This is a genomic window from Bordetella sp. BOR01 (assembly GCF_019218885.1).
Taxonomy (GTDB): domain Bacteria; phylum Pseudomonadota; class Gammaproteobacteria; order Burkholderiales; family Burkholderiaceae_B; genus Bordetella_A.
Genome location: NZ_JAHUWT010000001.1, coordinates 507,448 through 619,749 on the forward strand (window position 1 = coordinate 507,448; position 112,302 = coordinate 619,749).

Below are 112,302 nucleotides of genomic sequence, written 5' to 3' on the forward strand. Positions count from 1 at the left end.
ATGGGTTAACCTTTCAGGTATACGCCGCCATTTTCCGTAACTATGCCCAATTTTTCCATGCGCGATCCCGAGAATCGCCACCGCAGCATCTACTTGCTGCCCAACGCTTTCACCACTGCGGCGCTTTTCGCGGGCTTCTACGCCGTGGTGCAGGCCATGAACGACCGCTTCGAAGTCGCCGCCATTGCCATCTTCGTAGCCCTGGTGCTCGATGGCATGGACGGCAGGGTGGCACGGCTGACCAACACCCAGTCGGCGTTCGGCGAGCAGTACGACTCGCTGTCGGACATGACATCGTTCGGCGTGGCCCCGGCGCTGGTCATGTACGAATGGATCCTCAACGACCTGGGGCGGTGGGGCTGGCTGGCTGCGTTCGTCTACGTGGCGGGCGCTGCGCTGCGGCTGGCCCGCTTCAATACCAATATTGGCGTGGTCGACAAACGTTTTTTCCAGGGGCTGCCCAGCCCGGCGGCGGCGGCCCTGGTGGCAGGCTTTGTCTGGCTGGCCATCGATAACAAGCTGCCCATCCATGACAACGTGATGGCGTGGGTGGCGTTCTGCCTGACCATGTACGCGGGCGTAACCATGGTGTCCAATGCGTCGTTCTTCAGCGGCAAGAGCTTTGCGCTGGGCCGCAGCGTGCCGTTCTGGGGCATCTTGCTGGTGGTGGCCGTGTTCGTGTTCGTATCCAGCGACCCCCCGGTGGTGCTGTTCGGCCTGTTCGTTCTGTATGGGCTGTCGGGCTGGGTGATCATGGCGTGGCGCTGGAACCGCGCCCGGCGCCTGCAGCAAGAGCGCCGCTCGCACAGTGAATAGGCGCCCGCCAGGGCAGCGGCCCCATCCGCGCCTAGCGCCAGCGCCAGTCTTCGTCGTACATGGGGTCGGGCCCCGGGTGAAAGCGGGTCACCTGCTGGCCGTCGCGGCCCATGTATACGTACATTAGCGAGTTCCAGACCCCCGACTGCTTGTAGCGGTAAGACCACACCACCTGGCGCACGCTGGGCAATCCCACCTCGTCCACCCGGGCCGGCGGCCCGAATTCGCAACGCACCTGTTCTGGCGTCCAGGTGCCGGTGGCCAGTACCTTGAAGTGGGCATCGGTCAGGATGGGCAGCACCTGGTCCACCCGGCCGTCGGGGCCTACATTGGCGCCCCAGGCGAATTGGCCCATGGGCTGCTGGGTCCAGATGACGCGCTCGCCGCCGCCTGCGATCGGACAGCCGAAATTGGGCCGCCCGTATTGGGCGGACACGTCAGCCAGAGGGGTACCAGGGGGCACCTGGGCCAGATTGCCGCAACCGGCCATGGTGCCAACCGCCGCAAGGGCCGCGGCGCGAGCTGCCAGGCGAGGTATGTTACAAACCATGCGAATTCTCCTGTCCGATTCGGCCCGATAGGGCAATTCTAGCGAATCAGCTATAATCTTTGCCTGCTTTGCCCGGCTATGTGCATGGCCGGGCAAATTGGTATTGATTGCCTGGTATCTAGTGCAGAGCAGTGTACGTAGTTCAAGCAAGGCACGCAGTACAAAGTAGGCGGTACCAGGCAAATCAGTACGAAAAAGTCGGTACGAAAAAATTAGTACGAAATAAGTTAGTGCCAAGCAAGTTAATACAAGCATCCACGGCTGTGTGCCGTTTTTTTTGAAACCACGGCTGGGCGCCTCGGCCCTGCCGCAAGTCCGAAGAGGTCATTCCATGTCCGTAGCTGACATCAAAAAAGCCGATATCGTTTCGCAATTCCAACGCGCCCAAGGCGATACCGGTTCCCCCGAAGTCCAGGTGGCTCTGCTCACCGCCCGCATCAACGAACTGACCGGTCACTTCAAAGAACACATGAAGGACCACCACTCGCGCCGCGGTCTGCTGCGCATGGTCAGCCGTCGTCGCAAATTGCTCGACTACCTCAAGGGCCGCAATCCCGATTCGTACCGCGCACTGATCGAAAAACTCGGTCTGCGCAAGTGATCGACGGGGCAGGCTCCCCATGACGCAACCGTGGTCGGTGCGACGTTTGTCGCGGCGGCCACGGTTTTTCATTTGTAAGGAATCCTCGTCATGTTCAATAAAGTGACTAAATCGTTCCAATACGGCCAGCATACGGTCGTACTGGAAACGGGCGAGATCGCCCGCCAAGCCTCCGGTGCCGTGCTGGTGTCGGTGGATGACACCGTTGTACTGGCCACCGTCGTGGCTTCCAAGAAAGCCAAGCCCGGCCAGACCTTCTTCCCCCTGACTGTCGACTACATCGAGAAAACCTACGCCGCGGGCCGTATCCCCGGCGGGTTCTTCAAGCGTGAAGGCAAGCCGTCCGAGAAAGAAACCCTGACCTCGCGGCTGATCGACCGTCCGCTGCGCCCGCTGTTTCCCGAAAGCTTCTACAACGAAGTGCAGGTCGTGCTGCACACCGTGTCGGTCAATCCTGACATCGACCCCGACATCCCCGCAATGATCGGCGCTTCGGCTGCGCTGGCGATCTCGGGCATTCCGTTCAGCGGCCCCATCGGCGCCGCCCGCGTCGGCTACGTCGATGGCCAATACGTGCTGAATCCCACCGCCACGCAACTGAAGTCGTCCAAGATGGACCTGGTGGTGGCCGGTACCGAAAACGCCGTGCTGATGGTCGAATCCGAAGCCAAGCAACTGTCCGAAGACATCATGCTGGGTGGCGTGGTGTACGGCCACGAGCAAATGCAGGCCGCCATCAACGCCATCCATGAACTGGTGCGCGACGCGGGCAAGCCCGACTGGGACTGGCAGCCTGAAGCCAAGAACGAAGCCCTGATCGCCGCCGTGGCCGCCGCGGGCCAGGAAAAGCTGGTTGCCGCCTATCAAGAGCGCCAGAAGCAGGCTCGCACCACGCTGCTGCGCAATGTCTACGCCGACGTTCACGCCGCGGTGGCCGAGCAGGCTGCCGCCGCCGGCCAGGACACGCCCGATGCCGTCACCGTCGACAACATCCTGTTCGACCTGGAAGCCCGTATCGTGCGCGGCCAGATCCTGAACGGCGAACCGCGCATCGACGGCCGCGACACCCGCACCGTGCGCCCCATCAGTGTCCGCCTGGGCGTGCTGCCCCGCGCACACGGCAGCGCGCTGTTCACGCGTGGCGAAACCCAGGCGCTGGTCGTGGCCACGCTGGGCACCAAGCAAGACGAGCAGATCATCGACGCGCTCATGGGCGAATACCGCGACCGCTTCATGCTGCACTACAACATGCCGCCCTTCGCCACTGGCGAGACCGGCCGCATCGGTGTGCCCAAGCGCCGCGAAATCGGTCATGGCCGCCTGGCCAAGCGCGCCCTGGTGTCGCTGCTGCCCGCGCACGAAGAGTTCCAATACACCATCCGCCTGGTGTCCGAGATCACCGAATCCAACGGCTCGTCGTCCATGGCGTCGGTGTGCGGCGGTTCGCTGGCCATGATGGATGCCGGCGTGCCCCTGCAAGATCACGTGGCCGGCGTGGCCATGGGCCTGATCCTCGACGAAGGCAAGTTCGCCGTCCTGACCGACATCCTGGGCGATGAAGATCACCTGGGCGACATGGACTTCAAGGTGGCGGGTACCCAGAACGGCATCACCGCGCTGCAAATGGACATCAAGATCCAGGGCATCACCAAGGAAATCATGCAAGTGGCGCTGGCTCAGGCCCGCGAAGGCCGCCTGCACATCCTGGACAAGATGCACGAAGCGCTGGAAGGCTCGCGCGGCGAGCTGTCGGCCTTCGCCCCGCGCATGCTGACCATCAAGATCAACCCCGAGAAGATCCGTGACGTCATCGGCAAGGGCGGCGCCACCATCCGCGCCCTGACCGAAGAAACCGGCACCCAGATCGACATTTCCGATGACGGCACCATCGTCATCGCCAGCGTCGACGAGGCCCAGGCCAAGGAAGCCCAGCGCCGCATCGTCGAACTCACGGCCGATGTCGAAGTGGGCCAGGTCTACGATGGTTCGGTGCTGCGCCTGCTGGATTTCGGCGCCATCGTGCAAGTGCTGCCGGGCCGCGACGGCCTGCTGCACATTTCGGAAATCGCCAACTATCGCATCGCCAACATCAACGATGTGCTCAAGGTCGGCCAGCAGGTCCGTGTCAAGGTCATCGAGGCCGACGACAAGGGCCGCCTGCGCCTGTCCATCAAGGCCATCGGTGGCATCGAGCAACAAGGCGGCGCCGCCGAACCGGCACCGCAATCGGAATCGCAAGCTGAATAAGCTTTACGTTTCTTAAGGCAAAAACGGCACCGCAAGGTGCCGTTTTTGTTGCTTCTACGGTAAATTCCTGGACGCACCGGCACACAGCCGGTGCAACCACGACGGAGAGGGCATTGACCGGCACAGGGCATTACCGCGCATGATGACGCCACGGTTGGCGATCCGGGCCATGGCCGGCTGCGTGCTGGCATTGTCGGCCGGCTGCATGTCCAGCCAGCCGGCGGCCGTCGGGCCGCGCAGCGAAGACATGTCGATGGACCAGCTCGCACAAACCGACTTCAACCGCACGGTCACGCTGGAAATCCGCGACAACCTGAACAGCCTGTATACCTTGCTGGACAAGCTCTATCGCCGCAACCCGCGCGAGTGGCGCAAGGCCGGCATGCCCGACCAGCCCACTGCCGTGGTCCGGGTGCGCACCATGATAGAAACGCGCACCCCGCCGCCCGGCCTGCATGGGCTGCGCGACATCCAGATCCTGGCGGTATCGCTGGACCCCGCCTATCCGCGCGACCGCGTTGCCGCATTCATCTATGGCCTGGCCGATACCCTTATCGTCGCCCATAATGACAAGACCCGCATGTATTTGTCCGATGTGCTGGACGGCCAACTGATCTACAACGCAGCCCGCAACGTCGAGGCCGCCGCCTGGCTGCTTGCTTCGCGCCGCGACGTGCGCGGCCAGCCGCTGCTGCTGGCCAACGAGATGTCGCCCACGGCCATCAACCTGAGCTTCGAGCGCGAGTTCGGCGCCATCATCGGGCGGCTGGACCTGATCGCCAACCTGCTGGGCGAAAACGCCCGGCGCGTGGGCATCAACTATGCACAGGGCTTGTTGTTCTTCAATTTCCTGCCGGTGCGCTAAAATGCAAACCCACCCCCGAGGCGCTCCCCGCTTGAGCGACTACAGGTCCCGACCGTGATCGATCTCGCCGCCATCCAGGCCGCCCGCGCCCGCTTGCAGGGGCAGGTGCAAAAGACGCCATTCACCCATTCGCGCACGCTGTCCGACATCCTGGGTGCCGAGATCTGGCTCAAGTTCGAGAACCTGCAGTTCACCGCATCGTTCAAAGAGCGCGGCGCGCTCAATCGCATGCTGGAACTGACCCCTCAAGAGCGTATCCAGGGTGTGATCGCCGTGTCGGCAGGCAATCACGCCCAGGGCGTGGCCTACCACGCGCAGCGCATGGGCGTGCCGGCCGTCATCGTGATGCCGCGCTTCACGCCCACGGTCAAGGTGGCCAATACCCGCCGCTTCGGCGCCGACGTCGTGCTGCATGGCGATACGTTCGACGATGCGCAGGCGCATGGCTACCAGTTGGCAAGCGAACGAGGGCTGGTCATGATCCATCCCTACGATGATGCCGCCATCATCGCGGGGCAGGGCACGCTGGCACTCGAAATGCTGGAAGACCAGCCCGACCTCGACAGCATGGTCATCGCCATCGGCGGAGGCGGGCTGATCGGTGGCATTGCCACGGCCGCACGCGCCATCAAGCCCGGCATCGAGATCGTGGGCGTGCAGACCGAGCGCTTTCCGGCCATGTACGCGGCGGTGCAGGGCGTGGCCATGACACCCGGCCACTACACCATTGCCGAGGGCATCGCCGTCAAATCGCCCGGTATCATCACGCAGGAAATCGTGCGCCGCCTGGTCGATCGCATCGAGCTGGTCAGCGAAAGCGATATCGAGCATGCCATCGTGGTACTGCTTGAAATCGAGAAAACCGTGGTCGAGGGCGCCGGCGCAGCCGGCCTTGCGGCGCTGCTGCACGACCAGGCGGCCGGCCGCAACCGCTTTCGCGGCAAGCGTGTCGCCCTGGTGCTTACCGGCGGCAATATCGACCCCCTGATGCTGGGCGAACTGATCGAGCGCGGCATGGTGCGGGCGGGCCGGCTGGCACGCATCCGGGTCGACCTGCGCGACCTGCCGGGCGCCCTGGCCCATGCCACCAAGCTGATCGCCGATGCGCAGGCCAACATCACCGAAGTGCATCACCAGCGTGCCTTTACGGCGCTGCCCGTGCGCAATGTCGAAGTGGATTTCGTGCTGCAGACACGCGGCCCCGAGCACATCCAGGAAGTCATCGACATACTCAATGCCGCCGGCTTTGCCGCCAGCAACCACGATCATTGATGTGGGCCGGGCCGGCACCAGGATGCCGCCGCCGCTTGAATGCAGGTTATCGGGCCTGCGGTGCGTCGCGCGCCACCAGTGCTTTCAGGCGATACAGGCGTTCGCGATGCAGCGTGGCGGCCAGCGGTTCCGGGTCGCGGCCCAGGGCGATATAGTCGGCGGGTACCGCCTGGATTGCCTGGCGCAGCCGGCCGGCATCGGCCTGCCACCATAGCGACAGCAGCCGGTCGGGGTTGAGCGCATCCAGCCCCTGGCGCCGCAATTCCGAACGATTGAAGTCCTTCAAGTTCCAGGTGGCCACCAGCACCTGGGGCGGCTGCTGCAGGCCGCAACGGGCACGCCGCGCCAGGCCGGCCGCGATCACGTGAAAATCCTTGGGGTCGCTATAGCGCAGCCCGGCCTCGTAGGCCTGCGTGTCGAGTTCGGTGGCCTGCGGAAAGAGCTGGTTCATGGCGGCCCATTGCTCTTGCAGTACCTCGGGGGGTATCGCCCACAGCCTGGCGGCATTGCGGCGCCATTCCTCGCCGATGCGCTCGGTCCATACCGGTTGGTACACGCCGTCGGCGGCCAGGCGCAACATCAGGCGGCGCATGATGCCGGACATCAGGACGCAGGCATCCAGCACGACAAACGGGACAGGGGAAAGACTGGGCGTGGTCACGGCGACGGCGCCCAGGGGCACCGGAAAAGACAGGGAACGGCCGCCACTGTAGCAGGAACGTGGCCCCGGTTTCTGGTAACAATAAATTGCCAAGGTCGGCTGCAGAAGCGGCAGCCGCCAAGCCAAATGCCGTGCCGCAGCACAGCGATCAGTAGAAGCGATCTGCCGGCAGTATGCGGCAGTTATAGATTTGTTGCATCTATTAGGGAAAACCGCCTTGAGGCACTTTTTTTCTTCAAGTAGCTTGCCCGGGTAATCCCTAATCGGGGCAGTGTATCCAGGCAGCATGACATTCGTATGAACACAGGCAGGCGAGTCCTGCTGTTACCGTAAAAGATAGTCTCGGGAGAGTACTCGTGGATATTCCAAGCTTCATCCAGTCCCGTCCCATCATTGCCCATACTCCCCTGGAAGGCAGCCTGACGTTCAAGCAAATGACAGGCCACGAAGGCCTGTCGCAGTTGTTCGAATTCGAAGTCGAATTGCTGGCGAACAACTTCAACCTGGACTTGAAGCAGTTGCTGGGCAAGCCGCTGACGCTGGAAATCGCCACCACATCCCAGACCCGCTACCTGAGCGGGCAGATTGTGCGCTGCGTGATGGTGGGCCGCGAAAGCAGCACGTCGCGCAACTATATCTACAAGACCACGGTGAAGCCCTGGCTGTGGTACCTGACACAGACCTCGGACAACAAGATCTTCCAGCAGAAGTCCATTCCCGACATCATCAAGGAAGTCCTGGGCGAATACGGCTACCCCTTCGAGATGAAACTCACGGGCAGCTACCGCTCGTGGGAATACTGCGTGCAATACCAGGAAACCGACTTCGCCTTCATCAGCCGCCTGATGGAGCACGAGGGCATCTACTACTACTTCAAGCACGACAAAGACCAGCACACGCTGGTCATGACCGACGATATCGCCTCGCATGCGCCGGTGCCCGGCTACGAGACCATTCCCTATTACGGTCCCGACCGCGTATCTACGCCCCAGGAAGAATACATTTCCATGTGGGAAATCTCGGCCCAGGTCACGCCCGACGGCTACGCCACGGTGGATTACGATTTCACCAAGCCCGGTGCCAGCCTGGATGCCATGTCCAAGCGGGCCGGCGGCTCCGAGCCGGGCAACCTGGAAATGTTCGAATGGCAGGGCGGCTTTCAAGAAGCGCAGCATGGCGAGCAATACGCGCGCGTGCGCCTGGAAGAACTGCAAAGCATCCAGGAACAAGACCTGGGCCTGAGCAACGCCCGCGGTATGGCGCCCGGGCATCTGTTCACGTTGAGAAACCACCCGCGCAAGGCCGAAAACCGCGAATACCTGGTGGTGTCGGTGAATTACCGCATGAGCGTGGGCGGCTATTCCACCAACAGCGGCTCGGAAGAATTCTACGAAGAGTCTTTCTCGGCGCTGCCGTCCAGCGTGCAGTATCGCGCGCCACGCGTTACCCCCATCCCCCGTACCCATGGGCCGCAGACCGCGCGTGTGGTGGGCCCGGCCGGCAAGGAACTCTGGACCGACAAATACGGCCGTATCAAGATCCAGTTCCACTGGGACCGCTACGGCCAGAAGAACGAAAGCAGTTCCTGCTGGGTGCGGGTATCCAGCCCGTGGGCGGGTGGCGGCTTCGGCGGATTGCAATTGCCGCGGATCAACGACGAAGTGGTGGTCGATTTCATCGGTGGCTGCCCTGACCGCCCACTGGTGTTAGGGCGTGTCTACAACGCCAACAACATGCCGCCGGTGGAACTGCCGGGTAACGCCAATCAAAGCGGCTTCCGCAGCCAATCGGTCTATGGCGACCCGACGATGTGCAACAAGATGATTTTTGACGACACGCTGGGCTGCGAACTAGTGCATCAGCGGGCGCAGAAGGACATGTGTCACGAGGTGGTGAACGACCATAGCCATTCTGTGGGTTGCAATCATACTGTTGGGGTCGGCGGGCACTACAGCATCCACGCAGGGTCGCTGGGAGTAGAGGTTTGCGGCACGACTGACCTGACTTTCCATAAACAAACCACGGTCAACATGGGCCCGTACGACAGGACGATCGTGGGGCCCGTCATGAAGGAAACAACTGGTGATGTCACGCCTACGACAACCGGGGTCTTGACTGCCAAGCACGTGGGAGAACAGTCGTTGACAGAAGAGGGGGCCGTGACACATACCTTGAGGGGCAATTACGGGTCTACCCATTACGGCGACTTCAAGATGGTCATCCATGGCAATGTAGGCTGAAGATGTCGCTCGCGACCTAGAACAGTGCACCTTGTTCCGCAACCCGGTATAGGCATAGGCAGATGGTATGAGCAAATCCAAGCTAGATGAACTTACCGACGAATTGCTGGGCTATCAGGAAACGCCGGGGCCTGACGGGCCTGTCACTCCTACCATGTCCGATGTGTCCGAACTCGCATCGCATCATGATGTAAGCCTGTCGGAATCGGAGAAATCGCTTGAGTCCCTGATTACTTCGTTCGGTAGTAGCCAAGGCATACCATGGTTGGGCACCAGTACTCTAGAGGCCCCTGTACAGCCGGAAGACGCGGCACAAGCCCTTGTGGCGGGCGTAAACGCGGCAAGTGGTGGCACGCTATTGCCGCCCGGCCTGGAATTCAAGCGGAGTCTGACCGCCACTGTGCACGATTTCGTGAACGTGGAGTTCAAGAGTTCGCATTTCAAGAATACGCTGGGAAATACGACGTACCAGCACACCGGAAATGTGGAAATCTTGGCAAAGGACGTACGCCTGTCGGCAAAACACATCCGAATCAATTCGACCATAGAACGAAATACGGTAACGGTAAAAAAAGAATCCTACCGCTATATCAACAACCTGAGCGCCGGTTCATGGTCGGGGTTGTACACCTCCGATTCCAACAATACTGCAACCGCCGTGGCGGGAGACTTGTCGTGGTTCATCAATTTCAGTGCCGGGGCGGTACGGCTTGGTACTGCGTTGGCCATGGGGCACCACGGCGACGTTCGCAATGGGGTGCGACTACTGGAGATCGATACCGAAAGATCCAAGGCAGATAAAAAGGCTTATATCGGCCTTACGCTTGTTTCGGCAATTGGCTTGTTCCTTTGAGTCGCATCCATGTCTCCTCCAAATGTCCTTCCGGGTTCGGATGCGGCCAAGGCTGCGGCTGAAGTAGGCCAATATATCGCCGATCAGGGCGCAGATCTGCAGTTGCCTGAACTGGAGCAGTACGTGAAAGAGCGCATCATCGCCTATGGCGGTGATCCCGTTACCGCTGCGGCATCGGCTCGTACGGTCACGGTATTGGCGGAGCGAGACCCGACCAACACCCAAACGATTGCTGAGAACATTGTCGCAAGTACGGTATCTGATCCGAATGCAGCCGCTGATCGCATTCGCGATAGCGTCGAGCGCCAAGTTGCGGAACGGGGCGGTATCGGCAATTTGAGCAAAGATGAGCAAAAGGCCTTGGCGTATGGCGAGGCTGAAGACGCGCTGCGCAGGGCGGGCATCACGGATACGCAGTCCTATGCCGATTTGCGGACTCGCGTGAACGAATACATAGACCAGGGCGCGAGTCCGGAAGTCGCTGCGGCAGCCGCCGCCGCTCCCGCTTTGGCCGCCGCAGGGCCTTCCGCCGATTCTTTGTCGATTTTTGGCTACTTGATCATGCTGGTGCATGGCGATCTCAAGTATGTGTTCAAAAATACCGAAACGTTCAAAGTGGGCGGCAACGCCATTCATTCGCACATGAAAGACGTTACTTACGAGATGCCGCCGCACAATCTGCATATCGACTGCGACACGATACAGACGTCTTCGACCGGAGAATTCCTGAATATTCGTCTTCGTTGGGGCCGAGGTGTTGGTACTTACCCTGGCGAGTACAGGTCCCTGGTGAGTACGTCCTTCACTGCGTATGCAATAACAACCAAATGGGGCATGAAGTGGCTGCTGCTGGGCCTGTATTCCCTGGCGGTCACGAAGCAGCGTGTATACCTGGCGGGAATAGACAACGACATCGTATTCCGTAGTCGTTCCATTGGCGACGACAAAGATAAGAGAAAAAGCTTGCTTACGATTCGCAAGACCAAGATTTTGATTGAGCGTGCCAAACGGAAGTACTTCAAGACATGACCCTTCCCTTTAATATCCTGCCCGACTCTGACGCGGCCAAGGCGGTCGAAGAGGTCAGGCTGCTGGACTTGAACGCCCAGAATCTTGATCAGCAGATTGCGCCGATTCTGCAGAAATACAATGTGGATCCGGTAACGGGGGCTGCAATTGGTGAAACGGCGCGGCAAATCGTTGCCAGCAATCCCAATATCGGTTTGCAGCCTTTGGCCGAGAGCCTGGTTGGTACTGCGGTGGCAGATCCTAGAGTGGCGGGCTATAACGCCCGGGAAGCGGTGCGCGCCGGTGGAAACCTGAGCCAGAGTGAACAAGAAGAACTTGCAGTTCAGGCGGCCGGCGTGGAAGCCGAAAAAGCCGGCGGGGACAAAGCAGTGGCAGAAGGCAAAGCCAAGGAAGCACTTAGCCAGGGGGCAAGCCCTGAGATGGCGGCGCAATCGGCAGCCGCCGCTGCCGTTTCTGCCGCCGTGGCGAACAACGCTGGTCCGTCAGGGCTGGAGATATTTGGCTATTTGAAGGCAATGGTCAAGGGAGTGGTCATTGAAACTATCAAGGGAGACGAAAGGCATGAAGTCACAGGCCAGACCCTTTGGGATATACAGAGCGGGGCCTTTATCCAGACTACGGCCAACGATCTCAATATAAATTGCACGGAATACCATGCCGAGGCTCGTCACGACGTCAGCCGTCGTTCCTTCGCAGCCAACGTATACGTGAAAGGCTACTACATGGAGTCCCCCAGTCCCTGGGCTTTGACAGGGCTGTCAGCGTCGATTGCCGGGGCGTCCGCCAGTGCTTATGCATTTATCTATTCATTTGGTGGCCTAAAAACTACCCACGCAAAGAAAGATTTATATTTTGCAGGAATCGGCATGGGAAGTTTTGAGAAAACATTCGAAAGTGCCCATCAGCGCATCGACAGGACATTGGTAAAAATTGGGTTGAATGAAGACCGGTTGCTTTTCCTTGTCGGCAGCCCGGTCGGTCCCGTCAAGTCGGGGCTTGGCAGCGCGAAGTCAAAAATCAGCGGCATGTTCAGCAAGAAAAGCAATAGCAGTGGCAATCCATGAAATTCATCAAACCGTTGCGATTGACGGTTATGCCCCGGCCGTATCAATGGCGAGGCATGGCTTTTCTATCTGTTGCCGTCGCGGTACTGGTCCGGCACAAGCCCGAAGGGGTCGTGATCGAGACTGAACAAACCTTGCTTAATGACATCTTGCCAGAGCTTGATGCCGATGAGGTATTGGACTTCGTTATGCCCAAGCCGCACCCGGAATATTTGGTAAGCGGCGGCGCCTATACTGCTCATCAGCAAGACAAGACCCGGTGCATGGTCAGCGTGAGAGTGGGCGACAAGCGCAAGGATGGCCTTGTTTTTGGTGACCGATATTGGATTGGCGATCAGATCTCGGATCCGCAGCCGTTTGAAATGATGCCCTTGACGTGGAGCCGTTCGTTCGGGGGCGAAACCGTACCGGATAATCCCCAGGGCGCAGGAGTGGATGAAGTCGAAATTAACGGTACGACAGCGGTCCGCCTGCCAAACCTGGAGTCTCCCGTTGAGCGAATCAACAGCAAAGGGCAACAGGTTGCTCCCTACAATTTTGGACTGATCGGTATCGACAGGCCTCAACGCTTGTCCAAGCTGGGTTCTGCTGACGAAAAATGGATCAAGGAAGTCGGCACGGGATTTTTCGACGATCTGCAATTTTCAGCATTCAATGCGGCCAGCGATGATCAGGTCTGGCAAGACCGCGATGCGCTTGCCATGGATGAGCCTTTTGAGTTCTGGAATATGCATCCAGAACTGCATTGCTGGTCTGGATCGCTAGCCGCTTTGCGCGCCCGCTGCTTTATCAAACGAAAAGATGCAGACGCGCTCGATGAAGTCCCAATGCGCCCCACTACAGTCTGGTTCCTGCCGCATCGTACCAGCTATGTATTGCTTTTCCATGGGCAGGTTCCTATTGTCGAGAGTGACGCTGTCGACGTTAGTACCATTATGGCCGCCATGGAGCATGCGGATCGGCCTCGCTCGATGGCACATTACACGCACGTCTTTGCGCGGCGCATGAATTTTGATACGGCCGCACTGGAGACACTGCGTGATGCCGATCTGATGCCCGGGGATATTCTCGCCCCGTGGCTAGAGAATATCTCGTTGGAGAAGCATGCATTGCTGTCCAAGTTGACTGACCGCTTGCGTCGGGATACCGGGGCGTATCAACCTGGTGGCTTCGTGGGGCCCGTCAAGCCTGTAACCTTGACTGACTTGCCCGAGATGGCAGAGCACTACCAGCAGATGCACCAGGACGTCATCGAACAGCAAAGGCATGAACAGCAAAAGGTCTATGAAGAAACGCGTCGCAGCGTCGAACAAACAGGCAATGAGCGTGACGCTGAGTTGTTTCGCGCGGTTGCCGGCGCTTTGCTTCCTCAATCTGGCGAGTTCACTTTGCCGCACCGTGGCCCACCGGATCTGGACTCAATATTCCAGTCGGTACGCAATTCGCAGTTCCGTAGCGGGCTGCGCGCTTCATTTTCGGGAAAAGAGGCCGAGGGCATTTCGACGCGAGAACTTTATGCTCACGGGAAACGGGCATTGAAGCAAACCTATTTATATTCGGTGCATTTCCAGCAAGGTGTGGCCAAGGCGGCGCCTCATCGCGTTCAGCAAATTCGAGACCAGGTAGAGAAAAAGTATCGGCTTAACCGAAATCTGTCAGACATGGATCTGACGGGGGCTGATTTGTCGAATATGGACTTGGCCGGTGCGGATTTTTCCCGCACATGGCTGGAACGAGCCGATTTAACAAATACAAACCTCGCGGGAGCGCGGTTCGAAGAAGCGGTGTTGGCGCGGGCGAGCTTCGTTACTTGCTGCCTGGACAACGCAGTCTTCACGCGGTCCAATATCAGTGAGGCGGTCTTTGAAGGCGTATCGTTCAAAGGGACGAAGTTTGAAGGAGTGATTTGCGAGACGCGGACGGTGTTTGATCGCTGCGCGTTCGAGTCTGGTGCCATGGATGGCTTCGTCATGAAACATGTCGAGTGGCGAAATTGCGGGATGCGCGAGATGGAGCTTCGCGACCTTACGTTCGAAGACTCCGCCTTCAGCGATACGGCGATTGCCGAATCGCGCCTGGACAAGGTCAGCTTCGAGCACTCTACTATTGAAAACCTCTGCATTGACGAATGCGTGCTCAGTGCCTGTGCCGCGTTCGAAAGTACATTCCGGCACGGCCATTTGAATAACTCCTTCGCGGCAAAATGCGTGTTTTTGGACACTGTGTCATTTGACGGCTACTCGTTTCAGGATAGCCATATCCAGCAGACGATGTTTCGGGAGATCCAGTTTAAAAATGTCAGCTTCCAGGGCGCAACATTGGAGCAATGCGATTTTACCCAGGCTCGCCTGACCGGATGCGATTTGCGGAAAATCGAGTCGCCTCAAGCGCTGTTTGTGCGTGCCAATCTGGATATGGCAGATCTTTCCGACAGCAATTTGATGCAAGCCAATTTCCAGAAGGCCAGTTTTGTGGGGGCCAACCTGACAGGGTGCAATTTCTTTCGGGCCGATATGTCCGAGACGCTGCTGGATGCTTCCACTCGCGCGGACGGTGCTTATGTCCAGCGTGTCAAACTGGTCCCGCGGCGCAAGAATGCGCAGGCCACTCTTGGGGGATAGCATGAGTAAAGCCTACGTCCTGAAGAATGCGCACGCCCTGGAACGGCTCGGCAATTTGAATTTGCGCGGGGAGGCATTCGAAAATGATGCCTTGGCTGGATTGATTTTCGACCATACTGATTTTTCGGGCGCCCGGTTCCTGAATTGCATCATGCACGAATGCGTGTTCATCGAGTGTAATTTTTCCGGAGCGCAGTTCGTGGGTACGGATTTGACTCACACCGAGTTCTCGACTTGCATGCTTGATAAGGCGATTTTCGACGAATGCGACCTGTCAGAGGTGGAGTTTGATGAATGCAAGCTGACAAGTGCGGTCGTGCGCGACTGCCAAGTCAAGAAAATCGGGATCTCTGACTGTGATGCCACGGACGCGGTGCTGAGTGATCTCGATATGCGCAACATCAATGTATTTGACACTTGTCTGGTGCGCACGGATTTTAGCGGCACGGATTTGTCTTCATCGCTTTTTCATGAGCTCGATTTGCGCGAGACCGTGTTCGAGCGCGCAGTCATGAAAAATATCGCGTTGTCTGGCTGCAATTTGTCTGGCCAGGATTTTTCCGGACAAGACCTGTCAGGCGCGCAGTTCAATGACACTATTCTTGAAAACGTGGGTTTTGCAGAGTGTCGACTGGAAATGTGCAATTTCAGTGACGCCAAAATCAAAAATGCAAGTTTCACGAAGGCTGATGTGAGCAGCGGTATTTTTATCAATGCCACAATCGAAGGCGCACTATTCGGCAGCGCGGTCATAAAGCAGAGCCTGTGGAACGGTGCCCTGGTCGAGAAAAGCGATTTAAGTGGGGCCGACCTGAGCATGAGCGTGTTCAATCGGACCTCTTTCGAGCGCTGCCGGTTTTATGGCAGCGATATGCAGTACGCTGATTTATCGTATGCGGGCCTGAAAGAGTGTGATCTGGAAAAAATTACTTTGAATGGCACCCGGTTTCACCGGGCAATAGTTGATTCGGAAGAAATCAAGCATCGTCTGGGTGCGATTGAGCGCGATGACGAACTGTTTGAAGCCGAATTATGGAGTGCGTGATATTTTCAGGAGATAGCTATGCCAGCAATGGGATGCGGGGGTAAAGGCCGCAGTACCGCAATCGGCCCGTATGCGACCGGCCCATCGGTGAACCGGATGTTGAGTCGCATGCGACTGCCAACCCCCTCGTTATTTATCAAGAATATGCCCGCCCAGACTCTTTGGTCGGTGGGGCCATTTACTATCGATTCGCCAACAGCGGTTATGGGAGTATTGACTGGCACGCTGTTCATGGTGGGCACCACTGTCGCCCTGTTTCCGTCTACGGTGATTGCATGCGGAGCAAATGTCATTCGATGGTTATGTGTGACCATACAGAATATTTTTAATGCCATCGGGCTGACTGATGGACTGGATCAGACACTGATGTGGGTGTTTTCGATGTGAGCTCGGGGTTTCACTTAAGGAAGTAGCATTAGTCCGTACTCATGATCTATTACCGATTGACCACGGTTTTCGGGTATCTGCTCATGGCCGTGGCGCTGATCGTGCTTGCAGGATATCTGCTGCTGTTCATCTTCGTCAGTGGCTTTTTTGGTCACAAGCTTATTTTCAATACCTGGGCGGGATGCTTCATCGCGAGCATTGTTTTGTTCCAGATCCGCTCATTGGTGGTTGACAACCTGACCGAGCGGATCTCCAGGCATGGCCAAGCTGCAACCGCGCAGGTACTTGCGATGGCACATGTGGGGGGGCGTCATATGGGCAAACGCGCCGTTGCCGATTGGCGCCAACTGAAAGTGAAAGTTTTGCCAATGCCAGGTATTTCAGATGGGCGCGAGACATATATCGAGCAACTTTTCGCGCCGAACGCTGTGGCATGGCTCAAGGAAGGTGCCACGGTGCCGATCAAATACGATGCCGATTTGAAGCTGGCAATGATCGACCACACGGACGCCTATTCGCGCTTGCGACCTGGGCTGCAGTTTCGCTGGCGGCGGCGTTGATCACCTTTTCCTGAGTAGCTTTTAGGTGAGTAGCTTTTATATACGAGCGCATACACCATCGCATTACCGACCACCAGCATGCCCGCCAGTACCATCTGTATGGGCCGCGTCAACCCCGCCGGATAAATCAGTCCGAACACATAGTGTTCGATGAATCCGCCCTGGTAGCCTTCTTGGCCAGCCAATTGCCGCAAGTCATTTTCCAGTGGCGTCAGCGGGCAGGTCCACCCCATGCCGACGACGGTGGCTCCCCACGCCAGCGCGGCCAGGTGCCAGGGCATCAGCCAGCGCTTCCATAGCACCAGCAAGCCGCCCAGCACCACGAACAGCACAAAGGCGGCATGGACCAGCAAAACGAGATCGGCAAGGGCGCGGTAGATCATGCGGTAGCCCTGCCGCAGCGATGGCTAGCGGCGCCGCCCCGGCTCTGGCTGGCGGCGCTTGCGCATCATGGCGATCAGCAGCCAAGCGCCGATCAGTACGGATGCCGCCGTGCCGGCCACCAGGCCGATCTGGCCACTGCCCTGCATGGCATCGACGCTGCGCGCCGTGATGAAGCCGGGCGCCAGCATCAGCGGCAGCCAGGCCAGCGCCGACAGCACGTTGGCCGTCTGGAAGCGCACTTGATTCATGCCCATGACACCCGCCACGGTCGGAATGGTGGAGCGGATCGGACCCAGGAAGCGGCCGATCAGCACTGATGCGAAACCGTAGCGGTAGAAGAACAGCCGGGCGCGCGCCACGGCGGTGCGTTGGGTGCTGAACGGCCAGCGGCGCAGCAGGCCGGGCCCCAACAAGCGACCCAGGCCATACGATAGGGCATCGCCCACGATGGCTCCGGCGATGCCCCAGGCCAGCACGTTCCAGGGCGACAGCGTGCCGGCCCCGATCAGCCCGCCGGTCAGCAGCATCAGCGCCGTGGCGGGAATGAACAGGCCCAGGATGATCAGCGATTCGCCGAGCGTCAGCAGGAAGGTGATCGGGCCGGCCCAGTCCTGGTTGGCCTGGATGAACTGGCCGATTCTGTCGATATAGGCGTCCATGCGGAAATAGAGGTTTCAGACGCTAGGCATGTTACCGCACGGGCCGGCGCATATGGTCGTCGTCGGCAGGGTAGGCAGGTCGAATGTAACGGGATCTGCGGGCCGGACCCAGCAGCCCTGCGGCATGGGGCGCGGCCGAGCGCAAGGGGCGCCCCATATTGTAAATATTGGCAATTTGCCCATTTCTGATGGTGCACCCACCCGGAATCGAACCGGGACGCCTTGCGGCGAGGGATTTTAAGTCCCTTGCGTCTACCAATTTCGCCATGGGTGCGGGAAATACTGGCGGAAGCGGTGGGATTCGAACCCACGAAGGGCGCAAACCCTTGCCGGTTTTCAAGACCGGTGCCTTCAACCGCTCGGCCACGCTTCCGTCTTGTGTCGGCGGTATGGTACCGCGACGGGAAAGTCCAGGCCGTGGACGGCGACGCCACATGGCCGGTTTGGAACTTCCGTAAAGGGCGCCATAATAATCCATTTGATCCAGGAGGCGTGTCATGCGAGCTGTAGAAATATCCCAACCCGGCGGCCCCGAGGTATTGGTTCCGGCCGACCGCCCCATGCCCGAGCCGGGCGCCGGCGAAGTGCTGATCAAGGTTGCGGCCGCCGGCATCAACCGCCCCGACGTGTTCCAGCGCAAGGGCAACTATGCCCCGCCGCCGGGCGCATCCGACCTGCCGGGCCTGGAAGTGGCCGGCGAGATCGTCGGTGGCGACGCCTCGGCAGGCGGGTTTGCCGTGGGCGACAAGGTGTGTGCCCTGGTGGCGGGCGGCGGCTATGCCGAATACTGCGTCGCCCCGGTCGCGCAGTGCCTGCCCCTTCCGAAAGGCCTGACCGAGATCGAGGCCGCCGGCCTGCCCGAAACCTATTTCACGGTCTGGAGCAATGTCTTCGACCGCGGCGCCCTGCAAGACGGCGAAACCCTGCTGGTGCATGGCGGCGCCAGCGGCATCGGCACCACGGCCATCCAACTGGCCCGTGCCCTGGGCAATACCGTCTACGCCACCGTGGGCAGCGACGAACGCGCCCGCGCGGTCGAGGCATTGGGTGCCGCCCGCGGCATCAACTACAAGACGCAGGATTTCGTGCAGGAAGTGCGCGACGCAACCGGCGGCGCCGGCGTCAATGTGATCCTGGACATGGTGGCGGGCGAATATATCAACCGCAACATGAAGTGCCTGGCCGATGACGGCCGCATCGTGGTCATTGCATTGCTGGGCGGGGCGCGCGCCGAAGTGGACTGCAACCAGATCCTGCGCCGCCGGCTGACCCTGACCGGTTCCACCCTGCGCCCGCGCCCGGTGGCCTTCAAGGGCGCCATTGCCCAGGCCCTGCGCCAGCGCGTATGGCCTTTGCTCGAACAGGGCTCGATCAAGCCTATCGTGCACGCCACGTTTCCCCTGGAGCAGGCCGCTGCGGGCCACGCCATGATGGAAGCCGGCGAGAACATCGGCAAGATCATCCTGACGGTGTAACAGCCACCCCGGCAGGGCAGCGTATTTCCTGGTAAACAGGATACAATCTTGAGTTTGACCCGGATTTTGTCCGGGCCGACCCCATATTGTGTTGCGCCATGACCTCTGTTGAAGACCGCGCCCGCCTTGTGCTGGGCAACTGGAAGATGCACGGCAGCCTGGCCGAGAACACCGCGCTGCTGGCTGCGCTACGCGCGGCCGACCCGGCCTCGCACTGCGAAATCGGCGTCTGCGTGCCGTTCCCGTACCTGGCCCAGGCCGCGTCAGCCCTGGACGGCAGCACCGTGTCCTGGGGGGCGCAAGACATCAGCGCGCACGCCAAGGGTGCCTATACCGGCGAAGTCTCGGGCGCCATGCTGAACGAGTTCGGCTGCCGCTGGGCGCTGGCCGGCCACTCTGAACGCCGCACCCTGCACGGCGAAACCGACCAGCTGGTGGCCGACAAGGCCCGTGCCGCGCTCGACGCCGGCCTGACGCCGGTGGTTTGCGTGGGCGAATCGCTGGCCGACCGCGAAGGCGGCAACACGCTGGGCGTCATCGAACGCCAGCTTGAACCCGTCCTGGCCCTGGGCGCCGATGCGCTGGCGCGCCTGGTGCTGGCCTATGAACCCGTCTGGGCCATCGGCACCGGTCGTACCGCCACTCCCGAGCAGGCCCAAGAGGTCCACGGGGCCATCCGTGTCGCCCTGCAAGGCCTGGGGGTAGGCCAGGTGCGCGTGCTGTATGGCGGCAGCGTGAAGGCCGCCAATGCGGCCACCTTGTTTGCCATGCCCGACATCGACGGCGCCCTGGTGGGCGGCGCGTCGCTGGTGGCCGAAGAATTCCTGCGCATCGCCGCAGCCTAAGTTTCCGGAGTCTTCAATGTCTATGACACTTACCGTTTTGCTGGTCGTACAGGTGCTGTCCGCCCTGTCGATCATCGTCCTGGTCCTGCTGCAGCAGGGCAAGGGCGCCGACATGGGCTCGGCCTTCGGCAGCGGTTCCTCTGGCAGCCTGTTCGGCGCCACCGGGGCCGCCAACTTCCTGTCGCGCACCACCAAATGGGCCGCGGTCGTGTTCTTTGCCACCACCCTGGGCCTGGCCTATGTCAGCCACAAGGGCTCGACGCCTGGCGCGGTGGATTCGGGCGTGATGCAGAATTTCCCGGCCGACCGCTCGGTACCGCAAGTGCCGGGTGCCGGTAACGGTGCCGGCTCGTCCGTGCCGCAAGGCGCCCCGGCCCAGCCGGATGCATCGGTGCCGCAAGCGCCGGCCCCCGCCGCGCAGCCGCAGCCCGAATCCAAGCCGGCCGACGTGCCCGCTGCGCCGGCCGCCCAGCCGCCCGCGGCTGAAAAGCCGGCGGAACAGCCGGCCGAAAAACCCGCTGAAAACCCCACCGAACAGCCCGCCGCGCCGGCCCAGCCGGAAGCGCCCAAGCCGGCCCAGTAAGCTGGCAGGTCGGCCCCCAGTGCGTTGGCTGGGGTGTCGATTCCATGCTAGAATGCCCGACTTTCCTGGGGCAGTTGCTGCGCCAGGAAAGCCCTAAGCCGACGTGGTGGAATTGGTAGACACGCTATCTTGAGGGGGTAGTGGCGAAAGCTGTGCGAGTTCGAGTCTCGCCGTCGGCACCAATGACTTAGTACAAGAAGCTCCGAGAGCCCGCATGAACATCGATTCTGCGGGTTTTTTGTTGGGCGGGGCAATTTCTCAATACGTTGGCGGCGCAATCACCCACACCACGACCACATCTCGGTTGGTCTGGTTGGCCCAGCGGAAGGGTTCGCGAACGATGCGAAAGCTATCCCCCGCCTCGAGCAGGAAATGCCGCTTGCCGATCCACAGGTCCAGCCTGCCCTGTACGACGTAGCCTTCTTCTTCGGTCTGGCGCAGTGTGGTTTTGTCGAGCCGCGCGCCGGACTCGAAGGTGCAGAGAAAGGTTTCGAATGCCCCGCCGATGTCGGGCGATAGCAGTTCCTCGCGCCATTTGCCCGTGGTGTTGCCCAGGCGCCGGCGGCCGGCCGCGCGTACGACCTTGCCGTGTTCGGCGACGGGTACCTGTGTCGAAACGAAGAACCAGCCCAGCGGTACGTCCAGTTCGGCCGCGATAGCGCGCAGGTCAGCGATCGAGGGCTGGGCGTGGCCTCGTTCGAGTTGGCTCAGGAAGCTGACTGAACGGCCGATCGCGCCAGCGAGGTCGGCCAGGGATTTGGAACGGGCCTTGCGCAGCTTGCGTACTTCTGCGCCAAGCAGGACATCGTCGAGCATGTCGCCATCGGCGACGTACGGGCTTGCAGCGGTGGCGATTTTCATGCGTGGCCGAGTTTCGCGGGATTTCGCTGAGAAAGAAAATTCTACGTCAGTTTTTTCGTCGCGGGTGTTCCTGCGTCGCGATGGCTGCGTCGGGGCGAGGCAGTGAAAAAGGGCCGGCAACTTCCGGGATGTCAATATTCGTTTCCTCTAATAAAAAATATGTGGCAATAATTTTTTCATAGAAAATATAATCTAAATTATTATTTCGTCTCTCCGAGGCTTTTCCATGTCTGCACAACTGCCTACGCATGCGGATGTCGTGATCATCGGCGGCGGCGTCGTCGGGTGTTCGATTGCCTACCACCTGACCAAGCTCGGTATCCGGGATGTGGTGCTGCTCGAGCGCAAGCAACTGACATGCGGCACCACTTGGCACGCGGCGGGGCTGATCGGACAACTGCGCGCCACCCGCAACCTGACCGAGCTGGCCAAGTACACCACCGACCTGCTTTTCGAACTGGAGCGGGAGACCGGCCAGGCTACCGGCTTCAAGCAGAACGGCTCGGTTTCCGTTGCGCTCAACGGCGAGCGCATGGAGGAACTGCGGCGCCAGGCCTCGATGGCGCGCAACTTCGGCCTGGACGTGGATGTGATCGGCCCTGACGATATCCTGCAGAAATTTCCATACCTGGACCTGTCGGACGTGGTGGGCGGCGTATTCCTGCCCAAGGACGGCCAGTGCAACCCGGTGGATTTGACCGCGGCCTACGCCAAGGGCGCGCGCATGGGCGGCGCCCGCATACTCGAGAGCGTCAAGGTCGAGCGTATCCTGAAAGAGGGTGGCCGAGCGGTCGGGGTGGCGACCTCGCAGGGCGAGATGCGCGCCGGCACGGTGGTCATCGCCGCCGGAATGTGGTCGTACGAGCTGGGCAGGCAGACCGGCGTGAACCTGCCGCTGCATGCCGCCGAGCATTTCTATATTGTCACGGAAGGCATCAAGGGCCTGCCGGGCAATCTGCCCGTGCTGCGCATTCCGGACGAATGGGCGTACTACAAGGAAGACGCGGGCAAGATCCTGTTGGGCTGCTTCGAGCCACAGGCCAAGCCGTGGGGCATGGATGGCATCCGTGAAGACTTCTGCTTCGACAGCCTGCCCGAGGACATGGATCATTTCATGCCGGTGCTGGAGAAAGCGGCGGCCCGCATGCCGATGCTGGAGCACACGGGCATCCAGACCTGGTTCAATGGCCCAGAGAGTTTTACGCCCGACGACCGTTACTTGCTGGGCGAGACGGCGGAGGTCCGCGACCTGTTCGTCGCCTGCGGCTTCAATTCCATCGGTATCCAGAGTTCGGGGGGTGCGGGCAAGGTGCTGGCGGAATGGATCCGCGACCGCCGCCCGCCGATGGATCTGGTGGACATCGAGGTCCAGCGCATGCATCCCTTCCAGGGCACACGCGCCTACCTGCGCGACCGCACCACCGAGACACTGGGACTGCTGTACAAGACGCATTGGCCCTTCTACCAATACGAGACGGCGCGCGGCGCCCGGCGCACCGCTTTCCACGACCGCCTGCTCGAGGACGGCGCGGTATACGGCGAGTTGGCCGGGTGGGAACGGCCCAACTGGTTCGCGCCGCCCGGCGAGACCAGGCAGTACGTGTACAGCTATGGCAGGCAGAACTGGTTTACGCATACGGCCAAGGAATGCCTGGCCACGCGCGACAGCGTTGCCGTGTACGACCAGAGCACCATGACCAAGTTCATCGTCGAGGGACGCGATGCGCTCGGCGTGCTGGAGACGTTGTCGGCCAACCGGATTGACGTGCCCGTGGGCAGGCTGGTCTACACGCAGTGGCTCAATCCGCGCGGCGGCATCGAGGCGGATCTGACCGTCACGCGCCTGCGTGAAGACCAGTTCATGGTGGTGTCGTCGGCGCCCACGCACTTCCGCGACCTGAGCTATCTGCGCGCACGGGCGGCGGCCGCGCCGCATTGCTTCGTGGCGGACCAGACGGCGGCGCTTCCCATGCTGGGGGTGATGGGGCCGAACTCCCGCGCGCTCATGCAGGCCGTGGGGCCCGGTACGGATTTCTCCAATGAAGGCTTTCCGTTCGGCACCTCGCAGATCGTCGAGATCGGCTATGCCAGGATCCGCGCCAGCCGCATCACGTACGTGGGCGAGCTGGGCTGGGAGCTCTATATCCCGGCCGAATTCGCATTGCATGTCTACGAGCGGTTGCGCGAGGCCGGCCGCGACCATGGCCTGGCGCTGGCCGGCATGCACGCCCTGAACGCTTGCCGCATGGAAAAGGGCTACCGGCACTGGGGCGACGACATCAGCGTAGAGGATACGCCGCTCGAGGGCGGGCTGGGCTTCGCCGTGGCCTGGGACAAGCCCTGGGCGTTCATCGGCAAAGAGGCGCTGTTGCGGCAGAAAGAGGCTGGCCCGCTGACCCGCCGGCTGCTGCAGTTCAGGCTGAAGGACGACAGCCGGTTGCTTTACAGGGAAGAACCCGTATGGGTCAACGGCAGGCGCGCCGGCGCCATCACATCCGGCATGTACGGCCACCGGCTGCAGGCCTCGCTGGGCATGGGCTATGTGCAGGCCGAAGAAGGCATCACACCGGAATGGATTGTCCGCCAGCGTTTCGAGATCGAGATCGGCTGGGAACGCTATGAAGCCGAGGCGCAGCTGGCGCCGATGTACGATCCGCGCAACCTGCGGGTGAAGGCCTGAGGGCATCCAGGCCAGCACCCGGTGCATCATTGCCGTTCGATGTGCGCGCTTTGCAGCAGGTCGGCGTAGCGGGCTTTTTCGCTGGCGGCGAACGTCTTGAACGCATCGGCGTACATGCCCTGGACCGGCTCGGCCCCCAGTTGTGAGACCAGTTTTTTGGTCAGGTCCTGGTGCTGCATCGTTCGCTGCATGGCGGCGACGATGGCCTGCACGGCCTGCGGCGGCATGCCGCGCGGCCCCCACAGGCCATACCAGTTGCTGTGCACGAAGCCGGGAAACCCGGACTCCACCATGGTGGGCAGCTCGGGTGCGACGGCGCTGCGCTGGGGGCTGGTCACGACCAGCGCGCGCACCTTGGCGCTTCTGACAAACGGCAGGATCGACGGCGCCGAGTCGAACATCATCTGGACCTGGCCGCCGATCAGGTCGGTGATGGCCGGTGCGCTGCCCTTATAAGGGATATGCTGGATATCCAAGTCGCGCATCAGTTTGAATTGTTCGCCGGCCAGGTGTGCCGAGGAACCCGTGCTCGACGAGGCGAAGTTCACGGTGCCGAGATGAGCGCGCGCGTAGTCGGCGAGTTCGTCGACCGTCTTCACGGGCAACTTGTCGTTGACGGCCAGAATGAGCGGCACGCTGACCAGCACGCCCAGGTGGGTGAAGTCTTCCACCGCGTCGTAGGGCATGCTGCGCATCAGGCCGGGAAGAATGACGTGTATGGTCGGATTCAGCAGCAGGGTATTGCCGTCCGGCGCCGCCTGTGCCACGTACGCGGCGCCGATCATGCCGCTGGCTCCGGCGCGGTTGTCGATGATGATGGGCCGGCCGAGCTCCGACTCCAGTGTGGGGGCGATGACGCGGGCGACCGTGTCGGCGGGCCCGCCAGGAGGGTAGGGCACGACCAGCGTCACCGGCCTCGGTCCGGGCTGTGCCCCGGCCAGCCCCGCAGACAGCAATGGCAGGATCAGCAACGCCGCGCGGGCAAGCCGCCCGATGCGTATGTCCATGATGATTCCCCTTGGGTCTAGGTGCCCGCCGCGCGTGCCGCCGCGGGCAGGGTTGCGGAGGGCAGGCCAGGGTGCTCAGTCCAGCTTGATGCCCGCTGTGCGGACGATGTCGCCCACGTAGTCGTATTGCTGCACCGTGAAATCCCGGAAGGGCCGGCCCGCCATGTCGGCGGGCTGGGTGCCCAGATCCAGCAGCCGCTGGCGAACGGCCGGCTGGCGCAAGGCGCGGCCAATGGCCGCGCTCAGCTTCTCGGCAGTGGCGGCGGGCATGCCGCCGGGCGCCCAGATGCCTTGCCAGTTGTTGTAGACGAAGCCGGGATAGCCGGCTTCGACGAAAGTCGGGACATCGGGCACGATCGTTGCACGCTCGGCGCTGGTCACGGCAATCGCCCGCAACTGCCCGCTCTTGAGGAAGGGCAGGACGGAAGGTCCCTGCTCGAACATCAGTTGCACGCGGCCGGCGATCAGGTCGGTCAGGGCGGGGGCGCTGCCCTTGTACGGGACGTGCATGAGGTCCACGCCCGCTTGCTTCCGGAACTGCTCGGCCGCCAGGTGCGAGGCGCTGCCGGGGCTGTTGGTCGCATAGTTCAGCTTGCCGGGATTGGCCTTGGCGTAGGCCACCAGGTCGCCCACCGACCGGAACGGCAGATCTTTATTGATGACCAGCACGAACGGAATGCTGTTGACCTGCGCCAGTGGCGTGAAGTCTTTCAAGGTGTCGTAGGGCAACGGCATCAGGTGCGGCAGCACGACCTGGATGGAAGTGTTGAACAACAGCGTGGCGCCATCCGGATCGGCGCGCGCCACAGTGCCCGCGCCGATCGTGCCGCTGGCGCCGGCCTTGTTGTCGATGACGACCGGCCGGCCCAGTTCGCGGCTGATCGGTTCGGCCACCAGCCGAGCCACCACGTCCGCGGGGCCGCCTGCCGGATACGGCGCGATGAGCCGCACGGGTCCGGTCTCGTCGGCCAGCGCCGGAGCGCCGGCGAGGCAGGCGGCCGCAAGCAGCAGGCGAACAGCTCGGTAAATCTGGACAGGCATTTTCATCTATGGCCTCTAGGGTGGAACGCGAAGGCGTCGGACTTGCGTTGCTCCTCCCCCGGTGCGCTCGAGGCGCCCGCTGTTCGATGACAAATTCTTGTCCACCGATAAAAAAATATCCACTATAGTTTTCCCCTATAAAAAAATAATGAATTTTTTTTTATAAAGCAATGACGCTCGCTTGTTCGCGCGAGCCAGTACCGTGTTCAGGGCCGCATTCAGGCGTAGACGGGGAACCGCGCGCACAACTGTGCGACGCGGGTCCGGACGCGATCCAGCAGCCGGTCGTCGCGGTGCTCAGCCAGCACATCGCAGACCAGCTCGGCGACTTCGCGGGCCTGCTCGGCCAGGAAGCCGCGCGTGGTGATGGCCGCGGTGCCGATGCGGATGCCGCTGGTCACGAAAGGAGGTTGTGGATCATTGGGTACGGCATTTTTGTTGACGGTGATATGAGCCCGGCCGAGCGCCGCGTCCGCGTCCTTGCCGGTCAGGCCTCTGCCGATCAGGCTGACCAGCAGAAGGTGGTTGTCCGTGCCGCCGGAGACCACCGGGTAGCCGCGCGCCTGGAAGATATGCGCCATCGCGCGGGCATTTTCGAGCACTTGCCGCTGGTAGGCCGAGAAATCCGGCTCCATCGCCTCTTTGAGGGCGACGGCTTTGGCTGCGATCACGTGCATGAGGGGCCCGCCCTGGAGGCCGGGAAAGACTGCCGATGCGATGCGTTTCTCGAGCCCCTCGTTCGCGCCTCCCATGATGATGCCGCCGCGGGGGCCGCGCAGCGTCTTGTGCGTGGTGGTGGTGACGACGTCGGCATGCAGCACCGGGTTGGGGTAGAGGCCGGCGGCGACCAGGCCGGCCACATGCGCCATGTCGACCAGCAGGACCGCTCCCACCGAGTCTGCGATTGCGCGGAAGCGCACGAAGTCCAGGATGCGGGAATAGGCCGAGAAACCGGCGACCAGCAGGCGTGGCCGGTGCTCGAGCGCCAACTGCGCGACGGCGTCGTAGTCGATCAGGCCGTCGTCGCCGATGCCGTACTGGACCGAACGGTAGATCCTGCCGGAAAAACTGACTTTCGCGCCGTGGGTCAGGTGGCCGCCGTGCGCCAGGCTCATGCCCAGCACGGTGTCGCCCGGCTCCAGCAGCGCCTGGTAAACCGCGGCGTTGGCCTGGGAGCCGGAGTGCGGCTGCACATTGGCCCAGTCCGCGCCGAACAGGCGGCAGGTTCGCTCGATCGCCAGCCGCTCGATCCGGTCTACATGTTCGCAGCCGCCGTAGTATCGCTTCCCCGGATACCCCTCGGCGTATTTGTTCGTCAATACTGACCCTTGCGCCGACAGAATGCGGGGGCTGGCGTAGTTCTCCGAGGCGATCAGCTCGATATGCGCTTCTTGCCGAAGCGCCTCTTCCCGGATGGCATGAGAGAGGTCGGGATCGAACGCTTCGGTGTGCGTGGTGTTTTTGAACATGATGTCGTCCATGGAGGTTGGGCTGCGGCGGGCTCGCTGGCCGCCGCGAGCACAGTCAGTGACGGCGCAACTACATCAGGAACTGCTCGGATGAAGCTAGAACAGGCACGCCCAGAACGCGGAACCGCCGCGCCCGTGCGATTCGGTATCGTGCCGCTACCCAATTTCACGCTCACGGCACTGTCCGGATTCATGGATGTCCTGAGACTGTCCAGCGACGAGGGTGACAATAGCCGGCCGGTGCGCTGCACGTGGAGCATCATTGCCGAGAGCATGGCCCCGGTCCGCTCGAGTTGCGGCATCCAGATCGCGCCCTGGGAGACGTTCGGATTGCCGGAAAAATACGACTATGTCGTGGTGGTGGGCGGCCTGCTGCATTCGGGGCCGCCCACTAGCGAGGCAACGGTCGCGTTCCTGCGCGCAGTCGGCCAGACGCCGGCCACCCTGGTGGGCGTGTGCACCGGTGTGTTCGCGCTGATGCGTGCCGGAACGCTGGCCGGCCATCGCGTTTGCGTCAGTTGGTTTCACTACTGGGATCTCCTGGAGCGTTTCCCTGACGCCCGGGAGGAACTCATCGTCTCCGACCGCCTGTACGTGGCCGACCGGCGGCGCATTACGTGTTCCGGCGGGCGCGCCTCTATCGACGTGGCCGCCGTCATCCTGACGCGGCATGTCGACCCGGCGATCGTCAAGAAGGCGCTGCGCATCTTGCAGGTCGACGAATCCGCCAAGGTCGATGCGCCGCAGCCTCAGCCGGCGGGCCTGGCGCCATCCACCCACCCCAAGGTGCGCAGGGCGGTGCTGCTGATGGAGCAGCACCTGAGCAGCGCGCTGTCGGTCGACAGCCTGGCGCGCAAGCTGGACGTGTCGGTGCGGCAGTTGGAGCGGCTGTTCAAGGAGTCGCTGGGAACGACGCCGCAGGCCTATGCGAGACAGGTGCGGCTGCGGATGGCCAAGTGGTTGCTGCTGCACACGGGCAAGCCGATCTCGGCGATCGCGTCGGCGGCGGGGTTTGCGGATGCCTCGCATATGGGCAGGGAATTCCGCAACAACTTCGGGGTGTCGCCCGGCGCCTACCGGGCCGGCCACGGCGTGGTGGCGCCGTCCCTGGGCCCGGCGCACGGCGGCGAGGCCGGCGCGGTTCCGGGCGAAGACTATCAGGAATGTTTTCCCAACCGTACGGACTTCTATTGACGAGGTTGCCTGCCGGCCCGGGCCGTGGTCTGGCGGGAACGTACCAATGCGGTGCCGGATTGGTTCTAGCCCGCGCCGGCCGTGCTTGGTGTACTTGCTCCTGTTCCGTCTTCTTGTGCCATTCCATGACTTATGTAGGCGTATTCGATCTGTTCAAGGTCGGGATAGGGCCCTCCAGTTCCCACACCGTTGGGCCGATGATTGCTGCGCACCGGTTCGCCCGGCACGTGCAGCGCGCCTCGTTCCTGGAGCAGGTCGCCTCGCTGCGGGTCGAGCTGTACGGTTCGCTCGGGTCGACCGGCAAGGGCCATGGCACCGGCAAGGCGGTGATGCTGGGTCTGTCCGGGTTCCTGCCCGACAGCATCGACCCGGACGTCATCGAGCCCGTTCTGGCGGACATCGCCCACCGCGGCAGCCTGCGGCTGGCTGACCAGCACCGGCTGCCCTTCGAGACGGCCCGCCATATCCTCTATTTCCGCAAGGCGCTGGCGCGCCATCCCAACGGCATGCGGTTCCTGGCGCTGTCGGCACGCGGCGAGATTCTGCTGCAGAAAGAGTATTACTCGATTGGCGGCGGATTCCTGATCAATTGCCATGGCGAACGCCTGAACGGGACGCCGGCAGCTGCCGAGCCACCATATCCGTTCCATTCGGGCGATGAACTGCTGCGCCTTACTGCCAGGACGGGGATGTCCATCGCCGACATCGTCATGGCCAACGAGAGCCGCTATCGGCCGTCGACCGAGGTGCGGGCGGGTGTGCTCGCCATCTGGGACGCGATGGCGGGCGCCGTCGCCCGTGGCTGTGCGCAGCAGGGCACGTTGCCCGGCCCGATGGCGGTCCGGCGCCGGGCCCCCGCGCTGCATCGCCGGCTGGCGGCTGGCGGCAGCGATGTCCTGGAAATCCTGGACTGGATCAGCCTGTACGCCGTGGCTGTCAACGAGGAAAACGCCGCCGGGGGGCGCGTCGTTACGGCGCCGACCAACGGCGCCGCCGGCGTCGTGCCGGCCGTCCTGCACTACTACGTGCGGTTCCTTCAGGGCACGCCGGACGGCATCGTGACATTTCTGCTGACGGCTGCCGCGATCGGCGCGCTCTACAAAGAGAACGCGTCGATCTCGGGGGCGGAGGTGGGCTGCCAGGGCGAGGTCGGGGTCGCCTGCTCCATGGCGGCGGCGGGGCTGGCTGCGGTGTTGGGCGCCACGCCCTTACAGGTGGAGAATGCCGCGGAGATCGGCATGGAGCATCACCTGGGCCTGACCTGCGATCCGGTCGGCGGACGGGTGCAGATCCCGTGCATCGAGCGCAATGCGATGGGCGCCGTCAAGGCCGTGAACGCAGCGCGCATGGCGACGGCGGGGGACGGGCTGCACTACGTCTCGCTGGACAGCGTCATCCGCACGATGATGCAGACGGGCGCCGACATGCAAACCAAATACAAAGAGACGTCGCGGGGCGGGCTGGCCGTCAACGTGACCGAGTGCTGAGGAACACATGGGACGCTATTCGATCTACAGCCTCGTGAGAAACGGGCTGAGCTATCACCGCAACTGGCAGCGCATCTGGCGCAGCCCGCCACCGCGCCAGGAATACGACGTCGTCATCGTCGGCGGCGGCGGCCACGGCCTGGCCACGGCCTACTATCTGGCAAAGCTCCATGGGGTACGCAACGTCGCCGTGCTGGAGAAGAGTTGGCTGGGCGGCGGCAATACCGCGCGCAACACGACCATCGTGCGCTCGAACTACTTGTGGTCCGAGGCCGCTCAGTTGTACGAGAAGGCCATGCAGCTCTGGGAAGGGCTGTCGCAGGACCTGAACTACAACGTCATGTTCAGCCAGCGCGGCGTCATGAACCTCGCGCATACGCTGCAGGACCTGCGCGACACGCGCCGGCGCATCAACGCGAACCGCTACAACGGCGTGGACGCGGAGTTCCTGGCACCGGAGCAGGTACGCGACATCGTGCCCATCATCAACCTGAACAGCCGCTATCCCGTCCTGGGCGCTTCATTCCAGCGCCGTGCCGGCGTAGCGCGCCATGACGCGGTGGCATGGGGGTATGCTCGCGCCGCGGACCGTCACGGCGTGGACATCCTGCAAAACTGCGAGGTTACGGGCATTCGTCGCGCGGACGGCCGCGTGACCGGCGTGGAGACCAGTCAGGGATTCATCAAGGCGAAGAAGGTCGCCGTGGTCGCGGCCGGCCATTCCAGCGTCATTGCGGCCATGGCCGGCATCCGCCTGCCGGTGCAGAGCCATCCCCTGCAGGCGCTGGTGTCCGAACCGCTGAAACCGATCATCGACACGGTGATCATGTCCAACGCGGTGCACGCATATATCAGCCAGTCCGACAAGGGCGACCTGGTCATCGGCGCGGGCATCGACCAGTACTCGGGGTATGGCCAGCGCGGCAGCTTTCACGTCATCGAGCATACGCTGCGGGCGGTGGTGGAGATGTTTCCCTCGCTCAGCCGCGTGCGCATGAACCGCCAATGGGGCGGCATCGTCGACGTCACGCCGGACGCCTGCCCGATCATCTCCAGGACGGACGTCAAGGGCCTGTACTTCAATTGCGGATGGGGCACGGGCGGGTTCAAGGCTACGCCGGGGTCCGGCTGGACGTTTGCGCATACCGTCGCCAACGACGCGCCGCATCCCTTGAACGCGCCATTCTCGCTTGACCGCTTCTATACGGGACACCTGATCGACGAGCACGGCGCGGCGGCCGTCGCGCATTGAAGCGTGGCGCCGTCTTTCCCATACCTTTTACCTTGTTGCGAGCCTGGCCCGAGAATCCTATGCAACTCATCAGATGTCCCTGGTGCGGAGAACGCGCCGAAATCGAATTTTCATGCGGCGGCGAGGCCGACATCGCGCGGCCGCTGGCCCCCGACACGCTGACGGATCAGGCCTGGGGGGACTACCTCTTCATGCGCAAGAATCCCAAAGGCCGCGTGCGCGAACAATGGCTGCACAGCTTCGGTTGCCGCCGCTGGTTCCTGGTCGAGCGCGACAACGTCACCTATCGGGTATACCGGACCATGGCGATCGGCATTCCCGAGGAGGCCGCGGCATGAAGCAGCGCTATCGCCTGCATTCCGGCGGGCACATCGATCGCGGCACGCCGCTGACGTTCTCGTTCAACGGCCGTGCCTACGAGGGTTATGCCGGGGACACCCTGGCGTCAGCCCTGCTGGCCAATGGCGTGCATTTCGTCGGTCGCAGCTTCAAGTACCATCGGCCGCGCGGCATCATGACGGCGGGCGTGGAAGAGCCCAACGCCATCGTGCAGCTCGAGCGCGGTGCCCGGACCGTGCCGAACCCGCGCGCTACCGAGGTGTCCCTGTATCAGGACTTGATGGCTGCCAGCGTGAACGCCAGTCCGAGCCTGGAGCGCGACCGCATGGCGATCGTGCAGCGCCTATCGCGCTTCATCCCTGCCGGCTTCTACTACAAGACCTTCATGTGGCCGCGGCGGCTGTGGCCCCGGTACGAGGCGGGTATTCGCGCCGCCGCCGGCCTGGGGGAATCGCCTACGGCGGCCGACCCCGACCGCTACGAGAAGATTTACGCCCACTGCGACGTATTGGTGGTAGGCGGTGGAGCCGCTGGGCTGGCCGCGGCCTATACGGCGGCCAGCCAGGGAGTGCGTGTCGTCCTGGTCGACGAGCAGCCGGAACTGGGCGGCAGCCTGCTGGCCAGTCGCGAGCGGATCGACGGCATGCCCGCTCATCAATGGGCGCGACAGATGGCCGAGACGCTGGCCGGAATGCCGGAGGTGACGTTGCTGACGCGCACCACGGCGTTCGGCTATCAGGATCACAATCTGGTGACGGCCTGCCAGCGCCTGACCGACCATCTGCCGGTGGCGCAGCGCCAGGGCAACCGCGAGAAGCTATGGCGCATCCGGGCGGCGCGCGTGGTGCTGGCCACCGGTGCGCACGAGCGGGGAGTGGCTTTCCGCGATAACGACCTGCCCGGCATCATGACATGCTCTGCCGTATCGAATTATGTGCGCCGCTACGGCGTGCTGCCGGGCCGGCAGATTGTGCTCTTCACCAACAACGATTCGGCCTACGCCACCGCGCTGGACCTGCACGAAAGCGGCGCCAGCGTCTGCGTGGTCGATGCGCGTCCGGCCAGCGCCGGCACCTGGGCGCAACAGGTGCAAGGCCTGGACATCCGCGTCATCAATGATGCCGTCGTCGTCGCCGCCGAGGGCTCGAAGCACGTGCGCGGCGTCCGGTTTGCCCGGTATGCGCCGCAGGGCATCGGCGCCGACCTGGGTGAGCTGCCTTGCGATCTGCTCGGGATGTCGGGGGGCTGGAATCCGGCGGTTCACTTGTTCTCGCAGTCAGGCGGCAAGGCAGTCTGGCATGGCGAGAAGGCCTGCTTCGTGCCGGGCGCCAAGGCGCAGGCGGCGTGCAGCGCCGGCGCGTGCAACGGCGAGTTCACGCTGACAGGGGCGCTGCGCGACGGCGTCCTGGCCGGCGCGGACGCCGCCAGCCATGTCCGCGGCAAGCCGTCGGACGGCCCGGCGCGCCCGTCGTGGCGCACCGAGCCGGTCGCGGAAGCGCCGCTGCTGGCGCTGTGGCTGGTGGGGGACCGCGCCCGGATGGATCATCGGGCCAAGCATTTCGTCGACTTCCAGAACGACGTCACCGCAGCCGACATCTACCTGGCGGCACGCGAGGGCTTCGCCTCCATCGAACACGTCAAGCGCTATACGGCGATGGGTTTCGGCACCGACCAGGGCAAGCTCGGGAACATCGTCGGCATGGGCATCCTGGCCGAGGCGCTGGGGCAGCGCGTGGAGAACACCGGCACGACCACCTTCCGCCCGAACTACACGCCCGTCACCTTTGGCGCGCTGGCCGGGCGCGAGCTCGGATCGCACCTGGACCCTGAGCGGCAGACTTGCATCCACGGCTGGCATGCGGCGCGCGGCGCCGTATTCGAGGATGTCGGCAACTGGAAGCGGCCTTGGTATTTCCCGCTGGCGGGCGAGGACATGCAGGCCGCCGTCGCGCGCGAATGCCGCGCGGCGCGCGGCGGCGTGGGGATCCTCGACGCGTCGACGCTGGGCAAGATCGATGTGCAGGGGCCGGATGCCGTCACGCTGCTGAACTGGGTGTACACGAACGCCTGGGACAAGCTCGGGGTGGGCAAGTGCCGCTACGGTCTGATGCTCGACGAGAACGGCATGGTCTTCGACGACGGTGTGACCGCCCGGCTCGGCGAGCAGCATTTCCTGGTCAGCACCACCACGGGCGGCGCGGCACGCGTGCTGACCTGGATGGAGCGCTGGCTGCAGACGGAGTGGCCCGGCCTGAAGGTGCACCTGACGTCCGTGACGGACCATTTCTCGACCTTCGCGGTGGTGGGCCCTCATGCCCGCAAAGTGCTGCAAGCGGTCTGCCGCGACGTGGACTTCGGCGGCGAGGCGTTTCCCTTCATGAGTTTCCGGGAAGGGACGATAGACGGCGTGTTCGCCCGCATCATGCGCATCAGTTTCTCCGGCGAGCTGTCCTACGAGGTGAATGTGCCGGCGAATGCGGGGCGTCATGTATGGGAGCGGCTTCTGGACGCCGGCGAACCGTACGGCATCACGCCCTATGGCACCGAGACCATGCACGTGCTGCGGGCCGAGAAGGGGTACATCATCGTGGGCCAGGACACCGACGGCTCCGTGACCCCGAACGACCTCGGCATGGGCGGGCTGGTCTCCAGGAACAAGGACTTCCTGGGCAAGCGCTCGCTGAGCCGGCAGGACACCGCGGCGCCGGGCCGCAAGCAGTTCGTCGGGCTGCTGACCGAAGATCCGCGCCAGGTGCTGGAAGAGGGCACACAGTTGCTTGACGCCCCGAGCCAGGCAGCCATTGCGCCACTGGTCGGCCATGTGACGTCCAGCTACATGAGCCCGACGCTGGAGCGCTCGATCGCGCTGGGTGTCGTGCAGAACGGCCTGGCCCGGCAAGGCGAGATCGTGGTGGCGGCCCTGCCGCAAGGAGGGTTCGCCCGGACGCGGATCGTCAATTCGGTTTTCTATGATCCGCAAGGAGCGCGCCAACATGTCGAATAGCCTGCGCCAGCGTTCGCCTCTGGCCGATAGCAGCCGGCTTCCCTTTCTTGCCGGACCCGCGGCCGGCCCGTCGGTAAGCCTGGTCGAGTCGCCGTTCCTGCCGATGCTGAGCCTGCGCGGCAGCCCTTCGGACCCTGCCTTCATGGCAGCGGCCGAGGCGGTACTGGGATTCGCCCTGCCGGTCGCGCCGAATACGTACACTGGCGCGAACACCCACGTGGCGATGTGGATGGGGCCGGACGAGTGGCTGGTGCAGGGCCTATGCCCGCAGGCCGCGCCCGAACTGCCAACGCAACTCGCGTCCAGGCTGGCAGGCCGGTTCGCCGCGGCGATCGACATCACTAGCGGCTACACGGTGGTGGACGTGACCGGCCCGCGGGCCGCCGATGTGCTCGCCAAGGGCTGTCCGCTGGACATGCATCCGCAGGTCTTCGGACCCGGCTGCTGCGCCCAGACGTGCTTCTTCGACGCCGCCGTGGTGCTGCGCCGAACCGAAGCGGGCATCAGCCTGACCACCCGGCGCAGCTTCGCTCCCTACGTGGCCGAGCTGCTGGTCGACGGCGCGCTGGAGTTCGCCTAGATGCCCGGCCCGATCGCCACGGTGTCCGTATTCCTGGATGCGGTGCAGGCCGATGCGCGCGTCGGCCTGCACCCGGAAGAGAAACTGGCCCCGCAGCCGCTCGAACTGGACGTGGCGCTGCACCTGGACGCCACGGCGGGCGATATTCGGGCGGGCGGGTATCTGGACTACGATGGTTATTGCAACTGGCTGGCCGGCCGGCTGGCGCAGGAACCGCACACGGATCTGCTGGAACAGCTCTGCCTGCGCCTGGCGGAGCAGACATTCCAGGCATTTCCGGCGGTTCGCGCCATCACGCTGCGGGCGCACAAGGCAAAACTGCGAGGCCGGGCGCGGCGCATGGGCATCGCGCTGAGCCTGGACAGGGACCTGCTGGCGCTGCAACCGCCCGTGCCGGCGGACCGAAACCACGCGACACTGGGGGAAACATCATGAGGAAAATCGCACTATCGCCTGCGTCGGTGTCATGGCGCCCGACGGTAATGGGCGCCCATCACGCGGTGGCTTGCGGGCACTACCTAGCTGCCGCTGCGGCCTCGCAGGTCCTGGCGTCGGGCGGGAACGCTGTCGATGCCGGCGTCACCATGGCCATGGCGCTCGCGGTGCTGCAGCCCGACGTGGTGTCGTTCGCGGGCGTGGCACCGACGCTGATCTACATGAAGGAGACGGGCCAGGTGGCCAGCCTGGCGGGACTGGGATACTGGCCGGCTCTCACCGACGTGGGACGCCTGCGCGCCGAAGGCGGACAGGCCATTCCGGAGGGCATCCTGCGGCAGATCGTCCCTGCGGCGCCCGCCACGCACATTCTGGCGCTGCGCCGCTTCGGCACGATTTCTTTCGAGGCCGCCGCCACTCCAGCATTGCAGTTGGCCCGCGACGGCTTTGCGATGTATCCCGAGCTGCGGGATGGGCTGGACATGCACGGCCACGAGATCGCCCGCTATCGGGAGAATGCCGCCATCTATCTGCCCGATGGCAAGGTTCCCGCGGTCGGTTCGCGTTTTCGCCAGGAAAACCTGGGCAGGACCATCGGCCGCATGATCGAAGCGGAACGCCAGGCGTCCGGTGACCGCGATGCGAAGTTGCGGGCAGTGCACGATTGCTTCTACCGTGGCCCGATCGCGCGCGACATCGACGCCTTTCACCGCAGGCAGGAAGGGTTCCTGCGCTATGAAGACCTGGCACGCTTCGAGGTGCCGGTGGAAACGCCGATCTCGTGCGCCTACCAGGGATCGCAGGTCTATGCCTGCGACGTCTGGTGCCAGGGCATTGTCCTGCTGCAGGCCCTGAAGATACTCGAACCCCTGGATCTCGCCGCGCTCGGGCACAACACACCGGCGTATCTCCACACCATCGCCAGCGCGCTCAATCTGGCCTTCGCCGACCGCGAGGCCTACGTGGGCGACCCGCGCTTCGTGCAGGTGCCGACCCGCACGCTGTTGTCCGAGGACTATGCGCAACGGCAGCGCGCCAGGCTCGATCCGGCGCGCGCGTTCGCGCAGATGCCGGCGTCCGGCGATCTCGGTGCCGATTGGCCGCCGCATGCCAATCGGGCCCTGCCAGCCGATGGCGCGGCGCCGGTGCCGCCCGACACCATTTATGGCTGCGTGGTGGACAGCCAGGGCAATGCCATGTCCATCACGCCGTCCGATACCATGTACGACTCGCCCATGGTCGACGGCCTGGGGTTGGCGATTTCCACGCGGGGCATGCAGGGGCGCCTGGAGCCGGACCATCCCTGCTCCGTGGCCCCCGGCAAGCGGCCGCGCCTGACGCCCACGCCGGCGATGTCCCTGCGCGAGGGCCGGTTCGAGATGGCGTGGGGCACGCCGGGCGGCGATGTCCAGTGCGCGTCGATGCTGCAGGTCCTGCTCAACGTGACGCGTTTCGGGATGACGCTGCAGCAGGCAATCGAGGCGCCGCGCGTCGCGCCGTTCAATTTTCCGAACTCGTTCGCCCCCAACGCCTACTATCCCGCCCGCCTGTGCGTGGAAAACCGGATCGACGAGGCCACGGTCGCCGCGTTGATCGGGCTCGGCTACGACGTTGAGTACTGGTCGGACAAGTCGTTCAACGCCGGCGCAGTCTGCGCCATCCGGCGCGATGCCGCCACCGGCCTGCTGCATGCCGGCGCCGATCCACGCCGCGCGGCCTATGCGATCGCCTGGTAGGGGCCGCGCCGCACTGCCAACGCGAATTTCCAGGAACTAGACGGTCCATGCCCCACGACAAGAATTTCATACTGACTCTGGCCTGCCCGGACCGCCGTGGCATTGTGCATGCCTGCTCCGGCTTCCTGGTGCAGCGTGACTGCAACATCCACGAATCGGCACAGTTCAACGACCAGGAGCGCGACCGGTTCTTCCTGCGGATGTCTTTCGCGGCTCAGGACGGCTCGCTCACTGCCGCCGCCTTGCACGAGGCCTTCCAGCCCATTGCGGACGATTTCGCAATGGAGTGGGATATCGTCGACGCCGGGACACGGCCCGCCACGGTCGTGATGGTTTCCCGGCTTGGCCATTGCCTGCACGACCTGCTGCTGCGCTGGCGCACCGGGCTGCTGCCGGTGGACATCAGGGCGGTGGTGTCGAACCACCGCGATTTCTACCAGTTGGTCGCCTCGTACGACATCCCGTTCCATCACGTGCCGGTGCGGGCCGACAACAAGGCAGAGGCAGAGGTGGAGCTATTGCGCATCCTCGAGCAGGAACAGGCCGAGCTCGTCGTCCTGGCGCGCTACATGCAGGTCCTCAGCGACGAGACCTCGCGCCGCCTGCATGGCCGGGCCATCAACATCCACCACAGTTTCCTGCCGGGGTTCAAGGGGGCCAAGCCGTACTACCAGGCGCACGACCGTGGCGTGAAGCTGATCGGCGCCACCGCGCACTACGTGACGGCGGACCTGGACGAAGGGCCGATTATCGAACAGGGCGTCGAGCGGGCCGACCACGCCATGAGCCCGGAGGCGCTGACGGCGCTGGGGCGCGATGTGGAAAGCGTGGTGCTGGCGCGCGCCGTGAAGTGGCACGCCGAGCGCCGGGTGCTGCTCAACGGCAACCGGACCGTGGTGTTCCGCTAGCCGGCGCAGCCGGCATGGCGTCGTACGCCCAGCGATTTGTCGCCTTGATTCTAGTAAGGAGGCCGGCGCGTTGATTAAATCAGCGCTGTGCATGTCCTGTCTTCCCGCTACGGCAATGAAGGCCACCCATCGCACCCGATCGACATGTCAAGGCCGCGCGCGCCATCGCACCAGGACGCGCAGCGGCAACATACTGCAAGGGGAAATCATGTTGAAGCGAATCCTGGCGACTTTCATCCTGGCCGCCGCGGCGGCGACCGCGCAGGCGGCCTATCCCGATCATCCCATCCGCATGGTCGTGGCGTGGCCGCCCGGCGGGGTGACGGACACTGTCGGCCGGTTCGTGGCCGAGCGCATGTCCGCCGCACTGGGGCAGACCGTCGTGGTCGAGAATCACGGCGGAGCCAACGGTATCATCGGGACGCAGATCGTGGCCGGGGCCCAGCCCGACGGCTACACCATCCAGATGGTCACGGCGGAGACCCACGCGATCAACCCGCACGTGTATCCCAACTTGAAGTATTCCCTCTCCAGTTTCGAGCCGGTGGCGCTGCTGGGCACGGTGTCTTTCGTGCTGGCGGAGAACGGCGCCGCCGGGCCGTCGTCCGTGCAAGAACTGGTAGAGGCCGCGGTCAAGGCACCGCATCGCATCAATGCCGGCAGCTACGGCGTCGGCAGCACTTCCCACTTGGGGCTGGCGACATTCGAATCGGTCACCAAGACGTCGTTCTCGCACATTCCGTACCAAGGCGTGGCGCCCGTCATGAATGCGCTGCTGGCGGACCAGGTGCAAATCGCCTTCGTCAACGCTTTCAATGTGACCGGATTCCAGAAATCGGGAAAAGCCAAGATTCTGGCGGTGGCATCCGAGCAACGCCTGGCGGTGCTGCCCGATGTGCCGACTTTCGATGAACTGGGCTATGCGGGGGTGCGCGCCGGGAACTGGTACGGCGTGGCTGTGCCGCGCGGCGTGCCCCAGGACATCAAGGACCGGTTGGAAGCCGCGCTGCGGGAGATCGCGGCCAGCCAGGTGTTTGCCGACAAGCTCGCGGCCATGGGGGTCGAGAACACGTTCAAGGATGGCGCCGAGTTCGGGAAATTCCTGGCCAGCGAGAACGAGCGACTGGAGAAGATCACGCAGGAGCGTGGAATCACGACCCAATGAGAAAGACTCGCCCGCGGCCGGCCGCCGGCGCATGGCCCGGCGGCCCGCGAGCCTGCCGCGTAGTAAAGTATTTATTCTGTCGCATGGGATGAGCGCATGGCGCAACTGAACGAGGTGCATGGCCTGCGCGCGCGCGTGCGGCGCGGGGACAGCCTGGTCGGCGTGTTCGCCCGGCTGGTACAGCCTGAAGCTGCCGAATTGCTGGCGGACGCCGGACTGGATTTCGTGATCCTGGACGTGGAACATGGCACGCATTCCCGTACGGAGCTTAGCCGCTACGTGTTTGCCGCCCAGGCGCTGGGGTTGCCCGTGCTGGTCCGCTTGCCGGAAGGTTCCGAGGCGTGGATCCAGCATGCCGTGTCGGTGGGGGCCGCAGGCATCGTCGTGCCGCACGTCAATGCGCTCGAGCAGGTCGGGCGCGCCGCGGCGTTCGCACGCGGGCTGGCGATGGAACGCGCCTATGCCGGCATGGGGCGCCGTTCCGGCTACCGCAAAGACAGCTGGCGCGATTTTCGGCGGCAGGCCTCAGACGGTTTGCTGTTCGTCGCGCAAATCGACGAGCCGCCCGGCACGCTCATCGCCGACAAGGTGGCCGCGCTCGACGACGTGGACTGCCTGTTCTTGGGCAGCCTGGGAATGGCGCTGGCGATGGGGCAGGATGCTCCTTCGCATCCGACTGTGGACGCGGCCTTGGCGTCGATTTGCCAGTCAGGGAGGTCGGCGGGAAAATGCATAGGCGTGCACGTCATGCAGCATGACCAGCAGGCGCTCTGGCTCGATCGCGGCGCAACCTTGATGGTCGTGGGCAGCGACTACGCATTGCTGCGTGACGGCGCGGCGACACAGGCAACAAGATTTCGTCGCGCCAAGGACACGCGGGACGGCGATTAGCGTCGTCTCGGAAATGCCGCCAGGTCATCGATGATCCCATTTCCGATGGACCCCGGGCCATAGGCGACCCGGCGGGCCCGCTGCCGGTAGCTACGGATGCCTTTGCGTGTGGTCTACGAAGACTTGTTATAACAATGGCTATGGCATCTTGGTCGAGCTAGAGGAACATGTCCATTCCAGCGTCGGGTCGCAGTGGCCTTTCCCCATTTCTCCGGACACATCAAATTTCCTGGGGAATCGCGTTTTTTTTGTTTTTCGGCTGCCGTTTATCATCCAAGCCGTCCAGTCCAGCCTTAATGGGAATGGGACAGCAGCGCCTGTTCGATCCGTCGTGCCGAGTTCAGTAGCCGAAGGTCATTGCCGGCGGAATCGACTAGCTGTATGCCGATGGGCAATCTTGCCGTCTGGCCCAGGCCGAATGGCAGAGTGATGCAAGGCGCCCCGATCGTGGTCCAGGTGCGATTGAACACAGAATCACCTGTTCCGGTCGTCAAGCGGGGGGCTTCGCCAGGCGCGCTGAAGGTCATCAGGCAGTCGTATCCTTCCAGGGCTTGCGCCAAGGCTCTGCGGCCTTCGGCCGCAAGCGCCAATGCCTCTTGGTAAACCGGCGCCTGAATGCGCCGGCCACGTTCGACCAACTGCTTGGCCGCCTCGCTCATTGCGCGATGGTGGGATTTGAACTCAGCCGCAAGCGCGCGAGCGGCTTCATAAGCCATGATGGTGCGGTTGCATTCGCTCATGCGTATGAATACTGCTAGCGGCAGGTCAATGGGCTCCACTTGGTAGCCTGCCTTGATCAGCCGCTGGCGCGCGCGTTCAAGTGCATGATGCGCATCCATGTCGGCTTGATCTGCATACGGGCCGGGATAGAAACCTATCCGGCGCGTTGCCGGCCCGGCCGTTTGTTGCCTGGCCTGTGCATTGGCCGAAAGCACGGCGAACAATACGGCCACATCGCCTGCCGAACGCGCAAACAGCCCAACCGTGTCCATGGAAGGCGCGAGCGGTTTCATGCCGGTGGACGGAACGATGCCACGGGTTGGTTTGTAGCCCACCACACCGCAGTACGCTGCCGGGCGTATGGTCGAGCCGCCTGTTTGCGAGCCTAGCGCCAACGTGCACATTCCGTCGGCCACGGCCGCCGCAGAGCCGCTGGATGAGCCACCGGGCGTGTGCTCTGGATTGAGAGGATTTACCGTCGGGCCGGGATGCACATAGGCGAACTCGGTCGTTACGGTCTTGCCCATGATGACGGCGCCTGCCGCCTGCAAGCGCCGGATCACTTCCGCGTCGCTCGCTGGCATGTGGCCGCGATAGATCGGCGAACCGTAGGCCGTGGGCATGTCCCTGGTATCGATAATGTCCTTCACGCCGACCGTGACACCATCGAGTGGGGCGTTGCGGCCATTTTGCGGCGCCCGCGTCGCCTGTTGCAATACGGCGTCGGGGTTGTGGAATGACCATGCCTTGACGACAGGTTCGCGCAACGCAATCTGTTCGAGCTGGGCGTGCAGAACTAGCTGCGCGGTCGAGCTTCCCGCTACGCTGCCTTCGGTGATATCGACTGCCGAGCGGAAACGAATTGCACGATCCAGCGGTTGGTTCATATCAAGGAGTGGTTTGCATGTCCGCTGTCAGGCAACGGCGCGACATGTCTTGTGGCTGGCAGGATCGATTATTCTAAGTCAAAGAGCCTGCCACTACCACGCCGCGCGATTCGATTCAGCAAGGATCAAAGCGTCCTTGCCTAGCCCATCACCAGAGTCTGTCCATGGAAATGCGCCAAATCCGGTACTTCGTCCGAGTGATAGAGCTTGGCAGCATGAGCCGTGCGGCCGCTGACCTGGGCGTCGTGCAATCTGCGCTCAGCCAGCAGATCAGCCGCTTGGAAGGAGAGCTGAGCGTACGGTTGCTGACGCGCACGTCGCGCGGCATTACCGCTACCCAGGCCGGGCTGGCATTCCTGCCCGAAGCCAGGTTGATCCTGCGCCACGCCGAACAGGCGCGCCGCGCCGCGCAGTTATCGCGTTTAAGCGGCACGGTCAGCGTCGGCCTGGCCCCCACCACGGTTTCCATCCTGGCCTTGCCATTCATGCGCGCCATGCACGAGCGCTATCCCGATGTCCGCTTGCATATGGTCGAAAGCCTGTCGGGACATCTGGCCGACATGCTGGACCGCCGGCAGCTGGATCTGGCAATTCTGTTCAACATCAACGTCAGCGCAAGATGGAACACCTTGCCGCTGATCGAGGAAGAACTTTTCTTGATCCAGTCCGCTCAAGCCGCCACACGGCTCAGTGCGCCGGTCGTGCAGGTTGGGTGCCTGAAAGACATACCCATGATCCTGCCAACCGAATCGCACGGCTTGCGCAGCAAACTCGACGCAGCCTTCAACCGCGCCGGCATCAAGCCGCTGATCGTGTCAGAAATCGACTCGCTTGCCATGCTGATGGATTCGGTCAATGCTGGATTGGGCGCCACCATACAGCCCAGCGCTGCGGTGCGCCGCTTTCCGGATGCGGCCGACCGTTTCGTGCTGAGCGAGATCACCGACCTGCAGGACCGTCATGTGAATGTACTGTGCAGCCTGGCCGACGGCGAATTGTCTCCGGCGGCGCTGTGCACCCGCTTGGTGCTGACACATTGCGTTCGTACCCTCGTGCAGGCCCAGCACTGGCCGGATGCGCGCCTGACCGATCTGTTTTCGTGATGGCTCTATCCGATTTCGAGACTATGCAAGCCGGTACCTGCTAGTTAAGGTGCCCCTATACCGGCGTGCAACAACGGGCCGGGCCAACAACAAGGGGCTCGTATGAAATCTCTTCCTCGCACCGCGCTGGCGGCGGTAGCTTTGCTGATCTCTCTACCCACGACCGCGTCGGAGCAATGGCCCACCCGCCCGATCAGGTTGGTGGTTCCGTTCGCGGCGGGCGGTTCGGTGGATGTGACGGCGCGGGTGTTGGCCAAGGGCCTGGCGCCCAGGCTGGGCCAGGCCGTTGTCGTGGAAAATCGCACGGGTGCGGCCGGTTTCATCGGTACCCAGAACGTGGTCAATTCACCTGCGGACGGTTACAGCATTGTGATGGCCAGCGCCGGCATCATTTCCGTTGCTCCGTATCTCTATAAGGACATGCCGTTCGATCCCACGAAGGATCTGGCGCCCATTACGCCCGTGGTGGATGGCGTCAACGTCCTTGTCGTCCGCCCCAAGAGCCCCGCGACTACGGTGGGTGCGTTCATCGATATGGCGAAGGCCGAGCCGGGCAAGCTGAACTTTGGTTCGTCCGGTGTCGGGGCGTCCGACTACATGGCCACGCAGCTTTTCATGGCCATGACCGACACGCGCATGACCAATATCTCTTATCGAGGAGGCGGTCCGGCCATGGTGGATTTGCTGGCCGGCAATGTCGATTTCATGCTCTCGGCCGTTGCGCCGGCCGTCAGCCAGATCAAGGCGGGCCAGTTGCGCGCGCTGGGCGTGACCTCGTCCGAGCGTCTGGAAGTGCTGCCCGATGTGCCCACCATTGCGGAAGCGGGCGTGCCGGGTTACGACTCGGTCGCCTGGTACGGCCTGTTCGCGCCTGCCGGCACGCCGGCCGCCATAATCGATCGCATCAACCGGGAAACCGCGGAAGTCTTGAAAGACCCAGGGGTGCGCAAGCAGTTGGTTGACTCCGGGCTGTTACCACATATCAGCTCACCCCAAGAGTTCGCTGCTTATATCGCGGCAGATTCGAAGAAGTGGGGCGATGTCGTGAAAGCCAACGATATCAAGGTGGAGTAAGCGATGTCGGTGCATTACCTGGATAAGTTGGCGCAGTTTATTTGCCAGACACAATTAACCGACCTGGATGACTTTACGCTGCAACATGGCCGCTGGGTGATCGCAGATTCGCTTCCGGTTATCGGGGCGGGCATGCAAATTCCTGAGATGAAGGCGTTCGCCGATGCGCACCTGGCACGGGCCGCTGCGGGCCCGGCCTGGGTGCTGGGTACCGGACGCCGTGCCGCGCCGCTCGATGCGGGCCTGCTCAACGGCAGCGCCGGTTGCTGGCTGGAGCTGGATGAGGGCAATCAATTTGCCAAGGGCCACCCGGGAATCCAGGTGGTCCCGGCCGCCTTGGCGGTAGCCCAGGAAATCGGTGCCTCGGGTGGCGATTTTCTGCTTGCGACCATACTGGGCTACGAGGTTTGCTCGCGCATCAATCGCGCTGCCGATATGCGTTTGTCCATCCATCCGCACGGCACCTATGGCGTGATCGGCGCCGCGGTTGCCGTCGGCAAGTTGCGCGGGCTTTCGGTAACGCAAATGCGCGAACTGATCAGCATGGCGGCGACCATGGGCATGGCAACCAGCCGCAATACTCTGCTGGAAGGCTCTACAGTGCGGAACATCTATTCCGGGCATTCCGCGTATATGGGCCAGGTCGCGGTGCAGATGGCGCTGACCGGCTTCAAAGGCGAAATCGATGGCGTCGAGTCGGTATACGGCGGCGGGGTGGTATCGGATCGCTACGCTGCCGACAGCGTGATGGAGGGCCTGGGCAATGATTGGCTTATCGCGATGGGATACTTCAAGCTGCACCCGACCGGGCGTTATGTGCACAGTGCCATTGACGCGCTAGAGGACGCCATCGCACAGGCTGGCGGCCATATCGACCCGGCCGGCATCGAGCGAATCGAAGTCAAGGGTTACAAGCTGGCGGCCATGCTCAGCGGCAAGGACATCACCACCAGCTTCGGAGGCCGCTTTTCCATACCATTTGCACTTGCGACGATTCTGCACCACGGCAAGTCCGGGCTGGCGTCGTTCGATGACGCCGCGGTGGCCAACCGCGCGGTGCAGGAATTGGTCCAGCGGGTATTCGTATCGGAAGACCCGGCATATACGGCGGCTTATCCGGGGTGCCAGCGTTGCGATGTCATCGTTCATGCTGCCGGCAAGCCTCCTGTGGCGGGCCATTGCGAAATGACCAAAGGAGAGCGGGCCCGCCCGCACAGCCAGAAAGAACTGGAAGGAAAATTCATGTCGCTGGGTACGCCCCTCTGGGGTGATGCCACGACGCGTAGGCTGTACGATGCCTTTATGCGCATCGAGCGCATTGGCGATATGGGCGAATTCTCGGCTGGCCTCAACCTGTAATCGACTTGCGACGGACCTGATCATGCTGAAGACCCACGGACGCTATGACTACTCGGCGATTTCCCGCCGCCCGGACTATAGTTTTCCCGAAGGAAAGCGCCTGGCGGTGCACCTGTCTTTGAACGTGGAGCACTTCGCGTTTGGCGAAGGGCTGGGCAACGATTATGGTGTGCCGCAGGCCCAGCCGAATGTGCGTAGTTTTGCCTGGCGTGATTACGGCAACCGCGTTGGCGCCTGGCGCTTGCTGGAGTTCGCGGATACGTATGAACTGCCGCTTGAACTGTTGGTCAACACAGAACTCTACCAATACTGTCCACAAATGATTGCCGCTTTCTCGGCGCGTGGCGACGAGATCGTCGGCCATGGCCGAACCAATGCCGAGCGCCAGGGCGACATGGCGCTCGAGCAAGAGCGCACCGCCATTCACGAGGCAACCGCGGCAATCGCTCACCACGAGGGCCAGCCGCCCATGGGGTGGCTGGCGCCCTATATATCGCAGACCCACGACTCGCTGGATCTGCTGCAGGAAGCCGGCTACCGTTACATGATGGATTGGCCCCTGGATGACCAGCCGGTCTGGTTCAACACCCGGCACGGACGCATTCTGGCCATTCCCTACGCGCAGGACTTGAACGACTCTATCGAAATCGTCACGCGTCGGACCCCGTCGCAAGTTTTCTGCGAGAACCTCATCGACCAGTTCGACGAGATGCTTCAGGAATCCGAGCGTCGTCCGCTGGTCATGAGCATCGTGCTGCACAGTTTCATACTGGGCCAACCGCACCGGCTGCGCCGGTTCCGGAAAGTCATCGAGCATATCCTGCGGCACCGCGATAAGGTCTGGCTGGCGCGGGCAGGAGAGATCTGCAGGTTCATGGAATCGTTGCCCGCCGGCATAGTGCCGGGTAGTGAAGGCTACGCCGATCGCCAATGATCCGCTGTCCATGGGGCGTGACCCCGATGGCAGGCAAGTGCCCGAAAGCGTAGTACCTCGCGTATGGCAGATAGAATAGGGTCTGCAAGGCCTTGTCATAATCAGGGCAATGGCATTTTTGTGGAGGCAGGAAGCATGTCCATTCAAACCTTGGGCCGCTGCAGCGTCGCGCTGTGTCTCGTCGCGCTGGCCGGGTGCTCTTCAGGCGGATCGGGGACCATGAGCCGATTGTTCAACGAGTGCACCTGGAACCGTAGCGGGTGCATGCATGAGGGCTCGTATGAAGCGGATGAAGAGGACTACGCCGAAGAGGAAGCGGCGCGCCTGAACAAGGCCCAGTCCGTCAGGTTTCGCCGTGGCTCTGGTGACTGATACGGGCGGGTGAAGCTTGATCGCATGGCGGCATGGGGCCGAAGCGATATGATGAGACGTTCCCCCTTTCTATTCGGTGGCATCCATGATCCGATTGACTCGCGCACCTGACATGATGCTGGGCCAACATTGGGCCAACCTGCTGGAGCAGGCGGGGATAGCCTGCCGCCTGACCAGCCGGTATCTGCAGGGGGGCGCGGGGGAAATCCCGGTGGACCAATGCGGTCCCGATCTTTGGCTGGAAGACGAGCGCGACAAGGATGCGGCGATGCGCATCATCGACGGGCGTGGCGATGATGCCTCTGCGGTGCGACCGCACTGGCGGTGCGATGCCTGCGGTGAATGGCTGGAGCCCCAGTTCTCGACGTGCTGGCAATGCGGCGCGATGCGGCCTGCCTAGGCCCATCAAGCCCGCTGCCTGGCATGGCCGGGCAATCCAGTCCTGACAATGATCAAGACACCGCGCCCAGGCCGTACTTGCCTGTCAGCAGCGCGCCGGTCTGGAAGCGTTCGATGGAATACGGCTGCAGCGAAACATCGGTGGGCAGGCCCAGCGTCTCCTGGGCAAGAATGCGGCCCACCATGGGAGACAGCTTGAAGCCGTGGCCGGAAAAACCGTAGCCGACCAACAGTCCGTCGATGCCGGGCAGTTTGCCCAATACCGGGTTCCAGTCGGGGGTGACATCGTAGACGCCCGTCCACGATGAAGCGATGCCGGCGGTTTCGTAGCCGGGGAAGCGCTGCGCGACCTGGGTGCCGACGTCGACGATATAGTCCATCGGGATATCGCCTTGTTCCACTTCGGCCGTGTCCAGAGCTTGCCCCGCGATGCCTTCGCTGACCAGCATCTGGTTGCCGCCGTAGCTGCGGCAGTACAGCATGCCCGGCGAGGCCAGGTCTTTGAAGACCGGCATCGAAAACGTGTACTTCGCGGCGCTGCACTCCAGCGCAAGCACTGCATGTCGTTCGGGTACCACCGGTAGCTTGCGGCCGGTCCAGCCGGCCAGTTCCGGGGTCCAGATATTCTGGGTGCTGATGACCGTGGCCGCGTTGAAGTCGCCGGCAGAGGTCGATACCCCGACGATCCTGCCGTTCTCGGTCAGCAGGTGCCTGGCCTCGACGTTCTCGCGCACGGTGATGCCGGCGCGGCGCGCGGCGCGCGCAAAACTGGTGGCGACCAGATAGGCATCGGCAAAACCCGCCTCGGGTTCGAAGCCTATCAGGGCGGCATCGTCGAATTGCGCGATGGGCAGCAGTTCGCGCGCCTGTTGCTGGGTCAACGACTCCAGCGCAATACCCTGGTCTTGCTGTTGCTGCAACGCTGCCCGCAGCGGACCGAGCTTGTCGCCTTCGGGGGCGGCGATCAGGTAGCCGCACTTGACCAGGCCGCACGAGGCTTCTTCATCTTCCAGGTATTGGGGGAAATCGCTGAATACCCGCCAGGACTGCCGCGCCAGCTCGACGTTCTCTTTGACCGAGTAGTGCGTGCGCAGAATGCCGGACGACTGGGACGTCGTTCCGGCGCCGATGGTGCCGCGGTCCAGAAGAAGGACATTCTTCGTGCCGAGCCTGGCAAGATGAAATGCTACCGAGCTGCCGATGACGCCGGCGCCGATGACAACCACGTCGTACCTGTTCACGAGTCTGTTTTCCGGTTCTGAGAAAGGTGAGCGGGGCCTTGCCGGCACCCGCTCGTTGGGATGGTGTCCAGGCCCGCCTACGAAGGCGTGATGCCCGCAGCTTCGACATAGCCTTTCCAGCGCAGCTTGTCTTGCTTGACGAAGGCGTCGATTTCCTTCGGCGTGGCGGGCGGATAGGTCAGGAAACCCTGGTCCGTGTAGGTCTTTTGCACGGCGGGCTTGTCTATGGTTTGCTGGAATTCCTTGTGCAGCAGGTCGACGATATCGGCAGGCGTCTTGCGTGGCGCGAAAACCGCATGCCAGGTGACGACTTCATAGTTGTCCTTGACGACGCTGGCTATCGTGGGAAGCTGTGGCGCCCAAGGCAGGGGTTCGCCACTGGAGACCGCAAGAGGCACCAGTTTGCCGGCCTTGACCAGCGGATCGACCACCGACCACGCGTCGATGTGGAAAGTGTTGCGTCCGGCCGCCAGGTCGGACATCGCGGTCATGTCCTTGTACGGAACATGCAGCACCTCGGATGCACCGATTTTCTTGCAGAAAATCGCGCCCGCGATATGGCTGGATGTGCCCACGCCATAAGAGCTGAAGCTGCATTTGGACGGGTTCTTGCGGATGTACTGGACCAGCTCGTCCGCCGTCTTGACGCCCAGCCCGGCATTGGTGACCAATACCAGTGGCAGTTTGGCGGTGCGCGACACGGCCGCGAAGTCGTGGTCCGGGTCGAAAGGCAGCGTGCGATAGACGTACGGGTTGATGCAGAACGGCGTGGCGGTGGAATAGAGCAGGGTCTTGCCGTCCGGGGGCGATATGCCCACTTGGCGGGTGCCGATGTTGCCGGCCGCCCCAGGCTTGTTCTCGACAATGAAATTGCCGCCCAGGCGTTCAGAGACATCGTTGACCAGCAGGCGGGCGATGACGTCCGTGCTGCCTCCGGCCCCGTAGGGCACGATGACCGTGACCGGACCGTCGGGATACGATCCTGGCTGCGCCAGCGCCAAGCGGGGCAGGGCGGCGGCACCGCACAGGCCGGACAGGACTCTCAGGGCATTGCGACGTTGCGTGTTCATGGATTACTCCTGTAGTTTGGACCACGTCCGACCCCTTTCTTGCGGCTCGGGCTTGCGGCCCGGGCCCGCATCGGACGGTGCAAGGATTCAGCGAGCCCTCCAGTGGTCGTAGGCGTCTCGCGCCTGGTACCAACTGCCTATGGCGAACAGAAACCAGGTATTGCCGAAGTAAAAAGGATGGCCGGGAATTTCCCCCATGTCGAAGGCGTTGATCGGATCGCGGGACTGTGCGGCGATCTTGCGGCCCACACTGTGTCCCAGGTAGCTCATCATGGCGACGCCGCTGCCGTTGCAGCCCAGCGCGTAATGCAGTCCGTCGGACCCGCCGATATGCGGCATGGAGTCCAGCGTCATCGCGACCTTGCCGCCCCAGCTGTGCGTGATGCGTGTTTCTGCCAGTTGGGGAAAGCGCTTGACCATCGCGCGATGCAACAGGCGGGCGGTGGTTTCTTCACTGGCCGATGTGAAACGCGCGCGCCCGCCGAACAGCAGGCGGCGGCCATCGGGCGACAGGCGATAGTGATTGACCACGCGTCGCGACTCGGAAACGGCGCGATTGGTGGGCAGCAGGCTGGCCGCCAGGTCGGGCGCGAGTTCCTCGGTGGCAATCATGGACGTGGCGATGGGCACCACTTTGCGCTGCAGGCCGGCCAGGTTCGCACCGGTATAGCCGTTGGTGGCGATCACCACCTGTTGCGCACGCACTGTGCCGCGTGGCGTGGCGATCTCGTAGCCGCCAGCCTGTCGCGTGATGCGCTCGACCGGCGTGTTGCCGTGGATGCGCGCGCCGGCAGCGCGCGCGGCGTGCAGCATGCCGCCATACAACTGCGCGGGTTGCAGGTGGCCGGCGCGTTCTATCAGGGCGGCGCCATGGTAGATGCGGGATCCGATCTCGGGTTCCAGCGCTTCGCGCGGGATCATCCGCGCGTGCGATCCGGTGCAGGCGTTCAACTGCTCGATACGATCTTTCCAGGCCTCGCAGTGCTGCGGCACCCACATGGTGGTAAGCCGGCCCGTCTTGTGCCAGCCGCACTGGATGTCGTGTGCGTCGATCAGCGATTCCAGGTAGGTCATGGATGCCGCGGCGTCGCGCAGCCGCGCCGCCAGGCGCTGCTCGCGTTCCCGGGGGCTTTCGCCCACGGCGGCGAGCGCCTTTTTCTGCACGTTGACGCCGCCCGATACCTGTCCGCCGGATCGCGTGCTGGCGCCCTGGCCAGGGCGGCCGGCCTCTAGCACCAGCGCGTCGATACCCGCCTGGCGCAGCGTCAAGGCGCAGCAGATGCCGGCATAGCCGGCGCCGACGATGACCACGTCGGCGTTGGCCGGCAGCGTATCGTCGCCGGGGTCGGGCGGTTCATAGGCTTCCCACCAATAGGGGCGCCGCTGGAAATCCGGCGCGAAGATATCGGCTGAAGAGGCCATGCGGGGCTCCTGGGATGTGGGTAAGGGTGTTGCCGTCAGGCGCGTGCCGCTGCGAATTCGTGCAGGGACGCAAGCGGGGGCAGGTCGGTATAACGCTCGCTCAACTGCGCGTAGAGGCGATCGATGTCGGCCGCGCCGCCGTCGGCCGGCGGGGCCGTGCCGGCCAGCGCGGCGAACATCTGGTGCTTGACGAAATGCCGCCAGCTGACCGGGATGGCCGCCAGGATCCGCGTCATCGCGTCATAGCGTGCCGCCGTCCAGATGTCCTCGAACCGCGAACGCCCCGGGCCGTAGTCGAAATGCTCCACGTTGCCGGACTTGTCGCTGCGCAGTTCGCGCGTGGCGGCCTCGTCCACCGTCAGGTCGTCGCGCACCACCACGCCGTAGGCTGCGCGAGCACGGTGCGGCGAGACAAAACCGCAGTGCACGTCGTCCAGTACGCGTGCGATGGGGCGCTCGTACGGATGTCCGTAGCCGCCACCGGCCGGTCCTTGAAGGCGGATGACATCGCCCGGCGCGCAATTGACCAGGTCGCTGTTGCGCAGCTCTTCGGGCTGTGCAGAGTCTGGGTTCTTGATGAAGCGCGAGTTGGCGCCCGCCTTGCCGCCCACCACTCCCCAGGCGGCCAGTTCCGAGCGATTGCGGTTGCGCGCGGTGACTACGCCGTTGGGCGCCAGCACCTTGAATTCCATGGTCGCGGCGTTGCCGCCGCGCAAGCGACCCGCGCCGCCGGTGTCGGGTACCAGGCCGTAGCGGATGATCTCGATGGGCACTTCGGCTTCGTTGATTTCCACCGGTGTGTTCTTCAGGAAGGCGTTGTTGGCGCCGCAGCCTTCCACGCCGTCGTAGTCCGGTCCGCCGCCGGCACCACCGCCGCAAGGCCCGATCGAGGACAGCACTTGGCGGCCTTCGCGGGTGGCCGTCTTGACGTTCAGCAGCGTCGAGCCGCCGGCGGGGCAGGCCGGCAGGCGGTTCGGTACGGCACGGTTGAAGACGCCGAAGGTGCAGGCCTGGATGACCGCCGCCATCAGGCTGCGCATGCCCACGGCCGCTGGCGCGTGTGGATTGACGACCGAGCCTTCGGGCAGGACGGCGTTCATGGGACGCACCGAGCCGGCATTGAGCACATTGCGGGGCGCCAGCGTATGCATGACGTAGATCAGGCCCACCGTGATGACGGAATGGTGCCCGTCTCCGCCGGTGGGAACGTTCAGCGACGATGCAACCTGCGGATCGCTGCCGGTGAAGTCCAATTCAAGCTCGTCGCCGCGCACGCGCAGCGTGATGTGGATGCGGCAGGGGTAGCCGCCCACCGAGTCTTCGTCGGCGTATTCCGAGAATTCGTACTCGCCATCGGGAATGTCGCGTATCAGGGTGCGCGTCTGCTGCTCGGCGTAGTCCAGGATGGCTTCGGCCCCCTGCATGAATTCGTCAATGCCGAATCGGTCGATGATCTCGTGCACTTTGCGTTCGCCGACGTTCAGGGCGGCAATCTGCGCGTTCAGGTCGCCGTGGTTCTGGTCGGGCATGCGCACATTGACCTGCATGATGCGCAGCAGTTTCTCGTCGATGACGCCGTCGCGCATCAACAGCATGGGCGGGATGCGCAAGCCCTCCTGGTGCACCTCGGTAAGGGTGCGCGACAGCGAGGCCGGCACGGCCCCGCCCATGTCGGTATTGTGGATGTGGGTGCCCACGAAGCAGGCCAGCCTGCCTTCGTAGAAGACCGGTTTCCACAGGTGCATGTCGGGCGTGTGCGTAGAGACGTAGCCGCTATACGGGTCATTGGTCAGGAAGATGTCGCCTACGCGGTAGTCGTCGAACATGGCGATGACCCGGCCGTAATCCAGGCCGGTGTACCAGGTGGCGCCGAATGTCTTGGGCGAGGCGAAGGTCTTGCCCGACGGGGTCATCAGCTGGGCGGAGAAGTCCTCGGTTTCCTTGACGAAGGTGGAATAGGCCGTGCGCATCAGCGTATAGCCCATGGCTTCGGCGGCGGCGGTGCAGTGATTGGCAAGCACCTGCAGGCGGAAATTGTCCACGGTCATGGTCACGACGCGGCTCCTTCGGAAGTGATGCGCAGATTGGCGTATTCGTCGACATGGCATTCGTGGGCGCAGGGAATCACGGTGGTGCAGTCGTCCTGCGTCACGATCGCCGGGCCGCTGAAGTGCTGGCCGGCACTCAATGCGGTGCGGCTGTACAGGTCCACATCGCGGAAATCTCCATCCAGCCACACGCGCAGCGTGCGTTCCGGCCGTGGCGTTCCGGGGCGCGGCTCGTGGCGCGGGAAGCGCGGCTTGTCGTTGTTGCCCGAGATCACCACGCGCAGGCTGACGATTTGCACCGGCGCATGCTCGTCGGCATGCCCGTACAACTGACGGTGCATGTCATGGAAGGCCTGGCCCACCGCTTCGACATTGGTGGCCGCCAAATGGGCGGGGTCCAGCACGGTGTCGATCTCGTACGATTGGCCGCGATAGCGCATTTCCGCCGAATAGACCAGTTCGGCCTGGTCGATGTGGCCCTGCTCTTGCATCAGCCACTGTTCGGCGCGCTGGCGCAGCGTGGCGTACTCATCGCGCACGGTCTGCAGGTTCGCCGGGTTCAGGTCCGTGTACACGGTTTTCAGGAAGTCGCTCTTCAGGTCGGCGATCAGGCCGCCCAGCGCGCTGAGCGTGCCGGGCGAGGGCGGGACGACGATCTCCTTGACCTTGATCTCGCGTGCCAGGAAGCAGCCCAGCATGGGGCCGGCGCCGCCGAAGGCCAGCACGGCGTATTCGCGCGGATCGATGCCGTAGCGCGACACCAGCCCGCTGACCTCGGCATACATGCCGGACACGGCGATCTGGATGATGGCTTCGGCGGTCTCTTCGATACTGCGGCCCAGCTTGCCGGCCAGTTCGCCGACCACCCGGCGTGACGCTTCGGCGTCGACTTCGACCGCCTGGTAGCCCAGGTCGGAATGCCCGACCAGGCCGCAGCAGACGAAGGCGTCGGTGATGGTGGCGCGCGTGCCGCCGCGCCGGTAGCAAGCGGGTCCGGGGCGCGACCCGGCGCTTTCCGGGCCCACCTTCAGGACACCCAGCGGGTCTACCCAGGCGATCGAGCCACCGCCTTCGCCCACCGAGGACACCGACACCGACGGGATATGGATCTGGAAGTCGCCGATCAGTTCGCCCACGCCGTACGTCGGCTTGCCATCGACGATGACGGCGATATCGGCGCTGGTGCCGCCGATGTCCAGGCTGAGGCAGCGCGCAATGCCCGCGGTGGCCGCCACGTGGCTGGCACCGATCACGCCGGCCGCGGTGCCCGACAGAATCATCTGCACGCAGTCGCGCTTGCCCTGCTCGGCGGTCATGACGCCGCCATTGGATTTGGTCAGGCGGGGTTCCGGCTTGACGCCGGCGTTGTTCAGGGCGCTTTGCAGCGAACCCAGGTAATGCGCGACCCGCGGCTGTACATAGCCGCCGATGACGGCGGTGACCGTGCGTTCGTACTCGCGGATGATGGGCCAGGTTTCGCTGGAGCAGGAAACCGGCAGGCCGGGGGCGAGCGATTCGACGATTTCCTTCACGCGCAGTTCGTGGGCCGGATTGCGATAGGCGTGCAGCAGCGAGATGACAATGCCTTCGGCGCCGGCGTCGCGCGCCCGCCCGACGGCGTGCCGGACGCTTTCCTCGTCGAGCGGCTTGCGCACCGAGCCGTCCGGCCCCATGCGTTCGGCGACGCCAAAGACCATGCTGCGCTTGACCAGCGGTTCGGGGCGCCGCGACAGCAAGTGGTACATGTCGGGGGTCTTCAGACGCGCGAGTTCCAGCACATCGCAGAAATTCTCGGTGGTGAACAGCGCCAGTTTCAGGCCCTTGCGCTGGATGACGGTGTTGATCCCCACGGTCGTGCCGTGGGTGAAGTAGCTGATCTGCCCGGGCTGGATGCCGTAGCGTTCGCCCAGCATGCGCACGCCGGCGATGACTTCTTCGCCCGGCTGGTCCGGACGGGAGAAAACCTTCAGGCTCTTGATTTCGCCGCTGTCTTCGTCAAACACGGCGAAGTCCGTGAACGATCCGCCGATGTCGACGCCAACTCTGTACCCCATGGGTGCTCCCAAATCTGTGTCGCGGAGTTCGAAACCCGCTTGCAGGTTAGCCCAAAGCAGGCTAAAATGTTCACTAGATGAACAAACATTTCATTTAGTGGTCAAATGAATGATAATAGGTCGGTCCAGAGGTGTCTAGCGGTGCTGCGCAGTTTTCGCAGCGGGCCAGGGCAATCCCTGACGGCGCTGTCCAGGGCGGTGGAACTACCGCACTCGACGGTGCTGCGGCTGCTCAATACGCTGCAAAGCGAAGGCTATGTGCGCAAAGAAGGCACGCTGTGGTCGCTGACCCCGCAATTGCTGGAAATCGGGTTTGCGGCGCTGGCCAATACGGGGGTGAACGATTTCATCCAGTCGTCGCTGCAGGCGCTGGCCGACAGGTGCTCGGGCACCGTCAATATCGGCGAAAAGAGCAAGGACCAGGCCATCATCATTGCGCGCGCCAGCTCCGAATCCGAGCGGCGCAAGATCCTGGTCGTCAATCTGCGCGTGGGCAGTTCGCTGCCGCCCGGCACTGCGCTGTGCTCGGCGCTGGACTTGCCGGAAGACCAATGGTCGATCGCGCACTACGCCGATCGCAAGGTCACCACGGTTGGCATATCGCTGTTCACGGGGCCGGCGCGCAGCCTGTCGCTGGGGCTTTCAGTCAATGACGACGAATATTCTCGCCCGCGCATAGAAAGCGAGCTGCTGCCAGCGCTGCGCGTCAAGCGCGACGAGATTCGGCGGCTGATGCGATTGGGCGACGTGTAGGCAATGCCTGCGCTTGCAGGCCCGGGCAGCGATAGCGAGCCGCCAAAAAAGAAAGCCGCCCCGAAGGGCGGCAGAAATCAGGCAAGGAAAGCTAGCTCGTTCTGTACAGGGAAGACAGTAACGAACCCGCATGACCGTATGATTTCAAGCTCAGTTCTTGCATGTATTCACGCAATTCGTGTTCGGCCGACGTAGGTAGGGTGCGGCCCGATTGCGAAACCAGTTGCTCGGCGGCCTGCAGGGTGCGTTGCGCCCGCGCCTCGGCTGAGTTGCGAGGAAGACCCGCTCGTCTTGGGTTAAGGGGGGCCATGAGAACTCCTGTTGAATCTCGGCCATGAACGTGGCTAAGAGACGATGATACTGAGCAACGTTTCAAAGTTTAAGTCAAGAAATGAAAATTGGCGCTATTTCATTGGCTTATGGGGGCCAGGCAAAGAAAAGCCGTTCCAAAGGGCGGTTGCCGGACGCAAGCCGGCCTGCGGCCTGCCGGGTCCCGTTCACGCTATGGCTGGGTGCATGCGCGTCCCGCCGTGTCCAGCCGAATGGTCTGCACGCTGCCGTCGATCGATAGTCTTGCGCCGGTATTGCGCTGCAGGGTATCGATGTCCATGCCGGCTACCATCGAGCGCAGTACGAACCGGTGGTCCTTGATGTCTACGATGGCCCAGTTGGTGTAAACCGTATCCACCACGCCGGCCGCGGTCAGCGGGTAGGTGCAGGTTTCCAGCAGCTTGGGTTCGCCTGCCTTGGTGGTGTGTTCCATCATGACCAGCACCTTGCGCGCGCCCACGGCCAGGTCCATGGCGCCACCGATGGCCGGAATGGCGTCGGGCGCATCGGTAATCCAGTTGGCCAGATCGCCGTTGGCGGCCACCTGGAAGCCGCCCAGGATCGAGAAGTCGAGATGTCCGCCGCGCATCATGGCGAACGAAATGGTGTGCTCGGTGATCGACGCGCCGGGCAGCAGCGTAACGGCGACGCGGCTGGCGTTGATCAGGTCCGGGTCGATGGCGCCGCCTTCGGCGGCCGGGCCCATGCCCAGGATGCCGTTTTCGCTGTGCAGCAGGATTTCGCGGTCAGTGGGCAGGTGGTCGGAAACCAGCGTGGGCATGCCTATGCCCAGGTTCACGGTGGCGCCTTCCGGGATGTCGCGCGCCACCAGCTGGGCGATCTGCTGGCGGTTCAAGGATAGCGGGTCGGTCATGTCGGGCTGCCTGCCAGAACGACGGATTGGACGAAGATGGCTTGGGTCATGACTTGCTCGGGTGGAATATCGCCAGCCTGCACGATCTGGTCGACCTGGGCGATGGCATGCCGCGATGCCATGCACATGACGGGGTTGAAGTTGCGCGCGGCCAGCCGGTAGGTCAGGTTGCCGAAGCGGTCGCCCTGGTGGGCGCGCACCAGCGCAAAATCGGCCGGCAGGGGCTGTTCCAGCACATAGCCCTTGCCATCGATGACGCATGTCTGCTTGCCCTCGGCCATCCAGGTGCCGTAGCCCGTGGGGGTGTAGAACGGGCCCAGGCCCGCCCCGGCGGCTCGCATGCGTTCGGCCAGGGTGCCCTGGGGCACGCATTCCAGTTCGACTTGCCCGGCGCGGTACGCGTGGGCGAATATTTCCGAACGCGGCGGGCGGGGATGCGAACAGATCACCTTGCGTACGCGGCCGGCGGCGATCAGTGCGGCAATACCTCGTTCGCCGGCACCGGCGTTGTTGCTGATCAGGGTCAGCCCGGTGGTGCCCATGGCCAGCAGCGTGTCGATGAGCTCGAACGGAATGCCCGCGTCGCCGAAGCCGCCGATCATGACGCTGGCGCCATCGGGAATGAGCGACAGCGCTTCGTCGTGCGACGACTTGATCTTGTTGATCATCGTGGTCCCTGTGTTGTGGTCGGCCTCATGCGGTCTCGTGGTGTCCCGGCTGCTGGACGCTACAGCACGGCCTGGGTGCCCAGGATGGCGGTGGACTGGCTGGACAGCGTGCCGCCGTTGCCATGCACCAGCGCCGTGTGGGCATTGGCCACCTGTCGTTCGCCGCATTGGCCGCGCAACTGCCGCACGGCTTCGATGGTGATGAACATGCCGTACATGCCCGGATGTACGCACGACAGGCCGCCGCCGTTGGTGTTGACCGCCAGCCGGCCACCGGGAGCCAGCGCGCCGCCGCTGACGAAGGGGCCGCCTTCGCCTTTCTTGCAGAAGCCCAGGTCTTCCAGGAACAGGATGGGGTTGATCGTGAAGGCATCGTACAGTTCGACGACGTCGATGTCCTTGGGCTGTATGCCGGCCATGTCGAAGGCGATGGCGCCGGACTGGCTGGCCGCGGTGACGGTAAGGTCGTCCATGGACGAGATCTGCCGGTTCCAGCAAGCTGTGGAACTGCCCAGCACGTATACCGGCGTGTTGGGCAGGTCGCGCGCTCGGTCGGCGCGCACCAGCACATAGGCGCCGGCGCCGTCGGTGACCAGGCAACTGTCGCGCACGGTCAGCGGATCGGACACCATGCGCGAGGACAGCACCTCGTCGATGGTGAGCGGATCGCGCATATAGGCTTCCGGATTCAGCTGCGCCCATTTGCGCGCCGCCACGGCCACCTCGGCCAGTTGCTCGCGCGTGGTGCCGTACTGGTGCATGTGGCGCGCGGCCGCCAGCGCATACGAGCTGAGCGGGCTCAGGGGGTTGTAAGGGGCCTCGTAAGGTTGCGGGTCGAGCTTGCGGCGCGCATTGCCGATCTCGGCCCGGTTCAGCGTCGAGGTGCGCTGGGTGCTGCCGTAGCACACCAGCACGGCGTTGCATTGGCCGCTGGCCAGGGCCTGCAGGGCCGGCATCAGGTGGGCGACGAAGCTGGACCCGCCGATCATGGTGTTGTCGATGAAAGTGGGGCGTATGCCCAGGTGCTCGATGACGGGCATGGCCCACATGGTGGATGCCACGCTGGCGGTGGCAATACCATCGATATCGCGCATGGTCAGGCCGGCATCGGCCACGGCACGGTGGGCCGCCTGCACCAGGATTTCCATTTCGGTATAGCCGTGGGCCTCGCCCAGGCCGGCATGGCCCACGCCGACGATGGCGGCCGCGCCGCGCAGTCCAGGGTCGATCATGCGCGGCCTCCGGCGTGCTTGAATACCACCAGCTTGCTGTCGCCGGCATCGATCACATGGGCCTGCACCGCCATGCCGATGGCCACCGCCCCGGGCGCGATGCCGTCCACGCGGGACATCATGCGCACTCCTTCTTCCAGGTCGACCAGCGCCACGTTGTAGTCGCCGCCATGCTCGGCCTTGCGCCGCACGACGGTTGTGGAATAGATGGTGCCCTTGCCCGAGGGAGTGATCCAGTCCAGGCGATCGGCCCCGCAATGGGGGCAGATCATCCGGGGATAGAACACGGCCTGGGCACACGCCTGGCAGCGCTGGATCTGGAACCGGCCCTGGGCAAGCTGGTCGTGGTAGTGCTTTTCTGGGCCGGCGGGGGGCGCGGCCGTGGACTGGGACATGGTTGGCGCTTCCTTCGATAGGAACTCTGGCGATTGTGCGACGATCGCTCGCCCGCCGCCAATCTTGTTTTGCTTAGGGGGGCTTTTGCTGCGGTTAACAGGGCCATTGCGGCCGTGAATCTTCTTTCATTGCATTTCAGTTCCGCCCATCCGGCGTTCTTCGCAGCCGGCGCCTTGAGTCAGGTCAAGCCCGGCCCGGACGCCAGGCGCCAACATCCATGGATGTTCAATTCGACACCGGAGATATCAAATGAGCAGCACCCAGGCCAGCCATTGGCTCGATTCCCCACAAGGCTATGGTTCGATCAGCCGCTTTCTGCACTGGGGCATGGCCGCATTGTTTGCGTGGCAATTCATCAGTTCGGCCTTGCATGCCTGGAACCGCGAGGCCGAGATCTCGCGCTGGTTCTGGCCGTCGCATGTCTCGTTGGGGGTGCTGTTGTTGGTGCTGGTGGCAGCGCGCGCTGTCTGGGCCCTGGAAAACCAGCGGCGGCGCCCACCCACTGACGCGAACGTGTGGGGGCGCCTATCCTGTGCCGGGCATGCCGGTCTTTACGCCTTGATGTTCTGCGTGCCGCTGATCGCCATGCTGCGTTCGTACGGCCGCGGCAAGGGCCTGGCGGTATTCGGCATGCCGCTATTCGATGCGTCGGGGCGCGAGATCGCGTCGCTGGTCGCCCTGGGCAATGCGCTGCACGGCTGGCTGGGTTGGCTGCTGCTGGCGCTGGTGGTTGGGCACGTGGCGATGGTGGGCGTGCATCAGTACCTGTGGCGCGACCAGACGGCGGCCCGCATGCTGCGGCGCCGTTGAGCCTGCGTTGGTGGTCCCGGCCCCCATGGCCGGGACGCCGTTCAATCGAACACGTCGAACAGCACGTCGGCAACGATGGCGGTGCCGATGGCCACCAGGATCAAGTCGCTGCCCGCCATCCGCCACTCGTAGCCGGGGTGCACCGGCAAGCGGGCCAGCATCGACCTTGGCACCATCTTCTTGGCGATGCCCGGCGGCAGCGGTTTGCCGCGTGCCAGGTTCTTGCGTATGCCGGGCGGCAAGGACGAATACCCTGTCAGCCCGTAGTCGGTGGCATAGCCGCGCGCCATGGAAATACTGATGCCCGCGGTAGCCAGAGAAATCCCGATATTGACGTCCGGATCATTATTGCCTGAGCCTTTGCCCTGGTTGTTTCCGTTTCCCTTGTTTCCGTTATTGCCGTTGCCGCTATTGCCCTTGCTATTACCGCTGCCTTGGCCGGCATTGGCGGGCTTGCCCTTGCCTTCAGGCGGTGCGGCCAGCGCCAATCCGGCCAAGCCGATGCTGCAGGCGGCGGCAATAGTCAGGATGCTGGTACGGAAGCGCATGGTTGGAACCCCTTTTTTCAGGCGACTTGAGTGTAGTACGCACTTGCCAAGGGCGCACGGCATTCAGGTTTCCCAGCCGAAGACGCTGCGCCCGCCATAGGCGGCCGAGGCCTGTCGTTCCTGCTCGACAAATTCCGGTAGTGCAGGTCCCCGTGCCGCTTTTTCCAGGCGTCGCGCCTGCTGATCCAGCCGGCGCAAGGCCTGTAGCCGTTCGTCGTTGCCCAGGGCCGCCTTGCCGACGGCGCTTTTCAGGACGTTGATGGTCTGGTCGTATATTGCGCACGGCACGGGATAAGGGTGCCGGTCTTTGCCGCCATGGGCCAGCGAGAAGCGGGCCGGGTCCGAAAACCGGCATGGGGTGCCATGCACGACCTCGGCCACCAGCGCCAATGAACGCACGGTGCGGGCTCCTATGCCAGGGACGAGCAGCAGGTCGGCGAAATCGACCGGGCCACTTTCGGCGGCCGCGGCCAGGGCACCATGCAGGCGCTGCATGTTGACGTCTTTGGGCCGCACATCGTGATGCGCCGGCATGGCCAGATGGGGCAGCGACAATTGCGCCGGCTCGGGCGCGGGTGACGGCATTTCGGCAGGTGCTTGCTGCGCCGCCAGGATGGTGGCTTCCTGCACGATGAAGCCGGGGCCCTGCTCGTGCAGCAAGGCCAATTGGCCTTGCCGCGACGCCGCCGCGCGCCGGTCGGTAAGGTTGACGATGCGGCCCTGGTTGACGCCATCGATGGCGGCATGCGGTGCATCGACAAAGCTCTGCAGGTCTTCCGACAGCCAGTGGTAGCGGCGCGCCAGGCCGCTGCCGTCGTTCATGCCCTGTTGCACTACTGTCCAGTGGCCGTCGTCGGTGACGATGAAGCCGTGCAGGTACAGATCGAAGCCGTCTTGCACGGCGGCGCTGTCCACCTTGGCTACCAGCCGGCTGGCACGCGCCAGGGCGTCGCCATCGATGCCCACGCGTTCGCCCACGGTGGCCAGTTCGTGCGGCGTCTTGCGCGAATGCTGGCCGCGTCCGCCACAGACATGGATGCCCAGCTCGCCCGACAAGGGCTGCAGGCCGCGCTTGAGCGCGCCGATGACGCTGGTGGTGATGCCCGACGAATGCCAGTCCATGCCCATGACGGCGCCGAACGACTGGAACCAGAAAGGGTGCGCCAGCCGGCGCAGGAATTCGTCCCGGCCATAGTGGTGCACGATGGCCTGTGCGATGACGGCGCCCAGGCGCGACATGCGCTGGCCCAGCCAGGCCGGTACCCGGCCGCCATGCAAGGGCAAGTCGGCGCTGCCGGCGCGTCGCATGGTGTAACTCCGTAGATCGATACCGGGCTTCTATATTACTGAAGGCGGCGCGACGTTGCCCGCCCTTCAGTAAAAGAGCGCCCCGCAGGGCGCTCTGGTTGTGTGGTGAACCGCCAGGCTGTGTTATTCGTCGCCCAGGTGTTCGGGGTCCAGGTGCGGTACTGGCTTGCGGTGTACCAGCAGGGTGATACCCCACATCACCACGCCCAGCGCGAGCAGCCAGCCGGCTACCTGGTACTGGATGGGGTCGCGCCCGGTGAGCGGGGTAACCAGGAACAGGCAGGCGGCCGCACCCAGGCACGACAACACGGTATTGGCGCGGAAATGCTGGTGCTTGACCGGGTCGCGCCGCAAGACCAGCACGGCCACGTTGACGAAGGCAAACACGCCCAGCAGCAGCAGGGCGGTGGTGCCGCCCAGTGCACTGATCGCCTTCGAGTTGCTGGCCGACACCAGCAGGATGAGTCCCAGTGCCAGCGCGGTGGTGAACAGAATCGCCGACCAGGGGGTGCGGGTGCGGGTATGCACCGCCGCCAGGAACTTGGGCAGCACGCCCTGGCGCGACATGCCATACAGCAGCCGGCTGGCCATCATCATGTTGATCAGCGCCGAGTTCGCCACGGCGAACATCGAGATGATCGGCATGATGGTACCCATCGGCAGGTCGGGGGCGGCCCGCTGCACCACCAGCACCAGCGGCGTCGAGCTGGCGGCCAGTTCACCCACCGGGATCAGTGCCACGGCGCAGATCGACACCAGCACGTAGATGACTGCGGTAATGCCTAGCCCGGTCAGCATGACCTTGGGAAAGATCCGGTGCGGCTCGTGGACTTCTTCGGCCATGTTGACCGAGTCCTCGAAGCCGACCATGGCAAAGAATGCCAGGGCCGTGGCCGATGTAACGGCCAGGAACACGCTTTTGTTTTCCGGGGTCTCGAATGCCACGACGCGCGAGAAATCTGCCTGGCCGCCCGCCATGGCATAAAAGCCCAGCACGATGACCAGCAGCAGGCCGCTCAGCTCGACCAGGGTGAGCACCACGTTGGCTTTCACGCTTTCCGAGGCGCCGCGGAAGTTGACGATCATGACCAGCAGCATGAAGCCCAGCGCGCCCATCGTGACCAGCACGGGGTCGGCGTCCATGCCCATCGCGACGAACAGGTTGGCCGAAAAGGCGCGCGAAGCCGTGGCGGCCGAGGTCAGGCCGGAACACATCACGGTGAAGCAGACGATGAAGGTCAGGAAATGCACGCCGAAGGCTTTGTGCACATACAACGCCGCGCCGGCGGCACGGGGGTACTTGGTCACCAGTTCCAGGTAGGAAAAGGCTGTCAACAAGGCCACGATGAAGGCGACCAGGAAGGGGGCCCAGGCCGCGCCACCGACTTCGGCGGCCACCTGGCCTGTCAGCGCGTAGATCCCGGTGCCCAGGATATCGCCGATGATGAACAGTAGCAGTAGTTTCGGCCCCATCACCCGTTTCAACGGGGTGTGGTCCAGGCTGTCCTCGTTAGACATACTCCCTCTCCTCTGGTTCTAGTTCAAGGTGGCAAGTATGTTCCAGGAGGGGTTGGTCCGTCGCCGGTTCTGTGTCACCGTTTTTAACGAGAGGTTTCGGAAGTGGGTGCGGAGCAAAGGGCCGCATCCGCAGGCGGGGCGGGCCGCACGCACCAGTTGGCGCGGCCCGCCCCGCAGTGACGGTCATGCCGCGGCGCTGCGGTAGTCCGATGCGCTGAAAGAAATAGTAGTGGTCGCGGGCTCGGCCGCCGCCCCGGCTGCCGGGTCGCCGGCCGCCAGCGCTTCAGTGGTGGGCGTCGACGCTACGCCCAAAAGGAACAATTCGGCATGCACCAATGCATTTACAAAATCAGCCATGATGACTCCTGGATATAAGCATATATAGGATGATGGGATACAGCTTGTATGTATCTCCCGCGTCGATGGCATTCATGGTGCGTCAATCGTTGCGACGCGGTCCATTTGTTTTGCTTAATGGTGGCGATTGCCTTCTTTTTCCCTGCCACGGCCATGGCTATTTACCGTGGCCCCAGACGTGGTGCTCGCGCGGCGTATCCAGGCGGTAGTCGCTATAACCGAGCGTGAAGAATTCGCGGCCCAGGGCTTCGGCCGCCGCAAGCGGCTGACGTGGATCGCGTGCCACTTCACCGCGGCTGTTGCCAATGCCGTGCACCACGCCCACGAACTGCGAGTGCGTATAGCGGGCGAATTCCTGGATCTGGTGCGTGATGCCCATGCCGGCACCGGGATAGCTTTCTTCGGATGCCAGGGTCAGCCCCAGCCGCTTGTCGGCCATGCCCGCCAGCACCTTGCGCGAGCGCGGATGCGAGGCCGCGTAATAGGTGAATGAGCGGTCGAAGAAGGCCTTGGTCTGTGCCGACATGCCATACCAGTACACGGGCGTGCAGAACACGATGCCCTGGGCGGGCAGGAATAAATCCAGGAACAGTTCGCCATAGCGGTCGTCTGGCTGGGCGACGGCATCGCCGGCGCGCTCGTCGCGCAGGAATCCGCTGATGAAATCATCCAGGAAATGCACGGCGACCGGCGTGCCCGCCTGCTGGGCGCCACGCTCGACAGCTTGCGCCAGCAAGGCGCTGTTGCCGTCGCGGCGAGGGCTGCCGACCAGCACCAGCAGGCGCGGGGAAGAGGGCGAAACAGATGAATCCATATTATCTTCCATAATAAGAAATTAAACCGATGGTGTGGATAGAATGTAGGTTTTGATCCGGCGATCGGCAATTGAGCAAAGTTCGCCCAGGATGAATTCAGATCATCTATACGGAAACCCATGTTCGCCCATTTGCCTGTCGGCGCCTTGCGCGCCTTCGAGTCCGCCGCACGGCTGCAAAGCTTCAAGCGCGCGGCGGCCGAATTGCACGTGACGCCCACGGCCATATCGCACCAGATGAAGGCGCTCGAGCAGCGCCTGGGGTTGCCTTTGTTCGAGCGCCGGGCGCGCGGCGTCAGCCTGACTGCCGGCGGCGACATGCTGTTTCGTTGCGTGCACGGGGCATGGCTGGATATTGCCCAGGCCTTGCAGCGCCTGCAGCCCGCGCTGAGCGCCAGCGCGCTGAACGTATCGACCACGCATTCGTTTGCCGCCCTGTGGCTGGTGCCGCGGCTGGGGCGGTTTCATGATGCGTGGCCGCAATACCAGGTCAGCCTGTCCAGCACGCCCCATGTGGTGGACCTGGGCCAGGACGCGACGGTGGATGTGGCCATCCGCTATGGCACCCGCGCCTATCCCGGGCTGACGACCGTATGCGCCTTGCCCGAGCGGTTTGGCGTGTACGGTGCGCCCGCCCAGGTGGCTGCGCTGCGGCCGGCGCGGCGCCCGCCGTTGATCAGCGTGCACTGGCGCGATTCGCGCCTGTATGAGGACGGATGGCGCCACTGGTGCACCCGTGCCGGCCTGGACTGGCTGCGCACGCGTGGCCCCGATCGTGTCTACGAAGAAGAAAACTACGCCTTGCAGGCGGCAGTAGCCGGGCAGGGCCTGGTGCTGGCCAGTTCCATCATGGCCTCGGAACTGGTGGCCAATGGGCTGCTGGCGCCATACCGGCCCGAGCTCGACGTGCCGGGCGCGGCGTATACGGCATTGTGCGCGCCGGGCCGCGAACGGCATCCGCCGGTGCGGGCGTTCCTGCAATGGCTGGAACGCGAGATGTTGCCGGCAGTAGGCTCGACCGATGGCCATGCCGTGGGTTAGCGCGCAGGCGCCGGGCATGCGGATTGCTGTCTGTCATGCGGCGGGTTTCCCGGCATGACGGAAAGCCGCCTACCAACAAGCGCTCGGTGCGCCGTAACGGAGGCCTTATGAAATTACGTAATCTGACGCTAGGCATGTTCGCTGCTGGCGCAATGCTGGTGACCGGCGCGAGCATGGCCCAATCCCAGCCTTCCACGCCGGCACCCGCCACCCAAGAGGCTGCCAAGCAGCAATTGGATGGCGACGATAAGGATTTCCTGGAAAATGCCGCGCAGGCGGGGCATGCGGAAATCGAGGGCAGCAAGATGGCGCAAGAGAAAGCCAAGAACCCTGATGTCAAAGCCTTTGCCGATAAAATGGTCCAGGACCACACCAAGGTCGGCCAAGAGCTGGCCGCGTTGGCCAGCCAGAAAGGCTACACCCCGCCAGAGGGTCCGTCGCTGATCCAGAAGGCCAAGATCAAGACACTGAGCCTGACCGATGATGGTTTTGACGAGATGTACATCGACCAGATCGGCGTGTCGGCCCACGAGGGCGCCGTGAAGCTGTTCCAGGATGCCTCGGCCAATGCCAAGGACCCCGATGTCAAGGCGTTCGCGGCCAAGAACCTGCCGGCGTTGCAGGAGCACTTGGCCATGGCCAAAGAGCTGCAGGAAAAGGTGAAGGCCCACAAGTAGGAAACCACGCGGGACCACGGCAGTCGTTGCCGGGTACCAGGCCCTTGCAGGATGCCTGGCACCTGGCAAATTTCAATCACGCCCTCAAGCTGGGCCCGCCGCCTTGCCCCGGACTTCGACGCCGGCATCCGCTTCCACGTAGCGGATGATTTCGGTCATGTCGGCCTGTTCGCCGTACTTGTCCCGGGTGGCATTGAGCAACTGGCGCACTGCGTCGCCCACGCGCAGCGGCACGCCCAGCCGCTCGCTTTCTTCCAGGCACAGGCGCACGTCTTTGGCCGACAGGCCGATGGCAAAGCCGAAACCGAAACTGCGGCTCAGCACGTATTTCGGGATCTTGTCTTCGGACGCGTTACTGCGGCCCGAGCCGGCATTGATGATCTGCACCATGATGTCCGGATCCAGGCCGGCCTTGGCGCCCAGCACCAGGGTTTCCGACGTGATGGCCAGGGCGGTCACCGAGACCAGGTTGTTGATGACCTTCATGGTCTGGGCCATGCCTGGCCGCTCGCCCACATACATGGCGCGGCCCAGTACCGACAATACAGGCTGCACTGCCTGGTAGTGCTCGGGGGCGCCCGCCACCATCAGCGCCAGGCTGCCGCGTTCGGCGCCGGTCACGCCACCGCTGACCGGGCAATCGATAACGGCGATGCCGCGCGCCTGCAGGCCGGCGGCCAGCTGTTCGGCAGCCTGCGGGCCGGTGGTCGACAAATCGATCACGGTCTTGACCGCCGCGCCGTGCACCAGGCCATCGCTGCCCAGGCCGACTGCGGTGACGACCTCGGGCAGGGGCAGGGACATCAGTACCGTGTGGGCCGCGTCGGCCACTTCGCGCGGGCTGGCGGCAATGCGAGCGCCGGCGGCGGCCAGGGGGGCCGTGGCCTGCGGGTTGGTGTCATAAATGGTCAGGTCATAGCCGGCTTGCAGCAGGCGGGCGGCCATCGGTGCGCCCATGCGGCCGATGCCGACGAATCCAAGAGTATCTTTATGTTCAGTGCTCATGATGGTTTGGCTATACAGAAAGAAAAAGGGAATCGGTCAGGCGGCAGTCCAGCCGCCATCGATGGGCAGCACCGCGCCGGTGATATCGCGGCCGGCATCGCTGCATAAGAAGCCGATCAGCGCCGCCACGTTTTCCATGTCGACGAAACGGCCGGTGGGTTGCCGGTCAGCCAGGTAATCGCTTTGCGCCTGCTGTTCGGTAATGCCTTGTTCGCGTGCGATGCCGGCTATGCGCGTCACAATGGCCGGCGTAGGTACGGTGCCGGGCGACACCGCATTGCAGGTGATGCCGTCTTGTGCGGTTTCCATGGCCAGCGCGCGGGTCAGGCCGATGAGCGCGGTCTTGGTGGTGATGTAGCCAATACGGTTGGCGGTGGCCCCCATGCCATAGACAGACGACATATTGACGATGCGGCCCCATCCGCGTGCGCGCATGCCCGGCAGGGCAAGGCGGGCCAGGTGGAAGGCGGCCGACAGGTTGACGGCGAGCGCTTCGTCCCAGTGATGGCGGGGCAGGGTGTCGGCAGGGCCGAAGTGGCGTATCACGGCATTGTTGACCACGATATCGATGCCGCCGAATGCGCGCTGGGCCGCCTGCGCCATGGCCTCGATCTGGTCCACCTCGTTCAGGTCGGCCGCCTGCAGCAGCACGTCGATGCCATGGCGCTGCGCCAGTTCGGCTTGCGCATGCCGTGCCTGCTCGTCTTCATGCAGGGTGTGCAGCACGATGCGCGCCCCGGCCGCGGCCAGGTGGCCCGCAATGGCCAGCCCCAGGCTGGTGGTCGAGCCGGTGATCAGGGCGCTGCGGCCGTGCAGGAAGGCGGGGCCGCCGCTCATGCGGGTTCCGCGGGCGGCACGTCCAGGCGCACCGCCTTGCCTTGCAGCTCGGCGCTGGCGGCCGGATAGCGCTGCATGACCTGCGGGTCGTGTCCGGGCACGATATGGGCTTCGCTGTCGGCCAGCCGGCGCACCAGCTGGTGGCCTTCCAGCATGTCGCCCACGTTGTATACCGCCGGGAACGGCACGCCGTGTCCGATGTTGCCGTACAAGTGCGTGGCATCCGAGGCCAGCACGACCCAGCCGCGCTGGGTCCAGACGCGCACGATCTGCAGGCCCGCGGTGTGGCCGCCGACCAGGTGCACCGACAGTCCGGGCGCCAGTTCGGCCCGCCCGCTGTGGAATCGCACGCGTCCCGCATAGACCTTGCGCACGAATGCCACCACATCTTCGACGTAATAGGGGTGGCGCAGCGTGCCGTGGCACATGCAGCGGCCGGTGGCATAGGCCGGTTCGGCGTCCTGGATATGGAAGGTGGCGGCCGGGAAGTCGTTCAACGTACCGGCATGATCGTAGTGCAAGTGCGTGATGATGACGTCGGGCACTTGCGCCGCGTCGATGCCCAGCAAGGCCAGCCCGTCGGCGGGGCGCAGCAGCAATTCGCGGCCGCGCTGGCGCGCGGAGTCGGCGTCGAAGCCCGTGTCGACCACGAAGATCTCATCGTCCCGGCGTGCCACCCAGATGTAGTAATCCAGGTCGGAATCGGCATCGTGGAAGTCGACGTTGCCCAGGTAGTTGTCGGCCGGGCTGCGGCCGCCATGGCGCGCATAGCGGATGGCGTAGACCTCGAACGGGGCAAGGGGGGCGGTCAAGGTTTGTCTCCTTGTAGCGCAGCAGCGCTGCGATGCGGGGTTTGAGCCTCTGATTGGTAGGATTGTATTATAGTATTAGCAAAAATACCAAAGCCCGGCAGCATGCCATGCGTGCCGGGGCGGGGAACGCAGGCTGCTTATTCAGCCGTGATGGCAGCCTGGGTTTCGCGCAGGATCTTGATTGCCACGCGGGCGGCGTTGCGCACATGCAGGCTGCCGGCCTTGCGGGCGGCGCGGCCATCGCGGGCGGCCAGGGCTTCCAGCAATTCGCCCAGTTCAGCCAGGCTTTTCTTGGCACGCCCCGGCGCCTGCATGGATGTGGAACGCAGCAGCATGACGCGCGAGTTCAACAGCCGCAACGTGGTGGTCAGGGCTTCATTGCCCGCCCCGTCGAGCAACTGCTGGTAGAAATAGTTCTTGGCCGACAGTTGTTCCAGCGACCCGCCTTGCGTGAAGGCGCGCTTGAGCGACTGGAAGGCATTTTGCAGCGCCTTGAGTTGTTCGTCGGTGGCCCGCTCGGCGAACAGTTGGCAGGCCAGGCCCTCGAGTTCTTCGCGCACCTGGTAGATGCCTTCGGCCTGTTCGGGCAACAGGCGGTCGACGACGGGGCCGCGATGCGGGATGACGTGGATGAGCCCTTCGGATTCCAGTTGCCGCAGGGCTTCGCGCACCAGTGTGCGGCTGACGCCGGTCATTTCGCACAGTTCGCGTTCGGGCAAGCGCTCGCCCGGCTGAAAGCGGCCCACCAGGATGGCGTTGCGGATGCTTTCGGTGACGCTGTGACGCAGCACCGAAGCGGCGCGTGGAACTTTGAAATCGGCGGGGAGCTCGGCGGCTTTCATGCGGTCGGTGGCAGTGGGTCGGCAGTCGGAATCAGTGTACTGATATGGCCGCATTTTAGCTGTACTTCCTGTATGCGATGGGATTGCTGCGCGGCGTGGGGCAGCGGCGCAACCGTCGGACGATGCGGCCCGTGCGCCAGCTTGCAGAAAAATGAGTATTCAATCATACAATATGTTTATAATACCGAAAATCCTGCCCGCGGCCTTTTTCAGCGTCGACGGGCATACCAGAAGAATGCCGTCGGCAGCACGGCGGCAAGGAGACAACGCGACATGCAGGCAGGTAGTCCGTCCGGTATTTCCCAGGCCCTGGCGCAGTTCATCGCCGCGTGCCGGTGGGAAGACATTCCCGATCCGATCCGCCACGAGGCGCGCCGGTCGTTGGTGAACTATTTCGCGGTGGCCCTGGCGGGGGCGCAAGATCCCACGCTGGACATTGCGGTGGCTACCTACGGGCGTTTTGCGGCCGGGCAGCAGGCCGGCCTGGTGGGGCGCCCCGAGCGGTTCGATATGCTCAATGCCGCGGCTTTGAATGCCATGGCTGCGAACGTGTACGACTTCGACGATACGCACCATCCCACCATCATTCACCCCACGGCGCCCGTGGCGCCGCCGCTGTTTGCGCTGGCCCAGGCCCAGCCCATGAGCGGGGCCGAACTGCTGCTGGCTTTCGTGCTGGGCGTCGAAGCCGAGTGCCGGCTGGGCAATGCGGTTTCGCCGGGCCACTATGCGCGCGGCTGGCACATCACTTCGACATGCGGTGTGTTCGGGGCCGCCATGGCGGCCGGCAAGTTTTTGAAGCTGACGCCCGAGGCCCTGGTCTGGGCGCTGGGGTCGGCGGCCAGCCAGGCGGGCGGCTTGGTAGAGACGCTGGGCACCATGGCCAAGAGCGTGGGCGTGGGCAATGCCGCGCGCAACGGCCTGTTGGCGGCATTGCTGGCGCAACAAGGTTTCGATGGGCCGGCCGCGCCGCTGGAAGGGCCGCGCGGTTTCCTGCGCGTGGCCGCCGACCAACCCGACCTGGCCGCTGTCACGCACGAATTGGGCGGGCACTGGCAGTTGGCCGATAACACCTACAAGCCTTACCCATGTGGCGTCGTTCTCAACCCGGTCATCGACGCCTGCCTGGTTCTTGCCGCCGATAAGCGGCTGGCCGGCGCGGGCTTGGCGGATATCGAGCACGTCACGCTGACGGGACACCCGCTGCTGCGTCAGCGTACCGACCGGCCCGGGGTGGCCACCGGCCGCGAATCGCAGGTCAGCGCCCAGCACGCGGCAGCCGTCGTGCTGGCGCGTGGGCGGGCCGGCCTGGCCGAATTCAGCGATGCGGCGGTATGCGAACCCGTCCTGCGCGAGCTGGGGGCCAAAGTGGTGGTGCGCGAAGACGACAGCTACTCGGTCGACGGCGTGCAAGTGCGGATCGCATTGCGCGGCGGCGCGGAACTGGTGCACCGGGTGGATGCGGCGCGCGGCTCGGCGGCACGCCCGCTGAGCGATGGCGAACTTGAACAGAAGTTGCGCGACCTGGGCCGCGCAGGCAGGCCCGGCTGGGATCCCGGACCATTGATCGATGCGCTGTGGCACCTGGATGACGCGCGCGACGCGGCGCGGGTGATGGCCCTGGCGGCTTGATTGCCAACGAGTCGGCGCGCCGCCGGCGCGCCACGCATGAAGCATGGAAAAGGAGGCGACATGAAGTGGCAGCAGTACACACGCCTGGCGGTGCTGGCCTTGGCCGGCTTCGCGCTGGCGCAACCCGCAAGCGCGGATTTTCCCGACAAGCCCTTGCGCATCGTGGTGCCGTTCGCCGCCGGCGGCGGTGTCGACGCATTGACCCGGCCGTTCGCCCAGGAACTGGGCACCCTGCTGGGGCAGACCGTGGTGGTCGAGAACAAGGCCAGCGCCACTGGCCAGATCGGTGCAGCCGAAGTGGCACGTTCGGCGCCCGATGGCTATACGCTGCTGCTCAGTTCCGCGGCGTTCGCCACGACACCGGCGTTCTATCCGGAAGCACCTTATGACCCGGTCAAGGATTTCGTGCCGATCACGATCGTGGCCGCGGCCCCGCAAGTGGTGGTCACCAGCAAGAAATTCAAGGCCAAGAGCGTGGCCGACCTGGTGCGCATGGCCAAGGCGGGCGAACCCATCAATGTCGCGCTCAGCGGCATTACCGGCATGCAGGCGCTGGCCACCGAAATGATCGCCGCCGAAGCGGGCGTGACCTTCACCAAGGTGCCCTACAAAGGGGCGGGTGCGGCGTTCAAGGATTTGATCAGCGGCGAGGTCGACGTGATGGTCGACAACCCCGCCTCGTCGCTGCCGCACGTACGCGCCGGCAGTCTCGACCTGATCGCCACGACCGGGCCGAAGCGCATGGCCTCGGTGCCCGATACGCCCACGGTGGCCGAGACACTGCCGGGCGTCGAGGCCCGCAACTGGTTCATCCTGGCCGCTCCGGCCGGCACGCCGGCTGCGGTGATCGAGGCGCTGAACCAGGCCGCAGTGAAGGTGGCGGCCGGGCCGGCGATGCAGCGCTTCTTTGACCGCGATGGAACCGAAGCGGTGGCCAATTCGCCGACGCAGGCCCAGGAATACTTGCGCGACGAGATCGCCAAGTGGGGAAAGATCGTCAAGGACCGCAACCTGCAGCCCTGAACCGGGCACGGAGCATGACATGGGAAGACTGGATGGCAAGACGGCGGTCGTGACCGGTGCCGCCGGCGGTATCGGAAAAGAGATCGCCAGCGCCTATGCGCGCGAAGGCGCACGGGTAGGCATGCTGGACAACAATGCGGCCTTGTTGGCGCAAGCGGTGGCCACGGTGCCGGGCGCGAGCGCCCTGGTTTGCGATGTGGCCGATCGCGCGGCGGTGCGTACCGCTATCGACGGCTACGCGGAACAGGCCGGCGGCCTGGACATCCTGGTGAACAACGCGGCCTATTTCTATTACGGCCTCTTGACCGACATGCCCGAGGCGGTGGTGGACAAGATGATCGATGTGGGGCTGAAGGGCGCCCTGTGGTCGCTGCAGGCCGCCACGCCGCACCTGGCCGCGCGCGGCGGCGGCGCCGTCATCAATCTGTCGTCGGTGGCTGTCTCGGTGGCAATCAAGCATGCCGCGGTCTATAGCTGCATCAAGGGCGCGCTCGATACCCTGACGCGCCAGCAGGCAGTGGAACTGGGGCCGCTGGGCATCCGCGTCAACGCCCTGGCACCCGGGCCGGTGGTGACGCCGGGCGCCAGTTCGGTCATCGATGCACAGGGCTGGGAGGCGCGTCGCGCGCGCACCCCCCTGCGCAGATTGGCCGAAGGAGCTGATATCGGCGCCACGGCGGTCTTTCTTGCATCGGACGAGTCGCTGTCCATTGCCGGCGTCACGCTGAAAATCGATGGTGCCCTGACCGTAATGGGCTACTAGTACGTGCCTTGCGGGAACCACGTATGGAAAACACAACAATGCAAGACGTGGAGAGCAGGGCGGGCCGCCTGGTACGCGATGCGCTGGCGCCACGGTCATTCCGCCGCGCGACACTGCAGCAGGCCAGGCGCTGCCTGCTGGATTACCTGTCGTGCGCGTTCGAGGCGCTACCCTTGCCCTGGAGCGAGCAGGCCGTCGTACTGGCCGTCCCTGCGGCCGGCGGCGCCCATGTGATCGGCCGCGCCGGTACGCGCCGGCCGGATGCCGCGGCGTTCGCCAATGCCGTGGCCGGCCATGGGCTGGTGCGCGAGGACATGCATGCGGGCAGTGTTGCGCACTTGGGGGTCGTGGTCTGGCCCACGGTGCTTGCCCTGGCGCAGCAACAGCCTGTGTCCGGCGCCCAGGTGCTGGAGGCTGCCATCGTGGGCTACGAAACGGGCGCCCGCCTGGGCCGTGCCGTGATGACGCCGGCGCTGGCACGCCTGTTCCGGCCGACCGGGCTGGTGGGGCCATTTGCCGCCGCCATGGCCGGCGCGCGCCTGGCGGGCTTCGATGAGATCCGCGCCCGGCACGCCTTTGCCCTGGCCGGCAACTGCTGCGCCGGGCTGAACGAATGGGCGCATACCGGAGGCAGCGAAATGTACTTCCATCCGGGCTTCGTGGTGCGCAACGCCTGGGCCTGCCTGGAGCTGGCACGCCACGGCGCGCATGCCTCGGCATCCATCCTGGAGGGGCAGGCGGGTTTCTTCCATGCCTATGCCCGCGCGCCGATGCAGGACGACATCGTGCTGTTCGCCGATGGGCAGGCAGAGATCGAGCAAGTATTCAACAAGCCGGCGCCGGCCTGCAATTTCGCGCAGTCGCCCTGCCAGGCAGCCCTGCAGGCTGTTCAACAGGCCGGCGCGCGCCGTATCGCCGCGGTGCGCATAGACACCACGCAAGCCGCCGTGCACTACCCGGGCTGCGATGCCATCGGGCCGTTCCAGTATGCCTTGCAGGCAAAGATGAGCATCCCTTTCGGCGTGGCGGCCACGCTGGCCCGCGGCGCCATTGCCGAAGACAACTACCGGCGCCTGGACGATCCCGAGATCGCGCGGCTGGTCTCGGTCACCACCTTGTGCGCCGATGCGGCCTACAGCGCGGCTTTCCCGGCACGCCAGGGAGCCAGGGTGACGCTGCAGTTCGACGATGGCGGCACGGCCAGCGCCGCGCTGGACGATGTGGTGGCGGCCGACGATGCGCTGATACGCCAGCGGTTTCGCCTGGCGGCCGCCGCGGTGCTGGGCGCCGACGCCGCCGCGCGCATCGAAGGCCTGGTCGATTGCTACGAACAAGTGGACGATGCCGCCGAGCTGCCGCGGCTGTGTGCCGCCGGCGCCTGATCGCGTTCAAGCAAGGAAAGAGTCCATGACAGAACTACAAATCCATTTGGAAGCGTTCTTGCAGTCGCTGGCTGCGGGAATACTGGTGGGCGGCATCTACGGCCTGATGTGCGTGGGCCTGGCGATGATCTTTGGAATCATGCGCGTCATCAATTTCGCCCAGGGCGATTTCATGATGCTGGGCATGTACATCACGTATTTCTTCTTTGCGCTGCTGGCCGGCCACGGTATGGCCGGGTCGGCCCTGGGGCCGTATGTGTCGATGGTGTTGACCTTGCCCGTGATGTTCGGCGTGGGCTACCTGGTGCACCGCCTGCTGATCTCGCGCGTGACCGGCGACAAGACCGCCGCGCTGGAAGGCGAGGGCCACTATGCGCAATTGATCCTGACGCTGGGAATCGCGCTGGTCCTGCAGAACGGCGCCATGATGGTGTTCGGCCCCGAACTGGAATCGATCCGTACGCCATTGTCCAGCAGCGCCTGGGAAATCGGGCCCCTGTGGGGAGACTTCGTCAGTGTCTTCGTCAACAAGGGGCGCGGCATCGCCGCGCTGATCTCGGCGGCGGCCATCCTGGCGCTGGCCGCGCTGGTGGGCCGCAGCAGGCTGGGCAAGTCGCTGCGGGCCGCGGCCGACAACCCCGTGGCGGCCTCGTACATGGGCATCGATGTCGACCGCGCCTATCGCATCGCCTTCGCGCTGGGCACCTGCATCACGGCATTGGCCGGCGGCCTGCTGGCCACCAATTATCCGTTCCATCCGTTCATCGGACTGGAGTTCGTCATTGTCATGTATGCCGGCGTGGTGCTGGGCGGCATCGGCAGCATCCTGGGCGCATTCTGGGGCGGCATGGTGATTGGCTTGGTGCAGCAGCTATCCAGCCTGGTGCTGCCCACGCAATTGCAGAACGCCGCGATCTTCGTGTTCTTCCTGCTGATCGTCATACTCCGGCCGCAAGGATTGTTCGGCCGCGTCGCGGAGCGGACCTGATGAAACCCGTGCGAACTCTCTTCATCATGCTGGCCGTGGCGGCCGCGTACCTGGGCGCCGCGCTGCTGGTCGACAACTCGTACCACCAGCTCATCTTTACCCTGGTGTTGGTGTGGGCCTGCTTCGGGCTGTCATGGAACATGCTCAGCGGCTATACCGGCCTGGTGTCGTTCGGGCATGCGGCCTTCTTCGGCCTGGGGGCTTATGCCACGGTGCTGGGCCAGATCACCCTGGGGCTGTCGCCCTGGCTGATGATCCCGCTGTCGGCGCTGATCGGCGCCGCGGCCGGCCTGCTGGTGGGCCTGCCCACCTTCCGGCTGCGCGGCCATTATTTCGCGCTGGCCATGCTGGCCTATCCGCTGGCCTTGCTGTATGTGTTCGAGTGGCTGGGCTACCAGGAAGTCACCTTCCCGATGATGCGCGAGAACGCGGGCTGGTACATGCAGTTCTCGGATCCGCGCCTGTACACGGTGGTGGCCATGGCGATGCTGCTGCTGTTCGTGCAGTTGACCCGCCATGTCGAGCGCACCCGCTTCGGCATGGCGCTGATCGCCATCAAGCAGAACGAAGCGGCGGCCGAGGCGGCCGGTATCGATACGCTGCGCTGGAAGCTCAAGGCCATCGCGCTCAGCGGTGCCATCGCCGGCGCCACCGGCGCTTTCTATGCCGTGGTGCTGCTGGTCGTGACGCCCGTGTCGGTGTTCGGCATGCTGGTGTCGGCCCAGGCGCTGACCGTCACCATGTTCGGCGGGGTGGGTTCGGTATGGGGGCCGATCATCGGCGCGGCCATCCTGATTCCGCTGGGCGAGATCTTGCACGCGGAACTGGGCGCAGCCTATCCCGGCATCCAGGGTGTGATCCTGGGGGTGGCCATCATCGCGGTGATCCTGGTCGCGCCCGAAGGCGTGTTCTGGAAAACGCGCGATTTCCTGCGCCGGCACGGCGCGGTGCAGGCGCCGGTTTCATCGCTGCCGGCCGAGTCGGCGCCTTCGATGCCGGCGGACGAACCCGAGGTCGCCGCCGCGCCCGCGCGGCGGGTGCTGGGCGACGAGGTCATCCTGGATGTGCAGGGCCTGTCGCGCAGCTTCGGTGGCCTGAAGGCCGTGCAGAATGTCAGCTTCCAGGTGCGCAAGGGCATGATCCTGGGCATCATCGGGCCCAACGGCGCGGGCAAGACCACACTGTTCAACCTGCTCAACGGGTTCCTGAAGCCCGATGCCGGGCGGGTCGTGTTCAAGGGAACCGACATGGCGGGCCGCAAGCCGCACGTGCTGTGCGCGGCCGGCGTGGGGCGCACGTTCCAGGTGATGCGGCCCTTCATGCGCCTGACGGTGGCGCAGAACGTGAAGATCGGTGCCTATGTCAAGGCGCGCAGCGAGGCCGAGGCCGATGCGCTGGCCGTCCAGGCCATCGAGCGGGTGGGCCTGGCCGATTGCGCCGACCGGCTGGCGTCGGTACTGACCACCCGCCAGCTGCGCCTGATGGAACTGGCGCGCGCCGTAGCGGGCCAGCCCGAACTGCTGTTGCTGGACGAGACGCTGGCCGGCCTGGGGCAGGGCGAGGTCGACGATGTGGTCGCGGCGATCCGCGCGCTGTCGGCGCAGGGCACCACCATCGTCATCATCGAGCACACCATGCAGGCCATGGTGCGCCTGGTCGACGAGTTTGTCGTGCTGGACCATGGCGAGGTGCTGGCTGTCGGTGAACCGCAAGCCATCACACAGGACATGCGTGTGGTCGAGGCCTACCTGGGCAAGAAATGGAGCGCGAAACATGCTGCTTGAGATCAACAGCCTGGTGGCCGGCTATTCCGCCTTGCCGGTGCTCAACGGCATATCCGTGGCGGTCGGCGAAGGCGAATTCGTTTCCATCGTGGGCCCCAACGGGGCCGGCAAGAGCACCTTGTTCAAGACCATATCCGGCACCGTTTCCACGATGACAGGCAGCATACGGTACGACGGCCGCGACCTGCTGGCCGTGCCGCCCGCGCAGCGCCCGCACCTGGGCATTGCCCATGTGCCCGAGGGCAGGCAGGTATTCGCCTCGATGACGGTGCTCGAGAACCTGGAAATGGGCGCCTATACCGCCGCGGGCCGGCGCGACTGGGCGGGCAACCTGGCGCGCATTTATGAATGGTTCCCGGTGCTCAAGCAGCGTGCGCGGCAACTGGCCGGCACGCTGTCCGGCGGAGAACAGCAAATGGTGGCCATCGGCCGCGGCCTGGCGTCGTCGCCGCGCCTGCTGATGCTGGACGAGCCATCGATGGGATTGTCGCCGGCGATCGCCGATTTTATTTTCGAGCGCCTGATCGACATACGCAGGGACGCCAAGCTGACCATCCTGCTGGTAGAGCAGCGGGTGGCCGAGGCGTTGCAGTTCGCCGACCACGGCTACGTGCTGGAAACCGGACGCGTAGTCCTGGAGGGCAACCACGACACGCTGCAGGCGGACGACCGCGTTCGCCGGGCGTATCTCGGCATGTAAGCCTGAATCGAGAGCCGCGTGAGCGGACAACAGGAGGAGACGGACATGAAGATGCAGTCGATCAATAACCTGGGCCTGGCCGCGGCGCTGGCGGGCCTGCTGGCGGCGGGGCCGGGCCCGGCCGGTGCGGCCGAGCCGGCACCGGTCAGCGTCGGGCTTATCGCGCCGATGTCGGGCATTTATGCCCGGCCCGGCCAGGTCATGCGCATGGGCGCCGAGATGGCCATCAAGGACATCAACGAGCAGGGCGGCATCAAGGCGCTGGGGGGCGCCAAACTGAAACTGGTGGTGGTGGACTCGGGCGACTCCACCGAGAAAGCCAAGAGCGCCGCGCAACGCATGGTGGCCGACTACCCCGATCTGGTGGCCGGCACCGGCGCGTATCTCAGCTCGTTCACCCTGGCGGTCACCGAGGTGACCGAGCGCGCCAAGCTGCCCATGTTGACCTTGTCGTATTCAGACCAGATCACCGGGCGCGGCTTCAAGTACATCTTCCAGACCTCGGCTACCGCCGGCCGCCAGGCCGACATCGCGCTGCCGATGATTCTGGACCTGGCCGAAAAGGCCTCGGGCAAGCGGCCCAAGACCGTGGCGATTCTTACCGACAACACCGCAGCTTCGCTGTCGTCGGTGAAGGCCATGAAAGACGGCCTGCTCGACAAGAACAAGCTGGAACTGGTGGTGGACGAGACATTCACGCCGCCGCTTTCTGACGCGTCGTCGCTGATCCAGCGCGTGCGCTCGCGCCGCCCCGACCTGGTGTTCTTCCTGCCCACGGTGATTTCCGATGCGAAGCTCATCCTGGAAAAGATGAACGAGACCAACGTGCGCATTCCGGTGATTTCGTTCGGCATCGCCATTGCCGAGCCGGATGTGCTGAACACCGTCAGCCCGCAATTGATCAACGGCGTCATGTCGGCCGTGGCCAACTGGGGCGCAAAAGGCCAGGAGGCGCTGATCCAGCGCATGAAGGATGAATACAAGGAACCATGGATGACGCAGAACGGTATCTCGACCTATGGCGACATGTGGATCATCAAGGCAGCGCTGGAGAAAGCCGGCAAGGCCGATCGCGAATCGGTGGCGCAGGCCATGCGCGCGCTGGACGAGGGCAAGACGCCTTACTTCCCGGGCGGCGAGCTGAAGTTCGATGAAGCCGGCCATCGCGTCGGCGCCACCCTGACGGTCATCCAATGGCAGGACGGCGTGCCCGTGACGGTTTTCCCGGAAGACGTGGCCATTGCGCAGCCCATCTGGCCCGGCAAGAAATAGAACCGCGCAGGGGGCGGCCGCCGCGGCGGCCGCCTGCGGTTTTGGGGAAATATTGAATTATTGTATTATCGGTTGGTAGAAGCAGCACACGCAGCACACAAAGGAAACTCAGCATGGAACACACCAATCAGTTCGAGAAAGGCCTGGAAAACCGCAAGAAGGTGCTGGGCGCCGCTCACGTCGAAAAGTCGTGGGCCGCGGCAGATGATTTCAACCGGCCGATGCAAAAGCTGGTCACCGAGTACTGCTGGGGCGAAATCTGGGGCGACCCCACTTTGCCGTTCAAGACACGCAGCATGCTGAATCTGGCCATGCTGACCGCCATGAGCCAGCATCACGAACTGGCAGCGCACGTCAAGGGTGCGCTGCAAAATGGGGTAAGCAAAGACGAGATCCGGGCGGTGCTGATGCAGGCGTCGGTGTATTGCGGCGTGCCGCTGGCCCTGGCCGCGTTCCGGGTCGCGTCGCAGGCGATCAGTGCCTACGAAGCCGACGCCGGCAAGGCATAGCAAGGGCGGCAGCCATGCAACAGGATCGGGTCGGATTCATCGGGTTGGGCAATATGGGCGGGCGCATGACGCGGCGCCTGGTCGATGCGGGCGTCGCGGTGTGCGGATACGATACCGATGCGGGCCGGGCAGGGGCCGCGGGTGCGCAGGCAGCCGCCTCGGTGCGCGAGGCCGTCCAATACGCCGACGTGGTGCTGCTGTCGCTGCCCGACAGCCGCGTCGTGGAAGCGGTGGTCGAAGGCCAGGACGGCATCCTGGCTTCGTGCCGGGCGGGCCAGGTGGTGGTCGACCTTAGCACCGCGGCCGCCAGTTCCACGCAGCGCCTGGCGCGTCTGTTCAAGACGCGCGGCGTACAGTTCGTCGATGCCGGGATCTCGGGCGGCGCGGCCGCGGCGGAAAAGGGCTCGCTGACCTTGATGGTGGGTGGCGATGCCGACACCATCGAGGCCCTGCAATGGGTGTTCGCGCCCTTCAGCAGCAAGGTGCTGAACATGGGCGCCAGCGGTGCGGGCCACACCACCAAGCTGTTGAACAACTTCCTGAATGCGGTCAGCCTGGCGGCCACGGCCGAAGTCATGGTGGCGGGCAAGAAGGCCGGGCTCGACCTGCATCGCTTGCTCGAGGTGCTCAACAGCAGCAGCGGGGTGAACTTCGCCACGCTGAACCGCTTTCCGCACATTGTCGATGGCAATTACCTGGAAGGCGGGTTGACCAGCAAGCTCATGACCAAAGACGTCGTGCTGTACGTGGACTTGGCGCGCGAACTGGGTGTCGCGTCGCTCAATGCGTCCGGGCCGATGTCGTGCTTTGGCCTGGCCACGGCGCTGGGTTACGGCGAACAGATCAGCAATCGTGTCGTGGATGCCATTGGCGATGTCAGCGGTGGCGTCCGTTTGAAAACTTGAGGAGGCAGTCAATGAAGGTGTTCCACGGCAGGGCCGAAGGCAAGATTTCCGAACAGCGCAGCTCAACGTTCACGGGCGTGGTGTGGGGTGATCCCATCATGCCCACTACCGATAATGTCACGATCAATTCGGTATTTTTCTCGCCGGGCGCGCGTACCTATTGGCACACGCATGAGCTGGGCCAGATCCTGCAGGTGACCGCCGGGCGCGGCTGGATCTGCGTCGAAGGGCAGCCCGCCCAGCCGATTCGCCAGGGCGACGTGGTGTGGATCCCGCCTAACGAGCGTCATTGGCATGGCGCCGCGGCCGACACCTACATGATCCACACAGCCACCTCGCTGGGCAAGAGCGAATGGCAGGAAGAGGTCTCCGAGCAAGACTACCAGCGCGGCACTGGCGCGGCCGGATAAGGAGGCACCATGATCGTCGAACTGCGTATCTACCATTGCGCGCCCGGGCGGCTGCCCGCGCTGCACGATCGTTTCACCAGTGCCACCCTGGGCTTCTTCAAGAAGCACGGCATCGAGCAGATCGGATTCTGGACCACGCTGGCCGGGCCTACCAATCAATCGCTGACCTACCTGCTGAAATGGGAAAGCCTGGCCGAACGCGAGCGCAAATGGAATGCCTTCCAGGCCGACCCCGACTGGATCGCCAAGCGCGCCGCCAGCGAAGCGGAAAAAATCATCGTCGAACGTGTCGAAAACCAGTTCCTGGCACCGACCGCATACTCCGCGTTGAAATAGGGTAGACACCGAAAAATTGTGGCATTCGCGCAAAACCCGATTGCGGTGCGGCCAGGATAGGAGTATCCATTGAGGTAACAACAATTCGCGAGACAACCCACTGGTGTTTGCGGCGGATCGGGCGGTACAGCCCGGCCATGCCGCATCGCCAGGCCAGAATTCCGCGCAGGGCATGTGCCTTGCACGGAAGTAAGCTAGGAGGGGCTTATGGCTGTGGTGTATGTGGAGTTCGAACGAGAACGCGCCGGCAAAGCGCGTTCCGCCCATCAAGCCCGCCGCGTGCGGCCGGCTCGAGCCCGCGCTGGCGACAGCAGGCGCACGTTCATGGCGTGCCTCATGCTGGCTCCCCTGGCAGGCCTGGCTGCTCCGCTGCTGGCGGTGCCCTGGCTCGGCGAACTGGTCGGCTGGATTCTGGCAGGGGCGGGCCTCCTGGCCTGTGTGCTGATGCTGTTCCGCCTGGCCATGCTCGAGGCCGACAGCGCGCAGCGCGATAGCGATTGAGTTCCTGATCCCGGCCGCCAGGCACTCGGGTGTCTGGCGGCTTTGGATACCGAGGCGCCGGTCGGGGGTGATGCGCCCCAGGTGGCTCACTCTTACGCTGCATGGCTCTGTCGATGCAGCCTCCCCTCTGGTGATACCCCGCTTGCCGCCTGCCTACAGCTACCGGTATACTTGTACTGTCATCAATACAACATATCAGGAGACTGATCATGCAGGGAATGCATCGCATGGTCGCGGGCTGTGCGCTATTGGGCGCGCTGGCATTGCCGCTGGCCCCCGCTGCCGCACAGGGCGACGCCATCAAGCTGGTCGTGGGCGCTCCGCCAGGCGGCACCACCGATACCGTGGCGCGCAGTATTGCGCAGCACATGTCGCTGGATCTGAAGCGCACCGTGCTGGTCGAGAACAAGCCGGGCGCGGGCGGCAACATCGCCGCCGACTATGTCGCCAAGAGCAATCCCGACGGCAACACCCTGCTGGTCACGTTCACCAGCTTTTCCATCAATGCCTCTCTGTACCGCAACCTGCCGTTCGACCCGGTGCGCGATTTCACGCCCATCAGCATGCTGGCCAATGTGCCCAGCGTGTTGGTCGCGCGCAAAGATTTTCCGGCCCAGTCCATGCCGGAATTCGTATCGCTGGTGAAGGCCGACCCCGGCAAGTACACCATGGCGCTGGCCGCCATCGGTTCGTCGGTGCACATGGCCGGTGAGCGCATGAAAATGATGGCTGGCCTGGATATCCTGAATGTGCCATACAAAGGCACCTCACCGGCCATCAACGACTTGCTGGGCGGCCAGGTGGACATGATGTTTGCCAGTTCGCTCAACGTCTTGTCGCATATCAACAATGGCGCGCTCAAGGCGCTGGGCGTCACCAGCCCGCAGGCGCTGCCCCAGTTTCCCGGCGTGCCGCCGATCGGCGATACCATCAAAGGTTTCGAGTCCAACGCGTGGTTTGCCCTGTTCGGCCCGGCCAAGCTGCCGCCCGAGAAGCTGGCGATGCTCAATGCCGCGGCGCGCAAGGCGGTCGATACGCCCGAGTTTCGCCAATTGCTCGAGCGCGATGCCGCCATCGCGGTCAGCAGCAGCCCGGAAGAACTGGATGCCTTTGTACGCAAAGATATCGAGCGTTACGCCGAGATCGTCAAGTTCACCGGCGCCACGGTCGATTGATTTTTCCTGTGGAGCCACACCGTGTCCGATAGCCCGTTGCCTCTTTATCACAAGGTATACCTGCTGCTGAAGCAACGGCTGCTGGCGGACGGCTTCGGTCCGGACGCGGCCATGCCAGGTGAAAACGCGCTGGCGGCCGAATACGGCGTATCCCGGTTGACCATCCGGCGTTCTCTCGACGCGCTGGAATCCGAAGGCCTGGTCGAGCGCCGCCAGGGCCGCGGCACGTTTGTCGCCAAGCCCGCGCTGCTATCGGTGCCGCAGCAAAGCTCCGACATCGACGCGCTGCTGGCGCACATGGCCCGCATGGGTATGCAAACCCAGGTCCGCCTGCTGGAACTCGATACCGCGCCGGCCACGCCCCAAGTGGCCGTGCGCCTGGAGCTGGCTGCCGGCACCCTGGTGCAGCGTTCGGTACGGGTGCGCAGCCACCAGGGCTTGCCGTTTTCGTACCTGACCACTTTCGTGCCCGATGACATCGGCCAGCGCATCCGCCGTAAAGACCTCGGGTCCAAGCCGCTGCTGGCCATTTTTCGCGACCTGGGCGTGCGCGTGGCGCGCGCCGAGCAATCGATTTCGGCGGTGCTGGCCGAACCCGGCATCGCCGAACTGCTCGATGTCCCGGTGGGCTCGGCCCTGCTCAGCCTGCATCGCGTAGTGCGCGACGAATCGGGCCGGCCGGTCGAATGGCTGCATGCCCAGTACCGGCCCGATCGCTATGAATACCGTATGAACATGCAAGCCCACGACATGCCCGGCCAGCCCACTTGGTTGCCTGCCGCCACGCCGCAGCGGGTGAGCGCTTGAATAGGTCCTGCCCCATGCCTGCCCAGACCCTGGCCCAGAAGTTGCTGGCCGCCGCATCCGGCCGCGATGCCGTAGGTGTCGGTGAAATCCTGACGTGCAAGGTCGACCTGGCCATGTTCCACGATTCCAGCGGCCCGCGCCGCCTCAAGCCGATGCTCGAAGAGCTAGGCACCGGGCTGTGGGACCGTTCCAAAGTCGTGCTGGTGATGGATCATTATGTTCCCGAGGCCGATGACGAATCGCGCCGAATCGTGCGCATTGCACGCGAGTGGGCGCGCGAACAGGCGCTGCCCCATGTGTACGATTCGGTGGGTATCTGCCATGTGGTGGTATCCGAGCACGGCCATGTGCGTCCCGGCATGTTCTGCGTGGGGGGCGATTCGCATTCGCCCACCGGCGGCGCCTTCGGCGCCTACATGTTCGGCGTGGGCAGCACCGAGATGCTGGGCGTGGTCGCCAGCGGCGAGATCTGGATGCGGGTGCCCGATACGCTGATGATGCGCTGGAATGGCCGCTTGCGGCAGGGCGTGACCGCCAAGGACATGATGCTGCACATGATAGGCATTCATGGCATGAATGGCGGCCGCTACCAGGCGGTGGAATTCTGCGGCGAAGCGGTACGCGCGCTGTCCATGCAAGAACGCATGACGCTATCGAATATGTCGGCGGAACTGGGCGCGCAGGCCGGCCTGGTGGCGCCCGACGAGACCACGCGGCGCTACTTGCGCCAGGCCGGCGTCGCCGCAGTCGATACGGCCGGCTGGCAGTCCGATCCCGATGCGGCCGCGCAGTGGCATGACTTCGATGCCACCGTCCTCGAGCCGCAGGTGGCTGCCCCGCATAGTCCGGCCAACGCCGCCCCGGTGCGGGCCTATGGCGATACACCCGTGCACGTGGCCTATATCGGCGCCTGTACCGGTGCCAAGCTCGATGACTTGCGGGCGGCTGCGCAGGTGTTGCAAGGGCGGCGGGTGGCCGCGGGCGTCACCTTGATGGTGGCGCCTGCCAGCCAGCGCGACCAGGCCGCGGCCCAGGCCGAAGGGGTGCTGCCCATTTTGCTGCAAGCGGGCGCCACGCTGCTGCCCACGTCGTGCGGCGCCTGCTCGGGCTATGGCGGGTCCATTCCCGAAGGCGCCAATGTCATTGCCACGACGGCGCGTAATTTCAAAGGCCGCATGGGCGCGGCCACCGCCCAGGTCTACCTGGCGTCTCCGTATACCGTGGCGGCGTCGGCCCTGGCCGGCCGCATCGCCGATCCTCGCGAGATCCTGTCATGAGCACTACGCACAAAGCCTGGCGCGTCGGCGACGATGTCGACACCGACCAGCTCGCGCCGGGCGCCTACATGAAGTTCGGTATTGCCGACATCGCGCGCCATTGCCTGGAAGGCATACGCCCGGACTTCGCGAACGGCGTGCAGCCGGGCGATGTGCTGGTGGCCGGGCGCAACTTCGGCATCGGATCGTCGCGCGAACAGGCTGCCGCCGCGCTGGTGCAACTGGGCCTGCGCGCGGTCATCGCGCCCAGTTTCAGCGGCCTGTATTTTCGCAACGGGTTCAACGTGGGCCTGCTGCTGCTGACCTGCGAGCGCGCCGGCGAAATCGCCGAAGGCGAACAGGTAGGCATCGACTTGCCCAATAGTCGCGTGCTGCGTGCCGACGGTACTGCGTTGCCCTGCGAGCCGGTACCCGGTTTCTTGCTCGACATGGTGCAGGCGGGCGGCCTGCTGATGCAACTCAAGCGGCGGCTGGCCGATGGCTCGCTGCCCCGTCACCCAATGAGAGCCTGATGACTCCACGTCTCTTGAAAGACAAGCTGGCCGCCGGCCAGGCCTTGCTGGCCCCCGGCATCTACGACGCGCTGTCGGCCTTGGTCGCCGAGCAGGCGGGGTTCGACGCCCTGTACTTGTCTGGCGCATCCATCGCCTATACGCGTCTGGGTCGTTCCGACGTCGGCCTGACCACTTATACCGAAGTCGAAGACGTCCTGGCGCGCATCACCGAGCGCGTGCGCTGCCCGGTGATCGTCGATGGCGATACCGGTTTCGGCAATGCCTTGAACGTGCAGCGTACCGTGCGCGGCTTCGAGCGCGCCGGCGCCGCCATGATCCAGCTGGAAGACCAGGGCTTTCCCAAGCGATGCGGGCACCTGAGCGGCAAGTCGCTGGTATCCGCCGATGAAATGTGCGGCAAGCTGCGCGCTGCGCTGGACGCGCGAGCCAGCGATGCCACGCTGATCCTGGCGCGTACCGATGCCGTGGCGGTAGAAGGGCTGGACGCCGCATTCGAGCGCGCCGAGCGTTACCTGGAATGCGGGGTCGATGCCATTTTCATCGAGGCCCTGCGTTCGCCCGCGCAGCTGGATGCCGCCTGCGCACGCTTTGCCAAGCGAGTTCCGTTGCTGGCCAACATGGTGGAAGGCGGCCAGACCCCCATCGAAAGCGCCGAGGCCCTGGCCGCGCGCGGCTTTCGCATTGTTATTTTCCCGGGCGGCACGGCCCGCGCCGTGGCGCACGCGCTGCAGGCCTACTACGGCAGCCTGCGCCAGCACGGTACGACCACTCCCTGGCGCGACCGCATGCTGGACTTCGACCAGCTCAATGCAGTGATCGGCACCCCGGCCTTGCTGGAAGAGGCCAGCCGCTACGGTTAGTGCATGAGCACGGCCCCCGGCGCGTGTCAGCGGGTCGTCAGGCAAGCGGGAATACGCTTGAAGGTTCCTTCATACGCTGGTTATCCGCATGCACTCGACTCGCACCTTCTGGCTGGATGCCGCCGCGTCCGCCTACGATCGCACCACCATTGTCCTGCACTGGCTGACCGCGCTATTGGTGGTCGCGCTATTCATCATGGCGCAGGTCTGGGAATCGATGCCGCACGGTACACCCGTACGCAAATCCTTGCAGGGCCTGCATGTCTCGCTGGGCTTGTTGCTGACCGCCGTGATCGTGTTACGGATGGCCTGGCGCGCCACGGGTGGCCGACGCTTGCCGCCGGCTTCACACGGCGCGCTCCAGGTAAGCGCCAAGACCATGCACTACGCGCTTTACCTATTGCTGGCGGCCCAGATCGTGCTGGGTTTCCTGTTCCGCTGGGCGCAGGGTGAGTCTTTCACGTTCTTCGGATGGTTTTCGATACCGAAGCTTCTGCCGCTGGTGCGCGAGCAGCGGCATTTTTTCGGCGACCTGCACAACGTAGTCGCATGGGTAATCATCGTGCTGGCCGGCCTGCATGCGCTGGCCGCGCTGTTCCATCATTACTGGTTGCGCGATGGGTTGCTGCGCCGGATGTGGGGCGGTAGCCGGGCCGGTCGCCTGCGTTAGCGTGCGCTAGGCATTCTTGCCGCCAGCCGACGGGTTGCCGCGCGGCAGCCAGTGCCAGAATACGGCGGCGGCGGCCAAGCCGAACGCCCCCATGGCCGCCACCGCGGCGGCCAGCGAGACCAGGGCGGTGATGGCCGACAGGGCAACCGGGCCCAGGCTGCTGCCCAGGTCGGCCACCAGTCGCCAGATGCCCAGGAACTCGGTACGGCCCGCGGGCGGCGCGGCATCTGCGCCCAGGGTCATGACGATGCCCGAGCCGATGCCGTTACCCATGCCCAGCAGCATCGATACGACAACGAAACCGATCACTCCGGTGGTAAACGAGGTGCCGATCAGCGCGCAACCCATCAGCAGGGTCGAGGGTACGGCCACCCATAGCCGGCCGCGCCGGTCCATCAGGGTGCCGGCCGGATAGAACACCGACATGTCGATGGCAGCCACCAGGCCATAGATGATGGACGTGGTGGTGGGATTGATGCCCAGGTGGTCGGCCCACAACGGAATGACGACCTGGCGCGATGCCCGCACCGCGCTGACCAGCAGGATGCCCAGGCCCAGGGTCAGGAACACGTGCCGGTGCGCCCGGGCGACGTCCAGCACGCGCGGTTTGGCCTGCACGGCGGCGCCGGGGCGTTCGGGCGGCGTCATGTCGGGCGCCAGGTGGGCAATCAGCCCGGCGCCGGCCATGGCCACCACCGCCACCCAGTAGGCGCCTTGCAGGCCCATGAAATGAATCAGCGCGGCACCCGCGAACGGGCCCACGAACACCCCGATCCGCATGGTGCCCGCCAGGGTCGACAGGGCGCGTGCGCGCATATAGACCGGCACGGCGTCGATCATGTATGTCTGGCGGGCCAGCATGAATACGGACGAAGCCATGCCGATGAAAAATACCCCCACCGCCAGCATCCATGCGTCGCCCGCAAAAATGCACAATAGCAGTGCGAACACGCTGAGCACCGCCGCCCCCATCATGGACCGCCGCTCGCCGTAGCGCGATGTGATCATCGCCGCCGGGATATTGCTGACCAGCGACCCGATGCCGATCAGGGCCACGATCAGGCCGGAAGTCGCCACCGAGGCATCGAGTTCGCGCGCGCTCAGGGCCACCACGGGCAGGATGGCTCCGTTGCTGACACCGTAGAGGATGGAAGGGCCGAACGCGGGGACGGCTATTTTCTTGAAGCTGAAGGGGGCGTCGCGGTTCGACACGATGATGCGCGAAGAAATTGGGCAAGATCGTCATTCTAGCCGGCGCAGCTTGCCGGTCGGCACAGTCACGCGCTATCTTTGGGCCATGGCGCCTTCTCATCTTACCGGCCAAGAGCCGTTCTTCATCGTGCAGAACACGGGCTCGGGCCGCGATAATGTGCGCGACGTCCAGGATACGATCCGTCGGGTGCTCGATGCAGCGGGCCGCCGCTATGAACTGATACCCGTCGACGATGGCCGGCAACTGCCCGCCGCGGCGCAAGATGCCGTCGAGCGGGCCCGGCAGCAAGGCGGCGTGGTGGTCGCCGCCGGCGGCGATGGCACGCTCAGTGCCGTGGCCCAGGTGGTACTGGGCGCCGGCCTGCCGTTCGGCATCCTGCCGCAGGGCACCTTCAACTATTTTGGCCGAACCTACGGTATCGCCCAGGATACCGAAGCCGCCGCCCGCAACCTGGTCGCGGCGCAACCCCAGCCAGTGCAGGTGGGCCTGGTCAATGGCCAAGTCTTCCTGATCAACGCCAGCCTGGGGCTGTACCCGCAGCTGCTGGAAGACCGCGAAGCCTACAAGCAGCGATATGGTCGCAGCCGGTCTGTGGCGCTGTGGTCGGCCCTGGTGACGCTGGCGCGCGCGCACCGGCAATTGGCGATACAGCTCGAGCACGAGGGCAAATCACGCATGCTGCGTACGCCCACCGTCGTGGTGGGCAACAACGCCTTGCAACTCGAGCAAGTCGGCATTGCCGAAGCCGGCGAGCTGGCAAGCGGCCGCCTGGTGGCCATGGGGGTCAGGCCCGTGGGTACGCTGGCCTTATATGGCCTGGTGCTGCGCGGCTGGCTAAGTCGCCTGGGCGATGCCGATCATGTCTTCAGTTTCGGTTTCGACCGCCTGACAGTGCGCATCGGGCGTGGGCACCGGCGCGTCAAGGTTGCCATGGACGGCGAGATCCACTGGCTGGACACGCCCCTCGAATTCACCGTATCTCCGCAGCCATTGCTGCTGCTGGTGCCGCCCGAAGCGCAGCGCTCGGAACGCGCATGACGCGGATCCTGCACATTTCCGATACGCATTTCGGCACCGAGCGCGAACCGGTGGTGCAGGCGCTGCTGGCGCTGGCGCAACGCCTGCAACCCGAACTGGTGCTGCTGGGTGGCGACATCACCCAGCGCGCGCGGCGCAGCCAGTTTGCCGCCGCGCGCCGTTTCGTGCAGGCCTTGCAGCGGCCCGTCCTGGCGGTACCCGGCAATCACGATATCCCGCTGTACAACCTGGCGGCGCGCCTGCTCGACCCCTATGGCGCCTATCGGCGCGCGCTGGGCGTGAATCTCGAACCTGTCGTCGAAACCGATGGCCTGCTGGCGATCGGCGTCAATTCCACCCGTCCCTCCCGCCACAAGAATGGCCAGGTATCGCCCGGCCAGGTGCTGCGGGTGGCGCAGCGGCTGCGCGAGGCAGGCCCCGCGCGCCTGCGGATGGTGCTGCTGCACCATCCGGTGCGCGCAGCCGTCGAAAGCGATCGCAGCAACCTGCTCATCGGCCGCGACCTGGCCGTTCCTGCGTGGGTCGATGCGGGCGCCGATCTCATCCTGGGCGGGCATATCCACCTGCCGTATGTCCTGCCCGTTCATGGTGCGGCCGGCTCGGTGCCGCGCCAGGCCTGGACCATCCAGGCAGGCACCGCCGTGTCGAGCCGGGTGCGCGGCGGTATTCCCAATTCGGTCAACGTCATTGATCATTGGGTCGATAGTGGACGCCATCAGTGTTCGGCCCAGCGCTGGGACTACGCTACCGATACCGAAGAATTCCGCTCTGTGGCCACCCAGGTGCTAGACCTGCATCGCGGCAGCTAGCCGCCTCGCCCTCACTGCTCCATGGATGCCTTTACCGACTGGGTTGCCGCCCATCCTCTATTGATCTTCCTGTTCCTGCCGGCGGCGGCGGGTCTGTGCGCATGGAAACTGGGGCGCCGCGTGGGCCGGCGTTCAGGCACCCGGTCGGCCTGGGTCTGCTGGGGCGTGGCGGCGGCGGCGGGGGGGGTGTTCCTGGTGTTGGCCGTGGCCATGAGCCTGCGCGGCGGCCTGGTCGAACTGGACAATGCCCTGGCATCCGCTCTCAGCCTGTCCATGCCGCCATCGCTGCTGTGGTTGTTATCGTGGTTCACCTATCTGGGCGACCGCAACCTGCTTACCGTGATCGCGGTCTGCCTGACGGCAGGGCTGTTGTGGCGGCGACAGTGGGGGCTGGCCCTGGCGTGCGCCGTCGTCACGGGCGGCGCGGGCGCGCTCAACCAGGCGCTCAAGCATTTGTTCCAGCGCGTGCGGCCCGAACATGTCCACGGCTACGTCAATGCCGATGGCTGGAGCTTTCCCAGCGGGCACGCTTCGGCGGCGCTGGCGGTCTATGGGTTTGCCTGCTATGTGGCACTGCGCACCTTGCCGATGCGCTGGCACTTGCCCTGCCTGGCCGCAGCCACCGCCCTGATCACGGCCATAGGCGCCAGCCGGGTGTTGCTGCAGGTGCACTATCTCAGCGATGTCATCGCCGGTTTCGCGCTCAGCCTGGCGTGGCTGTCCTTGTGCCTGGCCGGGGCCGAACGCCTGCGCACGTTCAAGCGGCGCGCATAGCCCGCAGCACCGCCTGGGCGGCGGCCGCATCGAAACGCTGCCGAAGCTGGAGCATGGCCATGGCCGGGTCGTCCGGTTCCGCTACATAGGCCGCGCCCGCCGCCTCTACCGCACGACGCAAGCCTGCCGCCGCGTCCGACGGCAGGGCGCGCAAGTTCCAGATCAGTTTGTCGCGGATGTCGGCGCTTATCCTGCCGTCGCTGAACCGCTCCAGCGTGCGGTCGATTTCGCGCTGGCCGGGCAGCGCCAGCAAAACCAGGTCCGATTCATGCAGGGCTTCGTGGGCCGAGGCCGCCAGCGTGGCGATGCCGCGAAACGGCTCGCATTGCTCCGGTACCTTGTCGTAGACGGTCAGGGCCAGCTCGGGCGGGGCGGCCGCCAGCAGCTTGCGCGCAGCGGCGCTGCCCGCCGTGCCCACGCCGATGATGCCTATGCGCGCAAGCAGCGGCACGTTCATGGTGCCGGCACCGACCAGGTGCTGACAATGTGCGCCACGGGCTCGGGCGAATGTTCGCCGCGCAGCATGACTTCGCCCGCGGCCAGGCGCCCCGTCTTCAGCAATCGAGCCTCGGCGATGACATCGCCCGCCGGGCTCTTGCGCAGGAAGTTGATGGTCAGGCTGGCGGTGACGGCACCGGCCTGGCCCGTGGCCCCCACGACGGCCGCGTATAGCGCCAGGTCGGCCAGGCCCATCAGCATGGGGCCGGCCACGATGCCGCCCAGTCGCTGGTGGGCGGGCCGCGCCGGCAGGACGGCACGCGCCGTGCCATAGCCGATGTCGGTGATCTGTATGCCCAGCACTTCGGCAAAAGGATGCTGTTCGGCCAGCAAGCGGTGGAAATCCGCCACGCTGATGCGAGGTTGAGCGGAAGAGGGTGTCATGTCAGCGATGCTCCAGCGTGGTGCAGAAACGTTCCAGCAGTTCGTCGGCCCGCTGGCCCAGCGACTTGAGCCGACGCGTGTGAAACAGCAGCAATAGTCCCATCAGGTAGGTGAATGCCTGCATCTGCTCGGCGGCCACGGTGTCGTCGGACCATTGCTTGGCCGCGCGCAGGCCGCGGCCCAGTTGGTCGACACAGTCGCGCAGGCGGACGTTGAGGCGGTCGTCCACATCGCGGCCCAGGCCGCGCGGGCCCAGTCCCTGGAACAAATACATGCCTAGCGAAAATTCGGTGGCGCGCCCGGCGTAGTACTGGAAGAACGCTTCGATGACGCGTCGCGCCGCCCCGGCGGGGCGGCCATCCAGGGCGCGCTCCAGTTGTCCATGCAAGCGCTCCAGCGAGGCTTCGAGCAATTCGGCGTAGATGGCTTCCTTGCCGCCGAACCAGGGGTAAATGGCACCGGTGGTGCAGCCGGCTTCCTTGGCGATGGCCCGTACCGTGGTCTTTTCCAGGCCGTCGCGCTGAAATACCCGCTGCGCCGCGTCCAGGATCAGTTGGCGCCGCAAGGCGGTAAGCCGTTGCGCCCGCGTGGCCGTCGCCGGCGTCGAAGAAGATTCCATGGCGATGATCAGCCGGATATAGCAATGCTTCTATTTAATAACGTTGTTATTATCGATGCAATAAGTGCCCCACCTCAAAGGCCGGGGTCACGGCGGCACAGATGTATCCAGTCTGTGCTCCTTGTGTCCAGGATTGTTCAGCGTTACGAAAGTAAGGGCGCATGCAGGCAGGCGCCGATACCGCAATCGCACACGAAACCGCGCCAATATTGGCTTAGACCCCTATGCAGGGTAAACACTAAGACGTTTCTGCCCGGATGGGCCCGATGTTGCAAGATACCAACAGCGCTAGCGTAGAACGGGCACTTTTCTGGTGGCGACCATAGCCAGTCCCTGGGTTTTTTGATGCAATAGCGTCAACTTCCCTTCGCGGAGTTAGGGGGGCGGCAGGCTGACGCAAGCATTGCTGCTCTTGTCACTCAAATCAACGGAGATTTCTTAAATGAAAAAGACTCTGCTCGCTGCCGCCCTGCTCGCCGGTTTCGCCGGTGTGGCCCAGGCAGAAACGTCGGTGACGCTGTACGGCATCATCGATACTGGTATCGGCTACAACAAGGTCGAGGGCGACGGTTTCGACAGCAGCCGCATCGGCATGATCAACGGCGTGCAGAACGGTTCGCGCTGGGGCCTGCGTGGCACCGAAGATCTGGGTGACGGCCTGCAAGCCGTGTTCCAACTGGAAAGCGGCTTCAATTCCGGCAACGGTAACTCCGCCCAAGGCGATCGCCTGTTCGGCCGCCAAGCCACCATCGGTCTGCAAAGCGACAGCTGGGGCCGTCTGGACTTCGGTCGTCAAACCAACATCACCTCGAAGTACTTCGGCTCGATCGATCCGTTCGGCGCTGGTTTCGGCCAAGCCAACATCGGTGTGGGCATCAGCGCCGCCAACACGGTTCGCTGGGACAACATGGTCATGTACCAAACCCCGTCCTACAGCGGCTTCCAGTTTGGCGTTGGCTACTCGTTCAGCGTTGATGACAACACCGGCGACGCCGATCGTGTTGGCTTCGCCACCGCTGACAACGTCCGCGGCATCACCACCGGCCTGCGCTACGTGAACGGCCCGCTGAACGTCGCTCTGTCGTACGACCAGCTGAATGCCAGCAACAACCAATCGAACGCCGAAGTCGACGCCACCCCCCGTTCGTACGGCATCGGTGCTTCGTATGACTTCGAAGTGCTGAAGCTCTCGCTGGCCTATGCCCGCACCACCGACGGCTGGTTCGGCGGCCAAGGCGTCAGCGGCGTGGAATCGACCAACCTGGGTTCGAACATCTTCGCTGACGGCTTCAAGTCGAATTCCTACATGCTGGGCCTGAGCGCTCCCATCGGTGGCGCCAGCAAGCTGTTCGGTTCGTGGCAAATGGTCGACCCCAGCAACGACAAGCTGACTGGCGGCGACGAAACGATGAACGTGTTCTCGTTGGGTTACACCTACGACCTGTCCAAGCGCACCAACCTGTACGCTTACGGTTCGTACGCCAAAGACTATGCCTTCATCAAAGACGTGAAGAGCACCGCTGTCGGCGTCGGTATCCGTCACCGCTTCTAATCGGCTGCGAGGCGCAAGCTTCGCTTCGATTGCTAGCGTGCAAGCGGGCCTTGGTCCGCTTGCAAAAAGCCACCCTTCGGGGTGGCTTTTTCATTCCTGCCATACGTCAACGGTTCCTGGTTTTTGGGGCTTGCGGTTCAGCGGGCAGTCACTTAGCAAATGCTACAATCTGAAGGTTTGCGCATTTGACGGACGCCAGAATGAACTTGCAACAGTATTTTCCCGTCCTGCTGTTTATCGCGGTGGCTACCCTCATCGGGTTTGCGCTGCTGACAGCGGGTTCGCTCCTGGGGCCGCGGCGTCCCTATGCCGAAAAACTCTCGCCCTATGAATGCGGCTTCGAAGCGTTCGAAGACGCCCGCATGAAGTTCGATGTGCGCTACTACCTGGTGGCCATCCTCTTCATCTTGTTCGACCTCGAAATTGCCTTCCTGTTTCCCTGGGCCATCGCCCAAGGTTCCGTCGGCCTCGTCGGCTTCTGGACCGTCATGATCTTCCTGGCAGTCCTGACGGTGGGCTTCATCTACGAATGGAAAAAGGGCGCGCTGGACTGGGAATAACCCACGCCTTCCCGCACGCTATCAGAGACGAAAATGGCTATAGACGGCATCCTCAAGCAAGGCTTCATCACTACCAGTGCCGACAAGTTCCTCAACTGGGCAAAGACGGGCTCGATGTGGCCCATGACCTTCGGCCTGGCCTGTTGCGCGGTCGAAATGATGCACGCCGGCGCGGCGCGCTACGATCTCGACCAATTCGGCATCATTTTCCGTCCCAGCCCGCGCCAGTCCGACCTGATGATCGTGGCCGGCACGCTGTGCAACAAGATGGCGCCCGCGTTGCGCAAGGTCTACGATCAGATGCCCGAACCGCGCTGGGTGGTGTCCATGGGGTCGTGTGCCAATGGCGGTGGGTACTACCACTACTCTTACTCGGTCGTGCGCGGCTGTGATCGCATCGTGCCGGTCGATGTCTACGTGCCTGGCTGTCCGCCCACGGCCGAAGCGCTGGTCTATGGGCTGCTGCAAATGCAGAACAAGATCCGCCTGACCAACACCATTGCCCGCTGACCGCGCCGCCGCCGGCCGTGCTTTGCGCCGGCGACCCCCGTCAGCATATCGGTTTACCTAAGCGTACATGACGATGACCAGGCTCGAAACCCTGAAACACAACCTGCAGGCCGTGCTGGGCGCAAACGCGGCCCTGACCGAAGCGCTCGGCGAGTTCACGCTGGAAGTCCCGGCCGACCAATGGCTTGCGGTTTGCAACAAGCTGCGTACCGATGCCAGCCTGAGCTTCGAAACCTGCATCGACCTGTGCGGCGTCGACTACCTGACCTGGGGCAACGGCACGCGCCAAGTGGCCGAGGACAAGGTCGCCGGCGTGCAGCGCGCGCGCTACGCCGTGGTCGTGCACCTGCTGTCCATCGCCCATAACTGGCGCTTGCGCGTGCGTACCTGGGCCCCCGACGACGATTTCCCCATTGTCGGCTCGCTGGTCGACTGTTGGCCCGGGGTGAACTGGTTCGAGCGCGAGGCCTTCGACCTGTTCGGCATTGTCTTCGAAGGGCACCCCGATCTGCGCCGCATCCTGACCGACTACGGCTTCATCGGCCACCCGTTCCGCAAAGACTTCCCCCTGTCGGGCACCGTCGAAATGCGCTACGACCCCGAACAAAGGCGCGTCATCTACCAGCCGGTCACCATCGATCCCCGCGAAATCACTCCGCGTGTCGTGCGTGAAGACTCCTACGGCATGGGGCGTTAAATCATGGCAGAAATCAAGAACTACACCCTGAACTTCGGCCCGCAGCACCCGGCGGCGCACGGTGTGCTGCGCCTGGTGCTCGAGCTCGACGGCGAAGTCATCCAGCGCGCCGACCCGCACATCGGCCTGCTGCATCGCGCCACCGAAAAGCTGGCCGAACACAAGACCTACATCCAGGCGCTGCCCTACATGGACCGCCTCGATTACGTGTCCATGATGTGCAACGAGCACGCCTACGTCATGGCCATCGAGAAACTGCTGGGTATCGAACCGCCGTTGCGCGCGCAGTACATCCGCGTCCTGTTCGACGAGATCACGCGCCTGCTCAATCACTTGATGTCGCTGGGCTCCCACGCGCTCGACGTGGGTGCCATGGCTGTGTTCCTGTACGCCTTCCGCGAACGCGAAGACCTGATGGACTGCTACGAGGCTGTCTCCGGGGCGCGCATGCACGCGGCGTACTACCGGCCGGGCGGCGTCTATCGCGACCTGCCCGACGTCATGCCGCAGTATGGCGAAAGCAGCAAGTACCGCGGCGACAAAGACCTGCACATCATGAACGACGCGCGTTCCGGCTCGCTGCTCGATTTCATCGAAGACTTCACCAACCGGTTTCCGACCTGCGTCGACGAATACGAAACCCTGCTGACCGACAACCGCATCTGGAAGCAGCGGCTGGTGGGCATCGGCGTGGTCGATCCCGAACGCGCCAAGGCGCTGGGCTTTACCGGCCCCATGCTGCGCGGCTCCGGCGTGGCCTGGGATCTGCGCAAGATGCAGCCCTACGAAGTCTACGACCTGGTCGAATTCGACGTCCCCGTGGGCGTCAACGGCGACAGCTACGACCGCTACCTGGTGCGCATCGCCGAAATGCGCGAAAGCAACCGCATCATCCGCCAATGCGTGGAATGGCTGCGCAACAATCCCGGTCCGGTCATGATCGAGAACCACAAGGTCGCTCCGCCCAGCCGCACCGGCATGAAAACCAACATGGAAGAGCTGATTCACCATTTCAAGCTCTTCACCGAAGGTTTCCACGTGCCGCCCGGCGAGTCCTTCGCATCGATCGAACACCCCAAGGGCGAATTCGGCATCTATCTGGTGTCGGACGGCGCCAACAAGCCTTACCGCCTGAAGATTCGGGCGCCGGGGTTTGCCCATTTGCAATCGCTCGATGAAATGTCGCGTGGCCACATGATCGCCGACGCCGTCACCATCATCGGCACGCAGGATATCGTTTTCGGCGAAATCGACCGCTGATCCGTCAGCCCGAACGCCCCGCATAACCCGGATTCAAACTATGCTGCTTTCCGAACAGGCCTACCAGAAAATCGACCGGGAACTTGCCAAGTTCCCGGCCGACCAGCGGCAGTCGGCCATCATGGCTTCGCTTGCCATCGCGCAAGAAGAGAAGGGCTGGTTGCCCCCCGAAGTCCTTGAAGACGTGGCCAATTACATCGGCGTGCCGCCCATCGCGGTGCAGGAAGTCGCCACGTTCTACAACATGTTCGATACCACGCCGGTCGGCAAGCACAAGATCGCGGTCTGCACGAACCTGCCCTGTGCCTTGCGCGACGGCGAAAAAGCCGGCGACTACCTCAAGCGCAAGCTCGGCGTCGACTACCGCGAAACCACGCCCGACGGCCTGTTCACCCTGGCCGAGGGCGAATGCATGGGCGCCTGCGGCGATTCCCCCGTGCTTATCGTCAACAACAAGCATATGTGCGTGCGCATGACCGAAGAAAAACTCGATGCGCTGGTCCAGGGCCTGAAGGCACAGGGCGAAGGAGAGCCGGCATGAACGCGCCCGATCTGTACAAGCACCTGGCCCAGGGGCTCGACCCCAACCCGCTGAACGACCTGTCGAACTCCATGTGCCTGCACGGCCGGCACCTGGGGGCGCAGATCCTGGCCGACCTCGACGGCAACAACTGGCGCCTGCAAGACTACGTCAAGCGCGGCGGCTACGAGGCCCTGCGCAAGATCCTGTCTTCCGGCATGAAGCCCGAAGACGTCATCGCCGAAGTCAAGGCCTCGGGCCTGCGCGGGCGTGGCGGCGCGGGCTTTCCCACCGGCCTGAAGTGGAGCTTCATGCCGCGTGCCTTTCCCGGGCAGAAATACCTGGTGTGCAACTCCGACGAAGGTGAGCCCGGCACGTTCAAAGACCGCGATATCCTGCGCTTCAATCCGCATATCGTGATCGAAGGCATGGCCATCGCCGCCTACGCCATGGGCATCAGCGTCGGCTACAACTACATCCACGGCGAAATCTTCGAAGTGTACGAACGCTTTGAAGAAGCCCTGGAAGAAGCCCGCGCCGCCGGTTTCCTGGGCGACAAGATCCTGGGCTCCGACTTCAGCTTCCAGTTGCACGCCTTCCACGGCTATGGCGCGTACATCTGCGGCGAGGAAACCGCGCTGCTCGAATCGCTCGAGGGCAAGAAGGGCCAGCCGCGCTTCAAGCCGCCGTTCCCGGCCAGCTTCGGCCTGTATGGCAAGCCCACCACCATCAACAACACCGAGACCTTCGCCGCGGTGCCCTGGATCATCCGCAACAGCGGCCAGGCCTACCTGGAAGTGGGCAAGCCCAACAACGGCGGCACCAAGGTGTTCTCGATCACGGGCGACGTCGAGCGTCCGGGCAATTACGAAATTCCGTTGGGCACGCCGTTTGCCAAGCTGCTCGAGCTGGCCGGCGGCATGCGCGGCGGCAAGAAGCTCAAGGCGGTCATTCCCGGCGGCTCCAGTGCGCCGGTGCTGCCGGCCGACATCATGATGGACACCACCATGGACTACGACGCCATCGCCAAGGCGGGTTCCATGCTGGGGTCGGGTGCGGTCATCGTCATGGACGACACCCGCTGCATGGTGAAGTCGCTGCTGCGGCTGTCGTACTTCTATTTCGAGGAAAGCTGCGGGCAGTGCACGCCATGCCGGGAAGGCACCGGCTGGCTCTACCGCATGGTCCATCGCATCGAGCACGGCCAAGGCCGCCAGGAAGACCTGGACCTGCTCGACAGCGTGGCCAGCAACATCATGGGCCGTACGATCTGCGCCCTGGGTGATGCCGCCGCCATGCCGGTGCGTGGCTTCATCAAGCATTATCGCGACGAATTCGCGCACCACATCGAGCACAAGTCGTGTGTGGTCCCGCAATATCTGTAGGTCTCAGGAACAGCAATGGTTGAATTAACCGTCGACGGCAATCAGGTCGAAGTCCCCGAGGGCAGCATGGTGATGCATGCGGCCCAGAAGCTTGGCCTGTATGTACCCCATTTCTGCTACCACAAGAAACTGTCCATCGCGGCCAACTGCCGCATGTGCCTGGTTGAAGTGGAAAAGGCGCCCAAGGCGCTGCCGGCCTGCGCCACGCCTGCCACCAATGGCATGGTGGTCCATACATGCTCTGAGAAAGCCAAGGCCGCGCAGAAGTCGGTCATGGAATTCCTGCTGATCAACCACCCGCTCGATTGCCCCATCTGCGACCAGGGGGGCGAATGCCAGCTGCAGGACCTGGCGGTGGGCTATGGCGGCTCATCCTCGCGCTATCGCGAAGAAAAGCGCGTGGTCTTCCATAAAGACCTCGGCCCGCTGGTGTCGGCCGAAGAAATGACCCGCTGCATCCATTGCACCCGCTGTGTGCGTTTCGGCCAAGAAATCGCCGGCGTCATGGAACTGGGCATGCTGGGCCGGGGCGAGCATTCCGAAATCACCACTTTCGTGGGTCGTTCGGTCGAGTCCGAACTGTCGGGCAACATGATCGACCTCTGTCCCGTGGGTGCGCTCACCTCCAAGCCGTTCCGCTACACCGCCCGCACCTGGGAACTGGCACGCCGCCGTACGGTCAGCCCGCACGACAGCCTGGGTGCCAACCTGGTGGTGCAGGTCAAGGGCGACCGCGCCATGCGCGTGGTGCCCTTCGAAGACGAAGCCCTGAACGAATGCTGGATCAGCGACCGCGACCGCTACTCGTACGAAGGCCTCAATAGCGAAGACCGCCTGGCGGCGCCCATGATCAAGGGGGCCGACGGCCAGTGGCAGGAAGCATCCTGGGCCGATGCGCTGCAGGCCGTGGCGCAAGGCCTCTCGCGAGTGCGCGACAGCCATGGCAGCGGCCAGATCGGCGCCCTGGCGGCCGAGTACGCCACTACCGAAGAATTCGCGCTGCTGGGCCGCCTGGTGCGTGCCCTGGGTTCCGAGAACATCGATTTCCGCCTGCGCCAGACCGATCCCGCTTTCGACGCTGCCCTGTCCGGCACGCCCTGGCTGGGCATGCCCGTCGCCGACCTCGACTCGCTCGACCGGGTACTGGTGGTGGGTTCGTTCCTGCGCAAGGATCATCCCCTGATGGCCCAGCGCCTGCGCCAGGCCGCCAAGCGCGGCACGCAGATCCTGCTGGTCGACAGCGCTGCCGACGATCCGCTCATGCCGGTGGCTGCGCGCCTTACCGTGGCGCCGTCGGGCTTGCCGTCGGCATTGGCACAGGTGGCCGTGGCACTGGCCCAGGCCAAGGAACAGCCGGTACCCGCCGAGTTCTCTGGCGTCACCCCCGACGAAAGCGCCAAGCGGATTGCCGCCAGCCTGGCCTCGGGCTCGAATGCGGCAGTGCTGCTGGGCAACATGGCCGTGGCTTCGCCGCAAGCCTCGCTGCTGGCCGCCAACGCGCGCAGCATCGCCGACCTGGCCGGCGCGCGCTTCGGCTTCCTGACCTCGGGCGGTAATACGGTGGGCGGCTACCTGGCCGGCGCCGTGCCGGGGCAGGGCGGCAAGACCGCCGCCGCCATGCTGGCCGAGCCGCTCAAGGCCTACATCGTGTTGCACGCCGAACCCTCGTTCGATGCCGACAACGGTCCGCAGGCAGTGGCCGCGCTGCGCGGCGCCGAGTTCGCCGTTGCCCTGACGCCCTATGCCTCGGCCGCGCAAGACTGGGCCGATGTCATGCTGCCCGTTTCGCCATTCACCGAAACCTCGGGCACGTTCGTCAACGCCCAGGGCTTGCCGCAAAGCTTCAAGGGCACGGTGGCGCCGCTGGGCCAGGCTCGTCCGGGCTGGAAAGTGCTGCGCGTGCTGGGCAATGTGCTGCAACTGCAGGGCTTCGAAGACGAAACCTCCGAATCGGTGCGCGATACCGCCCTGGCGGGCGGCATCGAAAGCCGGCTGTCCAACGACATCAAGGCTGCGCGCGGGCTGGGGCAGGCTGCCTCGGGCCTGGAACGCGTGGCCGACGTGCCTATCTATCGCACCGACACCATGGTGCGCCGTTCCGGCCCGCTGCAGGACGCACCCGCTTCCCAGGCGCCCACGGCACGCATGAACGGCGCCACGCTGGCTGGCCTGGGCCTGACCGCCGGGATCAAGGTGCGTGTCGCCGGCCCTGCCGGTTCGATTGAACTCGAAACCGTGCAGGACGACGCCGTGGCCGATCGCGCGGTGCGCATCGCGGCGGCATTTGAGCAAACCGCTGCCCTGGGTGGCGCATTCGGTGAAATCAGCGTGGAGCGTGCCTGACATGGAATGGCTCGATATTCTTGAAAGCCACGGTCAGGCCTTGCTGGGCCCGACGGCCTGGTTGGTGCTCTGGACACTCGTCAAGATCGTCGTCATCGCAGTTCCCATCATTCTGTGCGTGGCCTACCTCACGTACTGGGAACGCAAGATGATCGGCTGGATGCACTCGCGCCTGGGCCCGACCCGCGTCGGTTTCCGCGGGCTGCTGCAGCCGTTCGCCGACGTTTTCAAACTGCTGACCAAAGAAGTGGTGGTGCCTTCGCAGGCCAACAAGGTCCTGTTCGTGGTTGCACCGGTGGTGACGCTGATGCCGGCGCTTGCGGCCTGGGCCGTGGTGCCGTTCGGCCCCGACGTGGTGCTGGCCAACGTCAATGCCGGCCTGCTGTACGTGATGGCCATCACCTCCATCGGCGTCTACGGCGTCATCGTGGCGGGCTGGGCCTCGAACTCCAAGTACGCCTTCCTGGGCGCGTTGCGCGCCTCGGCGCAGATGGTGTCGTACGAACTGGCCATCGGCTTCGTGCTGGTCACGGTGCTGCTGGTGTCGGGCAGCCTGAACATGTCCGAGATCGTGCTGGGCCAGACCCGCGGCTGGTTCGCCGAGCACGGCCTGACTTTCCTGTCCTGGAACTGGCTGCCGCTGCTGCCGCTGTTCGTCATCTACGTGATCTCGGCGGTGGCCGAGACCAACCGTCACCCGTTCGACGTGGTGGAAGGCGAATCCGAAATCGTGGCCGGCCACATGGTCGAATACTCGGGCATGGCGTTCGCGCTGTTCTTCCTGGGCGAGTACGCCAACATGATCCTGCTGTCGTGCATGGCCGCGATCATGTTCCTGGGGGGCTGGACGGCTCCGATCGACATCGTGCCCCTGACCTGGATCCCCGGCTGGATCTGGCTGGGCATCAAGACATTCTTCGTGGTCTCGCTGTTCGTATGGTTCCGCGCGTCGTTCCCGCGCTACCGCTACGACCAGATCATGCGTTTGGGCTGGAAGATTTTCATACCGCTGACCGGCGTGTGGCTGGTCGTAGTGGCGATCTGGATGCAGACGCCCTGGAACATTTGGCGCTGACGCGCCAAGCTGAGGCAGGATATGGAAGCGATCAAAGATTTTTTCGGCAGCCTGATGCTGACCGAGCTGCTCAAGGGCATGCGCCTGACGGGCAAGTATTTCTTCAAGCGCAAGGTCACCTTGCGCTACCCGATGGAAAAAACGCCGACCTCGGCGCGCTTTCGCGGGTTGCACGCGCTGCGCCGCTATCCCAACGGGGAAGAGCGCTGTATCGCATGCAAACTGTGCGAAGCCGTTTGCCCGGCACTGGCCATCACCATCGAATCGGACCTGCGCGACGACGGCACCCGCCGCACCACGCGTTACGACATCGATCTCACCAAGTGCATTTTCTGCGGTTTCTGTGAAGAAAGCTGCCCCGTGGACTCGATCGTGGAAACCCATATCCACGAATACCACGGTGAAAAGCGCGGCGACCTTTATTTCACCAAAGACATGCTGCTCGCCGTGGGCGACCGCTACGAAGCCGAAATCGCCCGCCGCCGGGCCGAAGACGCGCCATACCGTTGACGCCCAAGGTCTGATCCATGACTTTTACCACTGTCCTGTTCTACATACTGGCTGCCGTCCTGGTGATCGCCGCGTTTCGCGTCATCACGGCGCGCAGCCCGGTTACCGCTGTCCTGCACCTGATCCTGGCATTTGCCAACGCCGCCATGCTGTGGATGCTGCTAGGAGCCGAATTCCTGGCCCTGCTGTTGGTGCTGGTATACGTGGGCGCCGTTATGGTGCTGTTCCTGTTCGTGGTCATGATGCTCGATATCCGCATCGACTCGCTGCGCCAGGGGCTCAAGACCTACCTGCCGCTGGGCCTGGTCATCGGCGTCGTGCTGGTCATCGAGATGTCGTTCGTGCTGGCTTCCACCTGGCACGGCGCCGGTCCGCAGGCTCCGGTGGCTGGCGACTACAACAACACCCGCGCCTTGGGCGAAGCCATGTACACCCAGTACGTGTATGCCGTGGAAGTCGGAGCCGCGCTGCTGCTGGTGGGCATGATCGCCGCCATCACGCTCACGCTGCGCCGCCGCCGCGATGTCAAGTACAACGACCCGGCCGCCGCCGTGCGCGTGCGTGCCAAAGACCGCTTCCGCCTGGTCAGCATGCCGGCGCAGAGCGACCGAGCCCAGGGCCGTGTAAGCACGCCGTCCGACGACGCCGAAGGAGAAAAAGAATGACGCTGACACTGGCCCATTATCTGGTGCTGGGTGCGATCCTGTTCGCCATCGGCATCTTCGGCATCTTCCTGAACCGCCGCAACCTGATCATTCTGTTGATGTCCATCGAGCTCGTGCTGCTGGCCGTCAACATGAACTTCGTGGCGTTCTCCAGCTGGTTCGGCGATACCGCCGGCCAGGTGTTCGTGTTCTTCATCCTGACCGTGGCGGCCGCAGAAGCCGCCATCGGATTGGCAATTCTGGTGCTGCTGTTCCGCAACCTGAACACGATCAACGTTGACGAACTCGATCGCCTGAAGGGCTGACGGGGTATTGGAAGAAAATGTCTAGCTCACCCAACCTGTATTTGCTGATCGCGCTGGCACCGCTGGTCGGCGCGATTCTTGCCGGGCTGTTCGGCACTGGGTTCCTGGGCCGGCCCATCGGCCGCCGCGGCTCGCACATCATCACCATCCTGGGGGTCCTGATCTCCACGGTGGGTTCGGTCATCGTGCTGGGCGACGTGCTCAACGGCCATACCTACGACGGCACCGTCTATACCTGGAGCCTCATCGGCCAGACCAGGCTCGAGATCGGGTTCCTGATCGATCCCCTGTCGGCCATGATGATGGTGGTGGTGACCTCGGTCTCGCTGATGGTGCACATCTACACCATCGGCTACATGGCAGACGATCCCGGCTACCAGCGCTTCTTCGCGTACATCTCGCTGTTCACCTTCTCGATGCTGATGCTGGTCATGTCCAACAACATGGTCCAGCTCTTCTTCGGCTGGGAAGCGGTGGGGCTGGTGTCGTATCTGCTGATCGGCTTCTGGTACACGCGTCCCACGGCCATTTTCGCCAACATGAAGGCGTTCCTGATCAACCGCGTGGGCGACTTCGGCTTCGTGCTGGGCATCGGCCTGCTGTTCGCCTATGCCGGCACCATGCATTATGCCGACGTATTCGCCCAGGCCGACAAGCTGGCTGGCCAAACGCTGCCGGGCACCGACTGGATGCTGCTGACCGTGGCCTGCGTCTGCCTGTTCATCGGCGCCATGGGCAAGTCGGCCCAGGTTCCGCTGCATGCCTGGCTGCCCGATTCCATGGAAGGCCCCACGCCGATCTCGGCGCTGATCCACGCGGCCACCATGGTGACCGCGGGCATCTTCATGGTGGCGCGCTTCTCGCCGCTGTTCGAGCTGTCCGACGCCGCGCTTTCGTTCGTGATCGTCATCGGCGCCATCGGCGCGTTGTTCCTGGGCATCCTGGGCATCATCCAGAACGACATCAAGCGCGTGGTGGCATATTCCACGCTGTCCCAACTGGGCTACATGACCGTGGCGCTGGGTGCGTCGGCCTACTCGGTGGCCATCTTCCACCTGATGACCCACGCGTTCTTCAAGGCGCTGTTGTTCCTGGGCGCCGGCTCGGTCATCATCGGCATGCACCATGACCAGGACATCCGCAACATGGGCGGCCTGCGCAAGTACATGCCCATTACCTGGATCACCTTCCTGCTGGGCACGCTGGCCCTGGTGGGTACGCCATTCTTCTCGGGCTTCTACTCGAAAGAGCACATCATCGAGGCTGCCGGCGCGGCCAACGTGTGGGGTGCCAGCTTCGCTTATTACTCCACGCTGATCGGCGTGTTCGTCACTTCGCTGTACTCGTTCCGCGTGTACTTCCTGGTGTTCCACGGCAAAGAGCGCTTCGATACCAGCGGCCATGGCCATGGCCACGACGACCATGCGCACGACGACCATGCGCACGACGGCCACTCGCACGACGATCACGGCCACCATGGCGGCACACCGCACGAATCCCCATGGGTCGTGACGCTGCCGCTGGTGTTGCTGGCCATTCCGTCGGTCGTGATCGGCGCCCTGGTGGTCGACCCGATGCTGTTCGGCGGCTTCTTCGACGGCGTGATCAAGGTGCTGCCGCAGCACCCGGCCATGCACGAGCTCGGCGAAGAATGGCACGGCTGGGTTGCGTTCGGCCTGCATGCGTTCCAGACGGTGCCGTTCTGGCTGGTGGTGGCAGGCGCCGTTATCGCCTGGTACTGCTACCTGATCAATCCCAAGGTGCCCGCCGCCATCAAGTCGAGCCTGTCGGGCGTGTACAAGCTGCTCGACAACAAGTACTACGTCGACTGGGTCAATGAACAGATCATCGCGCGCGGTGCGCGCTGCCTGGGCCATGGGCTGTGGCAGCGCGGCGATCGCGGCCTGATCGACGGCGTACTGGTCAATGGCAGCGCCCGCGTGGTGGGCTGGGTGGCCGCGGCCAGCCGTCACCTGCAGTCCGGCTACATCTATCACTACGCGTTCGCGATGATCATCGGCATCATGGCGCTGATTACTTTCTTTGTGCTGATTCCCCAATGACGGCAAGCGACATGGCATCCAACACTTTTCCCTGGCTTACGATTGCGATCTTCGTTCCGATCGTATTCGGCCTGCTGGTGCTGGCTCTGGGCCGCGACGACCGTCCCGGGCTGACGCGCGGCCTGTCGCTGGTTGGGGCGCTGGCTGGGTTCCTGGTCACCCTCCCGCTGTATACCGGCTTCGACAATTCGACGGCCGCCATGCAGTTCGTCGAGAAGGCGTCCTGGATCGAAGCGTTCAACGTCAACTACCACCTGGGCGTCGATGGCATCTCGCTGTGGTTCGTGCTGCTGACCGCTTTCATCACCATCATCGTGGTGCTGGCTGGCTGGGAAGTCATCACCAGCCGCGTGGCGCAGTACATGGCCGCCTTCCTGATCCTGTCGGGCCTGATGGTAGGCGTGTTTGCCGCGCTCGATGGCCTGCTGTTCTACGTGTTCTTCGAAGCCACGCTGATCCCGATGTACATCATCATCGGCGTGTGGGGCGGCCCGAACCGGGTCTATGCGGCGTTCAAGTTCTTCTTGTATACGCTGCTGGGCTCGCTGCTGACCCTGGTGGCCTTTGTCTACCTGTGGAATGCGTCGGGCGGTTCGTTCGACATCCAGACCTGGCACCAGGTCAAGCTGGGCTATACGCCGCAGGTACTGATCTTCCTGGCTCTGCTTGCCGCGTTCGCGGTGAAGGTGCCGATGTGGCCGGTGCACACCTGGCTGCCCGACGCCCACGTCGAGGCCCCCACCGGCGGTTCGGTGGTGCTGGCGGCCATCATGCTGAAGCTGGGCGCCTACGGGTTCCTGCGCTTTTCGCTGCCCATCGCTCCGGATGCCTCGCACAGCCTGGCGGGGATGATGATCGCGCTATCGCTGATCGCGGTCATCTACATCGGCCTGGTCGCCATCGTCCAGGACGACATGAAGAAGCTGGTGGCGTATTCGTCGGTGGCACACATGGGTTTCGTCACCCTGGGCTTCTTCATCTTCAATACCGCCGGCGTCGAGGGCGCCATCGTGCAGATGATCTCGCACGGCTTCGTGTCGGGCGCCATGTTCTTCTGCATAGGCGTACTGTATGACCGGATGCACTCGCGGCGCATCGCCGACTACGGCGGCGTCATCAACGTCATGCCGCGCTTCGTCACGTTCTTCGTGCTTTTCTCGATGGCCAACAGCGGGCTGCCCGCCACCAGCGGTTTCGTTGGCGAATTCATGGTCATCATGGGCGCTGTCGAACACAATTTCTGGATCGGCCTGCTGGCCGCGACGGCGCTGATCCTGGGCGCTTCGTACTCGCTGTGGATGGTCAAGCGGGTGGCGTTCGGCGATATCGCCAACGACCACGTGCGCGAACTCACCGACATCAATCGCCGTGAATTCCTGATTCTGGGCGTGATGGCCATTGCCGTGTTGTACATGGGTATCCACCCCAAGCCCTTTACCGACGTCATGCACGCCTCGGTTCAGGCCCTGCTGCAACACGTTGCCATCTCGAAACTGTAAGACTGAACCATGATGCAATCCCACATCGATTTCGCCCTGGCCACACCCGAGATCCTGTTGCTGATTTTCGGTCTTGCGATCCTGCTGATCGACGCGATCAGCGCTCACCCCGAGCGCAAGCCGACGTTCATATTGACTTTGCTGGCGCTGGGCGTACTGACAGTCGTATCGCTGGTTCAATGGAACAGCGGCGCGGTCGGCCGTACCTTCAACGGCCTGTATGTCGCCGACAACCTGTCGCACCTGCTGAAAGTCGCGTCGTATATCGCCGTGGCGGTTACGCTGGTGTATGGCCGGGCCTATGCGCAGGCGCGTGACATGCTGCGCGGCGGCGAGCTCTACGTGCTGGCGTTGATGGCCCTGCTGGGCCAGATGGTCATGATCTCGGCCGGCAACCTGATCAGCGTGTACCTGGGCCTGGAGCTGATGTCGCTGGCGCTGTATGCCTTGATCGCCCTGCGCCGGGACGACGTGGTGGCCACCGAGGCCGCCATGAAGTATTTCGTGCTGGGCGCACTGGCCTCGGGCTTCCTGCTGTACGGCATGTCCATGGTGTACGGGGCGACCGGCCAGCTGGATATCGCCGAGATCGCCAAAGTGGTCGCGGCCGGCCAGCAACAGGATATGGCGCTGGTGTTCGGCGTGGTGTTCCTGGTGGCGGGCCTGGCATTCAAGCTGGGCGCGGTGCCGTTCCACATGTGGGTGCCCGACGTGTACCAAGGTTCGCCCACGGCGGTCACCCTGATCCTGGGGGCGGCGCCCAAGCTGGCCTCGTTCGCGATCGCGCTGCGCCTGCTGGTCGAGGGCCTGCATGGCCTGGCGGCCGACTGGCAGCCCATGCTGATGATCCTGGCGGTACTGTCGCTGGCCATCGGCAACCTGACGGCCATCGCCCAGACCAACTTCAAGCGCATGCTGGCGTATTCCACCATCTCGCATGTGGGCTTCGTGCTGTTGGGCCTGATGTCCGGCGTGGTCGAAGGCAAGCCCGACGCGTCGGCTCATGCCTACGGCGCCGCGCTGTTCTATATGCTGGTCTACGTGCTGACCACGCTGGGCACCTTCGGCATGGTGCTGCTGCTGTCGCGGCAGGGCTTCGAATGCGAGCATATCGATGACCTGAAGGGCCTGAATCGCCGCAGCCCCTGGCATGCCGCCATCCTGCTGCTGCTGATGTTCTCGCTGACTGGCATTCCGCCCATGGTGGGTTTCTATGCCAAGCTGGCGGTGCTGCAGGTACTGATCGATGCTGGCCACATTGCGCTGGCCGTGGTGGCGGTCATGTTCTCGCTGATCGGCGCGTTCTACTACCTGCGTGTCGTCAAGGTGGTGTATTTCGACGAACCGGTGGCCGAAGTCGGACCGGTGGCCGCGCCATGCGGCCCGCGCGGCGTACTGTCGCTCAATGGCGCGTTGATCCTGGTACTGGGGATCCTGCCTGGCGGCCTGATGGCGCTTTGCGTACACGCCATCCAGACGTCTCTGGGCCTGTAGGCAGGGCGGGGGTATGAACCAGACTCTCGCCGTCTGGCTGTTGATTGCGTTGGCGCTGGTCAGCGCCAACCTGCCTTTCCTGACTGAACGCGTGCTGGCCGTGCTGCCCTGGAAACGGGGGGGCGCGGTCAAGCCATTCTGGTTGCGCCTATTGGAACTGCTGGTGTATTACGGGCTGGTCATCGCCCTGGGCTTTGCCTTCGAGGCGGCACTGGGCAATCCATTCACGCAGGCCTGGGAGTTCTACGCCATTACCCTGAGCCTGTATCTGGTGCTGGGATACCCGGGATTTGTTTACCGGTATTTGTTCAAGCGTCACCCGTCTTTGCGATCCTGATCCTGTCCCCTATAAAAAACGCCTCACGCAGGCGTTTTTTTTCGCCCATTTCCGGCCAGCAGACGTTGTTAATCGCGGATTTCCCTTTTATTTCAGGTAATTGTCAGCCTATGTGTCCAAAATCTACATCGGTCAAAAAATAAGAATCGTTTTTATTCATATTTTCTTGGAGAGGCGCGTTGAAATATCCTGATTCATACTCCATGAACACGCTGGCCACCTCGCTTGCAGCGGCGATGGTGGCCCCCGCGTTCTGCCTGGCGGCAACCGCCAGCGCCCAGACGCCCGTACCGCAGTTGTCGCCGGTGCAAGTCGAGGGCGAAGCATCGCCGTATGACGTGCCGGTGAGTTCGCAGGCGAAGTTCACGGCGCCGCTGGTGGATACGCCGAAGACGGTTCAGGTGATTCCCCAGGCGGTGATTCAGGATACGGCAGCGACGTCTTTGCAGGACATCCTGCGCAACTCGCCGGGCATCAGCTTCGGGGCTGGCGAAGGCGGCCAACCGTTGGCCGATCGTCCGTTCATACGCGGCAGTTCCTCGGGCAACAATATTTTTGTCGACGGCCTCCGGGATCCGGGCGGCCAGACCCGGGAAGTGTTCAATCTGGAAAGCGTCGAAGTCATCAAGGGCGCCGATTCGGCCTATGGCGGGCGCGGGTCCGGCGGGGGCAGCATCAACTTGGTGACCAAGCGGGCCCGCCTGGGTTCCTTCGCGGAAGGCAGCCTGGGCGTAGGCACGGACAATTACTGGCGCGGTACCGCCGATGGCAACTGGCAGTTCAACGATGATTCGGCATTCCGCCTGAACATCATGGGTACCAAGGGTGACACGCCGGGGCGCGAAGACGTGGATTTCGAGCGCTGGGGGGTGGCGCCGTCGCTGGCGTTCGGCCTGGGCACGCCCACGCGCGTGACGCTAAGTTATTACCACCTGCAGACCGACGACATGCCTGACTATGGCGTGCCGCTTGCCTCGAAGATTCCTGGCAAGACGACCTCGAGCGGCATCCTGGACGTGGGGCGGGGTGCGTTCTATGGCGTGCTGGATCGCGACTTCCGCAAAACCCGCGCGGATATCGCCACTATCGAAATAGAACATGATTTCTCTGATCGCCTGACGCTGCGCAATGCCACGCGCTACGGCGAGACATTGAACGACTATGTGCTGACCAATCCCGGTGACGGCGGTGCGGCGAAATGGGATCCGGTGACCTCGCAGTACTGGATGAAGCGCGGGCTGAAGACGCGCTGGAACAAGACCACGATGCTGACCAATGTCACCGAACTGTATGGGAAGTTCGATACCGGATCGCTGAAGCACAGCTTTGACGTGGGCGTGGAGTTCACGACCGAGCGCAACAAGAACGCCGGCTACGACGTCACGACCACGGCGGGCAGCTTCTGCCCGGCCGTCTGGGGCGGGGTGGACTGCACGCCCGTATACGACCCGAACCCGCACGACAACTGGTCCGGCAAGATCGAGCGCGGCGACATCACTGCCGACAGCAAGTCCAACACGCGTTCCATCTACGCGTTCGACACCGTAGAGCTGTCGAAGCAGTGGCAAGTCAGCGGCGGCGTGCGCTACGACTACTACACCATTGACGGCACCTATACGCCGCGCGGTGGCTCCAAGGAAGACGCCGATGGCGACTGGGGCATGTTCAATTACCAGGCCGCCCTGGTGTACAAGCCGGCCCCCAACGGCAGCATCTACGTATCGTATGCCACGGCTTCCACGCCGCCGACCATCAGCGGCGGCGACCAGGAAGGCCTGTCGGCCGATACCAACCAACTGGACCCCGAGAAGAGCAGCACGATCGAAGTGGGCACCAAGTGGGACCTGTTCGACGATCGTCTGTCGCTGACGGCGGCGATTTTCCAGAACGAGCGCAAGGACGCGCAGATCGAGGTCGACTCTGGTGTGTTCGAGCAAGCCGGCAAGACTCGGGTCAAGGGGCTGGAACTGGGGTTCAGCGGCAACGTGACGCCCAAGTGGGCCGTATTCGGCGGCTATACCTATATGGACAGCGAGCTGGTCAACGGCGCCTACAGCAGCGTCAATGAAGGCGACCAGTTGGCCAATACCCCGCGCAACAGTTTCAGCCTGTGGACGACCTACAAGGTGGTCCCGGCGCTGACCGTGGGCGGCGGCGCCTATTACGTGGGCAAGACTTTCGGCGGCAACCAGGGCGGCGCGGGCGGCGGCAACAACCAGGTGTACATGCCCGCCTATTGGCGCTTCGATGCCATGGCGGCTTATCGGCTGACCGGCAATGTGGCCCTGCAGCTGAACGTGCTGAACCTGACCGACAAGGAGTACTTCGTTCGCACCAATGGCGTGCATCACGCCGATTACGGTCCGGGCCGG

The 112,302-nt window shown here is 63.9% G+C and carries 107 protein-coding genes, 3 tRNA genes and 1 pseudogene (1 of these 111 only partly in view); 78 read left to right on the top strand and 33 right to left on the bottom strand.

The genetic code is table 11. The annotated features are described in order from the left end of the window. Positions 1-42 precede the first annotated feature (42 nt). The gene (gene pssA, locus KW845_RS02420; protein WP_218367576.1) at positions 43-816 is read left to right on the top strand and encodes a CDP-diacylglycerol--serine O-phosphatidyltransferase; all 774 of its coding nucleotides are present in this window, start codon (positions 43-45) and stop codon (positions 814-816) included. A 31-nt stretch (positions 817-847) separates the two neighbouring features. On the opposite strand, the gene KW845_RS02425 is transcribed toward pssA, so the two are convergent. After that, positions 848-1,366 (bottom strand): hypothetical protein, encoded by a 519-nt coding sequence (locus KW845_RS02425; protein WP_218367577.1) that lies wholly within the window; start codon positions 1,364-1,366, stop codon positions 848-850. A gap of 331 nt (positions 1,367-1,697) precedes the next feature. Between KW845_RS02425 and rpsO the strand changes: the two genes are divergently transcribed. The 4 genes from rpsO (at position 1,698) to KW845_RS02445 (ending at position 6,351) form a co-directional block, all read left to right on the top strand. Further along, positions 1,698-1,967 (top strand): 30S ribosomal protein S15, encoded by a 270-nt coding sequence (gene rpsO / locus KW845_RS02430; protein ID WP_218367578.1) that lies wholly within the window; start codon positions 1,698-1,700, stop codon positions 1,965-1,967. 90 nt (positions 1,968-2,057) lie between these two features. Beyond that, positions 2,058-4,214 carry a polyribonucleotide nucleotidyltransferase gene (pnp, locus tag KW845_RS02435; RefSeq protein ID WP_218367579.1) on the top strand — a complete coding sequence of 719 codons (2,157 nt, stop codon included), beginning with the start codon at positions 2,058-2,060 and terminating at the stop codon, positions 4,212-4,214. A 169-nt stretch (positions 4,215-4,383) separates the two neighbouring features. Then, positions 4,384-5,079: a hypothetical protein gene (locus KW845_RS02440; protein ID WP_370628190.1), complete on the top strand. Its 696-nt coding sequence runs from the start codon at positions 4,384-4,386 to the stop codon at positions 5,077-5,079. A gap of 54 nt (positions 5,080-5,133) precedes the next feature. Next, the gene (locus KW845_RS02445; protein ID WP_218367581.1) at positions 5,134-6,351 is read left to right on the top strand and encodes a threonine ammonia-lyase; all 1,218 of its coding nucleotides are present in this window, start codon (positions 5,134-5,136) and stop codon (positions 6,349-6,351) included. A 46-nt stretch (positions 6,352-6,397) separates the two neighbouring features. Here the strand turns inward: KW845_RS02445 and KW845_RS02450 are convergent, their stop codons facing one another. After that, positions 6,398-7,012 carry a PIN domain-containing protein gene (locus KW845_RS02450; protein ID WP_218367582.1) on the bottom strand — a complete coding sequence of 205 codons (615 nt, stop codon included), beginning with the start codon at positions 7,010-7,012 and terminating at the stop codon, positions 6,398-6,400. Positions 7,013-7,368: 356 nt separating this feature from the next. On the opposite strand from KW845_RS02450, the gene KW845_RS02455 reads away from it, so the two are divergent. From KW845_RS02455 to KW845_RS02490, 8 genes are all read left to right on the top strand, one after another. Then, a complete protein-coding gene (locus KW845_RS02455) occupies positions 7,369-9,252 on the top strand; it encodes a type VI secretion system tip protein TssI/VgrG (protein ID WP_218367583.1) in 1,884 nt (627 codons plus the stop codon). Positions 9,253-9,319: 67 nt separating this feature from the next. Further along, positions 9,320-10,105 carry a hypothetical protein gene (locus KW845_RS02460; RefSeq protein ID WP_218367584.1) on the top strand — a complete coding sequence of 262 codons (786 nt, stop codon included), beginning with the start codon at positions 9,320-9,322 and terminating at the stop codon, positions 10,103-10,105. Positions 10,106-10,114: 9 nt separating this feature from the next. Continuing rightward, positions 10,115-11,134, top strand: coding sequence for a hypothetical protein (locus tag KW845_RS02465; RefSeq protein ID WP_218367585.1), 1,020 nt, complete (start codon positions 10,115-10,117; stop codon positions 11,132-11,134). Next, on the top strand, positions 11,131-12,198 hold the full coding sequence (locus KW845_RS02470) for a hypothetical protein (RefSeq protein ID WP_218367586.1): 1,068 nt from the start codon (positions 11,131-11,133) through the stop codon (positions 12,196-12,198). Before KW845_RS02465 ends, KW845_RS02470 begins: the two co-directional genes overlap by 4 nt. Next, entirely contained in the window at positions 12,195-14,819 is a 2,625-nt protein-coding gene (locus KW845_RS02475) for a DUF2169 domain-containing protein (RefSeq protein WP_218367587.1), read from the top strand. Before KW845_RS02470 ends, KW845_RS02475 begins: the two co-directional genes overlap by 4 nt. Before the next feature lies 1 nt (position 14,820). Beyond that, on the top strand, positions 14,821-15,864 hold the full coding sequence (locus KW845_RS02480; protein ID WP_218367588.1) for a pentapeptide repeat-containing protein: 1,044 nt from the start codon (positions 14,821-14,823) through the stop codon (positions 15,862-15,864). Positions 15,865-15,882: 18 nt separating this feature from the next. Then, the gene (locus KW845_RS02485) at positions 15,883-16,251 is read left to right on the top strand and encodes a hypothetical protein (protein WP_218367589.1); all 369 of its coding nucleotides are present in this window, start codon (positions 15,883-15,885) and stop codon (positions 16,249-16,251) included. Between the two features lie 41 nt (positions 16,252-16,292). Continuing rightward, positions 16,293-16,811, top strand: a complete 519-nt coding sequence (locus KW845_RS02490) for a hypothetical protein (RefSeq protein ID WP_218367590.1) — start codon at positions 16,293-16,295, stop codon at positions 16,809-16,811. Here the strand turns inward: KW845_RS02490 and KW845_RS02495 are convergent. The 4 genes from KW845_RS02495 to KW845_RS02510 all read right to left on the bottom strand — a co-directional run bounded on the left by KW845_RS02495 (position 16,763) and on the right by KW845_RS02510 (position 18,227). Further along, positions 16,763-17,194 carry a DUF2784 domain-containing protein gene (locus KW845_RS02495; RefSeq protein ID WP_218367591.1) on the bottom strand — a complete coding sequence of 144 codons (432 nt, stop codon included), beginning with the start codon at positions 17,192-17,194 and terminating at the stop codon, positions 16,763-16,765. The two genes, KW845_RS02490 and KW845_RS02495, sit on opposite strands and share 49 nt — an antisense overlap. Before the next feature lie 24 nt (positions 17,195-17,218). Next, positions 17,219-17,854, bottom strand: a complete 636-nt coding sequence (locus KW845_RS02500; RefSeq protein WP_218367592.1) for a DedA family protein — start codon at positions 17,852-17,854, stop codon at positions 17,219-17,221. Positions 17,855-18,043: 189 nt separating this feature from the next. Continuing rightward, a tRNA-Leu gene (locus KW845_RS02505) sits at positions 18,044-18,128 on the bottom strand. A 9-nt stretch (positions 18,129-18,137) separates the two neighbouring features. Then, positions 18,138-18,227: transfer RNA gene (locus tag KW845_RS02510), tRNA-Ser, on the bottom strand. A 124-nt stretch (positions 18,228-18,351) separates the two neighbouring features. On the opposite strand from KW845_RS02510, the gene KW845_RS02515 reads away from it, so the two are divergent. From KW845_RS02515 to KW845_RS02530, 4 genes and pseudogenes are all read left to right on the top strand, one after another. Further along, positions 18,352-19,329 (top strand): NAD(P)H-quinone oxidoreductase, encoded by a 978-nt coding sequence (locus KW845_RS02515; protein WP_218367593.1) that lies wholly within the window; start codon positions 18,352-18,354, stop codon positions 19,327-19,329. Positions 19,330-19,427: 98 nt separating this feature from the next. Then, positions 19,428-20,174, top strand: a complete 747-nt coding sequence (tpiA, locus tag KW845_RS02520) for a triose-phosphate isomerase (RefSeq protein WP_218367594.1) — start codon at positions 19,428-19,430, stop codon at positions 20,172-20,174. A gap of 16 nt (positions 20,175-20,190) precedes the next feature. Then, positions 20,191-20,622 (top strand): annotated as a pseudogene (secG, locus tag KW845_RS02525) (preprotein translocase subunit SecG); the annotation flags it as partial. Positions 20,623-20,854: 232 nt separating this feature from the next. Next, a tRNA-Leu gene (locus KW845_RS02530) sits at positions 20,855-20,939 on the top strand. A 76-nt stretch (positions 20,940-21,015) separates the two neighbouring features. On the opposite strand, the gene KW845_RS02535 is transcribed toward KW845_RS02530, so the two are convergent. Next, a complete protein-coding gene (locus tag KW845_RS02535; protein ID WP_218367596.1) occupies positions 21,016-21,618 on the bottom strand; it encodes a helix-turn-helix domain-containing protein in 603 nt (200 codons plus the stop codon). 226 nt (positions 21,619-21,844) lie between these two features. Between KW845_RS02535 and KW845_RS02540 the strand changes: the two genes are divergently transcribed. After that, positions 21,845-24,298, top strand: a complete 2,454-nt coding sequence (locus KW845_RS02540) for an FAD-dependent oxidoreductase (RefSeq protein ID WP_218367597.1) — start codon at positions 21,845-21,847, stop codon at positions 24,296-24,298. A gap of 26 nt (positions 24,299-24,324) precedes the next feature. Here the strand turns inward: KW845_RS02540 and KW845_RS02545 are convergent, their stop codons facing one another. From KW845_RS02545 to glyA, 3 genes are all read right to left on the bottom strand, one after another. Next, positions 24,325-25,305 (bottom strand): tripartite tricarboxylate transporter substrate binding protein, encoded by a 981-nt coding sequence (locus KW845_RS02545; RefSeq protein ID WP_218367598.1) that lies wholly within the window; start codon positions 25,303-25,305, stop codon positions 24,325-24,327. A 75-nt stretch (positions 25,306-25,380) separates the two neighbouring features. After that, positions 25,381-26,352 (bottom strand): tripartite tricarboxylate transporter substrate binding protein, encoded by a 972-nt coding sequence (locus tag KW845_RS02550; RefSeq protein WP_218367599.1) that lies wholly within the window; start codon positions 26,350-26,352, stop codon positions 25,381-25,383. 212 nt (positions 26,353-26,564) lie between these two features. Beyond that, positions 26,565-27,815, bottom strand: a complete 1,251-nt coding sequence (gene glyA, locus KW845_RS02555) for a serine hydroxymethyltransferase (RefSeq protein WP_218368598.1) — start codon at positions 27,813-27,815, stop codon at positions 26,565-26,567. A 90-nt stretch (positions 27,816-27,905) separates the two neighbouring features. On the opposite strand from glyA, the gene KW845_RS02560 reads away from it, so the two are divergent. The 11 genes from KW845_RS02560 (at position 27,906) to KW845_RS02610 (ending at position 40,806) form a co-directional block, all read left to right on the top strand. Then, positions 27,906-29,009 (top strand): GlxA family transcriptional regulator, encoded by a 1,104-nt coding sequence (locus KW845_RS02560; RefSeq protein ID WP_218367600.1) that lies wholly within the window; start codon positions 27,906-27,908, stop codon positions 29,007-29,009. A gap of 125 nt (positions 29,010-29,134) precedes the next feature. Further along, a complete protein-coding gene (locus tag KW845_RS02565; RefSeq protein ID WP_218367601.1) occupies positions 29,135-30,496 on the top strand; it encodes an L-serine ammonia-lyase in 1,362 nt (453 codons plus the stop codon). A 7-nt stretch (positions 30,497-30,503) separates the two neighbouring features. Continuing rightward, the gene (locus tag KW845_RS02570) at positions 30,504-31,748 is read left to right on the top strand and encodes a sarcosine oxidase subunit beta family protein (RefSeq protein WP_218367602.1); all 1,245 of its coding nucleotides are present in this window, start codon (positions 30,504-30,506) and stop codon (positions 31,746-31,748) included. Positions 31,749-31,807: 59 nt separating this feature from the next. Then, positions 31,808-32,086, top strand: coding sequence for a sarcosine oxidase subunit delta (locus tag KW845_RS02575; RefSeq protein WP_218367603.1), 279 nt, complete (start codon positions 31,808-31,810; stop codon positions 32,084-32,086). Continuing rightward, positions 32,083-35,091: a sarcosine oxidase subunit alpha family protein gene (locus KW845_RS02580; protein ID WP_218367604.1), complete on the top strand. Its 3,009-nt coding sequence runs from the start codon at positions 32,083-32,085 to the stop codon at positions 35,089-35,091. Before KW845_RS02575 ends, KW845_RS02580 begins: the two co-directional genes overlap by 4 nt. Beyond that, the gene (locus tag KW845_RS02585; RefSeq protein ID WP_218367605.1) at positions 35,081-35,671 is read left to right on the top strand and encodes a sarcosine oxidase subunit gamma; all 591 of its coding nucleotides are present in this window, start codon (positions 35,081-35,083) and stop codon (positions 35,669-35,671) included. The genes KW845_RS02580 and KW845_RS02585 overlap by 11 nt, the downstream gene beginning before the upstream one ends. Continuing rightward, positions 35,672-36,106, top strand: a complete 435-nt coding sequence (locus KW845_RS02590) for a dihydroneopterin aldolase (RefSeq protein ID WP_218367606.1) — start codon at positions 35,672-35,674, stop codon at positions 36,104-36,106. Further along, positions 36,103-37,842 carry a gamma-glutamyltransferase family protein gene (locus tag KW845_RS02595; RefSeq protein ID WP_218367607.1) on the top strand — a complete coding sequence of 580 codons (1,740 nt, stop codon included), beginning with the start codon at positions 36,103-36,105 and terminating at the stop codon, positions 37,840-37,842. Before KW845_RS02590 ends, KW845_RS02595 begins: the two co-directional genes overlap by 4 nt. Positions 37,843-37,889: 47 nt before the next feature. Further along, on the top strand, positions 37,890-38,750 hold the full coding sequence (purU, locus tag KW845_RS02600) for a formyltetrahydrofolate deformylase (protein ID WP_218367608.1): 861 nt from the start codon (positions 37,890-37,892) through the stop codon (positions 38,748-38,750). Between the two features lie 208 nt (positions 38,751-38,958). Continuing rightward, positions 38,959-39,915: a tripartite tricarboxylate transporter substrate binding protein gene (locus KW845_RS02605; RefSeq protein WP_218367609.1), complete on the top strand. Its 957-nt coding sequence runs from the start codon at positions 38,959-38,961 to the stop codon at positions 39,913-39,915. A gap of 96 nt (positions 39,916-40,011) precedes the next feature. Beyond that, positions 40,012-40,806, top strand: a complete 795-nt coding sequence (locus tag KW845_RS02610; protein ID WP_218367610.1) for an HpcH/HpaI aldolase/citrate lyase family protein — start codon at positions 40,012-40,014, stop codon at positions 40,804-40,806. A 293-nt stretch (positions 40,807-41,099) separates the two neighbouring features. Here the strand turns inward: KW845_RS02610 and KW845_RS02615 are convergent, their stop codons facing one another. Further along, positions 41,100-42,413, bottom strand: coding sequence for an amidase (locus KW845_RS02615; RefSeq protein ID WP_218367611.1), 1,314 nt, complete (start codon positions 42,411-42,413; stop codon positions 41,100-41,102). A gap of 164 nt (positions 42,414-42,577) precedes the next feature. On the opposite strand from KW845_RS02615, the gene KW845_RS02620 reads away from it, so the two are divergent. From KW845_RS02620 to KW845_RS02645, 6 genes are all read left to right on the top strand, one after another. After that, positions 42,578-43,516 (top strand): LysR substrate-binding domain-containing protein, encoded by a 939-nt coding sequence (locus KW845_RS02620; RefSeq protein WP_218367612.1) that lies wholly within the window; start codon positions 42,578-42,580, stop codon positions 43,514-43,516. A gap of 102 nt (positions 43,517-43,618) precedes the next feature. Beyond that, the gene (locus KW845_RS02625; protein ID WP_218367613.1) at positions 43,619-44,590 is read left to right on the top strand and encodes a tripartite tricarboxylate transporter substrate binding protein; all 972 of its coding nucleotides are present in this window, start codon (positions 43,619-43,621) and stop codon (positions 44,588-44,590) included. Between the two features lie 3 nt (positions 44,591-44,593). Then, positions 44,594-45,949 carry an MmgE/PrpD family protein gene (locus KW845_RS02630; RefSeq protein WP_218367614.1) on the top strand — a complete coding sequence of 452 codons (1,356 nt, stop codon included), beginning with the start codon at positions 44,594-44,596 and terminating at the stop codon, positions 45,947-45,949. A 22-nt stretch (positions 45,950-45,971) separates the two neighbouring features. After that, positions 45,972-46,883, top strand: coding sequence for a polysaccharide deacetylase family protein (locus KW845_RS02635; RefSeq protein ID WP_218367615.1), 912 nt, complete (start codon positions 45,972-45,974; stop codon positions 46,881-46,883). A 135-nt stretch (positions 46,884-47,018) separates the two neighbouring features. Continuing rightward, the gene (locus KW845_RS02640) at positions 47,019-47,255 is read left to right on the top strand and encodes a hypothetical protein (RefSeq protein WP_218367616.1); all 237 of its coding nucleotides are present in this window, start codon (positions 47,019-47,021) and stop codon (positions 47,253-47,255) included. A gap of 85 nt (positions 47,256-47,340) precedes the next feature. Beyond that, positions 47,341-47,655, top strand: a complete 315-nt coding sequence (locus KW845_RS02645; protein WP_218367617.1) for a DUF2007 domain-containing protein — start codon at positions 47,341-47,343, stop codon at positions 47,653-47,655. A 52-nt stretch (positions 47,656-47,707) separates the two neighbouring features. On the opposite strand, the gene KW845_RS02650 is transcribed toward KW845_RS02645, so the two are convergent. The 5 genes from KW845_RS02650 to KW845_RS02670 all read right to left on the bottom strand — a co-directional run bounded on the left by KW845_RS02650 (position 47,708) and on the right by KW845_RS02670 (position 55,489). Next, positions 47,708-48,895: an FAD-binding oxidoreductase gene (locus tag KW845_RS02650; RefSeq protein WP_218367618.1), complete on the bottom strand. Its 1,188-nt coding sequence runs from the start codon at positions 48,893-48,895 to the stop codon at positions 47,708-47,710. A 77-nt stretch (positions 48,896-48,972) separates the two neighbouring features. Next, positions 48,973-49,965: a tripartite tricarboxylate transporter substrate binding protein gene (locus KW845_RS02655; RefSeq protein ID WP_218367619.1), complete on the bottom strand. Its 993-nt coding sequence runs from the start codon at positions 49,963-49,965 to the stop codon at positions 48,973-48,975. An 87-nt stretch (positions 49,966-50,052) separates the two neighbouring features. Next, positions 50,053-51,387 (bottom strand): FAD-binding oxidoreductase, encoded by a 1,335-nt coding sequence (locus KW845_RS02660; protein WP_218367620.1) that lies wholly within the window; start codon positions 51,385-51,387, stop codon positions 50,053-50,055. A 35-nt stretch (positions 51,388-51,422) separates the two neighbouring features. Continuing rightward, positions 51,423-53,435: a hydantoinase B/oxoprolinase family protein gene (locus KW845_RS02665; protein ID WP_218368599.1), complete on the bottom strand. Its 2,013-nt coding sequence runs from the start codon at positions 53,433-53,435 to the stop codon at positions 51,423-51,425. A 2-nt stretch (positions 53,436-53,437) separates the two neighbouring features. After that, the gene (locus tag KW845_RS02670; protein WP_218367621.1) at positions 53,438-55,489 is read right to left on the bottom strand and encodes a hydantoinase/oxoprolinase family protein; all 2,052 of its coding nucleotides are present in this window, start codon (positions 55,487-55,489) and stop codon (positions 53,438-53,440) included. A gap of 105 nt (positions 55,490-55,594) precedes the next feature. On the opposite strand from KW845_RS02670, the gene KW845_RS02675 reads away from it, so the two are divergent. Beyond that, positions 55,595-56,242 (top strand): helix-turn-helix domain-containing protein, encoded by a 648-nt coding sequence (locus tag KW845_RS02675; RefSeq protein ID WP_218367622.1) that lies wholly within the window; start codon positions 55,595-55,597, stop codon positions 56,240-56,242. A gap of 502 nt (positions 56,243-56,744) precedes the next feature. Here the strand turns inward: KW845_RS02675 and KW845_RS02680 are convergent. The 4 genes from KW845_RS02680 to KW845_RS02695 are packed head-to-tail and all read right to left on the bottom strand — an operon-like array spanning position 56,745 to position 59,741. After that, positions 56,745-57,446, bottom strand: coding sequence for a 3-oxoacid CoA-transferase subunit B (locus KW845_RS02680; RefSeq protein ID WP_218367623.1), 702 nt, complete (start codon positions 57,444-57,446; stop codon positions 56,745-56,747). Next, positions 57,443-58,114: a 3-oxoacid CoA-transferase subunit A gene (locus KW845_RS02685; protein WP_218367624.1), complete on the bottom strand. Its 672-nt coding sequence runs from the start codon at positions 58,112-58,114 to the stop codon at positions 57,443-57,445. The genes KW845_RS02680 and KW845_RS02685 overlap by 4 nt, the downstream gene beginning before the upstream one ends. Positions 58,115-58,173: 59 nt before the next feature. Next, the gene (locus tag KW845_RS02690; protein ID WP_218367625.1) at positions 58,174-59,346 is read right to left on the bottom strand and encodes a thiolase; all 1,173 of its coding nucleotides are present in this window, start codon (positions 59,344-59,346) and stop codon (positions 58,174-58,176) included. Continuing rightward, a complete protein-coding gene (locus KW845_RS02695; protein ID WP_218367626.1) occupies positions 59,343-59,741 on the bottom strand; it encodes a Zn-ribbon domain-containing OB-fold protein in 399 nt (132 codons plus the stop codon). Before KW845_RS02695 ends, KW845_RS02690 begins: the two co-directional genes overlap by 4 nt. Positions 59,742-59,991: 250 nt before the next feature. Here KW845_RS02695 and KW845_RS02700 point away from each other — a divergent pair, with 250 nt between their 5' ends. Continuing rightward, positions 59,992-60,552: a cytochrome b gene (locus KW845_RS02700; RefSeq protein ID WP_218367627.1), complete on the top strand. Its 561-nt coding sequence runs from the start codon at positions 59,992-59,994 to the stop codon at positions 60,550-60,552. A 41-nt stretch (positions 60,553-60,593) separates the two neighbouring features. Here the strand turns inward: KW845_RS02700 and KW845_RS02705 are convergent, their stop codons facing one another. The 5 genes from KW845_RS02705 to KW845_RS02725 all read right to left on the bottom strand — a co-directional run bounded on the left by KW845_RS02705 (position 60,594) and on the right by KW845_RS02725 (position 65,097). Further along, positions 60,594-61,100, bottom strand: a complete 507-nt coding sequence (locus KW845_RS02705; protein WP_218367628.1) for an anti-virulence regulator CigR family protein — start codon at positions 61,098-61,100, stop codon at positions 60,594-60,596. A 63-nt stretch (positions 61,101-61,163) separates the two neighbouring features. Further along, positions 61,164-62,408, bottom strand: coding sequence for a DUF763 domain-containing protein (locus KW845_RS02710; protein WP_218367629.1), 1,245 nt, complete (start codon positions 62,406-62,408; stop codon positions 61,164-61,166). Between the two features lie 123 nt (positions 62,409-62,531). Next, complete coding sequence (locus tag KW845_RS02715) at positions 62,532-63,926, bottom strand: APC family permease (RefSeq protein WP_218367630.1); 1,395 nt, start codon at positions 63,924-63,926, stop codon at positions 62,532-62,534. A gap of 183 nt (positions 63,927-64,109) precedes the next feature. Next, positions 64,110-64,283: a hypothetical protein gene (locus KW845_RS02720; RefSeq protein WP_218367631.1), complete on the bottom strand. Its 174-nt coding sequence runs from the start codon at positions 64,281-64,283 to the stop codon at positions 64,110-64,112. 157 nt (positions 64,284-64,440) lie between these two features. After that, positions 64,441-65,097, bottom strand: a complete 657-nt coding sequence (locus KW845_RS02725; RefSeq protein ID WP_218367632.1) for a flavodoxin family protein — start codon at positions 65,095-65,097, stop codon at positions 64,441-64,443. Between the two features lie 120 nt (positions 65,098-65,217). Here KW845_RS02725 and KW845_RS02730 point away from each other — a divergent pair, with 120 nt between their 5' ends. Both KW845_RS02730 and KW845_RS02735 read left to right on the top strand, forming a co-directional pair. Continuing rightward, positions 65,218-66,138: a LysR substrate-binding domain-containing protein gene (locus KW845_RS02730; protein ID WP_218367633.1), complete on the top strand. Its 921-nt coding sequence runs from the start codon at positions 65,218-65,220 to the stop codon at positions 66,136-66,138. A 107-nt stretch (positions 66,139-66,245) separates the two neighbouring features. After that, positions 66,246-66,815, top strand: coding sequence for a DUF4142 domain-containing protein (locus KW845_RS02735; protein WP_218367634.1), 570 nt, complete (start codon positions 66,246-66,248; stop codon positions 66,813-66,815). 84 nt (positions 66,816-66,899) lie between these two features. On the opposite strand, the gene KW845_RS02740 is transcribed toward KW845_RS02735, so the two are convergent. The 4 genes from KW845_RS02740 to KW845_RS02755 all read right to left on the bottom strand — a co-directional run bounded on the left by KW845_RS02740 (position 66,900) and on the right by KW845_RS02755 (position 70,311). Then, positions 66,900-67,820, bottom strand: coding sequence for an NAD(P)-dependent oxidoreductase (locus tag KW845_RS02740; RefSeq protein WP_218367635.1), 921 nt, complete (start codon positions 67,818-67,820; stop codon positions 66,900-66,902). A 36-nt stretch (positions 67,821-67,856) separates the two neighbouring features. Next, positions 67,857-68,657 (bottom strand): SDR family oxidoreductase, encoded by an 801-nt coding sequence (locus KW845_RS02745; RefSeq protein WP_218367636.1) that lies wholly within the window; start codon positions 68,655-68,657, stop codon positions 67,857-67,859. Continuing rightward, the gene (locus KW845_RS02750) at positions 68,654-69,469 is read right to left on the bottom strand and encodes an N-acyl homoserine lactonase family protein (RefSeq protein WP_218367637.1); all 816 of its coding nucleotides are present in this window, start codon (positions 69,467-69,469) and stop codon (positions 68,654-68,656) included. Before KW845_RS02750 ends, KW845_RS02745 begins: the two co-directional genes overlap by 4 nt. 137 nt (positions 69,470-69,606) lie before the next feature. Beyond that, complete coding sequence (locus KW845_RS02755; protein ID WP_218367638.1) at positions 69,607-70,311, bottom strand: GntR family transcriptional regulator; 705 nt, start codon at positions 70,309-70,311, stop codon at positions 69,607-69,609. 273 nt (positions 70,312-70,584) lie between these two features. On the opposite strand from KW845_RS02755, the gene KW845_RS02760 reads away from it, so the two are divergent. The 19 genes from KW845_RS02760 to KW845_RS02850 all read left to right on the top strand — a co-directional run bounded on the left by KW845_RS02760 (position 70,585) and on the right by KW845_RS02850 (position 87,820). Continuing rightward, positions 70,585-71,943 (top strand): MmgE/PrpD family protein, encoded by a 1,359-nt coding sequence (locus tag KW845_RS02760; protein ID WP_218367639.1) that lies wholly within the window; start codon positions 70,585-70,587, stop codon positions 71,941-71,943. Positions 71,944-72,003: 60 nt separating this feature from the next. Beyond that, positions 72,004-72,966 carry a tripartite tricarboxylate transporter substrate binding protein gene (locus KW845_RS02765; RefSeq protein WP_218367640.1) on the top strand — a complete coding sequence of 321 codons (963 nt, stop codon included), beginning with the start codon at positions 72,004-72,006 and terminating at the stop codon, positions 72,964-72,966. Positions 72,967-72,985: 19 nt separating this feature from the next. Continuing rightward, complete coding sequence (locus KW845_RS02770; protein WP_218367641.1) at positions 72,986-73,729, top strand: SDR family NAD(P)-dependent oxidoreductase; 744 nt, start codon at positions 72,986-72,988, stop codon at positions 73,727-73,729. Positions 73,730-73,752: 23 nt separating this feature from the next. After that, positions 73,753-75,111, top strand: coding sequence for an MmgE/PrpD family protein (locus tag KW845_RS02775; protein ID WP_255592336.1), 1,359 nt, complete (start codon positions 73,753-73,755; stop codon positions 75,109-75,111). A gap of 25 nt (positions 75,112-75,136) precedes the next feature. Further along, positions 75,137-76,099 (top strand): branched-chain amino acid ABC transporter permease, encoded by a 963-nt coding sequence (locus KW845_RS02780; protein WP_218367642.1) that lies wholly within the window; start codon positions 75,137-75,139, stop codon positions 76,097-76,099. Next, positions 76,099-77,883 carry an ATP-binding cassette domain-containing protein gene (locus tag KW845_RS02785; protein ID WP_218367643.1) on the top strand — a complete coding sequence of 595 codons (1,785 nt, stop codon included), beginning with the start codon at positions 76,099-76,101 and terminating at the stop codon, positions 77,881-77,883. The genes KW845_RS02780 and KW845_RS02785 overlap by 1 nt, the downstream gene beginning before the upstream one ends. Beyond that, positions 77,873-78,583, top strand: coding sequence for an ABC transporter ATP-binding protein (locus KW845_RS02790; RefSeq protein ID WP_218367644.1), 711 nt, complete (start codon positions 77,873-77,875; stop codon positions 78,581-78,583). Before KW845_RS02785 ends, KW845_RS02790 begins: the two co-directional genes overlap by 11 nt. Before the next feature lie 45 nt (positions 78,584-78,628). Beyond that, positions 78,629-79,855 carry an ABC transporter substrate-binding protein gene (locus tag KW845_RS02795; RefSeq protein ID WP_218367645.1) on the top strand — a complete coding sequence of 409 codons (1,227 nt, stop codon included), beginning with the start codon at positions 78,629-78,631 and terminating at the stop codon, positions 79,853-79,855. A 113-nt stretch (positions 79,856-79,968) separates the two neighbouring features. Continuing rightward, on the top strand, positions 79,969-80,364 hold the full coding sequence (locus tag KW845_RS02800) for a carboxymuconolactone decarboxylase family protein (protein ID WP_218367646.1): 396 nt from the start codon (positions 79,969-79,971) through the stop codon (positions 80,362-80,364). Between the two features lie 14 nt (positions 80,365-80,378). After that, the gene (locus tag KW845_RS02805) at positions 80,379-81,269 is read left to right on the top strand and encodes an NAD(P)-dependent oxidoreductase (RefSeq protein ID WP_218367647.1); all 891 of its coding nucleotides are present in this window, start codon (positions 80,379-80,381) and stop codon (positions 81,267-81,269) included. An 11-nt stretch (positions 81,270-81,280) separates the two neighbouring features. Next, a complete protein-coding gene (locus KW845_RS02810; protein ID WP_218367648.1) occupies positions 81,281-81,679 on the top strand; it encodes a cupin domain-containing protein in 399 nt (132 codons plus the stop codon). Positions 81,680-81,688: 9 nt separating this feature from the next. After that, a complete protein-coding gene (locus tag KW845_RS02815) occupies positions 81,689-82,015 on the top strand; it encodes an NIPSNAP family protein (protein WP_218367649.1) in 327 nt (108 codons plus the stop codon). Between the two features lie 336 nt (positions 82,016-82,351). Continuing rightward, positions 82,352-82,516, top strand: coding sequence for a hypothetical protein (locus tag KW845_RS02820; protein WP_218367650.1), 165 nt, complete (start codon positions 82,352-82,354; stop codon positions 82,514-82,516). A gap of 209 nt (positions 82,517-82,725) precedes the next feature. Beyond that, positions 82,726-83,691 carry a tripartite tricarboxylate transporter substrate binding protein gene (locus tag KW845_RS02825; RefSeq protein WP_218367651.1) on the top strand — a complete coding sequence of 322 codons (966 nt, stop codon included), beginning with the start codon at positions 82,726-82,728 and terminating at the stop codon, positions 83,689-83,691. 21 nt (positions 83,692-83,712) lie between these two features. Further along, positions 83,713-84,498 carry a GntR family transcriptional regulator gene (locus KW845_RS02830; protein ID WP_218367652.1) on the top strand — a complete coding sequence of 262 codons (786 nt, stop codon included), beginning with the start codon at positions 83,713-83,715 and terminating at the stop codon, positions 84,496-84,498. Between the two features lie 14 nt (positions 84,499-84,512). Beyond that, entirely contained in the window at positions 84,513-85,775 is a 1,263-nt protein-coding gene (locus KW845_RS02835; RefSeq protein ID WP_218367653.1) for a 3-isopropylmalate dehydratase large subunit, read from the top strand. Then, entirely contained in the window at positions 85,772-86,287 is a 516-nt protein-coding gene (locus KW845_RS02840; RefSeq protein ID WP_218367654.1) for a 3-isopropylmalate dehydratase, read from the top strand. The genes KW845_RS02835 and KW845_RS02840 overlap by 4 nt, the downstream gene beginning before the upstream one ends. Then, positions 86,287-87,150: an oxaloacetate decarboxylase gene (locus KW845_RS02845; protein WP_218367655.1), complete on the top strand. Its 864-nt coding sequence runs from the start codon at positions 86,287-86,289 to the stop codon at positions 87,148-87,150. Before KW845_RS02840 ends, KW845_RS02845 begins: the two co-directional genes overlap by 1 nt. An 88-nt stretch (positions 87,151-87,238) precedes the next feature. Further along, positions 87,239-87,820, top strand: a complete 582-nt coding sequence (locus tag KW845_RS02850) for a cytochrome b (protein WP_218367656.1) — start codon at positions 87,239-87,241, stop codon at positions 87,818-87,820. Positions 87,821-87,826: 6 nt separating this feature from the next. On the opposite strand, the gene KW845_RS02855 is transcribed toward KW845_RS02850, so the two are convergent. Beyond that, complete coding sequence (locus KW845_RS02855) at positions 87,827-89,032, bottom strand: MFS transporter (RefSeq protein WP_218367657.1); 1,206 nt, start codon at positions 89,030-89,032, stop codon at positions 87,827-87,829. A gap of 85 nt (positions 89,033-89,117) precedes the next feature. Here KW845_RS02855 and KW845_RS02860 point away from each other — a divergent pair, with 85 nt between their 5' ends. Genes KW845_RS02860 through KW845_RS02870 form a run of 3 tightly spaced genes read left to right on the top strand, consistent with a single transcriptional unit; the run spans position 89,118 to position 91,654 of the window. Continuing rightward, complete coding sequence (locus KW845_RS02860; protein ID WP_218367658.1) at positions 89,118-90,071, top strand: diacylglycerol kinase family protein; 954 nt, start codon at positions 89,118-89,120, stop codon at positions 90,069-90,071. Then, positions 90,068-90,880, top strand: coding sequence for a metallophosphoesterase (locus KW845_RS02865; RefSeq protein ID WP_218367659.1), 813 nt, complete (start codon positions 90,068-90,070; stop codon positions 90,878-90,880). Before KW845_RS02860 ends, KW845_RS02865 begins: the two co-directional genes overlap by 4 nt. 21 nt (positions 90,881-90,901) lie before the next feature. Beyond that, positions 90,902-91,654 carry a phosphatase PAP2 family protein gene (locus tag KW845_RS02870; protein WP_218367660.1) on the top strand — a complete coding sequence of 251 codons (753 nt, stop codon included), beginning with the start codon at positions 90,902-90,904 and terminating at the stop codon, positions 91,652-91,654. Here the strand turns inward: KW845_RS02870 and KW845_RS02875 are convergent. From KW845_RS02875 to KW845_RS02885, 3 genes are read right to left on the bottom strand one after another with little or no spacing between them, the layout of a single operon-like run. Continuing rightward, a complete protein-coding gene (locus tag KW845_RS02875) occupies positions 91,638-92,111 on the bottom strand; it encodes an NAD(P)-binding domain-containing protein (protein WP_255592338.1) in 474 nt (157 codons plus the stop codon). The genes KW845_RS02870 and KW845_RS02875 overlap by 17 nt on opposite strands. Then, positions 92,108-92,536, bottom strand: a complete 429-nt coding sequence (locus KW845_RS02880; protein ID WP_218367661.1) for a PaaI family thioesterase — start codon at positions 92,534-92,536, stop codon at positions 92,108-92,110. The genes KW845_RS02875 and KW845_RS02880 overlap by 4 nt, the downstream gene beginning before the upstream one ends. Position 92,537: 1 nt before the next feature. After that, positions 92,538-93,155: a TetR/AcrR family transcriptional regulator gene (locus tag KW845_RS02885; protein ID WP_218367662.1), complete on the bottom strand. Its 618-nt coding sequence runs from the start codon at positions 93,153-93,155 to the stop codon at positions 92,538-92,540. A 442-nt stretch (positions 93,156-93,597) separates the two neighbouring features. Between KW845_RS02885 and KW845_RS02890 the strand changes: the two genes are divergently transcribed. From KW845_RS02890 to KW845_RS02970, 17 genes are all read left to right on the top strand, one after another. After that, positions 93,598-94,707, top strand: a complete 1,110-nt coding sequence (locus KW845_RS02890; protein WP_218367663.1) for a porin — start codon at positions 93,598-93,600, stop codon at positions 94,705-94,707. Positions 94,708-94,907: 200 nt separating this feature from the next. Then, complete coding sequence (locus tag KW845_RS02895) at positions 94,908-95,267, top strand: NADH-quinone oxidoreductase subunit A (protein WP_218367664.1); 360 nt, start codon at positions 94,908-94,910, stop codon at positions 95,265-95,267. Between the two features lie 33 nt (positions 95,268-95,300). Further along, entirely contained in the window at positions 95,301-95,777 is a 477-nt protein-coding gene (locus tag KW845_RS02900; RefSeq protein WP_006217960.1) for an NADH-quinone oxidoreductase subunit B family protein, read from the top strand. A 67-nt stretch (positions 95,778-95,844) separates the two neighbouring features. Further along, positions 95,845-96,474 carry an NADH-quinone oxidoreductase subunit C gene (locus tag KW845_RS02905; RefSeq protein ID WP_218367665.1) on the top strand — a complete coding sequence of 210 codons (630 nt, stop codon included), beginning with the start codon at positions 95,845-95,847 and terminating at the stop codon, positions 96,472-96,474. 3 nt (positions 96,475-96,477) lie between these two features. After that, positions 96,478-97,734 carry an NADH-quinone oxidoreductase subunit D gene (locus tag KW845_RS02910; protein ID WP_218367666.1) on the top strand — a complete coding sequence of 419 codons (1,257 nt, stop codon included), beginning with the start codon at positions 96,478-96,480 and terminating at the stop codon, positions 97,732-97,734. Positions 97,735-97,774: 40 nt separating this feature from the next. Then, the gene (nuoE, locus tag KW845_RS02915; RefSeq protein ID WP_218367667.1) at positions 97,775-98,275 is read left to right on the top strand and encodes an NADH-quinone oxidoreductase subunit NuoE; all 501 of its coding nucleotides are present in this window, start codon (positions 97,775-97,777) and stop codon (positions 98,273-98,275) included. Then, positions 98,272-99,639: an NADH-quinone oxidoreductase subunit NuoF gene (nuoF, locus tag KW845_RS02920; RefSeq protein WP_218367668.1), complete on the top strand. Its 1,368-nt coding sequence runs from the start codon at positions 98,272-98,274 to the stop codon at positions 99,637-99,639. The genes nuoE and nuoF overlap by 4 nt, the downstream gene beginning before the upstream one ends. Positions 99,640-99,654: 15 nt before the next feature. Beyond that, positions 99,655-101,982 carry an NADH-quinone oxidoreductase subunit NuoG gene (nuoG, locus tag KW845_RS02925; RefSeq protein ID WP_218367669.1) on the top strand — a complete coding sequence of 776 codons (2,328 nt, stop codon included), beginning with the start codon at positions 99,655-99,657 and terminating at the stop codon, positions 101,980-101,982. A 1-nt stretch (position 101,983) separates the two neighbouring features. After that, complete coding sequence (nuoH, locus tag KW845_RS02930; RefSeq protein WP_218367670.1) at positions 101,984-103,057, top strand: NADH-quinone oxidoreductase subunit NuoH; 1,074 nt, start codon at positions 101,984-101,986, stop codon at positions 103,055-103,057. A 21-nt stretch (positions 103,058-103,078) separates the two neighbouring features. Continuing rightward, positions 103,079-103,567 (top strand): NADH-quinone oxidoreductase subunit NuoI, encoded by a 489-nt coding sequence (nuoI, locus tag KW845_RS02935; protein WP_218367671.1) that lies wholly within the window; start codon positions 103,079-103,081, stop codon positions 103,565-103,567. Between the two features lie 17 nt (positions 103,568-103,584). Beyond that, positions 103,585-104,232, top strand: a complete 648-nt coding sequence (locus tag KW845_RS02940; RefSeq protein ID WP_218367672.1) for an NADH-quinone oxidoreductase subunit J — start codon at positions 103,585-103,587, stop codon at positions 104,230-104,232. Further along, positions 104,229-104,537 carry an NADH-quinone oxidoreductase subunit NuoK gene (gene nuoK / locus KW845_RS02945; protein WP_012248610.1) on the top strand — a complete coding sequence of 103 codons (309 nt, stop codon included), beginning with the start codon at positions 104,229-104,231 and terminating at the stop codon, positions 104,535-104,537. The genes KW845_RS02940 and nuoK overlap by 4 nt, the downstream gene beginning before the upstream one ends. Positions 104,538-104,554: 17 nt before the next feature. Beyond that, positions 104,555-106,600, top strand: a complete 2,046-nt coding sequence (gene nuoL, locus KW845_RS02950) for an NADH-quinone oxidoreductase subunit L (protein ID WP_218367673.1) — start codon at positions 104,555-104,557, stop codon at positions 106,598-106,600. Further along, a complete protein-coding gene (locus KW845_RS02955) occupies positions 106,597-108,099 on the top strand; it encodes an NADH-quinone oxidoreductase subunit M (protein WP_218367674.1) in 1,503 nt (500 codons plus the stop codon). Before nuoL ends, KW845_RS02955 begins: the two co-directional genes overlap by 4 nt. A 9-nt stretch (positions 108,100-108,108) precedes the next feature. Then, complete coding sequence (nuoN, locus tag KW845_RS02960) at positions 108,109-109,593, top strand: NADH-quinone oxidoreductase subunit NuoN (protein ID WP_218367675.1); 1,485 nt, start codon at positions 108,109-108,111, stop codon at positions 109,591-109,593. 13 nt (positions 109,594-109,606) lie between these two features. Next, positions 109,607-109,930 carry a DUF2818 family protein gene (locus KW845_RS02965; RefSeq protein ID WP_218367676.1) on the top strand — a complete coding sequence of 108 codons (324 nt, stop codon included), beginning with the start codon at positions 109,607-109,609 and terminating at the stop codon, positions 109,928-109,930. 203 nt (positions 109,931-110,133) lie between these two features. Beyond that, positions 110,134-112,302 carry the 5' portion of a TonB-dependent siderophore receptor gene (locus tag KW845_RS02970; RefSeq protein ID WP_218367677.1) on the top strand. 33 nt of this gene lie beyond the right edge of the window, so only the first 2,169 of its 2,202 coding nucleotides appear in the window; the start codon lies at positions 110,134-110,136; its stop codon lies off the right edge, out of view.

What these genes read in the sequence shown, in the direction of transcription:
- pssA (WP_218367576.1), top strand. Translation starts at nt 43, where the DNA reads ATGCCCAATTTTTCCATGCGCGATCCCGAGAATCGCCACCGCAGCATC.
- KW845_RS02425 (WP_218367577.1), bottom strand. Translation starts at nt 1,366, where the DNA reads ATGGTTTGTAACATACCTCGCCTGGCAGCTCGCGCCGCGGCCCTTGCG.
- rpsO (WP_218367578.1), top strand. Translation starts at nt 1,698, where the DNA reads ATGTCCGTAGCTGACATCAAAAAAGCCGATATCGTTTCGCAATTCCAA.
- pnp (WP_218367579.1), top strand. Translation starts at nt 2,058, where the DNA reads ATGTTCAATAAAGTGACTAAATCGTTCCAATACGGCCAGCATACGGTC.
- KW845_RS02440 (WP_370628190.1), top strand. Translation starts at nt 4,384, where the DNA reads ATGGCCGGCTGCGTGCTGGCATTGTCGGCCGGCTGCATGTCCAGCCAG.
- KW845_RS02460 (WP_218367584.1), top strand. Translation starts at nt 9,320, where the DNA reads ATGAGCAAATCCAAGCTAGATGAACTTACCGACGAATTGCTGGGCTAT.
- KW845_RS02465 (WP_218367585.1), top strand. Translation starts at nt 10,115, where the DNA reads ATGTCTCCTCCAAATGTCCTTCCGGGTTCGGATGCGGCCAAGGCTGCG.
- KW845_RS02470 (WP_218367586.1), top strand. Translation starts at nt 11,131, where the DNA reads ATGACCCTTCCCTTTAATATCCTGCCCGACTCTGACGCGGCCAAGGCG.
- KW845_RS02475 (WP_218367587.1), top strand. Translation starts at nt 12,195, where the DNA reads ATGAAATTCATCAAACCGTTGCGATTGACGGTTATGCCCCGGCCGTAT.
- KW845_RS02480 (WP_218367588.1), top strand. Translation starts at nt 14,821, where the DNA reads ATGAGTAAAGCCTACGTCCTGAAGAATGCGCACGCCCTGGAACGGCTC.
- KW845_RS02485 (WP_218367589.1), top strand. Translation starts at nt 15,883, where the DNA reads ATGCCAGCAATGGGATGCGGGGGTAAAGGCCGCAGTACCGCAATCGGC.
- KW845_RS02490 (WP_218367590.1), top strand. Translation starts at nt 16,293, where the DNA reads ATGATCTATTACCGATTGACCACGGTTTTCGGGTATCTGCTCATGGCC.
- KW845_RS02495 (WP_218367591.1), bottom strand. Translation starts at nt 17,194, where the DNA reads ATGATCTACCGCGCCCTTGCCGATCTCGTTTTGCTGGTCCATGCCGCC.
- KW845_RS02500 (WP_218367592.1), bottom strand. Translation starts at nt 17,854, where the DNA reads ATGGACGCCTATATCGACAGAATCGGCCAGTTCATCCAGGCCAACCAG.
- KW845_RS02515 (WP_218367593.1), top strand. Translation starts at nt 18,352, where the DNA reads ATGCGAGCTGTAGAAATATCCCAACCCGGCGGCCCCGAGGTATTGGTT.
- tpiA (WP_218367594.1), top strand. Translation starts at nt 19,428, where the DNA reads ATGACCTCTGTTGAAGACCGCGCCCGCCTTGTGCTGGGCAACTGGAAG.
- KW845_RS02535 (WP_218367596.1), bottom strand. Translation starts at nt 21,618, where the DNA reads ATGAAAATCGCCACCGCTGCAAGCCCGTACGTCGCCGATGGCGACATG.
- KW845_RS02540 (WP_218367597.1), top strand. Translation starts at nt 21,845, where the DNA reads ATGTCTGCACAACTGCCTACGCATGCGGATGTCGTGATCATCGGCGGC.
- KW845_RS02545 (WP_218367598.1), bottom strand. Translation starts at nt 25,305, where the DNA reads ATGGACATACGCATCGGGCGGCTTGCCCGCGCGGCGTTGCTGATCCTG.
- KW845_RS02550 (WP_218367599.1), bottom strand. Translation starts at nt 26,352, where the DNA reads ATGAAAATGCCTGTCCAGATTTACCGAGCTGTTCGCCTGCTGCTTGCG.
- glyA (WP_218368598.1), bottom strand. Translation starts at nt 27,815, where the DNA reads ATGTTCAAAAACACCACGCACACCGAAGCGTTCGATCCCGACCTCTCT.
- KW845_RS02560 (WP_218367600.1), top strand. Translation starts at nt 27,906, where the DNA reads ATGAAGCTAGAACAGGCACGCCCAGAACGCGGAACCGCCGCGCCCGTG.
- KW845_RS02565 (WP_218367601.1), top strand. Translation starts at nt 29,135, where the DNA reads ATGACTTATGTAGGCGTATTCGATCTGTTCAAGGTCGGGATAGGGCCC.
- KW845_RS02570 (WP_218367602.1), top strand. Translation starts at nt 30,504, where the DNA reads ATGGGACGCTATTCGATCTACAGCCTCGTGAGAAACGGGCTGAGCTAT.
- KW845_RS02575 (WP_218367603.1), top strand. Translation starts at nt 31,808, where the DNA reads ATGCAACTCATCAGATGTCCCTGGTGCGGAGAACGCGCCGAAATCGAA.
- KW845_RS02580 (WP_218367604.1), top strand. Translation starts at nt 32,083, where the DNA reads ATGAAGCAGCGCTATCGCCTGCATTCCGGCGGGCACATCGATCGCGGC.
- KW845_RS02585 (WP_218367605.1), top strand. Translation starts at nt 35,081, where the DNA reads ATGTCGAATAGCCTGCGCCAGCGTTCGCCTCTGGCCGATAGCAGCCGG.
- KW845_RS02590 (WP_218367606.1), top strand. Translation starts at nt 35,672, where the DNA reads ATGCCCGGCCCGATCGCCACGGTGTCCGTATTCCTGGATGCGGTGCAG.
- KW845_RS02595 (WP_218367607.1), top strand. Translation starts at nt 36,103, where the DNA reads ATGAGGAAAATCGCACTATCGCCTGCGTCGGTGTCATGGCGCCCGACG.
- purU (WP_218367608.1), top strand. Translation starts at nt 37,890, where the DNA reads ATGCCCCACGACAAGAATTTCATACTGACTCTGGCCTGCCCGGACCGC.
- KW845_RS02605 (WP_218367609.1), top strand. Translation starts at nt 38,959, where the DNA reads ATGTTGAAGCGAATCCTGGCGACTTTCATCCTGGCCGCCGCGGCGGCG.
- KW845_RS02610 (WP_218367610.1), top strand. Translation starts at nt 40,012, where the DNA reads ATGGCGCAACTGAACGAGGTGCATGGCCTGCGCGCGCGCGTGCGGCGC.
- KW845_RS02615 (WP_218367611.1), bottom strand. Translation starts at nt 42,413, where the DNA reads ATGAACCAACCGCTGGATCGTGCAATTCGTTTCCGCTCGGCAGTCGAT.
- KW845_RS02620 (WP_218367612.1), top strand. Translation starts at nt 42,578, where the DNA reads ATGGAAATGCGCCAAATCCGGTACTTCGTCCGAGTGATAGAGCTTGGC.
- KW845_RS02625 (WP_218367613.1), top strand. Translation starts at nt 43,619, where the DNA reads ATGAAATCTCTTCCTCGCACCGCGCTGGCGGCGGTAGCTTTGCTGATC.
- KW845_RS02630 (WP_218367614.1), top strand. Translation starts at nt 44,594, where the DNA reads ATGTCGGTGCATTACCTGGATAAGTTGGCGCAGTTTATTTGCCAGACA.
- KW845_RS02635 (WP_218367615.1), top strand. Translation starts at nt 45,972, where the DNA reads ATGCTGAAGACCCACGGACGCTATGACTACTCGGCGATTTCCCGCCGC.
- KW845_RS02640 (WP_218367616.1), top strand. Translation starts at nt 47,019, where the DNA reads ATGTCCATTCAAACCTTGGGCCGCTGCAGCGTCGCGCTGTGTCTCGTC.
- KW845_RS02645 (WP_218367617.1), top strand. Translation starts at nt 47,341, where the DNA reads ATGATCCGATTGACTCGCGCACCTGACATGATGCTGGGCCAACATTGG.
- KW845_RS02655 (WP_218367619.1), bottom strand. Translation starts at nt 49,965, where the DNA reads ATGAACACGCAACGTCGCAATGCCCTGAGAGTCCTGTCCGGCCTGTGC.
- KW845_RS02660 (WP_218367620.1), bottom strand. Translation starts at nt 51,387, where the DNA reads ATGGCCTCTTCAGCCGATATCTTCGCGCCGGATTTCCAGCGGCGCCCC.
- KW845_RS02665 (WP_218368599.1), bottom strand. Translation starts at nt 53,435, where the DNA reads ATGACCGTGGACAATTTCCGCCTGCAGGTGCTTGCCAATCACTGCACC.
- KW845_RS02670 (WP_218367621.1), bottom strand. Translation starts at nt 55,489, where the DNA reads ATGGGGTACAGAGTTGGCGTCGACATCGGCGGATCGTTCACGGACTTC.
- KW845_RS02675 (WP_218367622.1), top strand. Translation starts at nt 55,595, where the DNA reads ATGAATGATAATAGGTCGGTCCAGAGGTGTCTAGCGGTGCTGCGCAGT.
- KW845_RS02680 (WP_218367623.1), bottom strand. Translation starts at nt 57,446, where the DNA reads ATGACCGACCCGCTATCCTTGAACCGCCAGCAGATCGCCCAGCTGGTG.
- KW845_RS02685 (WP_218367624.1), bottom strand. Translation starts at nt 58,114, where the DNA reads ATGATCAACAAGATCAAGTCGTCGCACGACGAAGCGCTGTCGCTCATT.
- KW845_RS02690 (WP_218367625.1), bottom strand. Translation starts at nt 59,346, where the DNA reads ATGATCGACCCTGGACTGCGCGGCGCGGCCGCCATCGTCGGCGTGGGC.
- KW845_RS02695 (WP_218367626.1), bottom strand. Translation starts at nt 59,741, where the DNA reads ATGTCCCAGTCCACGGCCGCGCCCCCCGCCGGCCCAGAAAAGCACTAC.
- KW845_RS02700 (WP_218367627.1), top strand. Translation starts at nt 59,992, where the DNA reads ATGAGCAGCACCCAGGCCAGCCATTGGCTCGATTCCCCACAAGGCTAT.
- KW845_RS02705 (WP_218367628.1), bottom strand. Translation starts at nt 61,100, where the DNA reads ATGCGCTTCCGTACCAGCATCCTGACTATTGCCGCCGCCTGCAGCATC.
- KW845_RS02710 (WP_218367629.1), bottom strand. Translation starts at nt 62,408, where the DNA reads ATGCGACGCGCCGGCAGCGCCGACTTGCCCTTGCATGGCGGCCGGGTA.
- KW845_RS02715 (WP_218367630.1), bottom strand. Translation starts at nt 63,926, where the DNA reads ATGTCTAACGAGGACAGCCTGGACCACACCCCGTTGAAACGGGTGATG.
- KW845_RS02720 (WP_218367631.1), bottom strand. Translation starts at nt 64,283, where the DNA reads ATGGCTGATTTTGTAAATGCATTGGTGCATGCCGAATTGTTCCTTTTG.
- KW845_RS02725 (WP_218367632.1), bottom strand. Translation starts at nt 65,097, where the DNA reads ATGGATTCATCTGTTTCGCCCTCTTCCCCGCGCCTGCTGGTGCTGGTC.
- KW845_RS02730 (WP_218367633.1), top strand. Translation starts at nt 65,218, where the DNA reads ATGTTCGCCCATTTGCCTGTCGGCGCCTTGCGCGCCTTCGAGTCCGCC.
- KW845_RS02735 (WP_218367634.1), top strand. Translation starts at nt 66,246, where the DNA reads ATGAAATTACGTAATCTGACGCTAGGCATGTTCGCTGCTGGCGCAATG.
- KW845_RS02740 (WP_218367635.1), bottom strand. Translation starts at nt 67,820, where the DNA reads ATGAGCACTGAACATAAAGATACTCTTGGATTCGTCGGCATCGGCCGC.
- KW845_RS02745 (WP_218367636.1), bottom strand. Translation starts at nt 68,657, where the DNA reads ATGAGCGGCGGCCCCGCCTTCCTGCACGGCCGCAGCGCCCTGATCACC.
- KW845_RS02755 (WP_218367638.1), bottom strand. Translation starts at nt 70,311, where the DNA reads ATGAAAGCCGCCGAGCTCCCCGCCGATTTCAAAGTTCCACGCGCCGCT.
- KW845_RS02760 (WP_218367639.1), top strand. Translation starts at nt 70,585, where the DNA reads ATGCAGGCAGGTAGTCCGTCCGGTATTTCCCAGGCCCTGGCGCAGTTC.
- KW845_RS02765 (WP_218367640.1), top strand. Translation starts at nt 72,004, where the DNA reads ATGAAGTGGCAGCAGTACACACGCCTGGCGGTGCTGGCCTTGGCCGGC.
- KW845_RS02770 (WP_218367641.1), top strand. Translation starts at nt 72,986, where the DNA reads ATGGGAAGACTGGATGGCAAGACGGCGGTCGTGACCGGTGCCGCCGGC.
- KW845_RS02775 (WP_255592336.1), top strand. Translation starts at nt 73,753, where the DNA reads ATGGAAAACACAACAATGCAAGACGTGGAGAGCAGGGCGGGCCGCCTG.
- KW845_RS02780 (WP_218367642.1), top strand. Translation starts at nt 75,137, where the DNA reads ATGACAGAACTACAAATCCATTTGGAAGCGTTCTTGCAGTCGCTGGCT.
- KW845_RS02785 (WP_218367643.1), top strand. Translation starts at nt 76,099, where the DNA reads ATGAAACCCGTGCGAACTCTCTTCATCATGCTGGCCGTGGCGGCCGCG.
- KW845_RS02790 (WP_218367644.1), top strand. Translation starts at nt 77,873, where the DNA reads ATGCTGCTTGAGATCAACAGCCTGGTGGCCGGCTATTCCGCCTTGCCG.
- KW845_RS02795 (WP_218367645.1), top strand. Translation starts at nt 78,629, where the DNA reads ATGAAGATGCAGTCGATCAATAACCTGGGCCTGGCCGCGGCGCTGGCG.
- KW845_RS02800 (WP_218367646.1), top strand. Translation starts at nt 79,969, where the DNA reads ATGGAACACACCAATCAGTTCGAGAAAGGCCTGGAAAACCGCAAGAAG.
- KW845_RS02805 (WP_218367647.1), top strand. Translation starts at nt 80,379, where the DNA reads ATGCAACAGGATCGGGTCGGATTCATCGGGTTGGGCAATATGGGCGGG.
- KW845_RS02810 (WP_218367648.1), top strand. Translation starts at nt 81,281, where the DNA reads ATGAAGGTGTTCCACGGCAGGGCCGAAGGCAAGATTTCCGAACAGCGC.
- KW845_RS02815 (WP_218367649.1), top strand. Translation starts at nt 81,689, where the DNA reads ATGATCGTCGAACTGCGTATCTACCATTGCGCGCCCGGGCGGCTGCCC.
- KW845_RS02820 (WP_218367650.1), top strand. Translation starts at nt 82,352, where the DNA reads ATGCTGGCTCCCCTGGCAGGCCTGGCTGCTCCGCTGCTGGCGGTGCCC.
- KW845_RS02825 (WP_218367651.1), top strand. Translation starts at nt 82,726, where the DNA reads ATGCAGGGAATGCATCGCATGGTCGCGGGCTGTGCGCTATTGGGCGCG.
- KW845_RS02835 (WP_218367653.1), top strand. Translation starts at nt 84,513, where the DNA reads ATGCCTGCCCAGACCCTGGCCCAGAAGTTGCTGGCCGCCGCATCCGGC.
- KW845_RS02840 (WP_218367654.1), top strand. Translation starts at nt 85,772, where the DNA reads ATGAGCACTACGCACAAAGCCTGGCGCGTCGGCGACGATGTCGACACC.
- KW845_RS02845 (WP_218367655.1), top strand. Translation starts at nt 86,287, where the DNA reads ATGACTCCACGTCTCTTGAAAGACAAGCTGGCCGCCGGCCAGGCCTTG.
- KW845_RS02850 (WP_218367656.1), top strand. Translation starts at nt 87,239, where the DNA reads ATGCACTCGACTCGCACCTTCTGGCTGGATGCCGCCGCGTCCGCCTAC.
- KW845_RS02860 (WP_218367658.1), top strand. Translation starts at nt 89,118, where the DNA reads ATGGCGCCTTCTCATCTTACCGGCCAAGAGCCGTTCTTCATCGTGCAG.
- KW845_RS02865 (WP_218367659.1), top strand. Translation starts at nt 90,068, where the DNA reads ATGACGCGGATCCTGCACATTTCCGATACGCATTTCGGCACCGAGCGC.
- KW845_RS02870 (WP_218367660.1), top strand. Translation starts at nt 90,902, where the DNA reads ATGGATGCCTTTACCGACTGGGTTGCCGCCCATCCTCTATTGATCTTC.
- KW845_RS02875 (WP_255592338.1), bottom strand. Translation starts at nt 92,111, where the DNA reads ATGAACGTGCCGCTGCTTGCGCGCATAGGCATCATCGGCGTGGGCACG.
- KW845_RS02880 (WP_218367661.1), bottom strand. Translation starts at nt 92,536, where the DNA reads ATGACACCCTCTTCCGCTCAACCTCGCATCAGCGTGGCGGATTTCCAC.
- KW845_RS02885 (WP_218367662.1), bottom strand. Translation starts at nt 93,155, where the DNA reads ATGGAATCTTCTTCGACGCCGGCGACGGCCACGCGGGCGCAACGGCTT.
- KW845_RS02890 (WP_218367663.1), top strand. Translation starts at nt 93,598, where the DNA reads ATGAAAAAGACTCTGCTCGCTGCCGCCCTGCTCGCCGGTTTCGCCGGT.
- KW845_RS02895 (WP_218367664.1), top strand. Translation starts at nt 94,908, where the DNA reads ATGAACTTGCAACAGTATTTTCCCGTCCTGCTGTTTATCGCGGTGGCT.
- KW845_RS02900 (WP_006217960.1), top strand. Translation starts at nt 95,301, where the DNA reads ATGGCTATAGACGGCATCCTCAAGCAAGGCTTCATCACTACCAGTGCC.
- KW845_RS02905 (WP_218367665.1), top strand. Translation starts at nt 95,845, where the DNA reads ATGACGATGACCAGGCTCGAAACCCTGAAACACAACCTGCAGGCCGTG.
- KW845_RS02910 (WP_218367666.1), top strand. Translation starts at nt 96,478, where the DNA reads ATGGCAGAAATCAAGAACTACACCCTGAACTTCGGCCCGCAGCACCCG.
- nuoE (WP_218367667.1), top strand. Translation starts at nt 97,775, where the DNA reads ATGCTGCTTTCCGAACAGGCCTACCAGAAAATCGACCGGGAACTTGCC.
- nuoF (WP_218367668.1), top strand. Translation starts at nt 98,272, where the DNA reads ATGAACGCGCCCGATCTGTACAAGCACCTGGCCCAGGGGCTCGACCCC.
- nuoG (WP_218367669.1), top strand. Translation starts at nt 99,655, where the DNA reads ATGGTTGAATTAACCGTCGACGGCAATCAGGTCGAAGTCCCCGAGGGC.
- nuoH (WP_218367670.1), top strand. Translation starts at nt 101,984, where the DNA reads ATGGAATGGCTCGATATTCTTGAAAGCCACGGTCAGGCCTTGCTGGGC.
- nuoI (WP_218367671.1), top strand. Translation starts at nt 103,079, where the DNA reads ATGGAAGCGATCAAAGATTTTTTCGGCAGCCTGATGCTGACCGAGCTG.
- KW845_RS02940 (WP_218367672.1), top strand. Translation starts at nt 103,585, where the DNA reads ATGACTTTTACCACTGTCCTGTTCTACATACTGGCTGCCGTCCTGGTG.
- nuoK (WP_012248610.1), top strand. Translation starts at nt 104,229, where the DNA reads ATGACGCTGACACTGGCCCATTATCTGGTGCTGGGTGCGATCCTGTTC.
- nuoL (WP_218367673.1), top strand. Translation starts at nt 104,555, where the DNA reads ATGTCTAGCTCACCCAACCTGTATTTGCTGATCGCGCTGGCACCGCTG.
- KW845_RS02955 (WP_218367674.1), top strand. Translation starts at nt 106,597, where the DNA reads ATGACGGCAAGCGACATGGCATCCAACACTTTTCCCTGGCTTACGATT.
- nuoN (WP_218367675.1), top strand. Translation starts at nt 108,109, where the DNA reads ATGATGCAATCCCACATCGATTTCGCCCTGGCCACACCCGAGATCCTG.
- KW845_RS02965 (WP_218367676.1), top strand. Translation starts at nt 109,607, where the DNA reads ATGAACCAGACTCTCGCCGTCTGGCTGTTGATTGCGTTGGCGCTGGTC.